Source organism: Beijerinckia indica subsp. indica ATCC 9039 (assembly GCF_000019845.1).
In the GTDB taxonomy this organism is placed as follows: Bacteria; Pseudomonadota; Alphaproteobacteria; order Rhizobiales; family Beijerinckiaceae; genus Beijerinckia; species Beijerinckia indica.
This window is the reverse complement of record NC_010581.1, coordinates 3,645,887-3,761,229: the sequence shown is the minus strand read 5'-3', so window position 1 is coordinate 3,761,229 and position 115,343 is coordinate 3,645,887. Positions and strand designations below refer to the sequence as shown.

General features: G+C 57.0%; 99 protein-coding genes, 1 tRNA gene and 2 pseudogenes (1 of these 102 cut by a window edge). 62 read left to right on the top strand and 40 right to left on the bottom strand.

Annotated elements, in window-relative coordinates; genetic code table 11:
• Window positions 1-288 precede the first annotated feature (288 nt).
• The 4 genes from BIND_RS16765 to BIND_RS20875 all read left to right on the top strand — a co-directional run bounded on the left by BIND_RS16765 (window position 289) and on the right by BIND_RS20875 (window position 5,725).
• Complete coding sequence (locus tag BIND_RS16765; RefSeq protein ID WP_012386210.1) at window positions 289-1,830, top strand: DUF4153 domain-containing protein; 1,542 nt, start codon at window positions 289-291, stop codon at window positions 1,828-1,830.
• A gap of 7 nt (window positions 1,831-1,837) precedes the next feature.
• Window positions 1,838-2,530 carry a response regulator transcription factor gene (locus BIND_RS16760; protein ID WP_012386209.1) on the top strand — a complete coding sequence of 231 codons (693 nt, stop codon included), beginning with the start codon at window positions 1,838-1,840 and terminating at the stop codon, window positions 2,528-2,530.
• Window positions 2,531-2,535: 5 nt separating this feature from the next.
• A complete protein-coding gene (locus BIND_RS22285) occupies window positions 2,536-4,551 on the top strand; it encodes a DUF2809 domain-containing protein (RefSeq protein WP_148210675.1) in 2,016 nt (671 codons plus the stop codon).
• A gap of 219 nt (window positions 4,552-4,770) precedes the next feature.
• Window positions 4,771-5,725, top strand: a protein-coding gene (locus BIND_RS20875; RefSeq protein ID WP_425277056.1) for an IS630 family transposase whose coding sequence is annotated in 2 segments (ribosomal slippage) — window positions 4,771-5,090 and window positions 5,089-5,725 — 957 coding nt in all. Because the reading frame shifts where the segments join, the coding sequence is not laid out codon by codon here.
• A 243-nt stretch (window positions 5,726-5,968) separates the two neighbouring features.
• Here the strand turns inward: BIND_RS20875 and rpoD are convergent.
• Together rpoD and dnaG are read right to left on the bottom strand one after the other, a co-directional pair.
• Complete coding sequence (rpoD, locus tag BIND_RS16740; RefSeq protein WP_012386206.1) at window positions 5,969-8,026, bottom strand: RNA polymerase sigma factor RpoD; 2,058 nt, start codon at window positions 8,024-8,026, stop codon at window positions 5,969-5,971.
• A 661-nt stretch (window positions 8,027-8,687) separates the two neighbouring features.
• Window positions 8,688-10,685 carry a DNA primase gene (gene dnaG / locus BIND_RS16735; RefSeq protein WP_012386205.1) on the bottom strand — a complete coding sequence of 666 codons (1,998 nt, stop codon included), beginning with the start codon at window positions 10,683-10,685 and terminating at the stop codon, window positions 8,688-8,690.
• Between the two features lie 330 nt (window positions 10,686-11,015).
• Here dnaG and panB point away from each other — a divergent pair, with 330 nt between their 5' ends.
• Complete coding sequence (gene panB / locus BIND_RS16725) at window positions 11,016-11,831, top strand: 3-methyl-2-oxobutanoate hydroxymethyltransferase (protein WP_041778193.1); 816 nt, start codon at window positions 11,016-11,018, stop codon at window positions 11,829-11,831.
• 10 nt (window positions 11,832-11,841) lie between these two features.
• On the opposite strand, the gene BIND_RS16720 is transcribed toward panB, so the two are convergent.
• Window positions 11,842-12,294: a GatB/YqeY domain-containing protein gene (locus BIND_RS16720; protein WP_012386203.1), complete on the bottom strand. Its 453-nt coding sequence runs from the start codon at window positions 12,292-12,294 to the stop codon at window positions 11,842-11,844.
• A gap of 308 nt (window positions 12,295-12,602) precedes the next feature.
• Between BIND_RS16720 and BIND_RS16715 the strand changes: the two genes are divergently transcribed.
• The 9 genes from BIND_RS16715 (at window position 12,603) to BIND_RS16680 (ending at window position 21,891) form a co-directional block, all read left to right on the top strand.
• Window positions 12,603-13,889, top strand: a complete 1,287-nt coding sequence (locus BIND_RS16715) for an ROK family transcriptional regulator (protein WP_012386202.1) — start codon at window positions 12,603-12,605, stop codon at window positions 13,887-13,889.
• Between the two features lie 47 nt (window positions 13,890-13,936).
• The gene (locus tag BIND_RS16710; protein ID WP_012386201.1) at window positions 13,937-14,755 is read left to right on the top strand and encodes a shikimate 5-dehydrogenase; all 819 of its coding nucleotides are present in this window, start codon (window positions 13,937-13,939) and stop codon (window positions 14,753-14,755) included.
• Window positions 14,756-14,905: 150 nt separating this feature from the next.
• Window positions 14,906-15,859 (top strand): glucokinase, encoded by a 954-nt coding sequence (glk, locus tag BIND_RS16705; RefSeq protein ID WP_244396037.1) that lies wholly within the window; start codon window positions 14,906-14,908, stop codon window positions 15,857-15,859.
• A gap of 162 nt (window positions 15,860-16,021) precedes the next feature.
• Window positions 16,022-17,308 (top strand): sugar MFS transporter, encoded by a 1,287-nt coding sequence (locus tag BIND_RS16700; RefSeq protein ID WP_012386199.1) that lies wholly within the window; start codon window positions 16,022-16,024, stop codon window positions 17,306-17,308.
• A gap of 295 nt (window positions 17,309-17,603) precedes the next feature.
• Window positions 17,604-17,759: a DUF1127 domain-containing protein gene (locus tag BIND_RS20870; protein WP_012386198.1), complete on the top strand. Its 156-nt coding sequence runs from the start codon at window positions 17,604-17,606 to the stop codon at window positions 17,757-17,759.
• Between the two features lie 216 nt (window positions 17,760-17,975).
• Window positions 17,976-18,230 carry a hypothetical protein gene (locus tag BIND_RS16695; protein ID WP_012386196.1) on the top strand — a complete coding sequence of 85 codons (255 nt, stop codon included), beginning with the start codon at window positions 17,976-17,978 and terminating at the stop codon, window positions 18,228-18,230.
• 500 nt (window positions 18,231-18,730) lie between these two features.
• The gene (locus BIND_RS16690) at window positions 18,731-20,119 is read left to right on the top strand and encodes a cytochrome ubiquinol oxidase subunit I (RefSeq protein WP_012386195.1); all 1,389 of its coding nucleotides are present in this window, start codon (window positions 18,731-18,733) and stop codon (window positions 20,117-20,119) included.
• Between the two features lie 45 nt (window positions 20,120-20,164).
• Window positions 20,165-21,178 (top strand): cytochrome d ubiquinol oxidase subunit II, encoded by a 1,014-nt coding sequence (gene cydB, locus BIND_RS16685; protein ID WP_012386194.1) that lies wholly within the window; start codon window positions 20,165-20,167, stop codon window positions 21,176-21,178.
• Between the two features lie 41 nt (window positions 21,179-21,219).
• On the top strand, window positions 21,220-21,891 hold the full coding sequence (locus tag BIND_RS16680) for a hypothetical protein (RefSeq protein WP_012386193.1): 672 nt from the start codon (window positions 21,220-21,222) through the stop codon (window positions 21,889-21,891).
• Window positions 21,892-21,903: 12 nt separating this feature from the next.
• Here the strand turns inward: BIND_RS16680 and BIND_RS20865 are convergent.
• Window positions 21,904-22,855, bottom strand: a pseudogene (locus BIND_RS20865) (IS630 family transposase).
• Between the two features lie 317 nt (window positions 22,856-23,172).
• A complete protein-coding gene (locus BIND_RS16665) occupies window positions 23,173-24,450 on the bottom strand; it encodes a penicillin-binding protein activator (RefSeq protein ID WP_012386192.1) in 1,278 nt (425 codons plus the stop codon).
• A gap of 348 nt (window positions 24,451-24,798) precedes the next feature.
• On the opposite strand from BIND_RS16665, the gene BIND_RS16660 reads away from it, so the two are divergent.
• From BIND_RS16660 to BIND_RS16640, 5 genes are all read left to right on the top strand, one after another.
• On the top strand, window positions 24,799-25,107 hold the full coding sequence (locus BIND_RS16660) for a HigA family addiction module antitoxin (protein ID WP_012386191.1): 309 nt from the start codon (window positions 24,799-24,801) through the stop codon (window positions 25,105-25,107).
• 155 nt (window positions 25,108-25,262) lie between these two features.
• A complete protein-coding gene (gene mog / locus BIND_RS16655) occupies window positions 25,263-25,808 on the top strand; it encodes a molybdopterin adenylyltransferase (protein ID WP_012386190.1) in 546 nt (181 codons plus the stop codon).
• 109 nt (window positions 25,809-25,917) lie between these two features.
• Complete coding sequence (locus BIND_RS16650; RefSeq protein WP_012386189.1) at window positions 25,918-28,422, top strand: circularly permuted type 2 ATP-grasp protein; 2,505 nt, start codon at window positions 25,918-25,920, stop codon at window positions 28,420-28,422.
• Window positions 28,419-29,297 carry a transglutaminase family protein gene (locus BIND_RS16645; protein ID WP_012386188.1) on the top strand — a complete coding sequence of 293 codons (879 nt, stop codon included), beginning with the start codon at window positions 28,419-28,421 and terminating at the stop codon, window positions 29,295-29,297. Before BIND_RS16650 ends, BIND_RS16645 begins: the two co-directional genes overlap by 4 nt.
• A gap of 279 nt (window positions 29,298-29,576) precedes the next feature.
• Window positions 29,577-29,942: a hypothetical protein gene (locus tag BIND_RS16640; RefSeq protein WP_012386187.1), complete on the top strand. Its 366-nt coding sequence runs from the start codon at window positions 29,577-29,579 to the stop codon at window positions 29,940-29,942.
• Window positions 29,943-30,079: 137 nt separating this feature from the next.
• On the opposite strand, the gene BIND_RS16635 is transcribed toward BIND_RS16640, so the two are convergent.
• Window positions 30,080-30,808, bottom strand: coding sequence for a hypothetical protein (locus BIND_RS16635; protein ID WP_012386186.1), 729 nt, complete (start codon window positions 30,806-30,808; stop codon window positions 30,080-30,082).
• A gap of 317 nt (window positions 30,809-31,125) precedes the next feature.
• Here BIND_RS16635 and BIND_RS16630 point away from each other — a divergent pair, with 317 nt between their 5' ends.
• On the top strand, window positions 31,126-32,460 hold the full coding sequence (locus tag BIND_RS16630; protein WP_041778191.1) for an FAD/NAD(P)-binding protein: 1,335 nt from the start codon (window positions 31,126-31,128) through the stop codon (window positions 32,458-32,460).
• Between the two features lie 546 nt (window positions 32,461-33,006).
• Here the strand turns inward: BIND_RS16630 and BIND_RS21690 are convergent.
• The 9 genes from BIND_RS21690 to BIND_RS16585 all read right to left on the bottom strand — a co-directional run bounded on the left by BIND_RS21690 (window position 33,007) and on the right by BIND_RS16585 (window position 43,659).
• The gene (locus BIND_RS21690) at window positions 33,007-33,198 is read right to left on the bottom strand and encodes a hypothetical protein (RefSeq protein ID WP_158304400.1); all 192 of its coding nucleotides are present in this window, start codon (window positions 33,196-33,198) and stop codon (window positions 33,007-33,009) included.
• Window positions 33,199-33,294: 96 nt separating this feature from the next.
• On the bottom strand, window positions 33,295-34,104 hold the full coding sequence (locus tag BIND_RS16620; RefSeq protein ID WP_012386183.1) for an enoyl-CoA hydratase/isomerase family protein: 810 nt from the start codon (window positions 34,102-34,104) through the stop codon (window positions 33,295-33,297).
• Window positions 34,105-34,234: 130 nt separating this feature from the next.
• Window positions 34,235-34,891 carry a 3-oxoacid CoA-transferase subunit B gene (locus tag BIND_RS16615; protein WP_012386182.1) on the bottom strand — a complete coding sequence of 219 codons (657 nt, stop codon included), beginning with the start codon at window positions 34,889-34,891 and terminating at the stop codon, window positions 34,235-34,237.
• A 13-nt stretch (window positions 34,892-34,904) separates the two neighbouring features.
• Entirely contained in the window at window positions 34,905-35,582 is a 678-nt protein-coding gene (locus tag BIND_RS16610; protein ID WP_012386181.1) for a CoA transferase subunit A, read from the bottom strand.
• 334 nt (window positions 35,583-35,916) lie between these two features.
• Window positions 35,917-36,852, bottom strand: coding sequence for an electron transfer flavoprotein subunit alpha/FixB family protein (locus tag BIND_RS16605; RefSeq protein WP_012386180.1), 936 nt, complete (start codon window positions 36,850-36,852; stop codon window positions 35,917-35,919).
• 76 nt (window positions 36,853-36,928) lie between these two features.
• On the bottom strand, window positions 36,929-37,675 hold the full coding sequence (locus BIND_RS16600) for an electron transfer flavoprotein subunit beta/FixA family protein (RefSeq protein ID WP_041778970.1): 747 nt from the start codon (window positions 37,673-37,675) through the stop codon (window positions 36,929-36,931).
• An 87-nt stretch (window positions 37,676-37,762) separates the two neighbouring features.
• Entirely contained in the window at window positions 37,763-39,532 is a 1,770-nt protein-coding gene (locus tag BIND_RS16595) for an acyl-CoA dehydrogenase C-terminal domain-containing protein (protein WP_012386178.1), read from the bottom strand.
• Window positions 39,533-39,612: 80 nt separating this feature from the next.
• Entirely contained in the window at window positions 39,613-41,886 is a 2,274-nt protein-coding gene (locus BIND_RS16590) for a 3-hydroxyacyl-CoA dehydrogenase/enoyl-CoA hydratase family protein (RefSeq protein ID WP_012386177.1), read from the bottom strand.
• 111 nt (window positions 41,887-41,997) lie between these two features.
• Window positions 41,998-43,659: an electron transfer flavoprotein-ubiquinone oxidoreductase gene (locus BIND_RS16585; protein WP_041778969.1), complete on the bottom strand. Its 1,662-nt coding sequence runs from the start codon at window positions 43,657-43,659 to the stop codon at window positions 41,998-42,000.
• A 412-nt stretch (window positions 43,660-44,071) separates the two neighbouring features.
• On the opposite strand from BIND_RS16585, the gene BIND_RS16580 reads away from it, so the two are divergent.
• The 6 genes from BIND_RS16580 to BIND_RS16555 all read left to right on the top strand — a co-directional run bounded on the left by BIND_RS16580 (window position 44,072) and on the right by BIND_RS16555 (window position 49,869).
• The gene (locus tag BIND_RS16580; protein ID WP_012386175.1) at window positions 44,072-44,980 is read left to right on the top strand and encodes a LysR family transcriptional regulator; all 909 of its coding nucleotides are present in this window, start codon (window positions 44,072-44,074) and stop codon (window positions 44,978-44,980) included.
• Window positions 44,981-45,148: 168 nt separating this feature from the next.
• Complete coding sequence (locus tag BIND_RS16575; RefSeq protein ID WP_012386174.1) at window positions 45,149-46,549, top strand: cytochrome b6; 1,401 nt, start codon at window positions 45,149-45,151, stop codon at window positions 46,547-46,549.
• A gap of 162 nt (window positions 46,550-46,711) precedes the next feature.
• Window positions 46,712-48,025, top strand: a complete 1,314-nt coding sequence (gene egtB, locus BIND_RS16570) for an ergothioneine biosynthesis protein EgtB (protein ID WP_012386173.1) — start codon at window positions 46,712-46,714, stop codon at window positions 48,023-48,025.
• A gap of 2 nt (window positions 48,026-48,027) precedes the next feature.
• Window positions 48,028-49,017: an L-histidine N(alpha)-methyltransferase gene (egtD, locus tag BIND_RS16565; RefSeq protein ID WP_012386172.1), complete on the top strand. Its 990-nt coding sequence runs from the start codon at window positions 48,028-48,030 to the stop codon at window positions 49,015-49,017.
• Between the two features lie 52 nt (window positions 49,018-49,069).
• Complete coding sequence (locus BIND_RS16560) at window positions 49,070-49,450, top strand: COG4315 family predicted lipoprotein (RefSeq protein WP_012386171.1); 381 nt, start codon at window positions 49,070-49,072, stop codon at window positions 49,448-49,450.
• A 104-nt stretch (window positions 49,451-49,554) separates the two neighbouring features.
• Window positions 49,555-49,869 carry a hypothetical protein gene (locus BIND_RS16555; protein WP_012386170.1) on the top strand — a complete coding sequence of 105 codons (315 nt, stop codon included), beginning with the start codon at window positions 49,555-49,557 and terminating at the stop codon, window positions 49,867-49,869.
• Window positions 49,870-50,028: 159 nt separating this feature from the next.
• Here BIND_RS16555 and ureG read toward each other — a convergent pair whose 3' ends face one another.
• The 3 genes from ureG to BIND_RS16540 all read right to left on the bottom strand — a co-directional run bounded on the left by ureG (window position 50,029) and on the right by BIND_RS16540 (window position 52,054).
• Window positions 50,029-50,694, bottom strand: coding sequence for an urease accessory protein UreG (gene ureG / locus BIND_RS16550; protein WP_012386169.1), 666 nt, complete (start codon window positions 50,692-50,694; stop codon window positions 50,029-50,031).
• Window positions 50,695-50,808: 114 nt separating this feature from the next.
• Window positions 50,809-51,564, bottom strand: coding sequence for an urease accessory protein UreF (locus tag BIND_RS16545; RefSeq protein ID WP_158304399.1), 756 nt, complete (start codon window positions 51,562-51,564; stop codon window positions 50,809-50,811).
• Window positions 51,488-52,054 (bottom strand): urease accessory protein UreE, encoded by a 567-nt coding sequence (locus tag BIND_RS16540; protein ID WP_244395908.1) that lies wholly within the window; start codon window positions 52,052-52,054, stop codon window positions 51,488-51,490. The genes BIND_RS16545 and BIND_RS16540 overlap by 77 nt, the downstream gene beginning before the upstream one ends.
• A gap of 59 nt (window positions 52,055-52,113) precedes the next feature.
• Between BIND_RS16540 and BIND_RS16535 the strand changes: the two genes are divergently transcribed.
• Window positions 52,114-54,183 (top strand): M3 family metallopeptidase, encoded by a 2,070-nt coding sequence (locus tag BIND_RS16535; protein WP_012386166.1) that lies wholly within the window; start codon window positions 52,114-52,116, stop codon window positions 54,181-54,183.
• Between the two features lie 34 nt (window positions 54,184-54,217).
• Here BIND_RS16535 and BIND_RS16530 read toward each other — a convergent pair whose 3' ends face one another.
• The 3 genes from BIND_RS16530 to BIND_RS16520 form a co-directional block, all read right to left on the bottom strand.
• Entirely contained in the window at window positions 54,218-54,598 is a 381-nt protein-coding gene (locus BIND_RS16530) for a DUF488 domain-containing protein (RefSeq protein WP_012386165.1), read from the bottom strand.
• Window positions 54,599-54,732: 134 nt separating this feature from the next.
• Complete coding sequence (locus tag BIND_RS16525; RefSeq protein WP_012386164.1) at window positions 54,733-56,220, bottom strand: hypothetical protein; 1,488 nt, start codon at window positions 56,218-56,220, stop codon at window positions 54,733-54,735.
• Between the two features lie 498 nt (window positions 56,221-56,718).
• Window positions 56,719-57,618: a peptidylprolyl isomerase gene (locus tag BIND_RS16520; protein ID WP_012386163.1), complete on the bottom strand. Its 900-nt coding sequence runs from the start codon at window positions 57,616-57,618 to the stop codon at window positions 56,719-56,721.
• Between the two features lie 585 nt (window positions 57,619-58,203).
• Between BIND_RS16520 and secA the strand changes: the two genes are divergently transcribed.
• From secA to BIND_RS20285, 3 genes are all read left to right on the top strand, one after another.
• Window positions 58,204-61,074: a preprotein translocase subunit SecA gene (gene secA, locus BIND_RS16515; RefSeq protein WP_012386162.1), complete on the top strand. Its 2,871-nt coding sequence runs from the start codon at window positions 58,204-58,206 to the stop codon at window positions 61,072-61,074.
• 317 nt (window positions 61,075-61,391) lie between these two features.
• Window positions 61,392-62,774 carry a tetratricopeptide repeat protein gene (locus tag BIND_RS16510; protein ID WP_012386161.1) on the top strand — a complete coding sequence of 461 codons (1,383 nt, stop codon included), beginning with the start codon at window positions 61,392-61,394 and terminating at the stop codon, window positions 62,772-62,774.
• Entirely contained in the window at window positions 62,771-64,141 is a 1,371-nt protein-coding gene (locus tag BIND_RS20285) for a hypothetical protein (RefSeq protein ID WP_012386160.1), read from the top strand. Before BIND_RS16510 ends, BIND_RS20285 begins: the two co-directional genes overlap by 4 nt.
• An 18-nt stretch (window positions 64,142-64,159) precedes the next feature.
• Here BIND_RS20285 and BIND_RS16495 read toward each other — a convergent pair whose 3' ends face one another.
• A complete protein-coding gene (locus tag BIND_RS16495; protein ID WP_012386159.1) occupies window positions 64,160-65,392 on the bottom strand; it encodes a DNA recombination protein RmuC in 1,233 nt (410 codons plus the stop codon).
• A gap of 304 nt (window positions 65,393-65,696) precedes the next feature.
• On the opposite strand from BIND_RS16495, the gene BIND_RS16490 reads away from it, so the two are divergent.
• From BIND_RS16490 to BIND_RS16480, 3 genes are all read left to right on the top strand, one after another.
• Complete coding sequence (locus BIND_RS16490; protein WP_012386158.1) at window positions 65,697-66,605, top strand: YihY/virulence factor BrkB family protein; 909 nt, start codon at window positions 65,697-65,699, stop codon at window positions 66,603-66,605.
• Between the two features lie 99 nt (window positions 66,606-66,704).
• Window positions 66,705-67,250 (top strand): protease adaptor protein RcdA, encoded by a 546-nt coding sequence (rcdA, locus tag BIND_RS16485; RefSeq protein WP_012386157.1) that lies wholly within the window; start codon window positions 66,705-66,707, stop codon window positions 67,248-67,250.
• Window positions 67,247-68,518 (top strand): BaiN/RdsA family NAD(P)/FAD-dependent oxidoreductase, encoded by a 1,272-nt coding sequence (locus BIND_RS16480; RefSeq protein WP_041778187.1) that lies wholly within the window; start codon window positions 67,247-67,249, stop codon window positions 68,516-68,518. Before rcdA ends, BIND_RS16480 begins: the two co-directional genes overlap by 4 nt.
• 2 nt (window positions 68,519-68,520) lie before the next feature.
• On the opposite strand, the gene pheT is transcribed toward BIND_RS16480, so the two are convergent.
• A complete protein-coding gene (gene pheT, locus BIND_RS16475) occupies window positions 68,521-70,941 on the bottom strand; it encodes a phenylalanine--tRNA ligase subunit beta (protein ID WP_012386155.1) in 2,421 nt (806 codons plus the stop codon).
• 350 nt (window positions 70,942-71,291) lie between these two features.
• Between pheT and BIND_RS16470 the strand changes: the two genes are divergently transcribed.
• The 4 genes from BIND_RS16470 to BIND_RS16450 all read left to right on the top strand — a co-directional run bounded on the left by BIND_RS16470 (window position 71,292) and on the right by BIND_RS16450 (window position 74,095).
• Window positions 71,292-71,684, top strand: coding sequence for a hypothetical protein (locus tag BIND_RS16470; protein ID WP_012386154.1), 393 nt, complete (start codon window positions 71,292-71,294; stop codon window positions 71,682-71,684).
• Complete coding sequence (locus BIND_RS16465) at window positions 71,660-72,208, top strand: tellurite resistance TerB family protein (protein ID WP_148210673.1); 549 nt, start codon at window positions 71,660-71,662, stop codon at window positions 72,206-72,208. Before BIND_RS16470 ends, BIND_RS16465 begins: the two co-directional genes overlap by 25 nt.
• 81 nt (window positions 72,209-72,289) lie before the next feature.
• Window positions 72,290-73,078, top strand: coding sequence for an SDR family NAD(P)-dependent oxidoreductase (locus BIND_RS16460; RefSeq protein WP_012386152.1), 789 nt, complete (start codon window positions 72,290-72,292; stop codon window positions 73,076-73,078).
• Window positions 73,079-73,366: 288 nt separating this feature from the next.
• Window positions 73,367-74,095, top strand: a complete 729-nt coding sequence (locus BIND_RS16450) for a glutamine amidotransferase (RefSeq protein WP_012386151.1) — start codon at window positions 73,367-73,369, stop codon at window positions 74,093-74,095.
• Between the two features lie 84 nt (window positions 74,096-74,179).
• Here BIND_RS16450 and fumC read toward each other — a convergent pair whose 3' ends face one another.
• The 3 genes from fumC to BIND_RS21685 form a co-directional block, all read right to left on the bottom strand.
• Window positions 74,180-75,577 (bottom strand): class II fumarate hydratase, encoded by a 1,398-nt coding sequence (fumC, locus tag BIND_RS16445; protein WP_012386150.1) that lies wholly within the window; start codon window positions 75,575-75,577, stop codon window positions 74,180-74,182.
• A 185-nt stretch (window positions 75,578-75,762) separates the two neighbouring features.
• Entirely contained in the window at window positions 75,763-76,320 is a 558-nt protein-coding gene (locus BIND_RS16440) for a sigma-70 family RNA polymerase sigma factor (protein ID WP_041778185.1), read from the bottom strand.
• 113 nt (window positions 76,321-76,433) lie between these two features.
• A complete protein-coding gene (locus BIND_RS21685) occupies window positions 76,434-76,778 on the bottom strand; it encodes a NepR family anti-sigma factor (RefSeq protein WP_041778184.1) in 345 nt (114 codons plus the stop codon).
• A gap of 799 nt (window positions 76,779-77,577) precedes the next feature.
• Between BIND_RS21685 and BIND_RS16425 the strand changes: the two are divergent.
• A pseudogene (locus BIND_RS16425) lies at window positions 77,578-78,419 on the top strand (response regulator).
• Between the two features lie 3 nt (window positions 78,420-78,422).
• Here BIND_RS16425 and BIND_RS16420 read toward each other — a convergent pair.
• The 3 genes from BIND_RS16420 to BIND_RS20855 all read right to left on the bottom strand — a co-directional run bounded on the left by BIND_RS16420 (window position 78,423) and on the right by BIND_RS20855 (window position 79,694).
• Window positions 78,423-78,977, bottom strand: coding sequence for a phage holin family protein (locus tag BIND_RS16420; protein WP_012386146.1), 555 nt, complete (start codon window positions 78,975-78,977; stop codon window positions 78,423-78,425).
• A 52-nt stretch (window positions 78,978-79,029) separates the two neighbouring features.
• Window positions 79,030-79,383, bottom strand: a complete 354-nt coding sequence (locus BIND_RS16415) for an ElaB/YgaM/YqjD family protein (protein WP_012386145.1) — start codon at window positions 79,381-79,383, stop codon at window positions 79,030-79,032.
• Between the two features lie 149 nt (window positions 79,384-79,532).
• Window positions 79,533-79,694 (bottom strand): DUF3309 family protein, encoded by a 162-nt coding sequence (locus BIND_RS20855; RefSeq protein WP_012386144.1) that lies wholly within the window; start codon window positions 79,692-79,694, stop codon window positions 79,533-79,535.
• A gap of 449 nt (window positions 79,695-80,143) precedes the next feature.
• Between BIND_RS20855 and BIND_RS16405 the strand changes: the two genes are divergently transcribed.
• Together BIND_RS16405 and tal are read left to right on the top strand one after the other, a co-directional pair.
• Window positions 80,144-82,087 carry an ATP-binding protein gene (locus BIND_RS16405; protein WP_012386143.1) on the top strand — a complete coding sequence of 648 codons (1,944 nt, stop codon included), beginning with the start codon at window positions 80,144-80,146 and terminating at the stop codon, window positions 82,085-82,087.
• A gap of 438 nt (window positions 82,088-82,525) precedes the next feature.
• On the top strand, window positions 82,526-83,500 hold the full coding sequence (tal, locus tag BIND_RS16400; protein WP_012386142.1) for a transaldolase: 975 nt from the start codon (window positions 82,526-82,528) through the stop codon (window positions 83,498-83,500).
• Between the two features lie 13 nt (window positions 83,501-83,513).
• Here tal and BIND_RS16395 read toward each other — a convergent pair whose 3' ends face one another.
• Window positions 83,514-83,954, bottom strand: coding sequence for a DUF1036 domain-containing protein (locus BIND_RS16395; RefSeq protein WP_012386141.1), 441 nt, complete (start codon window positions 83,952-83,954; stop codon window positions 83,514-83,516).
• Window positions 83,955-84,073: 119 nt separating this feature from the next.
• Between BIND_RS16395 and BIND_RS16390 the strand changes: the two genes are divergently transcribed.
• Entirely contained in the window at window positions 84,074-84,904 is an 831-nt protein-coding gene (locus tag BIND_RS16390) for an N-formylglutamate amidohydrolase (RefSeq protein WP_012386140.1), read from the top strand.
• Window positions 84,905-85,285: 381 nt separating this feature from the next.
• Window positions 85,286-86,737 carry a TolC family outer membrane protein gene (locus tag BIND_RS16385; protein WP_012386139.1) on the top strand — a complete coding sequence of 484 codons (1,452 nt, stop codon included), beginning with the start codon at window positions 85,286-85,288 and terminating at the stop codon, window positions 86,735-86,737.
• An 8-nt stretch (window positions 86,738-86,745) separates the two neighbouring features.
• Here the strand turns inward: BIND_RS16385 and BIND_RS16380 are convergent, their stop codons facing one another.
• On the bottom strand, window positions 86,746-87,450 hold the full coding sequence (locus tag BIND_RS16380) for a winged helix-turn-helix transcriptional regulator (protein WP_012386138.1): 705 nt from the start codon (window positions 87,448-87,450) through the stop codon (window positions 86,746-86,748).
• Between the two features lie 120 nt (window positions 87,451-87,570).
• Here BIND_RS16380 and BIND_RS16375 point away from each other — a divergent pair, with 120 nt between their 5' ends.
• The 3 genes from BIND_RS16375 (at window position 87,571) to BIND_RS16365 (ending at window position 89,352) form a co-directional block, all read left to right on the top strand.
• On the top strand, window positions 87,571-88,290 hold the full coding sequence (locus BIND_RS16375; protein ID WP_041778960.1) for a DUF1428 domain-containing protein: 720 nt from the start codon (window positions 87,571-87,573) through the stop codon (window positions 88,288-88,290).
• An 89-nt stretch (window positions 88,291-88,379) separates the two neighbouring features.
• On the top strand, window positions 88,380-88,901 hold the full coding sequence (locus BIND_RS16370; protein WP_012386136.1) for a VOC family protein: 522 nt from the start codon (window positions 88,380-88,382) through the stop codon (window positions 88,899-88,901).
• Window positions 88,902-89,037: 136 nt separating this feature from the next.
• The gene (locus BIND_RS16365; protein ID WP_012386135.1) at window positions 89,038-89,352 is read left to right on the top strand and encodes a DUF2312 domain-containing protein; all 315 of its coding nucleotides are present in this window, start codon (window positions 89,038-89,040) and stop codon (window positions 89,350-89,352) included.
• A gap of 37 nt (window positions 89,353-89,389) precedes the next feature.
• Here the strand turns inward: BIND_RS16365 and BIND_RS16360 are convergent, their stop codons facing one another.
• Together BIND_RS16360 and efp (BIND_RS16355) are read right to left on the bottom strand one after the other, a co-directional pair.
• On the bottom strand, window positions 89,390-90,340 hold the full coding sequence (locus BIND_RS16360) for a threonine dehydratase (RefSeq protein WP_012386134.1): 951 nt from the start codon (window positions 90,338-90,340) through the stop codon (window positions 89,390-89,392).
• Between the two features lie 77 nt (window positions 90,341-90,417).
• On the bottom strand, window positions 90,418-90,987 hold the full coding sequence (gene efp, locus BIND_RS16355; protein ID WP_012386133.1) for an elongation factor P: 570 nt from the start codon (window positions 90,985-90,987) through the stop codon (window positions 90,418-90,420).
• A 327-nt stretch (window positions 90,988-91,314) separates the two neighbouring features.
• Between efp (BIND_RS16355) and epmA the strand changes: the two genes are divergently transcribed.
• The 11 genes from epmA to BIND_RS16295 all read left to right on the top strand — a co-directional run bounded on the left by epmA (window position 91,315) and on the right by BIND_RS16295 (window position 103,112).
• Entirely contained in the window at window positions 91,315-92,400 is a 1,086-nt protein-coding gene (epmA, locus tag BIND_RS16350; protein ID WP_012386132.1) for an EF-P lysine aminoacylase EpmA, read from the top strand.
• Window positions 92,397-93,467 carry a lysine-2,3-aminomutase-like protein gene (locus BIND_RS16345; RefSeq protein ID WP_012386131.1) on the top strand — a complete coding sequence of 357 codons (1,071 nt, stop codon included), beginning with the start codon at window positions 92,397-92,399 and terminating at the stop codon, window positions 93,465-93,467. Before epmA ends, BIND_RS16345 begins: the two co-directional genes overlap by 4 nt.
• A 247-nt stretch (window positions 93,468-93,714) precedes the next feature.
• The gene (locus tag BIND_RS16340; RefSeq protein WP_012386130.1) at window positions 93,715-96,315 is read left to right on the top strand and encodes a DUF3772 domain-containing protein; all 2,601 of its coding nucleotides are present in this window, start codon (window positions 93,715-93,717) and stop codon (window positions 96,313-96,315) included.
• A 10-nt stretch (window positions 96,316-96,325) separates the two neighbouring features.
• On the top strand, window positions 96,326-96,835 hold the full coding sequence (locus BIND_RS16335; protein ID WP_012386129.1) for a CAP domain-containing protein: 510 nt from the start codon (window positions 96,326-96,328) through the stop codon (window positions 96,833-96,835).
• A 43-nt stretch (window positions 96,836-96,878) separates the two neighbouring features.
• Complete coding sequence (locus tag BIND_RS16330) at window positions 96,879-97,388, top strand: L-2-amino-thiazoline-4-carboxylic acid hydrolase (protein WP_012386128.1); 510 nt, start codon at window positions 96,879-96,881, stop codon at window positions 97,386-97,388.
• Window positions 97,389-97,502: 114 nt separating this feature from the next.
• Entirely contained in the window at window positions 97,503-98,510 is a 1,008-nt protein-coding gene (locus BIND_RS16325; RefSeq protein ID WP_012386127.1) for an NAD(P)H-dependent glycerol-3-phosphate dehydrogenase, read from the top strand.
• Between the two features lie 32 nt (window positions 98,511-98,542).
• Window positions 98,543-98,977: an EVE domain-containing protein gene (locus tag BIND_RS16320; protein WP_012386126.1), complete on the top strand. Its 435-nt coding sequence runs from the start codon at window positions 98,543-98,545 to the stop codon at window positions 98,975-98,977.
• Between the two features lie 126 nt (window positions 98,978-99,103).
• On the top strand, window positions 99,104-99,670 hold the full coding sequence (efp, locus tag BIND_RS16315; RefSeq protein ID WP_012386125.1) for an elongation factor P: 567 nt from the start codon (window positions 99,104-99,106) through the stop codon (window positions 99,668-99,670).
• Window positions 99,671-100,027: 357 nt separating this feature from the next.
• Entirely contained in the window at window positions 100,028-100,819 is a 792-nt protein-coding gene (locus BIND_RS16310) for an inositol monophosphatase family protein (protein ID WP_012386124.1), read from the top strand.
• A gap of 229 nt (window positions 100,820-101,048) precedes the next feature.
• Window positions 101,049-101,123, top strand: a tRNA-Val gene (locus BIND_RS16305).
• Window positions 101,124-101,678: 555 nt separating this feature from the next.
• Window positions 101,679-103,112, top strand: a complete 1,434-nt coding sequence (locus BIND_RS16295; RefSeq protein WP_012386123.1) for an aspartate aminotransferase family protein — start codon at window positions 101,679-101,681, stop codon at window positions 103,110-103,112.
• A 216-nt stretch (window positions 103,113-103,328) separates the two neighbouring features.
• Here the strand turns inward: BIND_RS16295 and BIND_RS16290 are convergent, their stop codons facing one another.
• Window positions 103,329-103,994, bottom strand: a complete 666-nt coding sequence (locus BIND_RS16290) for a Spy/CpxP family protein refolding chaperone (RefSeq protein WP_012386122.1) — start codon at window positions 103,992-103,994, stop codon at window positions 103,329-103,331.
• Between the two features lie 951 nt (window positions 103,995-104,945).
• Window positions 104,946-105,752, bottom strand: coding sequence for a hypothetical protein (locus BIND_RS16285; protein ID WP_012386121.1), 807 nt, complete (start codon window positions 105,750-105,752; stop codon window positions 104,946-104,948).
• Between the two features lie 526 nt (window positions 105,753-106,278).
• Between BIND_RS16285 and BIND_RS20280 the strand changes: the two genes are divergently transcribed.
• On the top strand, window positions 106,279-106,878 hold the full coding sequence (locus tag BIND_RS20280; protein ID WP_012386120.1) for a hypothetical protein: 600 nt from the start codon (window positions 106,279-106,281) through the stop codon (window positions 106,876-106,878).
• Window positions 106,879-106,955: 77 nt separating this feature from the next.
• On the opposite strand, the gene BIND_RS21450 is transcribed toward BIND_RS20280, so the two are convergent.
• Complete coding sequence (locus BIND_RS21450) at window positions 106,956-107,195, bottom strand: hypothetical protein (RefSeq protein WP_148210671.1); 240 nt, start codon at window positions 107,193-107,195, stop codon at window positions 106,956-106,958.
• Window positions 107,196-107,209: 14 nt separating this feature from the next.
• Here BIND_RS21450 and BIND_RS16275 point away from each other — a divergent pair, with 14 nt between their 5' ends.
• Both BIND_RS16275 and hemA read left to right on the top strand, forming a co-directional pair.
• Window positions 107,210-107,794: a hypothetical protein gene (locus tag BIND_RS16275; RefSeq protein ID WP_012386119.1), complete on the top strand. Its 585-nt coding sequence runs from the start codon at window positions 107,210-107,212 to the stop codon at window positions 107,792-107,794.
• 404 nt (window positions 107,795-108,198) lie between these two features.
• Window positions 108,199-109,503, top strand: coding sequence for a 5-aminolevulinate synthase (gene hemA / locus BIND_RS16270; protein ID WP_041778950.1), 1,305 nt, complete (start codon window positions 108,199-108,201; stop codon window positions 109,501-109,503).
• A 263-nt stretch (window positions 109,504-109,766) separates the two neighbouring features.
• Here hemA and BIND_RS16265 read toward each other — a convergent pair whose 3' ends face one another.
• The 4 genes from BIND_RS16265 to BIND_RS20275 all read right to left on the bottom strand — a co-directional run bounded on the left by BIND_RS16265 (window position 109,767) and on the right by BIND_RS20275 (window position 113,510).
• Window positions 109,767-110,999 carry a pyridoxal phosphate-dependent aminotransferase gene (locus tag BIND_RS16265; RefSeq protein ID WP_012386117.1) on the bottom strand — a complete coding sequence of 411 codons (1,233 nt, stop codon included), beginning with the start codon at window positions 110,997-110,999 and terminating at the stop codon, window positions 109,767-109,769.
• A 276-nt stretch (window positions 111,000-111,275) separates the two neighbouring features.
• Window positions 111,276-111,701, bottom strand: coding sequence for a large conductance mechanosensitive channel protein MscL (gene mscL, locus BIND_RS16260; RefSeq protein ID WP_012386116.1), 426 nt, complete (start codon window positions 111,699-111,701; stop codon window positions 111,276-111,278).
• Between the two features lie 350 nt (window positions 111,702-112,051).
• On the bottom strand, window positions 112,052-112,345 hold the full coding sequence (locus tag BIND_RS16255; RefSeq protein ID WP_012386115.1) for a hypothetical protein: 294 nt from the start codon (window positions 112,343-112,345) through the stop codon (window positions 112,052-112,054).
• Window positions 112,346-112,568: 223 nt separating this feature from the next.
• Entirely contained in the window at window positions 112,569-113,510 is a 942-nt protein-coding gene (locus BIND_RS20275; RefSeq protein ID WP_012386114.1) for a BON domain-containing protein, read from the bottom strand.
• 440 nt (window positions 113,511-113,950) lie between these two features.
• Between BIND_RS20275 and BIND_RS16240 the strand changes: the two genes are divergently transcribed.
• The 3 genes from BIND_RS16240 to BIND_RS16230 all read left to right on the top strand — a co-directional run.
• A complete protein-coding gene (locus BIND_RS16240; RefSeq protein WP_012386113.1) occupies window positions 113,951-114,382 on the top strand; it encodes a c-type cytochrome in 432 nt (143 codons plus the stop codon).
• Window positions 114,383-114,387: 5 nt separating this feature from the next.
• Complete coding sequence (locus tag BIND_RS16235) at window positions 114,388-114,783, top strand: VOC family protein (RefSeq protein WP_012386112.1); 396 nt, start codon at window positions 114,388-114,390, stop codon at window positions 114,781-114,783.
• A 94-nt stretch (window positions 114,784-114,877) separates the two neighbouring features.
• On the top strand, window positions 114,878-115,343 hold the 5' portion of the coding sequence (locus tag BIND_RS16230) for a hypothetical protein (protein WP_012386111.1). It continues 86 nt past the right edge of the window; only the first 466 of its 552 coding nucleotides appear in the window; its start codon is at window positions 114,878-114,880; the stop codon falls past the right edge of the window.

Here is a 115,343-nt window from a genome sequence, read left to right as displayed (position 1 = left end):
GCATGACAAGGTCGTTGCCGAGTGCGGGATTCAAATCTGCACAATTGCTGCACAAAACTCCTGATTTTCTGATCAGCAAACCCCAGCAGAATGCACAAAGGCTCGCGATAAAGCGGGCATGGTTCAGCATCGATTTCCACAATCCGGCTCAGTAAGCCTACCATCACGCCTGTTGAACGACGGCTGGTGGCTCGCGGTAGCGCAGCCGACTGCTCAGATCTTTGCCTTTCCACCCTCCATGCCCGTCCCTGTCAGGCCGCACTCATTCAGCGCGGACAAGGTTTCGCGATGCCCATGCAAGGTTTTGAACTTTCTCCAGCCTCCCATGAAAACGATTGGCTGAAACGGCGGCTAGCCGCCGGAATAGGCTGCGCCGCTTTGGCCGATTATCTCTTCTACGGAGAATCTATCGGGCTCTCACTGGTGCTGTTCTTCGCAACGCTCGCGACTCTCGTTTGCCTGCTCAACCCTATTCGTGCGGCGAGAAAACAGCAGCTGCTCGCCGCGAGCCTGTTGCTCATGGGGCTTTTAGCCATCATCGAAGGGTTGGCCCCGCTCTCCATCCTGTTTGGCTTGGGCGGATTGATCGCATTCGCTTTGCTTCTTTCGGCTCCAGCGAACCGGTCATGGGTCGATCTTCTGATCCCAATGGCCCAAATGCCGTTTCTGGGCCCATTCCTGATAATCAGTGATTGGCGCGAGGCGCGAAAACAATCCCATTTCCAGTTTATGGCACATCGTTCCATAGACTGGATCGGCTGGGTCGTTCCCCTATCGCTCTTTATTGTGTTTCTCGCGCTCTTCTCCTCGGCCAATCCTCTGCTCGAAGGCTGGCTTTCCTCCATCGACCTTTATTTCATCTTCAATCTGTCGCTTTGGACCCACTCTTTCTTCTGGGCCGCTATCTTATGTGCGATCTGGCCCTTGCTGCATGTCTGCAAACTGCAGCCCACGGACCCAACCATTCGCAGCGCCCTGCCAGCCATTTCCAGCGATTACGGCGGGCTCTTCGGCGATGCGGCTATCCTTCGCTCGCTCTTTCTCTTCAATGCTTTGTTTGCCCTGCAGACTATGATGGACGCAACCTATCTCTGGGCTGGCCATGCCCTGCCCTCAGGCATGACCCATGCGTCCTATGCGCATCGCGGCGCTTATCCGTTGCTGGTCAGCACCCTGCTCGCGGCGGCCTTCATCCTGCTCGCGATGCAGCGCGAGCGCTCTAGCCGCAGAACCCCTTTCCTTAGGGCGCTCATGCTTGTTTTCGTCGCCCAGAATATTCTGCTCGTTCTTTCCTCGATTTTACGGCTCGAACTCTATCTCGCCGCCTATTCGCTCACTTGTTTGCGTCTCGCGGCGCTGATCTGGATGGGCCTTGTCGCTTTGGGGCTCGTGTTCATCCTCATCCAGATTTTTCGAAATTTGCCGAATTCATGGCTTCTTTCGGCTAATGCTCTATCCTTGGTGGCGACGCTTTATTTCTGCTGTTTCATCAATATCCCGAAACTAATCGCAGACTTCAATCTCGCTCATTGCCGGGAGATCGCAGGCAATGGACCACGGCTGGACCGTTCTTATCTACAAAGCCTTGGCCCAGCAGCTATTCCCGCAATAGATGCTTCCCTTGCGACGCTGGCGGACATCAGCGAGACAACAGGCCAGTCAGCAGATAATTTTGTTCAAAGCCTTTTATTCATAAGACAAGGACTTGCCCTGCAATATTCACAATCTGATCATTCCTGGCGAGCATGGGGTTTTGCAACGTGGCGTCTTGGACGATATTTGGCTAGTTCTGAGCACATGGTCACTCCCGCCATCCCCGAGCAACCCTGAGACCAACATGGCCGCCACCATTCTTGTTGTCGATGACGACCCGCATATTCGCGAGGTTATCTGTTTCGCCCTGGAAAAAGCAGGAATGCGCGTCGTTGTTGCTGAAGATGGATCGCAAGTGCTCACTATCATGGCTGCGCAAACGCCGGATCTGATTGTGCTCGATATAGGCATGCCGGAAATGGACGGGCTTGAAACCTGCCGCCGTATCCGGAAGACGAGCGAAGTACCGATCCTGTTTCTGTCAGCTCGCGACGAAGAAATCGACCGTGTACTCGGTCTCGAAATCGGCGGCGATGATTACGTCACCAAGCCTTTCAGTCCGCGTGAACTCGTTGCTCGGGTCAATGTCATTCTGAAACGTCTTCGGCCGAAAGAGGCAGAGCCTTCGAATGGCTTGACGCATGGAGAGCTTTCGCTCGATCTCGCCAGCCATCGCGCCACGTTCCACGGGAGTGCCCTTTCCCTGACTGCTCTCGAATTCTCCATTCTCGAATGCTTCACCGCGCGGCCCAATCAGGTTTTCACACGGGAACAGATTTTGGCTTCTGCCTATAACAACGCGATAAACGTTTCCGACCGCACGATTGACAGCCATATCCGCAACATTCGCGCGAAGCTCGCTCTGGCTGGCGGCGGAGGATGTATCGAAACCGTGCATGGAATAGGATTCCGGCTCGGCCCTTGCCAAGCATCATGAAATCGATGCTGAAATCTCCAGCGATGATGGGCAAATGGCGTCCACCGCTCGCTTTGGTCGTGACCTGTCTTCTATGTTTTGCTGTGGCCTTGCCACTGGGCGGCGTTTTTTTCTTTCGCATCTATGAAAATCAATTGGTGAGGCAGGCGGAAGCCGAACTGATCGCGCAAAGCGCAGCGCTTGCGCCAGTCATCGCACGAGACATCGAAGCCGCCTTGCCAGCCGACACGCCCCTAGGAGCCGCTGCGCCATTGGCAACTCCGACGCAGGAGGAGCCTTATCGCCCGATCATGCCGCATCTCGATCTCGCAGATAAAGACCTCCTACCAAGCCGCCCGGATGCGCGCCCGCCGACAAGCCCTCCGGATCCCGCTCTTCTCGCGCTTGGCGTAAAAATTCTGCCCGATCTCCTTGCGATCCAGCGCACCACTTTAGCTGGCTTCCGGTTGCTCGATGCTGAGGGAACCGTCATTGCCGGCCGTAACGAAATCGGTCTGTCGCTCGCTCATGTGGAGGAAATTGCGGCAGCCTTGAGAGGCGAATTTCGTTCCGTCATGCGCATGCGCATTTCGAAACATCCGCCGCCGCCGCTTTATTCGATGAGCCGTGGCACTGGCGTGCGCGTGTTTACTGCAATGCCTATCATTGTGCGCGATCATGTCACCGCCGTACTTTACGCCTCGCGCACGCCAGCGAATGTGTTCAAGAATCTCTATGAAGAGCGAAACAAAGTCATTCTCGCAAGTGTCTCAGTGATCCTGCTGACAGGCCTTGCAGGTTTTGTGTTTCATCGAACCATTACGCGCCCCGTGCGTGAACTCATCGCCCGAACACGCGCGATTTCTGCCGGAGATACTGCCGCCTTGCGGCCTCTGTCCCATCACGGCACGGCAGAATTTGCCATGCTGTCACGAAGCTTTCTCGATATGGCGACGAGCCTCGCTCATCGCTCAGCTTTCATCGCGACCTTTGCCGCCCATGTCTCACATGAGCTGAAGTCACCCCTGACATCAATAAAAGGCGCAGCCGAACTGTTGCTTGACGATCTCGAAGCTAATCCCCAAACCATGGACGATAATGATCGGCGTCGCTTTCTCGATCATATTGTGGTCGATGCGGCGCGTCTGACAGATCTCGTGAGCCGCCTGCGTGATCTCGCCCGTGCTGAAAACACGCCAATATCCGGCACAGCCACTCTTGATCCTGTTTTGCAGGAGCTTCGAAAGCAATGGCCTCATCTGGAGATCAATGCGCAGGGTGATGTTCATCGACAGGCGCGCATATCGACAGAAAACCTGCACATCATCCTTTCGCATCTGATCGACAATGCCACGCATCACGGCGCGAAAAAAGTTACCGTCGAAGCCTTTGCAGACAAGGAAATCCTGCAGATCACGATCAAGGATGACGGTAGCGGAATCTCACCGAATAATGCGACAAAAATCTTCGAGCCCTTCTTTACCACACGCCGCCTGGAAGGCGGCACAGGCATGGGGCTTTCAATTGTCCGCGCCATGATCGAAGCGCATAGCGGTTTTATCGATTGCCTTGATATAACAACCGGTGCAGCATTTGTGCTGAGGCTTCCTCTGGCGTCTGGCGCAGAAAGCCTTTATGTGACGTACATCGGCTTGCGGCTTCGCCGGTTCTTGCTCTGCCTCATCGTCATTGCATCCGGGCTCGCCTTACGCTGTTTCGGCGCTGACATTGGATTGCCTGTCGCTATCGTTAAATATGGCGGCTCGATTTTATGGGGAGCGATGGTTTTCTTGCTGGCGGGAATGATCTTGGCACGCCAATCCCGATCGCAAATCGCATCCATTGCAGCCGTAATCGCTCTCGTCGTCGAATTATCCAGGCTTTACCACACGCCGTGGCTCGACACCTTCCGCATCTCAACGGCGGGCGCCTTGCTATTGGGCCGGTTCTTTTCGATCTTCAATATCGTCGCTTACGGTGCCGGGATAATTCTCGGTCTCCTGATGGATAAGTTATGTGAGAGAGATGCAGCAAGACTTTAGCAATTGCCAGATATCCGCTCTGTGAGCAACTTCTAAGGATAGTCCTGGATATCTGAAAGCCTGCCTATGCATTTTGAAAATTCGCATCTGTCAATGGCTGGTTTCTGGAACCGTGAATTTCACCGGGATTGGCTAGAGCGGCGGATTTTCTAATAGAATCGGAATGGATTCCCTAAAGCGCTGCGTCGTGATTCACTCTGGTTTGGGAGGTGAATCACGATGCCAAAAGCTAATTCACGTGATCTGCGTGAGCGTGTCGTGCGCTTTGTCGAGAGCGGGCAGTCGCGGCATGCGGCGGCGGCGCATTTTGATGTTTCGGTCTCCTTTGTCGTCAATCTGATGAAGGCCTTCATGGCGAGTGGGCGGGTTGAGGCCAAGCCACGCGGTGGCCGTCGGCACGCCAAGCTCGATCCACACCGGGATTTCCTGATCGCGCGCATCACCGAGAAGGCCGACGTGACCATGGCGGAACTCGCAGCCGAACTTGCAAGCGCGACGGGGACGAAGGCAGAGCCCGCCTCGCTCTCGCGTTTTTTCATCCGCAACGGCTATCGTTTCAAAAAAAACCTTGCTGGCAAGCGAGCAAGACCGGCCCGACATCAAGGAAAAGCGTGAGGCCTGGGTCGATCAACGCCAGCCCCGAATGCGGCTTGAGCCGCAGCGCCTGGTCTTTCTCGATGAGACGGGAACCACGACCAAGATGACGCGCCTGCGCGGCCGTTGCCTCAAAGGCCAGAGGTTGCGCTCGAAAGCACCCTTCGGACATTGGCTGACGCAGACCTTTGTGGCTGGCCTGCGCTGCGACGGGCTCACCGCTCCCTTTGTCATCAATGCCCCGATGAACCGGCGCATTTTCGAGACCTATATTGAGAAGGAACTTGCTCCGACGCTCAGGGAAGGCGACATCGTGATCATGGATAATCTCGCCGCCCACAAAAGCCCGGCCGCCGAAGCGGCGATCAAGGCAAGAGGCGCCTGGGTTTTGTTCCTGCCGCCTTACTCACCCGATCTCAACCCCATTGAGATGGCTTTCTCCAAGCTGAAAGCCCACCTGCGCGCCAGAGCCGCACGAACCATCGATGCCCTCTGGAAAGAGATTGGACACATCTGCGACCTCTTCCAACCCGACGAGTGCCAAAACTACTTCAAAGCCGCAGGATATGGTCTCAATTGAAAATCCGACGCTCTAGCATGGGCGCGAAGTGGTAATTGAGCGACGCCCTCGAAGGTCAGCTTTGGGGGCTGATCTGAGAAGGTGACAAACGCTTCTCCAAGTTCCGGAAATGGTCAACTTCAGAAGTTACAGGGATAGCAGCCGGCATGTGATGATAAAAAGCCCCCGAACATGATCCCATGTTCGGGGGCCTTTCTTAACTGTATCCCTTGCTCTTCTGTCCGTCGAGCGAGAGAGTCGCTATCAATTATCCAGGAAGCTGCGCAGCTTGCGCGAGCGCGAGGGATGTTTCAGCTTGCGCAGCGCCTTGGCCTCGATCTGGCGAATACGTTCGCGCGTCACCGAAAACTGCTGGCCGACTTCTTCCAGCGTGTGATCGGTATTCATGCCGATGCCGAAACGCATGCGCAGCACACGTTCCTCGCGCGGTGTGAGCGAAGCCAGAACCCGCGTTGTCGTTTCACGCAGATTGGACTGGATCGCCGCGTCGATCGGCAGGATCGCATTCTTGTCCTCGATGAAGTCGCCGAGGTGAGAATCCTCTTCGTCGCCGATCGGGGTTTCGAGCGAGATCGGCTCCTTGGCGATTTTCAACACCTTGCGCACTTTTTCGAGTGGCATGGCGAGCTTTTCCGCCAGTTCCTCCGGTGTCGGCTCGCGGCCAATTTCATGCAGCATCTGGCGCGAGGTCCGTACGATCTTGTTGATCGTCTCGATCATATGCACCGGAATGCGGATGGTCCTTGCCTGGTCGGCAATGGAACGGGTGATGGCCTGACGAATCCACCAGGTCGCATAGGTCGAGAATTTATAGCCGCGCCTGTATTCGAATTTATCGACCGCCTTCATCAGGCCGATATTGCCTTCCTGAATGAGATCCAGGAATTGCAGGCCGCGATTGGTATATTTCTTGGCGATCGAAATCACGAGACGCAGATTGGCCTCGACCATTTCCTTCTTGGCTTGGCGGGCTTCACGTTCACCCTTTTGGACCATATGCACGATCTTGCGGAATTCCTGGATCTCAAGACCGGTCTCGGTCGCAAGCCCATGAATTTCGCCCAGCAGATCCTTGATCGTATCCTTGGCCTTGGCAACGAAATCCTTCCAGCCACGTGAGCCGAGTTTCGAGACGCGCAGCAACCATTTCGGATCGAGCTCGGAATTCTGATAATTTCTCAGAAAATCCTCGCGCGCGACGCCATAGCCCTCGGCCAGACGCAACAGCCGCGTCTCCTGGCCGATCAGCCTTTTGTTGATGTCATAGAGTTGCTCGACCAGGGCCTCGATACGGTTCTGGTTGAGCGACAGGCTCTTGACGTCAGCGACAATCTCTTTCTTGAGCGTTTTATATTTACGCTCTTGCGCCGGTGTCAGAGTCTCGTTCTTGAGCTTATTCTCGACATTCTGGTCCTGCAGGCGCCGCAGTTTCTTATAGGCATCGGCGACGCGGTCGAAGGTCTCGAGAACCTTCGGCTTCAATTCGGCTTCCATCGCCGAGAGCGACACGGAATTTTCCATGTCGTCTTCCTCGTCGAACATTTCCTCCATCGGCGGCGGGTCAATATCGCCGTCCTCGCGCGCCGGCCGCAGGCGCCCCGGTGGATTGAGCGGCGCGGTCGAGGGCGCTTCGGGCGCGTCTGGATTGTCGGGGTCTTCCTCGTCCGTGGCGTCCAGATCAAGCTTGGGGCTGCTGCGCCCCTCAGGCCCCGCATAGGTCGCCTCGAGATCGATGATATCGCGCAGCAAAACCTTGCTGTCGTTGAGTTCGTCGCGCCAGATGATGATCGCCTGGAAGGTGAGGGGGCTTTCGCACAGGCCCGCGATCATGGCCTCGCGGCCGGCCTCGATCCTTTTGGCAATGGCGATTTCGCCCTCGCGCGAAAGAAGTTCGACCGAGCCCATTTCGCGCAAATACATGCGCACCGGATCATCTGTCCGGTCGGAGGGTTCGGACGAGCGCGTGGTGACAGCTTTGCTTTGCGAGGCCTCGACGAGGTCGCCACCCTCGCTCTCTTCTTCCTCGTTGCTGTCTTCGCTTTCCTCGGTATCCTGCTCCTCGCTCTCGACGACATTGATGCCCATTTCGTTGAGCATCGCCAAAATGTCCTCGATCTGCTCGGAATTGACTTCTTCCGAGGGCAGGACTGCATTGAGTTCGCTATAGGTCACAAAGCCGCGCTTCTTGGCGACCTTGATCATCCGCTTGACAGCGGCATCGGAGAGATCGAGCAGGGGGCTGTCGACGGTCTCGACTCCACCACCTTCACCATCGGTCTTGTCAGTGTCTTTTTTCGCCATCAAGGCCTCCGAAGATGAATGACCATCGTCAAACCAACCCAAAGGAGCGCTTGTCCTCAAGGCCGATCAGGCGTTGGGGACAAGCGCTCCCATTAACTTCCGCATCGGCCCAGCACAATCGGCCTGGTCCGTTGCTCTCAACCCGTTACAGCCCGCGAGGTTCAAAATCTCTTTGAAACCTCGCCTTATTCACGCCCGTGCGGAGGCGTCGTCCGCCTGCTTTGAAGTCCGCTCCCGAATCGATCTTCGGAGCCTAAGATTGAGTCCAAAAGATCACGCCATGGTCAAGATTTGATTAAGGTTTTCGCCTGAGAACCCTTAACCGTCATTGTGTCGACTCTCGCTGCGCGAGGCTGGAACGGAGGGTAAACCGTCCATTCGCGGTTCGCACTCTTCGACGCATGATCCCGACGTATGGGCATGACCCCTTTCTGACATTCGCATGGGCCGTGTCGGAAAAGGACCACGACGGGAGGTTTGAGGAAAGCAGCGGATGCTTTCTTCAAAACCAAGAAAGATCAAGGAACCGGAGGCAATTTGGTGGAGCTTTGTCCGCCTTTCCTGCACGGGGCGATGATCGAGAATGTGGAGATCCCTATCGAGAAGCATGCTTCATGCCGAAAAAATTGTCGGTTGGAGGCATGCCAGTTTCGCCTATTCCTCACACTGTTCCCGTTGAACGGCCGGAAGAAAAGCCGAACCCCTCGACGGCCGCCTCCGTTCCGCCAAGCGCCTGAAGCTGGGCTTGAATATCCTTGAGCCGGTCGAAATTGGTCTCGTTGGTGTCCTCGGCGAGGGCTGCTTTCGCCAATTGCAACTCCCTATGTAGCGCCCCGGCCCGCTGATGCAAGGTGATGGCCTGTTCAAGAAGAGCTTCGGCGTCAATATCGGCGGCGTCTGGCTGCAAATACCAATGGCTGGCGACCGGAATCACGCTTTCCAGTTTTTGCAGCAGCGCCCCTTTTCCTTCGGCTGTCAAACGGTCCAGCAGGGCCTCGTGTGATGGAGGCAGATCATCCGCCCCATCGTGCCAAGCGGCCTCCAATAGGAGCGAGCGCAAGGCTGAGGCCTCAGTATTGACAAAATCGAGCGCGGCAAGCGCCTCGACATGCCGGTCGATCAGACCCGGGTGGCGCAGCAAAAGCAAGAGAATCAGGGCCTCGCGTGACGGAGGCAGATCATTCGCCGCGTCAGACCTTGCGGTTTGCAACAGGCGCGAGCGCGCGAGAGAGGAGCTGATCTGTAAGGGCGCCTTGAAGTCGGGGGACTGGAAACGAGACGAGCGATTGTCATTGCGCGCTCCACGTCCTTGAAAAGGGGAGCGTGGAAAAGAGGAGCGCGCCCCGAACGGACGGGACGGATCGCGGCGGTCCGATGCCGGCGCCGCCAGCGGGCCAAACAGGGCTGCGAGCCGATTCGCGAATTCACCACGGTAATAGCGTTGAAGGGTCGGATCCTTGATCCCTCGCGCAAGATCCTCGAGGCGCTGTTCCAGCGCGGCGCGGCGTTCCGGCGTCGTGAAACCGCCAGCTTCCGTCTCGCGCATCCAGACGAGATCGACAAGCGGCAAAGCTTTTTCCAGAACGCCCTCGATGGCCATGCGTCCGCCAGAGCGGGCGAGATCGTCGGGATCCTGGCCTTCCGGCAGCAGCGCGAAACGCAAACTATGGCTGGGCCCGAGCAGGGGAAGGGCGACATCGGCGGCGCGATAAGCGGCCTTGCGGCCAGCCCGGTCGCCATCGAAGCAGAGAATGGGTTCTTCCGCCATCCGCCAGAGCAGGGCGCATTGATCGCGCGTGAGCGCGGTGCCGAGGGGGGCGACGACGTGTGGAAAACCTGCCGCCGTCATGGCAATGACATCGACATAGCCCTCGACGGCAATCACCGTGCCCGCCTCATGCGCCGGTTTGCGCGCCTGATGCAGGTTATAAAGCCCCGCACCTTTGTGAAACAGCGGCGTTTCCGGCGAGTTCAGATATTTCGCCGCGACGTCCTTGGAGAGCGCCCGTCCACCAAAGGCAATGACCCGGCCCGACCGGTCGGCGATGGGAAACATGATCCTTTCGCGAAACCGGTCATAGGGCACGGCGATCTCTGGTCCATGCACCAGGAGACCGGCCTCGATCATGGCTTCGCGCGTTGCCCCCTTGCCGGCAAGATGATCGCGCAGGGCATATTTTTCAGGAGGGGAAAAGCCGAGCCGGAACCGTGTCTGGAGATCAGGGGAAAGGCCGCGTTGCGCAAGATAGGTGCGCGCATTGGCACCGGCTGGGGATTGCAAGGCTTTTTCAAAGAACAAGGCCGCCCACTCGAGGATTTCATGCAGGCCGGCGCGCTGTTTTTCCCGCTCCTCGCTTTCCGCCGAGACGCGGGGCAGGGCCAAGCCAGCGTCATTGGCCAGCCGCTCGACGGCTTCGGGGAAGCTCAAGCCCTCGGTCAGCATCAAAAAATCGAAAATATTGCCGTGCTGGCCTGAGGAGAAACAATGGAAGAAGCCCTTCTGGTCATTGACCGTGAAGGAAGGTGTGCGTTCCTGATTGAAAGGGGAAAGGCCTTTCCATTCGCGTCCGGCCTTTTGCAGCTTGACGCGGCGGCGCACCACTTCTGACATCGGCAGGCGATGTTTGATCTCTTCAAGGAAGGACGTTGGAAAGCGCATCGCTTTTTATCGGGAATCATGTGCTGTAAGTAAACGATATTGTGGCTTTCCACAGTGATCCACAGAGCTTGGGTCTGGACGTGGCGGTCATGAGGAAAGCGATTGATCACATTTTCGCGAACTCGCTTTTGCGCCGCGATTCCCGGAGCCCAGAAGGACAAAGGTCAACGAATCAAAGCCGCCTTTTCGCTCTCCACGGCTGACGGCGGGGAGGGGCCGACCTGTTTTGCCCCGGTTCCGATCTATATTATGGAGTGGATTCCGGCGGTCGGCGGGTCGCGGCTCGCACCGGCCGGAAAAGGATGACGAGCAGGTGTGAAGAGCATGAGCATGGCGGATAAGGCGGCGCGTTTTGCTGAGATGAAGAGGCGGGGCGAGCCGATCGCCATGCTGACCGCTTATGATGCGCCTATGGCGCGAGCGGAAGCTGCGGCCCGCGTCGATATTCTGCTCGTGGGTGATAGTGTCGGCACAAACATGCTCGGCTATGCCAGCGAGCAGGAGGTGACGCTTGCGGATATGGCGCATCATACACGGGCGGTCCGGCGCGGTGCGCCAGACGCTTTCGTGATTTCCGATCTCCCTGTCGCGACTTATGAAACCCCCACCGAGGCCGTGGCCAATGCCAGGGTTCTGGCCGAAGCTGGCGCGGATATGGTGAAATTCGAAGGCTGCCGCCCCGCCATTGTGGAAGCGCTCGTCGGCGCGGGTTTTGCGGTTTGCGGCCATCTGGGTCTTGAGCCGCAGCACCATGCCGAAAAACGCCTCAAGGGCAAACAAGCCGGTGAGGCGCATCAATTGGTCGAGGCCGCCTTGACCATGGAGAAAGCTGGCATTGCGATGCTGGTTCTGGAACTGATCCCCGAGGAAGTGGCGGAGATCGTCACGCAAAGGCTGAAAGTGCCGACCATTGGTATTGGCGCCGGCCGGGCGACCGATGGCCAGGTTCTGGTGATCTGCGACGTGCTGGGCTATACTAAAGCCGCGTTTCGCCACAATAAGCGCTATGCGGAGGTCGGCGAAACGATGGAAGCCGCCGCGCGCGCCTATGTCGGGGATGTGCATAGCAAGGCGTTTCCGGCCGCTGCCAATGCCTTTCCCATGAACAAGGAGCAATTGCCGGAATTCCTTGCCTCGCTGGCCTGACGCTGACCGCTCAGGCCGAGAGCTTGGCCTTGACCGCGCCGGATGCCTTGCCGAAATCCATGCGGCCGGCATATTTGGCTTTGAGGACGGCGACCACCTTGCCCATGTCCTTGATGGAGGCGGCGCCCGTTTCGGCAAGCGCCGCGGCAATGGCGTCCTCGACCTCCGCTTCGCTCAAAGGCTGCGGCAGAAATCCCTGAATGATCGCGATCTCGGCGCCTTCCTGCGCGGCGAGCTCGGGCCTGCCGGCCTTTTCGTAAATCTCCTTGGATTCCTGCCGGCTTTTGACCAGTTTTTGCAAGAGGGCGAGAATATCCTCATCCGACACGGTCTTGCCCTGGCCGCGCGCCTCGATATCTTTGTCCTTGAGCGCGGCGGTGATCATGCGAATCGTATCGACCCGGGGTTTGTCGCCCGCCTTCATCGCTGCCTTGAGCTCGCTCGTGAATTGTTCGCGCATCATCCTGCCTTTTGTGACGATTTTGGCCAGACCAATAGAACATTGGGTCGCGAGTGGGAATGGATTTTGGCCCTTTATCGCGGAAATGTAGAGAAAACACTGTATTCTTAGGTGGACAGAGAATTTCGCCGTGCCGTGATTCCGCTCTTGAAAGAGCAAAATCATGTGAGTTGCGCTCAAGCATCGGCGTGTCCTTGATAAATGGTCTTTGTTCCGATTTTGATCATGGGCATGTTTGTAGAATGCGTGGCTTAGGGCTCATGTTTCTTGTCGGAAACGACGGGCGGTAGGAAAAGGTCGGATCGTAAGCGATGCAGACAGGAGACACAGAACTCATCCGGGCGATCAATCGTTTTCATGTCCTCGATACGATCAGGCGTTTTGAACCCGTCTCTCGGGCTGCGATCGGCAAGCGCACACATTTGAGCCGTGTGACGGTGTCTTCACTGATTGCGACGCTGCTGCAGGAAGGCCTTATCCACGAGGAAAGCGACGAAACGACAAATTCCGGAACGCGGGGACGACCGACGAACCTGCTCGGCTTGAACCCGAACGCGGCCTATGTCGTTGGCGCGAAATTGTCGATGCATCAGGTTTTTCTGATCGTCACTAATTTGCGGGCCGATCCGCTGGCGCGCCTCAGTCTTCCTCTTCATCCTCATCAGCTTGTGCCTGATGCTATCGTCGCTCTCCTCGATGAAGGCGTGCGTTCGGTCGTTGCTTTGGCCGGACTGAAGCTCGGCCAGATCGCAGGGCTTGGCATCGGCCTGCCAGGTTTTATCGATTCCAAGGCGGGAATTTCCCACTGGAGTCCGATTCTTGCCCCCGAGCCCAAGCCGGTTGCCTTGGCCGATATGGTGCGTCGCCGTCTTGGCCTCGCCGTCACAATCGAAAACGATGCCAACCTCCTGACACTCGCCGAGCGCTGGTTCGGCGAGTGTCAGGAGAATGATAATTTCGTCGTCGTCATGATGGAAGCGGGCATCGGCATGGGCCTGTTTCTTGATGGCGAGCTTTATCGCGGTCAGCACGGAATGGGGACGGAATTCGGTCATTCCAAAATCGACCGTCACGGACCGCGTTGCCGTTGCGGACAATATGGCTGCATCGAGGCTTTTACTGCTGATTATGCGATCCTGCGGGAAGCGGAAAAAATCATCAGAACGCCAGCAGCCCATGAGGGAGCTGATGATACGGCTGAGGCTGAGACGCGCGTCGCGACCGTCGTACGGCTGGCGCGTGAGGGCAATGTCGCGCTGCGCCAGATCTTCGCGACGGCCGGGGAGATTCTAGGCCTCGGCATCGCCAATCTGATCAATATTATCGACCCGGCCAAGATTGTCATTTCCGGGTCCGGCACACGCGCCGTGGATTTGATTGAGCCGGCGCTCCGCGCGGCGGTCGCGGCGAATACGCTTGCTGTTTTGCAAAATCGCTGCGAAATCATCTTTCATGATCAGGGTGACGAAGTCTGGGCGCGTGGCGCGGCCTCCCTCGTGCTGCAAGCGCTCTATCGCAAGCCATGGACCCCCGCCAGTGGGGCGGAAATCGCGATCATGCCAGGCACGACCGCACGCCATCAAAAGGGCCGTCCCTGATCATCATGCCGTGCGAACGGAAGCATACACTATCTTGAGGATTCTTCATGCCGAGAACCATCAACAAAGACACGATGTTATGTATGTCCCTTTCGGGGCGACCAGGAAATTTCGGAACGCGCTTTCATAATTTTCTTTATGAAGAGCTCGATCTCAATTTCATCTACAAGGCCTTTACCACGCAGGATTTGCGCGCGGCGATCGGCGGGATCAGGGCGCTGGGCATTCGAGGCTGCGCCGTTTCCATGCCTTTCAAGGAAGCCTGTATCGAATTTCTGGATGAACTGGATGCATCCGCCACAGCGATCCAATCGGTCAATACGATCGTCAATGATAAAGGCTGGCTGCGTGCTTATAATACCGACTATATTGCCGTCACCAGCCTCTTGAAATCCCATGAGGTGCCGCCCCAATCCGTGTTCGTTGTGCGCGGCAGCGGCGGAATGGCAAAGGCCGTTCTCTGTGCTCTTCGTGATTCAGGGTTTCGCTCTGGCTTTGTTCTCGCCAGGAATGAAACAGCTGGCCGGGCACTGGCCCAAATCTATGATTATCAATGGATCAAGACATTGGACGGCATAAAGGCGGATATGCTCGTCAATGTCACGCCGATTGGCATGGCCGGCGGTCCGGAAGCCGATGATCTCGCTTTTGAGCCCGACGCCATCGAGAAAGCCAGCACGATTTTCGATGTGGTTGCGCTTCCCGTTGAGACCCCTTTGATCCGCCATGCCAGTGCCAAAGGGAAAAGTGTGATCACCGGCGCGGACGTGATCGCGCTGCAGGCCGTGGAACAATTCGTCCTTTATACCGGTTTGCGGCCGAACGACGACCAGATCCGCCGTGCCGCGGATTTCGCGCGCACTTGAGTACGGTTGGGGCTATGCCTTCGCGGCAGGATCGAAACGCTTGACAAGCTTTTTTTGTCCTGTATTTTTGCATAATACCTATACATAAATAGCTGAGCTCCTCCTCACGAAGCGAGAGAGAGCCAAGTGGGGAGGCGGGATTTGGAGATCGTGGCGGTCGATATCGGGGGGACGCATGCCCGTTTCGCCTTGGCCGAAGTGGCTGATGGCCGGGTGGTGCATCTCGGTGAGGCTGTCACGTTGCAAGCTGCGGAGCATGGGAGTTTCCAGCTCGCCTGGGAGACTTTCGCGCAAATCGCTGGCCGCGCCTTGCCGCGCGCCGTGGCCATTGCCATAGCCTGTCCCGTCGGCGGCGAAGTTCTGAAACTCACCAATAATCCCTGGATTATCCGTCCGGCTTTGATCCCCGAAAAGCTTCATGTCGATGCCTGGACGCTCGTCAATGATTTCGGGGCGATTGCCCATACTGTCGCGCAAGTCGGTGAAGATCAGCTCATGCCGATTACCGGCCCTGATCACGCTTTGCCGCAAGACGGTGTCATCAGTATCGTCGGCCCCGGGACGGGGCTTGGCGTGGGACACGTGCTGCGCCGCGGCGGACATTATCATGTCATTGAATGCGAGGGTGGCCATATTGATTTCGCACCCCTCGATAGCCTGGAAGATCAGATCCTCAAATATATGCGGCATCGCTACCCCCGTGTTTCGGTCGAGCGACTGATTTCGGGACCTGGGCTCGTCAATATTTATGAAGCGCTGGCCGCGATCGAAGGAAAATCGCTCGACCCGATCGGCGACAAGGAATTATGGGCAGCGGCCATGGCGGGCAAGGATAGTCTTGCAGCGGCGGCGCTCGACCGCTTTTGTCTGAGCCTTGGTGCGGTCTGTGGTGATATCGCTTTGGCTTTGGGGGCTAAATCGGTGGTCATCGCCGGCGGGCTCGGCCTGCGCATTGCCTCCTTGCTCCCGCAATCGGGCTTTGCCACGCGCTTCACCGCCAAGGGGCGGTTTGCGCCAATGATGGCGACGATTCCCGTGCGGTGCATCATCCATCCGCAGCCAGGACTTTATGGAGCCGCGGCCGCCTTCGCCGTGGAACATTGATGGCGCATATCCTGAGCCTGTCTGTTTGAAGTGAAAGCCGGAGAGAAGCTCTGGCTTTGGAAAAAGGCATCACCTGAATCCAAAGGCGGTATCACTTCTGGTTTGATGCTTTAGAGGATCTCATATCTCACAACGATCAATAAACAATCCTTTGGAGGAAGCATGCAACCTTCGTCGATTGCTGCAACGGAAACACAAACGCCGGTGCAGGCGCCGGAACTGCGTATATTTGTTTTCGCTTTATTTTTCATCTTCGGAGCCATTACGAGCCTCAATGATGTGCTCATTCCCAAGCTGAAAGAATTATTCGCGCTGAATTACGCGGAGGCCATGCTGACGCAATCAGCCTTTTTCACGGCTTATTTCGTCATCTCCATGCCGTCTGGCCTCCTGGTCCGAAAAATTGGTTATTTGCGTGCGGCAACCATCGGCCTGCTGGCCATGATGATTGGCTGCCTTCTGTTTATTCCGGCCTCGCTCGCGGCGACATTTGGTATGTTTCTCGCGGCCTTATTCATCGTGGCCTCGGGCATTACCGTCGTTCAAGTGGTCGCCAATCCGTTGATTTCGATTCTCGGCGATCCCTCGACGGCGCATAGCCGGCTCACCTTTGCCCAGGCTTTCAATTCGCTTGGCACGACGGTCGCGCCCTATATTGGAGCGCGCATCATTCTTGGATCCCTAGCGACGGTCGATCCGGAAAGCTTGTCGGGCGCTGCGCTTGATGCCTTCCGCGCCGTGGAAACCCATAAAATCGTGCAAACCTATCTCGGCATCGCCGCCGCGCTGGGGATTGTCGCATCCATTGTCTGGGCCAACCGCAACCGTCTCAAGGAAGCGCCGGCCGAACATGTCAGTTTCCTCAGTGCGCTCAGTCTGCTGAAACGACCGCGTTTCGCCTTTGGCACGCTCAGCATTTTTCTTTATGTCGGCGCCGAGGTTGCAATCGGCAGCATTCTGGTCAGCTATCTGATGCAGTCGAACACCTTGGGCTTCGATGCCAAGACCGCCGGAGAGCATGTGTCCTTCTATTGGGGCGGCGCGATGATCGGGCGCTTTATCGGCGCCGGATTGCTTCGCGTCTTCTCGCCGGGCAAGGTTTTGGCGACGGCTGCCTCGACGGTCATGCTTCTCTTGTTCATCTCCGCCAATATGTCGGGTTCGGTGTCTGGCTGGGCCCTTATCCTTGTCGGTCTCTTCAATTCGATCATGTTTCCCACGATCTTCTCGCTTGCCAGCGAAGGTCTTGGCCAACGCGCTCCAGAAGGTTCGGGTCTCATTTGCATGGCCATCGTCGGTGGAGCCATCGTTCCACCGCTCACCGGTGCCTTTGCCGATACAGTGGGACTCGGCGGTGCCTTGATCGTTCCGGCGATCTGCTACGCGGGAATCGCGGGCTTTGGCTGGTTTGCCCGGCACAGCGCCGCAAAAGACATGGAAGCCGCATGATTTTATCATCATTATCAATGCCATGACGCTCTCAGCGTGAGGCGTGAAAACATAAAGCAGAGAGCGTGGTCCAGGACCATGCTCTCTTTTTGTTTCGGGAACTGACCCCAATCGATAAGCTGCTGAAGTTGATGATCTGCCGATTTTTGAGAAATTTGGCCATGCAGGCGCACGAAATGCACTCATAGCATGGCTGACAGGTGAAAAAACCGGGTAGTAGCGGGTGCGGAGAGGTTTATATTGCAGTGCATCAAAGGTGAGCAAAAGCTCATTGATCACTGCAAGGAACGGCCCGATGCCGATGAAATTCATTGCCAAGAAAATTCAGGAATGGCGCCGCTATCGGACATGCGTGCGCGAACTTTCCCAACTTTCGGAACGGGAACTGGCCGATCTCGGTCTCTGCCACGCCGAAATTCCTGAGATCGCTCGGGAGATCGCACGCCACTAAGGGGTGCACGTGCCTGCGATATTAACCAAAGGCGGCTAGAGAATACAACACCACTCATGCCTTCGAGCCAGTGGGTGATGTTTGGAAGCATCAACATTCACGCCGATTTGACAAGCCTTCCCAATTGTCAATTGATTGGGTTCCAGGGTTTGATAGGGAACGATTCCGTGCGGTGCGGTTTGACTCGCGAATCGGCTCTGCAAGAGGATTTTTGATATGAAAACGATCATGAAGTCCGAAGCCGTGAAACATGTTCTTCTCGGTTCGGCGCTTGTTATGGCTCTCATGAGCACAGCCTTTGCTCAATCCAGCCATGCCCAGACTCACCGTTCTGCCCAAGCACCCGCGAGTCAGCCTGCTGAGCAGGATCACACCACAAAGCCCGGGTGGTCGCCGTCATGGTCTTATACCAATAATGGCCCGGCTCCGTATGATTACAACAATCGTTACGGCACGTTCGGTGATCAATAAACAAAAGCCTATTTCTGACCGTCATCACTCGCGTAAGGCTTTTACGTAGCCTGGAGTTCCCTGACAGAGCAGAAATTTTTGCTAAGGCCCGCCTCTTCCGGCGGGCCTTTTGCATTATGGGTCAGTGAAGCATCAATGATGAAGCGTCGAAGGCGAAGCGCCAATCGAATTTACATATGAAATCCGTATTTTCAATTTCAATGCATAACTTTCATGTTATTGAGATAATAATATTTTATTATCTGTACAATATTGATGTGTATAGATCGCCTAGGAGGCCAAGCTTTGCTAAAAAGTCGCATGGTTTTGTTTAAGCTGATGCGATAATGAAAGACATTCTTTCCGGCACGAAGCAAAAAAATCCGACTTGAGCTTCTGAGTCAGAAATCAACTGGCTTGATCATCGTTCTTGTGCAAAATGAGCGAGGGGTTGGTTAGTGGCGGATGGTGCCGCGGCCAAGAATGGCAAGCAAACGAGAACATGAGAGAGGGAGCGTGTAATGGCTTTCGACCCCGTCCTTTTGAGTCGTCTGCAATTTGCCTTCACCATTACTTTCCACATTATTTTTCCATCCTTCACGATTGGCCTTTCCGCCTTCATTGCGGTTTTGCTGGCGCGTCACGCGATCACTGGCCGTAGCCAGGATCTTGAACTGGCGCGGTTCTGGACCAAGATCTTTGCCATTTCTTTCGCCATGGGCGTCGTTTCGGGCGTCGTCCTTTCCTATCAATTCGGCACCAATTGGAGCCGTTTCTCCACCGTTGCCGGCAATATTATCGGCCCCTTGATGGCCTATGAGGTGCTGACCGCCTTCTTTCTGGAGGCGACCTTTCTCGGCATCATGCTGTTCGGGGCGGGGCGCGTGCCGGGCTGGTTGCATCTGACCGCCTCGATCATGGTGGCCATCGGCACAGCGATTTCCGCCTTCTGGATTCTCGCGGCCAATTCCTGGATGCAATTCCCGGTCGGCCATGAAATGCGAGAGGGCATCGCCTTTCCCCTCGATTGGCTGCGGATCATCTTCAGTCCGACTTTTCCCTTGCGTTTCGCTCATATGGTGACCGCGGCCTATATCACGACCGCCTTTGTCGTCGTGGCTGTCGGCGCCCGTTTTGCTCTCGCGGGCCGCTTTCCCGATCATGCGAAAACGATGCTGCGCATGGGACTTGGCCTCGCCGTGGTGCTGGTGCCCTTGCAGATTCTCATCGGTGATATGCATGGCCTCAAGACGGCGGAATATCAGCCGGCCAAGCTCGCGGCGATCGAGGGCCATTGGGAAAATGAAGAGGAAGGAGCGGGCGTGCCCTTGATCCTCTTTGGTTGGCCGAACCAAAAGACTGAGACCAATGATTACGCGCTTTCCTTGCCGCATATCGGCAGCCTGATCGTCACCCATTCCTGGGCCGGCCGTTTTCCCAGTCTGAAGGATTTCGCTCCGGCCGATCGTCCGCCGGTGCCACAAGTCTTCTTTGCCTTTCGTTTCATGGTCGGTATCGGTTTCGCCATGCTCGGATTTGTCGCCTGGGGGGTATTTTTGTGGTGGCGTGGGGACCTGATGCGGAACAGGCTGTTCTTGCGCATCGCCGCCAATGTCTGGCCGGTTGGTTTTCTCGCCATCATCTCCGGTTGGATGGTGACGGAAATTGGTCGCCAGCCGTGGGTCGTGACCGGTTTTCTGCGTAGCGCCGATGCCGCTTCTCCTTTGACGATGCACACGGTTCTGGTTTCGCTGGCGCTCTTCGTCCTTGTCTATGGTGTCGTGTTTTCGGCGGGGATCTATTTCATCAACCGGCTGATCAATGCGGGGCCGACACCTCATGTCGTTGGCGCCGAAACAGGCCTGCCGTCCCGTCCTCTGTCCGGTGCTGCGAGAAGTCTGAGTGATTAAATCAACAACCGGCTGTTTCTGGGATGTTCGTTGGGAGAGAATGACATGACCGGCTTGGAACCGTATCTGCCGTTGATCTGGGCCGGCATTCTGGCCACCGCCGTTGGCCTCTATGTCATTCTCGATGGATTCGATCTCGGTCTCGGCATTCTCTTCTTCACGACACGGGACGAGACCGCGCGCGATGACATGATGTCCTCCGTCGCGCCTTTCTGGGACGGGAATGAAACCTGGCTGGTTTTAGGGGGCGGCGGTCTGCTCGCCGCCTTTCCGCTCGCCTATTCGATCATCATGCCGGCGCTCTATATTCCGATCATCCTGATGCTGCTCGCCTTGATCCTGCGTGGCGTCGCCTTTGAATTTCGCTGGGCGGCAAAGCCCTGGCACGGATTCTGGGATGTCGCCTTTGCCGGGGGATCGACGCTTGCCGCCTTGGCGCAGGGATTCGTGCTGGGCGGTCTGATCCAGGGCATTACGGTCAAGGACAATGCCTTTGCCGGCGGTCCCTTCGATTGGTTCTCCCCTTTTGCGCTCTTGTGCGGATTTGGCCTCGTCGCGGGTTATGGGCTGCTTGCCTGCTGCTGGCTGTTGATGAAGACCTCAGGTGGGTTGGCTGCTCATGCGCGCCGCCTCGCGCTCCCCTTTCTGCTGGCCGTCGTCTTCTGCGCGGCCGTGGTAAGCATCTGGACACCCTTGCGCTATCCAGCGATCGCGGAGCGTTGGTTCTCGACGCCTAATATTTTCTATCTCTGGCCTTTGCCGGCCGCGACGGGGGCTCTGGCGTTTCTCGTTTTTCGCGCTCTGCGGCGGGGCGATGATTTCATCCCGTTCTTCGGCGTGGTGGGGATTTTTCTACTCTGTTTCGCGGGTCTTGCTATTTCTGCTTATCCCTATCTGGTGCCGCACTCGATCGATCTCTGGCAGGCCGCCGGCGCGCCTGAATCCCTGAAATTCATGCTCATCGGCGTCAGTATCCTCTTGCCGGTCATCTTGGGTTATACAATCTTCGTTTATTGGACATTTCGGGGCCGTCTTCGGGTGGGAGAAGGCTATCATTAAGGGGTGGACATTCGACCCCGTGATGGACTGAAGGACGAAACATGCGGGACACGGACAGGGGTGACACGAGCTTGCGGCCTTTCCGTCCGCCTTCCGTCCATTCCTTTCGGAGATTTTTCCTGGCTTTTGCGCTTTCGGGCCTTGCCGCCAGCACGGCTGCCGAAGCGCAATTTTTTTACGGTCCCCGTGCTTATGGCGGGCCCTATGATTATGGCTCCCCTTATGATGGCGACATGCCCTATGATAGCGGCGGCCTCTGGGGCGGACCGCAAAGTGGCCCGTGGGAACCGCCGGAGGCTCCCTTTTATGACGGCCCATCGCGTCGCCGGTCCAGCGTTCCGAGGCCATCGAGCGGCAGAACGGGTGGCCACGGGGAGGGCGTTTTGGCGACAATCGAGCGTCATCTCGAGCGTCTCGGCCTGCGCCAGATCGCGGCTCCGCGCCGCAAGGACAAGATCTATATTATAGCGGCCACGGAGCCGAACGGCCGCAGGCATCGCGTGATCTTTGATGCGACGACCGGGGCTCTGATGGAGAACCGGCCACTTGGCGAAAAGCCGCAATCATCGACCGGGTCAAAGCCCAGGGCGGAAAACGTGCCTCCAAGCGTGGAGACAAAGCCGGAGGAAGCAAAGGAGAAGGATGCTCCTCCTGCCAAAGCCCCGGTTCAGCGACCGGTCACGCCGGATGATCCGCCTCCGACCCGAGGCTAGAGTACTTTGCATTTACGTTGATACGTATCCGGCGTGTTTGAAAAAGTTCCAGCATTCCTGGGGGGTGAAAAGGTCGCAGATGTCTGCGAGCGCTTGGCAGAGTTGGTCGAATGTCCTGGCGCCGATGCGGCGGAGGTGAGCTTTCAGCTTGGCGAAGGCCATTTCGATGGGGTTCAGATCGGGGCTGTAGGCGGGCAGGAACAGAAACCAGCATCCCTTGGCCTTCAGCGCCTCGGCGGACTGCGGTGCGTGCTGAGATTGTCGAGGATGACCACGGTGCCGGGAGCGAGCAGCGGCGCGAGCTGGGTTTCGATGTAGATGTCGAAGGCAGCGCCGTTCATGGCGCCATCGATGACCCAGGGGGCGATCAGGGCGTTCCCGGTCAGCCCGGCAATGAAGGTCTGGGTGTGCCACTTGCCGAAGGGTGCAGTCCCATGCAGACGCTGGCCCCGGCGTGCGCGGCCTCTGATCCTTGTCAGGTTGGTCTTGACGCAGGTTTCGTCGATGAACACCAGCCGCTCGGGCCGCTGCTGCATGAACGGCTGGCGACGCTCTGTCCAGTCGGCGCGCGCTTCGACGATATCGGCGCGGCGCTGTTCGTCGGCGACCAGCGCCTTTTTTTGTATGTGAAGCCAAGCCTTTTCAAAGCCCGGGAAATCGCCGAATAATGGACCTGAACGCCCTCGGCATGGGCCAGGGCGTCGCGCAGTTCGAATAGCGTGATATCGGGGTCTTGTGTGACCAGTTCGATGAGGAAGGACTTGTAGGGCTCCAGCTTACCCCGCCCTGTGGGACATCCGCATTTGACGGCAGCGAGGCTTTCCCCACGTCGGACCTTGAGGGCAAGCCGCGCGCCCGTCGCCGCGGAGATCATCAGGCGCCTGGCCGCTTCGCGCGCACTCAGGCCCTCTTCAATGAGACGCTGGAAATGACGCCGCAGGTCAAGCGAAAGGGGAGCTGGCATGGCAAAATCCTCCTCGACGGGAGGAATCACAAAAAACACCCCAAGCAAAGCCAAACGATTCAACGTTCAAACAAATTGCTCTAGAGCATCAGACCCAAAAGTGGCTCCCACTTTTGGGACTAATCTGATGCGTTTACAGAAAGATAGAGCATCGGACAGGATTCAATTTGAAAGTCCGATGCTCTAATTTCTGGATCGAGAGCATCGCGTCTGAAGCGCAAGGGTCTCATACCCAAGGTCGCGGGTCGCGACCCGTGGTTTCGTTTTCGACATTTTTTGAGTGTGTCCAATCGGTCATCCTTCATGACCCGATGGAATCACGTCGCCGAGGGGGTACCGCTGAAGGATTTGGGGGCCGGGCTCATCGGGATGGCCGTGCCATTATTGATCTGCAGCACGGCGAGGCCGCGATCGTTCTGGCCATCCGGGCGGAAGCGGAAGAGGCCGTCGGCCCCGTTGAAGCCGGAGCGATTGATCAATACGCTATCGCTGTAGCGTTGCGCGCCCTGCGTATGGGCGAGCGCCGCGGCTAGCGATACCGCGTCATAGCTCAAGGTAGCGATGCGGGTCGGATCGCTGCCGAATTTTGCCCGATAGCGTTCGGCGAAAGCATTGAAGCCGCCGTTTTCAGGCGCCGCGAACCAGGCGCCCTGCAAAGCGGGCAGCTTCAGGACACGCGCGTCGTTCCACAGGCCAGTGCCGAGAATCTGCACCTTTTTTGAGTTGATACCCGCCGTCGTCAAAGCTTGCGACATAGTCGCCATGGCATCGGCTTGTTCGGGAATGAAAAGTGTATCGATCTGGTCGCCGAGCGAGGCGATCTTCTGGGCGGCGGCGGCCAGCGTCTGCTGCTGGAAATGTTCGATGCCCATGACACGCAGGCCATGCTGGGCTGCCGCCTGTTGGAAGGCAGCATCGGCCACCCGGCCATAATCATTCTCGGGGATTAGCGCGGCGATGGATTTCTTGCCCTTGGACGCGGCATAATCCACGATGCGCTCGACATAGCTTTCGACCAGGAAAGACAAAAGATAGACGCCCGGCTGAGCGGCCGAGGCATCGGTCGAGAAGGCGATCATCGGCTTGCCCGCCCCCCGCGCCAGACGGCCGGCCTCACGCACATTGGCTGCGAAGAGAGGCCCGATGAAGAGTTCGGCCCCGTCCGAAAGCGCCTGCTGCGTGGCCTCGCGCGCGCCTTCCGGACTTGAGCGGTCGTCGCGGACGAGCAAAGTCAATTCATTGGAACCCGCCTCATTGAGGGCCAATTCAGCGGCGTTGCGCAGTGATGCGCCGACGACGCTCGGGCCAGAGGCTTGCGTCATCGGAATGATGAGCGCGACCTTGACCGGGCCACTGCCGATATCGCTATTGAGGGAGGCAACGGTAGGGGGAGCCGCCTGAGGAGGCGGCACCGAGGGCTGCGGCGCCGGTTTATTGCTGGACAGCATGTTTTGCATCGAGCCGCAGGAAGCGAGCGCCACGGCCAACCCCAAAACGCCGAGAACCGGCACGGCGCGAAACCTCGACGCCCGGCGCCGCGAAAGCGAGAGGGTGGGGATGCGAGGCGACCAGCACCGACGCGGTAAAAAGATCATGCTTTTGGGTCTCCGCCACAGCAAAGGTTCAGAAATCCTAATTTATTTCACGCCGTCTTAATCGAAATTCGTCATACTCGCGAATCGCCGGCCTGACCACCTGTGCCCAAAACGCTCATGCAAAAATTACTCGGACCGGGTGTCTTTTTCCCTCACGGCCTTGCACGCATTATTCCCTGAGGGGAAGCGATCGGTTTCATCATAAAGACTATACGTTAAAACAAAGAGATAGAGAGCGTTTTCTGGTTCTGTTGAAAGAGAAGCAACTCTAAGGTAACGCCGACGATCATTTTGCGTCCTTTCGCGACGCGATCGTGAAAATCGTCATTTCAAGCTATTCGAGATCCAATGGCTAATCCGGCGCGCAAACCCAAACATCCTGGTCTGCTCCTGCAAGATATTTATCTCGCTGATCTTGGCATCAGCGGCGCGACTTTGGCGGCGGCCCTTCGTGTGCCCTCCGAACGGATCGCGGCTTTATTTCGGGGGGCCGAGGCTGTGGATGCCGATCTCGCTATCCGTCTCGGCCTGTTCTTCGATAAGGATCCCGCCTTCTGGCTTGATCTCCAGCGTGCCTACGATCTCGCCAAGGCCCGGGACGAAAATGATTATACCGGGATCGAGAAACATGGTGCGATATCGAGCTTCTTTCCTTGATCCAGACGTGAAATTTTGCGCCCCGGATCGGAACCCGGGCGCCCAAAGCGCGATGACTAAATGCCGCTGGATGGTTCAAAAAAGCGCTCCGATCCTTTAGGTTGGGCCTCGGGTTCGGGCTGTTGCAGCGGTCTCGAAGACGGAAGGGTTCAAGGATGACCGAAGAAGCAAAACACAGCGCGATCATCGGCGTCGTCACCGTTTCCGATCGGGCTTCGCAAGGGCTTTACGAAGACCGTAGCGGGCCAGCTATTCTTGCCTTTCTGCAACGGGTGCTGACGACACCCTTTGCCGCTCTGCACAAAATCATCCCCGATGGATTCGAGAGCGTGCGCGACACATTGATCACCCTCGCCGACGAGGACCGTTGCGATCTCATCCTCACGACCGGAGGCACCGGACCCGCCCCACGCGACCTGACGCCGGAGGCGACCGAGGCGGCGGCCCCGCGCATCCTGCCGGGCTTTGGCGAATTGATGCGCAAGGTCAGCCTGGAGGAAGTTCCCACGGCCATTCTCTCGCGGCAGATCGCCGCCCATCGTGGTTCCTGTCTCATCATCAATCTACCGGGCAAGCCCGCGGCCATCGAGACCTGTCTCAAGGCGGTCTTCCCAGCCGTGCCTTATTGCCTCGATCTCATCGGTGCGGCCCGGATCGAGACCAATCCTGCGGAGATCAAAGCATTTCGCCCCAAAGCATGATGCAGTAAAAACAGAATGGCATCATGCTTGAGAATAGTGAGAATGCGCTGAATCCAAATGTGGTATCCACATTTGGATTCAGCGTTATAGGGCCTGAAAGACTTTTTTGATGCGCGCCTCCAAGCAGACCAAAGCCGCAACCGCCGAGGATCGGCTGGAACAGCTCGCCCAGGCCTATCGGCCCTTGCCCTTCATCCCCGATGAATTCATGGACGCTAGCGGCAAGCCCCGGCCGCATTGGGTCAAGTTTCTGAACTCACTGGGCGAACTTGGCGACGAGGATATCAGCCGCCGTTTCGCCACCGCTGATCGGCATATCCGGGAATCCGGCGTCTCTTATCGCGTCTATGGCGATGTCAGCGAACGGGCCTGGCCATTGAGCCATGTGCCTCTCCTGATCGAGGCCAATGAATGGCGCGAGATCGCCGCGGGTATCTGCCAGCGGGTGCAATTGATGGAGGCGATCCTCGCCGATGTTTATGGGGAGGGGCGTCTGGTGCGCTCCGGCGCCCTGCCGGCGACCGCCGTTACAGGCAGCCCGGACTTTCTGCATCCCCTGCATGGCGTGCGCCCACCTGGTGGACATTATCTTTATCTTTATGCCGCCGATATCGGTCGCGGGCCGGATGGACGCTGGTGGGTCATCGGCGATCGGACGCAGGCTCCCTCGGGCGCCGGCTATGCTCTGGCCAATCGCCTGGTCCTGTCGCGTGCTTTTCCGACTCTCTATCGCGAAATGAATATCGAACGGCTGGCGCCTTTCTTCTCGGCTTTCCGCGATGGCCTCATGGCCATGGCCAAGCGTTATGATCCGCGCATCTGCCTCCTGACGCCCGGTCCTTTCAACGAAACCTATTTCGAACAGGCCTATCTCGCCCGCTATCTCGGTTTTCTATTGGTCGAAGGCGGTGATCTCACCATGCGTGATGGCGAGGTGCATGTGCGCACCATTGCCGGCCTCAAACGCGCGGATGTCTTATGGCGCCGTGTCGATTCCGATTTCTGCGATCCGCTCGAGCTTAATGGACAATCGAAACTCGGCGTGCCCGGCCTGATCGACAGTCTGCGCGAGGGGGGCGTGGTCGTCGCCAATGCGCTTGGCTCTGGTGTCCTCGAAGCGCCGGCCTTGATGAGCTTCATGCCGCGTCTCTGCCGCACCTTGCTCAATGAGGAATTGGCTCTGCCCAATATCGCCACCTGGTGGTGCGGCCAGCCGCATGAACGCGAGGATGTCATCAATTACATGGATGGCATGGCGATTACTGGCGCCTATGGCAATGCGGTGCTCGGCCGTCCGCCGCATCAGCCGCTGGTCGGCATGTCGCTCACGCAGGAAGAAAAAGACACGCTCGCCGCCGATATACGCTTGCGCGGTATTGATTATGTCGGTCAGGAGGTTGTCAATCTTTCCACCACGCCGGTCTGGCAGGAAGGCCGTCTGGTGCCGCGGCCCTTCGTGCTGCGGGTCTATGCCGCGCGCACGCCGGATGGCTGGAAAGTGATGCCCGGCGGCTTTTGCCGCATTTCCGATCGCACCGATGCACGCGCCGTTTCGATGGGCGAGGGCGTGCAATCGGCCGATGTCTGGGTGCTCGCCGACAAGCCGGTCGAAATGGTCACGCTTTTGCCCAGCGATGAGACGGTGCGCATACGCCGGCTCATGGGTAATCTGCCCTCCCGCGCTGCCGATAATCTGTTCTGGCTCGGGCGTTATCTGGAGCGCACCGAGGCCACTTTGCGGCTGGTGCGCAGTCTGGCGGGCAAACTCATCGACACGGATACACACACAATCAATACCGGCCAGACGATTGCCCGGATCGGCGCCTTGCTCACGGCCTGGGGCGCCGGACCTGCCGATCTCGATGATCCGATCCTGCTCTCGGCGCAGGGCCTGCACGGACCTGACTATGGCTCTGCTCTCTCCTTGATGCGGGATTGCCGGCGCGCGGCCTCGTTCATCCGGGAACGGCTCTCGCCCGATACCTGGCGGCTGATCAATGATCTGTTTCACGGGCTCGCCGTGGAATCCGCTTTGCCGACCTCCGAGGCCGAAACCTTCGAGCGTGCCGATGCGGGCTTACGGACGATCGCGGCGATTGCCGGTGTGGCGCAGGAAAATATGAATCGCGGGGCCGGCTGGCGCCTGCTCGATATGGGACGGCGGGTGGAACGGGGCATTAATACCTGCCGTTTCGCCCGGCATTTCATCAGCGCGGAGGCGACCGCCGATGATTTCAGCGTGCTGCTCGATCTCATCGATTCGCAAATCACTTATCGCTCCCGCTATCTGATGGGTGTCGCTCAGAATACAGTGCGCGACATGGTGGTGCTCGATCCCTACAATCCGCGTTCGGTCAGTTTCCAGGTGGAGCAGCTTGCCGACCATCTCGAAAACCTGCCGCTCTTGAGCGATGACGGCATGCTGGAGGAACCGCGCCGCCGGATCGTGAAACTCTCCGCCGAAGTCTCGACCGCGATCGCGGCCAAACTCGACAATGATGCCATTTTCGAATTCGAACAGGCTCTGTTGGGCTTGGCCGATGCGATTGCGGTGCGTTATTTCCTGCAGGGCCCGCATGCCGCGCGCGCCGACAAGACGAGTGGGTTGGCATGATCTACACAATCCGCCATGTGACGACATACACTTATGGATCGAGTGTCACTTTCGCCCATTGCGAATTGCGGCTCCTGCCGCAGGACGGCGCGGGCCAGATGGTCTATTTGACCGATCTCCTGATTGATCCCGCGCCGGCGCGTATCGTCGAAAGACGCTGTTTCTTCGGCAATCGCTTGACCTCGATGACCATAGACACGGCCCATCGCGCCCTGCGTGTCGAGGCCCGCAGCACGGTCGAGGTTTTGCGCGATCTTCCTCCCGCCGAAAATCTGACCAGGGATTGGGAAGAGATCCGCGAAGATGCTTTCGATTCGGATACACTTGCCCCCGAATCCCCCGCGCATTTCATGCATCCGAGCCGTTTCGTGCCGCAATTCAAACCAGCCACGGCCTATGCCCGGGAAAGTTTTGGGCCTGGCCGCCCAATCCTTGCGGGCGCCGTTGAACTCATGCAACGCATACGCGCCGATTTCCGCTATGACCCAAAGGCAACGATTGTTTCGACACCCTTGTCGGAAGCCTTCGAGAAACGCCGCGGCGTCTGTCAGGATTTCGCCCATATCATGATCGCGGGCCTGCGCGGCATCGGTCTGCCGGCCGCCTATATTTCCGGCTATATCCGCACCATTCCACCGCCAGGCAAGCCGCGCCTTGAAGGCGCGGACGCCATGCATGCCTGGGTGGCTGTGTGGTGCGGTGAGGAATGGGGGTGGATCGGCCTTGATCCGACCAATGCTTTGATGATCGGCGACGATCACGTCGTCCTCGCCAAAGGGCGTGATTATGCCGATATTTCTCCTGTCGCAGGCATCATTCTGGGCTCGCGTGAGCAGGATGTCGATGTCTCTGTGGATGTCGTGCCGCAGGTTTGACGGTATTTCAAAGAACGTTGGCTTTGTGTATCGCACTATTTCCTCGGGAAATCTATTTGATACACTCTCCTAGATTGTGTGTTTGTGCCGCGCCGGTTCATGGGTGGTTCACACATTCAATGACATCTTGGCTCCTGTGGAACTTATCGACGGTGTTTGAGTGGACGGAGTGGATTCTCGTTCCCCGTTGGCGAATTGTTCGGTGCCGAAGCGCTGGGACTTTGATGACAAAGCCAAAGCGGCATGTTTCGTCGATGACGATCCAGCCAGGAGGTAAAAATGGATAAGAAAATCGTGGGTTTGGTCGGCGCGCTCTCCGCGCTCACGGCTTCGCAGATGGCTCAGGCCTTGCCGGCCACGACGCCCAACGCAGACGATATTTTGCGGGTTCAATCTTATGGGGAACTGCTCGATCCCATCCCCAATGCTGTAGCGCTTTTACGCGCGGTCGATGCAGCGCCCGTGCCAGCGTCCAATCTGGTGCAGCCGGCTCAATTCTACTACTATCACCATCACCACCACCATCATCATCATCATCACCATCACCACGGATATTGGGGCCCCTACTATCACCACCATCACCACCATCACCATCATCATTACTACCGCTATTATTATTATCCGTATGGCTATGGCTATTATTAACCTCAACGCGGTGGTGCGGCCCGCTTAAGGACAAGCGTTGGCCGCTTATCCTTAAATAGTGACGTTCGTTTCGGCTTGGAAATGGATGCATCATGGATCTCCAATGGTGGGAAAGCCCCCATTGGAGTGAGCAGACTCTATTCCGGTTTCTTTTTGGCGCGTTGTTTTGCGGCGCTCAGAAGATGACGGTAAGTCCCGTCGAATACAGTGTTTGTCGAGGAGATCCATTGTGTATCCGCACCGAGTGTCGTGCGGCTTTGGTGAATTCGGCGCGATTGCAGTTCACGCTCGGCGGCCTCTTCTTCACCCATCTCGATCAGATCAAAATCGGCTTCGGCAGGGATAACGATGATCTGCGCAAATGGCTCGCCAGGCCTGAAAATATGCGTTCGGCCTTCAGCAGGTGATTTGAAGACGATGAAAGACATCATTGGCCACCACTGTCGCAATAAAGCGGGCACGGCGATTGGCACGCTATCGGTGGGGTCTGTGTAAAATCGCGGATGAGGCTCGGTGCGAAACGCCCAGCCTTCTTCGACCTTTATATCGAGAAGAATCTGATAGGTGTAATAGGTCTCACCGAATGTTCGAAAAGGTGGCCATTGTAATCCGGTTTCCGGATCAGGACCAAAATCACCATCGAAGATGAGTTTGCCCTCGCGCATGCTCACATGCAACTCGTTCTCGTAAGGATAGAACAATTCAATCCCATAGCGCGCCCCTTCGGCGAAGGGCATGCAATGCCATGGATGTTCGTGTGATCCATTGGCGCGGGGCTCGGATTCTCCCGCCCAACCGGGAACTTCGAGTTTGGTTCGACGCGGTCTGAGACCCGGATTGCAGAGTCTATATTTGACGACTTGCACGAAGGCTCCTGTCAATCAAGGAAAGAGGCTGGAATCAGCAGTAAATGAAGTTGCAAAATCATACTATTCTCCGGTTATATGGTTGCTGAACATGATGTCAGCGCATGCCGAGACTTTTGACAATTTCAAGACGCATCGAGCTATCGAACGCAGCGAGTAATTTTCTATTATATCCATAGATAGTATTTGATTAAGGGAGAAAATCAGAATAGCTTCGTCTCATCAAAAGGCTGGCTTCATGAATCGTGGATTGTCGGGCCGCCGCGAAGGGAAGTGAGACAGTCTTGCGATCCTGATCATGGGGAACAGCGGACCAGATGATGTCGCATGAAAAAAGGATCGCCATCGTTGGAGGCGGTGCGAGTGGTGCCCTCCTTGCCTATCAGCTGACGCAGAAAGCCATTGGTGCACGCGTCATTGTCATCGATCCTTCTCCGACACCGGCGCTCGGGCTTGCTTATTCGACGCCGAGTTCGCGACATTTGCTGAATGTCACCGCCGGTGGCATGAGCGCCTTGCCGGACCAGCCGGAGCACTTCCTGAACTGGCTGTGTGCAAACCATAATCCCCAAGCAACGGCGATGACCTTCGCGCCGCGTATTGTCTTTGGACATTATCTTCAATCGCTTTATGCGCTGTCCTCGGCTGAACATTTGCGGGCACAGGTGCACCATTACAAACCAGCTCCCGTTGGTGGTTCTCTTGTGCTTGGCAATGGGCAAGTGCTTGCGGCTGATCTTGTCATTCTCGCGACGGGCAATTTCGATCCCGCGCCTTTGCCCGCTATGGATGAGATCGCTAAAAATTCAGGATTTTATCACCATAATGCCTGGGATAGAGCGACATTCGAAGGGCTTGATCCTGATGAGCCGATTGCTTTGATCGGTACAGGCCTCACGGCTGTGGACGTCGTGCTGCGGCTCCGTGAGCTGGGGCATCGTGCCGTGATAACGACCATCTCCCGTCATGGGCTCTTCCCCAATCGTCATGAGACCTATGAGAAGCTCGATCATTGCGCCCTGCCGGACGAGGTCCCCGCCAGTGCCTTGGCCTATTTCCGAGCTTTTCGGCGGGCGCTTCGCAGCGGTCTGCCGTGGCGCTCGGTCGTTGACAGTTTGCGGGCCAGGACGAATGCTTTGTGGCTGGCTTTGCCCTTGATCGAGCAGAAGCGCTTTCGCCGTCATCTTCAGCGGCGTTGGGATATCGTCCGCCACCGCATGGCGCCCTCGATCGCTGATATCATTGAGGCCGAGCGCGCTGACGGAACACTGCTCGTGTGCCATGGCCACGTGCATGGCATCTCGCTGAGCAATGGCCGCGGTGAGGTTGTCATCAAGAAGGGCGCATCGACACAAAACCTGCCGGCCGCCCGTGTGATCAATTGCACCGGCTCCGATCTCAATTATCGCCGTGTCGCTTCCTCCTTGCTGAACGGCTTGCTCGAGCAAGGTATGATTATTGCGGGTCCCCTGGGCAATGGGCTGAAAATTGATGGCAGTGGTGCCGTTTACGGTCGAGAAGGAAGAATTTCCGACACTTTGTTTACGCTCGGTCCGGCGCGGCTAGGAACCTTGTTCGAGTCCATCGCTATCCCCGAAATCCGGCAACAGGCGGCGGATCTCGCCGCGCATCTTGCGGAACGGGTGCGATAGCTTTTTGGATGCGGTGGATTTCAGAGGAAGCTCTTTGAAGCCGGCGTGCGCTTTTCATCCCAGGCGCGCCTATTTTATTGTCTTGTCGTCAAATGGGTGATTTACGCAATAGGATCGAACCTCATCGGCTAACGTCACCAGGAGATCAAGTTCCTGAATGTTTCCGATCTGACACCAAAGGTCGCTATCCGCGACCTTTGGTGTAATGCCTTCGATTGTCGAGATGGTTGGGGTTAGACAGAGGAACTTCGCTCCCTGCTTATGAATTGTTTAGATGGGTACATACGCCTGTCGGGCCGGTGAGCCTTGATGGCAATCAAAAAGGTTTGTTTTGTCGACGGCGATCCAGCCTGGAGGCAAAAATGAATAAGACAATCGTAAGCTTGGTCAGCGTGTTCACTGTACTCGTGGTTTCGGGCACTGTTCAGGCAATGCCGCAGAACGTAAGCGATGTTTTACGGGTCCAGCCTTATGCTGAGCGGCCCGGCCCCATTCCAAATGCTACGGCGCTCTTACCTGCAGTTGGCGCAACGCCTGTTCCCTTGCCTAATTTGGTGCAGCCGGCCCGATATTACCATCATTACCATCATCATCACCACCACCGCCACCATCACTACTATCATCATCGGCACTATCATCATTGGCATCACGGATACTGGCGGCGCTACCATCACTACCATCACTATCGCTACTATCACCATTATCGTCGTTATCACCACTATGGATATTGGCATCCATATTATCGCCGCTATCATTATCGCTACTATTATCCCTATCCCTATCCCTATGGTTATTATCCCTATTAGGCAGGCGATAGCAGCGTGGTCGCAATTTTCAGGGCAGGGGATCTTTGAAGGCGGGTTTGCGTTTTTCGCCCCAGGCGCGCATGCCTTCGGCAAATTCGTGTGCCTTGAAACTCGCGGCGAAGGCGGTGTCGGTTTCGTCCTGGCAGTCTTCGCCTCTTGCGATGCGGTTGAGGCTCTGCTTCATGCCTTGCACGGCCTGGGGCGCATTCTCGGCGAGCAGCGTGGCAAGGGCCTCGACACGAGTGGCGAAGGTCTCTGGAGTGGCAATTTCGTCCAGATAGCCGATGTGCAAAAGGTCTTTGGTTTCTATCGGTTGCGCTGTCAGAAACAGGCGTTTGGCGGCGGCAAGGCCGAGCCGGCTGACATAGCGGCGCTGGCCTGAATAATAGAAATGAATGCCGAGTTTCGCCGCCGGCATGATCAGTTTCATGCCATCGATACCAATGCGAAAATCACAGGCGAGCGCGAGATCAGTGGCGCCACCATAGACCGAGCCGTTCAAGGCACAGATCGTCGGGATCCGGATTTTTTCGACACGGTCGCAGAGATTACCGAAAACCAATTCACCACGCGCTTCATTGTCTGACTCGTGCCCCGGCTTTTCCGCTTTCCCCATGGCCTGCATGTCGTAGCCGGAGGAAAAGGTGCGGCCGGTACCGGTCAAGATCAGCACGCGGTTGGACGTGTCGGCTTCGATCTTGTCGATCAGCTTGGGGATGAGCAGGACATCATCGCGTTCGAGGCGATTGTGAAAAGCCGGCCGATTGAGGCGCAGGGTTACACGAGGCCCTTCCTTGATCAGGATGGGTGCTGTACCGGAAAGGTCGGAGCTGCTCATTCTATGGGGCTGTTCCTGTATATCAAAAGTCGCGCAACGCGACTTTTGATTCCGTTCTCGAATTTTCGCTTTTCAAAACATAGCGAAAATTCGAGAATGTTCCAACAGGCATCGTTCCTGATGATTGGAATTAGTAGGCTGTAATCGGCATTTCCGGGATATCGCCTTCAACAATTAGTTTTGCCGATGTATTGGCGATAATATCCTCGACACTCACGCCCGGCGCGCGTTCGCGCAGCACGAGCCCTGCCTCGGTTGGCTCGATCACCGCGAGATCGGTCACGATCAGATCCACGCGCCGATCCGCCGTCAAGGGCAAGGTGCATTTGGGAACGATCTTTGGCTCGCCCTTGGCAGTGTGCTGCATGGCGATAATGATGCGATTGGCATTGGCCACGAGATCCATGGCACCGCCCATGCCGGGCACGAGTTTGCCGGGCACCATCCAATTGGCAAGGCGGCCGGTCTCGTCCACTTCAAGACCGCCAAGAACGCATGTATCGACGTGCCGGCGAATGAGACCGAAGGACAAGGCGCTGTCGAAGGACATGGCGCCCGGCACAGCGGTGATGCAGAAGCCGCCGGCATCGGTCAGATAGGGATTCTCGGTGCCGGCATGGGCGCGCGCGCCCATGCCGATGAGGCCGTTTTCCGATTGAAACAGAATGCCGCTGTCTGGTTTGACATAATAGGCAACGCCAGTCGGCAGGCCGATGCCGAGATTGACGAGTGTATGCGGCCGCAGTTCCAGGGCGGTGCGCTCTTGAATGATCTGTTGATGGCCCATGCTGCTGCTCCCCTTATTGCGCTGGCTTGATTGGCTTATTGGTGATGGCCGGCACAAGTGTATCGACGACGATTCCCGGTGTTTTCACGAGATCGGGGGGAATGATCCCAACAGGCACGAATTCCCTGACTTCGCAGATGACATGATCGGCAGCGAGTGCCATCAAAGGGCTGAAATTCTGCGCAGTAAGGCGATAGGAGAGATTGCCGATGTGATCGGCCTGATCGGCATGGATCACGGCGAAATCCGCTTTCAACGGCGGCATATAAAGCCAATCCTCGCCGTTCAAATGCACGGTTTCTCCGGCTTTGGCGGCAATCGTGCCGAGAGCTGTCTTGGTGAGGACGCCGCCAAGCCCATGGCCGGCGGAGCGGATCTGTTCCGCAAGCGTTCCCTGCGGCACGAGATCGACCTGGATGGTTCCGTCGATCATGCCTTTTTGGGTTTCTGGGTTGAGGCCGATATGCGAGGTGATGACATGGCTCACGCAGCCTTCATGGATCAGCCGGCCGATTCCCTGATTGACGCGATCATTATCATTGGAAATGATCGTCAGGTTTTTTTTGCCGGCCGCAATGATCGCTTCGATCAATGTATAAGGAACGCCACATCCCATAAATCCGCCAATCATCAGACTGGCGCCGTCCGGTATCTGGGCGACCGCTTCTGCGGGTGTGACGGGGTGTTTCATTGCAAGGGCCGTTTCCTGTAGTGAGCACGAAGTTTTGATTGCAGATTGTTCTTATCGGAAATTTTTGTGCATCGGATACAAATTTGGATATGACTTTAGAGATAATACCAACGGTCATAATCAATGACCGTTGGACCGCTTTTGAATTTTCGCTATCGCTTTGAAAAAGCGAAAATTCAAAAAAGGAACCAAAGGTCGTTCTTTACGACCTTTGGTATAAACCGATGGGCTTTCAGTTTTCTAGAACAGTATGAACGGAGCAGTATCTCCGCCCGGTGGGCCGGGGGAGATACTGCTCTTTTCCTTCGCTTGCCGCGTCACGAAAGGTTCGGTTTTAGCCGAGTGCCTTTTCGAGTTCGGGGATGATCTTGAAGAGATCGCCGACGAGCGCATAATCGGCGATCTGGATGATCGGCGCTTCTTCATCCTTGTTGATCGCGACGATCACTTTGGAATCTTTCATGCCGGCCAGATGCTGGATCGCGCCCGAAAGGCCGATGGCAATATAGAGTTCCGGCGCCACGATCTTGCCGGTCTGGCCCACCTGGAAGTCATTCGGCGCATAGCCGGCATCGACCGCGGCGCGGGAAGCGCCAACGGCGGCATGCAGCTTGTCGGCAAGCGGCAGCAACACTTCGTTGAATTTTTCCGCAGAGCCCAAGGCGCGACCGCCGGAGACGACGATGCGCGCCGAGGTCAATTCCGGCCTTTCGCTCTTTGACAGAGTTTCTCCGACAAAGGTTGAGCCAAAAACCCCAGCGACGGGGGCGATGGTCTCGATCGGAGCGCTGGCGGTTCCCTCTTGGGCAGCGGTGAAAGCCGCACCGCGCACGGTGATGACTTTTTTGGCGTCCAGGCTCTGCACGGTTTCGATCGCATTGCCAGCATAGATCGGCCGCTCGAATGTATCCGGCGAGACCACTTTGGTAATGTCTGAAAGCTGCATCACATCGAGCAGCGCGGCGACACGGGGCAGGATGTTTTTGCCGGAGGATGTCGCCGGCGCCAGAATGGCATCATAATCCTTGGCGAGCGCGATGACGAGCGCGGCAACAGGCTCGGCGCGCTGATGGTCAAGGGACGCATCATCGGCGAACAGAACCTTTTTGACACCTTCGAGCTTGGCGGCTGCCTCGGCGGCGGGTTTGGCGTTGAAACCGGCAACCAGCACATACACGTCGGAGCCAAGCGCGAGGGCGGCTGTAAGTGCCCGTGCCGTGGCGCTGCCGAGCGTGGCATTATCATGATCTGCGATCACAAGACTTGTCATGGAAGACCTCGAAAAACTTTTTCAGATGCCTGTCGCCGCGCGGGATAAGAGGGCGCAAGACTGACAGGCTCAAAAATCAGAGCGCGCCGACGGATTTGAGATCCTTCACTAGATCCTCGGCCGAGGCGACCTTGATGCCAGGCTTGCGTGCCGGCGGCTCGGTGACCTTGAGAACTTTCAGGCGCGGCGTGATATCGACACCAAAATCCTCAGGCTTTTTGACATCGATCGCCTTTTTCTTGGCCTTCATAATATTCGGCAAGGTCGGATAGCGCGGATTATTGAGGCGCAGATCCGTCGTCACAATGGCGGGCAAGGTGAGGGACAGGGTCTGGAGGCCGCCGTCCACTTCGCGCGTGACATCGACCTTGCCGGCGTCGACTTCGACCTTGGATGCGAAAGTCGCCTGTGGCCAGTTGGTGAGGCCCGCGAGCATTTGGCCGGTCTGGTTGGAATCATCGTCGATCGCCTGCTTGCCAAGGATGACAAGGCTCGGTTGTTCCTGGTCGATGATCGCCTTGAGCAATTTGGCCACAGCGAGCGGTTCGACGCGTTGATCCGTCTCGACGAAAATGCCGCGATCGGCACCCATCGAATAGGCGGAGCGCACAGCTTCCTGCGCCTTGGCCGGGCCGATCGAGACGATGACGATTTCGCTCGCCTTGCCCTTTTCCTTCAGGCGAAGCGCTTCCTCGACGGCGATTTCACAGAAAGGATTGATGGACAATTTGACATTGCTCAGGTCAACGCCGGTGCCGTCTGCCTTCACGCGCGGTCGGACATTGGCATCAATCACCTGTTTGATGGGAACGAGTATTTTCATCATCGAATCTCAATTTTGGGCCATGGCTCTCTCAAAGCCTCGGAGAAATCACGAGAGGAGAGAAACGCATGGCCCGGTTTAAAGGGTTCAGAACGCGTCGGCTTCAAGAGCCAGCAAGGTTTTGGAGCCAGCCTCGATCTGTTCGGCGAGCGAGGCGGTCTGCGGCAGGATGCGGGTTGTGAAAAATTCCGCAAGGGTCAGTTTGCGTTTATCGCGCGCGTCGGCTCCATCACCCTTGGCGAGCGTCACCAGGGCCATGCGCAGCCAGAACCAGCCGAAGGTCACCAGCGCGAAGAGCCGCAGATAATCGGTCGCAGCGGCATTCTGGTCGGTGGCATTGGCGAAATCGCCCTTTTGCAGCTTCTTGGTCACGTTTTGCAGAAGTTCCAGCGCCGCGCCGAGCTTCGCGGCGATCGCGGCAGCGCCCGGCTGGCTCGCGCTTTCCGAGAGGGTCTGGGAGATCAGGGCGAAGAAGGTGCTGACCGGCGCGCCATCATCGAGGATGAGCTTGCGCACGACAAGATCTTGCGCCTGAATGCCGTTGGTCCCCTCATAAATCATGGCGATACGGGCATCGCGCACGAATTGTTCCTGGCCCCATTCGCGAATATAGCCGTGGCCGCCCAGAACCTGCTGGCCAAGGACCGTTGCCTCGAAACCAAAATCGGTAAAGGCTGCCTTGACGACCGGTGTGAGCAAAGCGATGAGGCCAGAGGCCGTCTTGCGTGTCGCCTCGTCCTGATGCGCCTTTTCCTTATCCATTTCGAGCGCGGTGAAAACGGTGAGCGCGCGCGCCGCTTCGACGAAGCTCAAAATGGTGAGCAGCATTTTGCGCACATCGGGATGTTCGATGATCGAGGTCGTGTCCTTACCGCCAGGCGTGCGGCCCTGCTTGCGTTCCTTGGCGTAAGAGGCAGCGGTCTGGTAGGAGGCCTCGGCAAGGCCAAGACCCTGGACGCCGACGAACAGACGTTCGGCATTCATCATGGTGAACATGGCGTTGAGGCCGCGATTGGGTTCGCCGACCAGCCAGCCCTGGCTGTCGTCATAGTTCATCACGCAGGTCGGCTGCGCGTGAATGCCCATTTTATGCTCCAGCGAGCCGACATTCACATTATTGCGGCTGCCAAGCGAACCATCCTCGTTGACGAGAAATTTCGGGCAGAGGAACAGGCTGATGCCGCGCGATCCAGCGGGCGCTCCGGGCAGGCGGGCCAGCACCAGATGGATGACATTTTCCGAAAGGTCCTGATCGCCGGACGAAATGAAAATTTTCGATCCCGAGACCGTATAGGATCCATCCTCGCGTGGCGTGGCGGTGGCTTTCAAAAGGCCGAGATCGGAACCGGCCTGCGCTTCCGTGAGAGCCATGGCGCCGGTCCAGATGCCCTCGATCATCTTGGGCAGATATTTCTCTTTCAGCTCCTGCGTCGCATGGGCTTCGATGGTCTCGGCGGCGCCACGGCTCAATCCGGGGATGAGGCCAAAGGAGAGATTCGAGCCCGACAGCATTTCATCGACAAGGATTTGAAGGGTGCGCGGCAGGCCCTGGCCGCCGAATTCCGGCGTGGCCGAAAGGCCAGGCCATGCGCCATCCACATAGGCCTTATAGGCCTCCTTGAATCCCTTTGGCGTGCGCACGACGCCATTTTCCAGGTGGCAGCCCTCGATATCGCCGCTGAGATTGATCGGGCGCAGCACATTGGCGCAAAGCCGTCCGGCTTCCTCAAGGACCGTGCGGGCGAGATCCACATTGATCTCGCTATATTCGGGCAATTGCGCAAACACTTCGTCCGCCTTGAAGACCTCTTTCAGGAGATAGACCATGTCATCGACGGGCGCTTGATAATCGGGCATTTCTCTCTCTTGTGGCTGATGTCGGATGGAATTGAACTGACGGCGCCGCTTCCTCGAAGGATGCGGCGCCGGTCTTCCGTTTAGTTACGCAAAGGTTTGCCGGTCTTGATCATTTGGGCGATCCGGTCGCGCGAGGGCTGCGTCAGGGCAAGCGCCACAAAAGCCTTGGTGATGCGCTCATTGAGCTCCTGCTCGCTGATGGGCGCACCGGAACCCGACAGGACGCCGACAAGCACCTTGCCGATTTCCTTGTCATGGGGAGCGAGTTTGTCGCCGAGCGCTGTGAGTCTGTCTTCGAGCAGGGAGGCCGCCGGCAAAGTGAAGGTCGGCGGCGTGAAGGGTTTGAACGCTGCTTTTTGGGAAAGCGCGATGGCCTTGGCATCGGCGATGAGGCGGTCCCGGTTCATGGTGACCTTGTCGGTGGGGCGCAATAGGCCGCGCGCCTGCGCATCATAGGCGCCAGCCGAGGAGGCGGCTCCCAGAACGCGCTCCAGGGTTTCCGCCACCGCAACGTCCGCAGCCAAGCCTTGTTCCAGGAGACGGATCAGCAATTCGATAATGCCCGCCCAGCCCGGAATGAGGCCGACGCGGACCTCGACGAGGCCGATCGTCGCCTCGGCATGGGCGGCGATCGCATGGGCATGCAGGCCGATTTCGCAGCCGCCACCGAGTGCTGCGCCGAATTGTGCCGCGACGATCGGGAAGGGGGCATATTTCACAGCATTGAACGAGGCGAGGCCGGTGCGGATGAACGATTCGATCGCCGCGCCATCGCCTTTTTCCGACAAAGCGAGAATGGCGGAGAGATCGGCACCAGCGCTGAAGGCTGGGCCTTCATTGCCGATGACCACACCAGAAAAATGCTTCGGTGCCTCCACGACCATGGCGCCGACCGCTTCGAGCAGGCCTTGCGTGAAGACATTCATCTTGGTGTGGAATTCGAAGAGGCCAATGCCATCGCCAAGATCCCATAGGCTCGCCGCCTCGCTCTGCGTGACGGGCTTCGCCTTGAGTTTCAGCGCGGCCAGGGAAATGACGCCTTCCGGCACGGGAATCGGGCTATAGGCCGGGCCGGAGGGCGCCTCGGTCAAGGATTCCTTCTCGCCCTTTTCGACGCGGTAGAAGCCTTGGCCGGAGGTTGCGCCAGCAAGCAGCGGCGGCACAGGTGTGCCTTCCTCCTTCAGCTGATCGGCGAGCCAGGAAGCGCCGATCCGGTCGATCAATTCGAACGGGCCATATTTCCAGCCATAGCCGATGCGCATCGCCTCATCGACTTCGTCGGGCCGGTCGGCAATTTCCGGCACCAAAGCCGCCGCATAGGAGAGTGTACGGATCAGCACCGCTTTGGCATACAATCCGGCCGGGCCGGCATAGGAGAGCAGGGCGCGGCCATCCCCCTTGGCGGCTTCCTGCACCTCGGCCTCGACACCTTTCTGGGCCCGGTAGTCGCCGGTCGAAAGATCGATGACTTCCTTCGTTTTGCGATCGGCGGAGAGTTTGTAAAAGCCGCCGCCGCCCTTACGGCCGGTGAGGCCTTTCTTGAGCATCCCGGCGAGAAGCTCTGGTTCCGCCGCATAGGCATGAACCGGATCCGTGGCGGGCAGGCTCGATTGCAAGGAGCGGATCAAAGCCGGCATCAGATCATTGCCGATGAGATCATAGAGCCCGAAAATGCCGGTTTTCGGAAAGCCGAAAGGCTTGCCCATGACGAAATCGGCGGCTTCCACATCAAGACCAAGCTTGATCGCCTCGTTGAGACCGGCGGCGAGCCAATAACAGCCGATGCGATTGCCGATGAAGCCGGGCGTATCCTTGCAAGACACGACACCCTTGCCAAGATTGACATCGCAGAACTGGCGGATCGCGGCCGTCACCTCGGGCGCGGTTTTGGGACCGCTCACCAGTTCGAGGAGCCGCATCTGACGCGGTGGATTGAAGAAATGTGCGATCAAGAAGCGGCTGGCGAGCGCCGGGGACAGGCCCTCGACCAATTGATGCAAGGGGAGGGTAGAAGTATTGGAACTGACGATGGATTCGGGCTTGCGCACCTGATCGATCGCATTGAACAGGGCATGTTTAATATCGAGCCGTTCGGCAACTGCCTCAATGATCCAGTCGGCATCGGCGAGAAGGCCAAGATCGGTCTTTGTGCTTCCCGTTTTGATGCGCTTGGCGAAATCAGGCAACATAAAGCCGCCGGCCTTCAATTGCCGGCCGATAGCGGCACTGGCGACCTCGGCATCGAGATCGAGGAGAACCACTTCAAGCCCCGCATTGGCAAGATGCGCGGCGATTCCAGAGCCCATGGTGCCCGCGCCGATGACGGCACCCTTCCTGAAAGCAATCGTCGACATCTGACTTGATCCTCGTTGCTGGGATGAGCGGAATTTTCGAGCGCCGCGCGGGTTTTGCTCGAAAATTCGGAAAAGAAACCAAAGGCCGCAAACAGCGCCCCTTGATATGATTTACATATTTGGATAATTCGGCCCGCCGCCGCCTTCGGGGGGCACCCAATTGATGTTCTGCGCCGGGTCCTTGATGTCGCAGGTTTTGCAATGAACGCAGTTCTGCGCATTGATGACGAAACGCGGATCTTTTTTGTTCTCTTCGTCGGCATAGACGACTTCATAGACCGCCGCCGGGCAGTAGAGCCGCGCCGGCTCGCCGTAGAGAGGCAGATTGTCCGTGATCGGAATGCTTGGATCCTTCAGCTGCAAATGACTGGGCTGATCCTCGGCATGATGAGTGTTCGAGACGAAGACGGACGATAGACGATCGAAAGTGATGACGCCGTCTGGCTTGGGATAGGTCAATGGCTTGACCTGCGACAGTGGCTTCAGACAGGCATAATCCGGCTTGCCATGCGGCAGCGTACCGAACAGGGATTTGTTGAACAGGACATTGGTCCACAGATCCAGTCCGCCGAGCATGATGCCGAGTGGTGTGCCATAGCGCGACCAGAGCGGTTTCATATTGCGCACGGGATAGAGATCGGCCCCGATGGCCGAGGTTCGCCAGCCTTGCTCATAGGCCGTCAATTCGGGGGCGATGGGCGCGGAGGCTTGTGTATCCCAAATATCGATGATCGCTTGCGCCGCCTGTATGCCGGAGAGAATGGCATTATGCGATCCCTTGATGCGCGGCACATTGATGAAGCCTGCCGCGCAACCGATCAAGGCGCCGCCTGGAAAGGTGAGCTTGGGGACGGATTGCCAGCCGCCCTCGGTCAAAGCGCGTGCGCCATAGGAAAGGCGCTTGCCCCCTTCGAGCACCGTGCGAATAGCGGGATGTGACTTGAATTTCTGGAATTCTCCGAATGGAAACAGGGTCGGATTGGTGTAATTGAGATGCACCACGAAGCCGATGGAGACGAGATTTTCCCCGAAATGATAGAGGAAGGAGCCGCCGCCGGTCTCGCGATCAAGCGGCCAGCCGAGGCTGTGCTGGACGCGGCCGGCATGAAATTTTTCCGGCTGTATTTCCCATAATTCCTTGAATCCGATGCCATATTTCTGTGGCTCGCGATCCTTGTCGAGCTGGAAACGGGCGATGATTTGCTTGCTCAGCGAGCCGCGTGCGCCTTCGGCAAATAAAGTATAGCGCGCCCGTAATTCGACGCCTCGGGTATAGTCGGAACGCTGCGTGCCGTCCTTGGCGATACCCATATCGCCGGTCGCAACGCCGACCACAGTGCCGGCCTCGTCATAGAGAATCTCGGTGGCGGCAAAGCCTGGATAGATATCGACGCCGAGCGCCTCGGCCTTGGCAGCGAGATAACGCGTGACATCGCCGAGCGAGCCAATGAAATTGCCATGATTGCCCATGAGCTTTGGCAGCAGAGCCATGGGCAGGGCCTGCGCTTTCGTCTCGGTCAGAAACACGAATGTGTCTTCGGTGACTTGTGTACGCAGAGGGCGGTCTTCGTCCTGCCGCCATTCCGGCAGTAAAGTGTCGAGGCCATGCGGATCGACGACGACGCCGGAGAGAATATGCGCCCCGACCTCACTGCCTTTTTCGACGACGAGAACGGAAAGATCCTTGCCTGTTTTCGTTGCGAGTTGCTTGAGATGAATCGCCGCCGCGAGCCCCGCTGGCCCGGCTCCCACGATGACGACATCAAATTCCATCGTCTCGCGAGGCGTTTGCTCTTCCGTCACTGCTTGTTCCTTTTCATTCAATGACGATAATAGGACGAATAGCGTCCAGGGTTGGGGTCGAGCATATGTCCAAGTTTTGAAAGAAAGAAGATCCCCTGAAAGGGTGGGTTTACTTCAGCTTGGCGGGTATTGGCTCGAATGTGATTTCGAGGCGGCGGCAAATGGCTGTCGTGATCGCATTTTGGATGAAGTAAAACGGCGAGCAATCCCGCATCTGTGCAAAAACAGGGGGAAATGGATGCTTGCGATAAGGAGGGGCCGGCATGGTGCGTTTCCAGGGAAGCTTATCGATTTTATTGGTCGCGGCTGGACGCTATCTCTGTTCCTTGTTTGAGACTACCCCCTACACCTGAAAGCCATTTTTTCATAAAACGTCGAAATCATGCCACTCGTCGAAGATCTTCATTGTTTCGTCCGTGTCGCGGAATGCGGCTCCTTTTCGATCGTCGCCCGGGAAAATATGGTGAGCCAGGCAACGATCGGGCGTCGGATTGGGACGCTCGAGGATCATTTCAAGATCCTCCTGTTCCATCGCTCGACGCGCAAAATCGTCCTGACCGATGCCGGCCAGAGCTTTCTCGTTTATGCCCGGCGCATTCTGCAGGAGTTCGAGGCCGCGGAAAACGCTCTTGGCCGCCATAGCGCCGAGCCAAAGGGTCGCGTCCGTGTCGCCTCGACCAATGCCTTCGGCCAATATCTGATCCGAGGCCTTGCGCAATTCAACGAACGCTATCCGGGTCTCCATATCGACCTTGTGCTCGGCGATGGATTCATCAATCTGATCGAGGACGGTTTCGATCTTGCCTTAAAGATCGGCGAGGTCACTGAATCCTCGGTCGTCGCCCGCCATCTCGGCGATGTGCCGCGTTCACTCGTGGCATCACCCGCCTATCTCGCCAAACACGGCGCGCCGGAAGATGCTTCCGCATTGCAGCATCATGAATGCGTTCTGTTCAGTTATGGCGCGACACGGCAGGTTTGGAATGTCGGCGGCAGTCTCGTGCGTGTATCCGGCTCCTTTCGGACCAATAGCAGCATTGCGCAGTTCGAGGCGGTGCGCAATGGCATGGGGATCAGCCTGTTTCCCTGGTTCCAGGTCGATGAGGATGTCAGAAGTGGACGTCTTATCCGCCTGTTGCCGGATATGCCGATCGAGCCCATTCATTTTTACATGACTTATCCCGCCTATCGGACCTTGCCGCCGCGCACACGCGTGGTGGTGGATTGGATTACCGATGAAGCCCACAAGCTGGTTCCTGGGCCAGTGTATGACGAAAAAGACATAGACTGATCGGAGATAACATTTTCTCGCGGGAATGGCTCCGTCACAGCGCTGTGAAATCCTAAATTATCGCGGCCTGTGCAACGGAAGCTGGCCTGGTGCATTTGCCCACGAGGACAGCCAAGCTGTCCAAGCTAATCGATACCCTTGTCGATAGATTTTGAGAAAGACACAATCATGAAATCTATGAGACATACGCATTATGCCGCGCTTTTGGGCGTGGTTTTCTTGTTCGCTGTCAGCGTGGCGCTCGCCCAGCAGGCGAGCCAGGGCGTCACAAGTTATATGCCTGTCGATATCAAGGAATCTTTTTCATCGATCATGGCCCGCATGAAAGCGGCCAAGCCCGATATCGCCAAGCAGCATGATGATCTGCTTAAGGAACGGTATGACTTGAGCAACCGGCCTTCACAGAATGACAAAATGACGGGTGGCAAGCCCTTGCAGGAGGGCGTGCGTGTGAAATTGCCGGCGGGCACGGATTGGGACAAGCTCGCGGCCATGACGCCGTCTGAAATCCAGGACAAAAATCTCTTTCCTAAGGGCTTTTATCCGCTGCCGCATCCAAACCATTCAGAAGGCGGTATGGTCTTTCCCAAATTCATGATTGATGAGGTCAAGAAACAGGAAGACCGCGATCTCACCCGCTTCGATCTCGATTATGATTTGCCCGATCACTTCCTGCCTGTCTTCCCCGCACCGATTTTTCTGACGACCCGCCCAGACCTTGGAGACGTATCCAAGGGCAAGCTCGTCACCATTGCCAATTATTACGAACTCTTCAACGGTCTCCTCAATCCGAAACAATTGGAAGGGCTGCGCTTGCTGTTGACACCCTTCCCGCAGCAGCAATTCAATCAGACGGAGGATCGCCGCTCGGAGAAGATCAGCCGGGGTGTGGCTTGTTTCGATTGTCATGCCAATGGTCATACCAATGCGGGAACGCATCTTGTTGGCGATATCAGACCGCAGGAATTTCGTCACCGGATCGATACGCCCTCGCTGCGGGGCGTGAACATCCAACGTTTATTCGGCTCGCAGCGCGCCTTGAAGACGGTCGAGGATTTCACGGAATTCGAGCAGAGGGGGGCTTATTTCGACGGCGATCCGGTGATCGCGACGAAAAAGGGCGTCAATATTCTGGAGCGCGGCAGTCAGGTCCATTTCATGGCGGAATTTCAGGAATTGCTGGATTTTCCGCCAGCGCCAAAGCTCGATCTTTTCGGAAAGCTCGATCCCGCCAAGGCGACGCCGGCTGAGCTTCGCGGCCAGGAGATTTTCTTCGGCAAGGGACAATGCGGTACTTGCCACACGGCGCCCTATTATACCGACAATCTCATGCATAATTTGAAGGCGGAGCGGTTCTATAAGCCGGTGTTGATCAATGGGATCATGGCCAGTGCCGATGGGCCGATCAAGACCTTCCCGCTGCGCGGGATCAAGGATTCGCCGCCCTATCTGCATGACGGGCGTTTGCTGACTCTCGAGGATAGTGTCGAATTCTTCAACCTGGTTCTCGGCACCAAACTGACGAGTGCGGAAAAGCAGGATCTCGTCCTTTTCTTGAAAACGCTTTGATCACAAGGGATGGATCCGTTTTAGCCGGATCCATCCCGGCACCGCTGAAAGCATACAGTTTATAGAATAAATGAACTGTTTATTGACCGTGTGTTCGATCTGTTATTGGCAACCAATATCAGGTTTTCCCGTTACCTCGCGGTGGATCGGGAAACCACCAAGATGAAAAGCAATGCGACTTTTTTCCTCGATGAGGGTGATCTGCCTTTTCCGCAAGGCTCTCTGAAGAAGAGGCCGCAAAGCAAGCGGATCACCGATCTTTATCGATCCATACGCGCGGAAACCGAGAGACTTGCCGCGCCACTTTCGGCTGAGGATCAAACCATCCAGTCGATGCCTGATGCCAGCCCCACCAAATGGCACCGCGCGCATACAACATGGTTTTTCGAAACCTTTATCCTCGAACCCTTCTTACAGGGCTATTCTGTTTTCGATCCGGCTTTTAATTATCTCTTCAATTCCTATTACGAAGCCATCGGGCCTCGCCATCCACGTCCTTCGCGTGGCCTTTTGAGTCGTCCTGGAATGGATCGCGTGGCCGACTATCGTGTTCATGTCGATCGAGCCATGGAATGTCTCCTGGAAACGGCGGATCGGCCGATCCTGGACTTGATCATTCTGGGCCTCAATCATGAGCAGCAGCATCAGGAATTGCTTCTGACCGATATCAAACATGCCTTTTCCCGCTCGCCGCTATTTCCGATTTATAAAGCCGCGCCCTCTCCGCCCAATGTAACCCTTCCGCCGAAAATCGATTGGTGGCCTATCAAAAGCGGTCTCTACCCAATCGGCCACGATGCTTCTGAAAAAGGCTTTGCCTTCGACAATGAAATGCCAAGGCATACAGTCTTTTTGGAGGATTATGCGCTCGCCGATCGTCCGGTCAGCAATGGCGAATATCGCGCCTTCATGGACGATGGCGGTTATGAACGGCCGGAATTCTGGCTCTCCGACGGCTGGGCAATTGTTCAGGCGGAACATTGGGACGCGCCGGCTTATTGGCGCCGCGAGGGCTCGGCATGGCAAGTCTTTACTTTACATGGGATGCAAGACGTGAGGGACGACGAGCCCGTGTGCCATGTCAGTTATTTCGAGGCTGCGGCCTATGCGCTCTGGGCTGGATGCCGTCTGCCAAGGGAACACGAATGGGAAGTGGCGGCCAGGCGTTTCCACTCTGACCATGAACATACGCATTCTCAACATTTTCACCCCGCGTCATTGACGTCTTCGCGGCAAAAAGCAATCCGCCAGGATGTCTGGGAGTGGACCGCAAGCGCTTATGCTCCCTATCCAGGCTACCATGCGGAAGCCGGGGCGCTTGGGGAATATAACGGCAAATTCATGATCAATCAGATGGTCTTGCGGGGAAGATCCTGCGCGACCCCTGTGGGCCATGACAGAATTACCTATCGCAACTTTTTTCCACCGCAGGCGCGCTGGCAATTTTCTGGTTTCCGTCTCGCGAAGGATCGATAACCATGTTTCGCTCCCTGCGCAAACTTCAAGATCTCGAACCGAGTGTCGCGGATTTTCGGGATGAAGTGATCGAAGGTCTAACGAGCGTACCGAAAACCTTGCCGTGTAAATTCTTCTATGACACGGAAGGCTCCATTTTGTTTGACCGCATCTGTGAAGTGCCGGCCTATTATCTGACACGGACCGAATGCGCCATACTCGCGCGCCATGCTCCAGACATTGCTGAATTCGCGGGGCCGGGTGCTCGCCTGGTCGAGTTTGGCTCTGGTGCCGGCATCAAGGTCAGACGGCTGTTGAACGCTTTGTCCGACCCTTCCGCTTATGTCCCGATCGATATTTCTCGGACGCATCTTTTAAGGGCGGCGGAAGCTCTCGCCGAGGACTTTCCGAACTTGCCCATCATGCCGGTTTGCGCGGATTATACGCGATCCTTCACCATTCCCTGGCAGCAGAACAAGAAAGCAGGCAGGCTTGTCGGTTTTTTCCCCGGTTCGACCATCGGCAATTTCATGCCCTCTGAAATGCAGGACTTTTTTCGCCGGAGTGCTCGGCTCTTGGGGCCCGGTTCATTAATGATCGTTGGTGTCGATCTTCCAAAAGACAAGAACATTCTGGAAGCGGCTTACGATGATCGGGAAGGAGCGACGGCGGCATTCAATCTCAATTTGCTGCGCCGCGCCAATAGGGAATTGTATATGAATTTCAACGTCTCGGCGTTCAAGCATGAGGCGCAATGGAATGCGGCTGCAAGCCGGGTCGAAATGTATCTCGTCAGTTTGGTCCGGCAAAGTGTCAAACTGAATGGGTATCGTTTCGACTTTCTCCCTGGCGAAAAGATCCACACGGAAAATTCTTACAAATATACCATCAGCGATTTCATTCGTCTCGTTAAGGCTGCAGGTTATGAAAAAATCGCGGCATGGACAGATGAGGATGATCTCTTCAGTGTTCATGTCTTGAGAGTCACGGACAGCGACAGGCCAATGAAATGACTGACTTGTTCATTGCAAGAGATAATGCGGATTCCTAATGATGGGGTAGGCCATGATGATATCCCGTGTCGCAGTGAGTGCATTTGTCATGCTGGCGCCGACACTCCTCCATTCGCAGCCGGCTATACCGGAAGGAGATCTGATGGGGTCAGTCTTGCACACACCCGATGGCAAGACACTTTATGTGTATGATGGCGATCATATAGGAGAGGGGCGATCCAATTGCACCAAGGGGTGCGCAGCCCTTTGGCCACCTTATCTGGCGGATAATAAAGCACACGCGTCTGGCGACTGGTCCTTGATTGCGCGCGAGGATGGTTCGAAGCAATGGGCCTATAGAGGGCGGCCGCTCTATACTTGGATGAAGGATGGCCCCGGAGAAACCAAGGGCGATGGGGCCGAAGGTAATGTTTGGCATCTCGCAAAGCCATGATGTTTGAGGCGCAAACATCATGGAATCGGAGCAAGCCATAAAGTGCATAGCATGAAATGAGAGGGGTCACTCGTTTCGGGGGAGCTGACAGAAGGAGACTTCCCATGCCGCGCGGCGACAAATCGAAATATACAGACAAGCAGGAACGCAAGGCCCAGCATATTGAGGAAAGTTATGAAGAGCGTGGTGTTCCGGAAAAAGAAGCGGAACGGCGCGCCTGGGCGACCGTGAACAAGGATGATGCGGGCGGCAAGAAATCAGGTTCTGGCCGTGGTGTCGAGACGGGTCATCCGGCGGCGCATAAAGGGGGCACGAAGGGCGGTGAAGCCTCAGCCTCGCGCTCGGCTGCCGAGCGTTCAGCCTCCGCCAAAAAGGCGGCCGCGACGCGAAAGCGGAATGCCGAGCAACGGGCTTCGTAGTGATCCTTGATGGCGAGGAGGATCATGGCATCGAACCCAGAAAGGATATTCCTTTGGGTTCGATGCTTTTTAAAGGCGCTATCGCCCAGCCGAGCGATAGCGCCACGGGTAATCCGCGATGAGGGACTCTTCCTAAAGAGCCCACTCCCCAGGCGGGCTCTAATCGTGATGTTCGGGAGAAAAGGATGCCACAAGGCCTCCCTGCTGTTCGATAAAATGCGTCACCACATCCATGCCCTCTCCCGTCTTCATATTGGTGAAAACGAAAGGCTTATCGCCACGCATCGTCCTTGCATCCTTTTCCATCACCGCAAGGGAAGCGCCGACGTGATCGGCGAGGTCGATCTTGTTGATGATCAAGAGATCCGAACGTGTAATGCCAGGCCCGCCTTTGCGCGGAATCTTTTCGCCCCCGGCGACATCGATGACATAAAGAGTGAGATCGGCGAGATCGGGTGAGAAGGTCGCGGCAAGATTATCGCCCCCGGATTCGATGAGAATGAGATCAAGCTTTGGAAAGCGCCGCCGCATACTGGCGATCGCCGCGAGATTGATCGAAGCGTCCTCTCGGATCGCCGTATGTGGACAGCCGCCGGTCTCGACGCCGAGTATACGTTCGGCGTCGAGAGCTCCCGTCGAGGTTAGGATGCGCGCATCCTCTTTGGTGTAAATATCATTGGTGATTGCAACGAGGTCATAATGACTCCGAAACCTTGTGCAGAGCTGTTCCATCAAAGCTGTTTTGCCACTGCCCACGGGACCGCCAATGCCAACCCGAAGCGGTCCATGCGGGGAAAGCTGAGGCGAAAGGGAAGCGTTCGTCATGTTCGGTCTTTCTCAAGCATCAAACCTGAAAGGGGATAGTTCTTTTAGGGTCAATTTCGCGTAATTATAATAGCTTATAAGCTCGTTCATGCGTTTGAACGAAACGCGATGCTCTCAAGAACGAAACAGGCGGGAATATTGCGTTTCGTGGCGCATCGAGGCGATATCGGCGAAATAGGAACAGGTGCCAAGATCAGCCTCTTGCGCTGTCTCAGCGAAAATCGCCAGAGCCTCGGCTTTGCCTCGCCAATGGGCGAGCAGGGTTTGCGCGTCGGCTTGCCCGATAATGCCGAGCTTTTGCACGGCGGCGACGAGATTGCCGCAAAAGGCGAGCACAAAGGCCGCAATCAGCACATTGGCTGCGATCTTGTGCCCGGCAGCGAAAAGGCCAAGCGCCAGGGGATAGGCGATCTCCTCTTCAAGGCAATCGTCAAACAAGGTGAGATCGGCGAAAGGCCAGGCAGCCCGGGCCGCCGCGATGAAAGCACTGCCTTGCTGGCTGGTTTCGAGATGGAGTTCTTGGCTGGAGCTCAAGGCGAGCGCCAGGGCGTTGAGGGCGCTAAAGCCATGAGGATCACGCGCCATGGCCGCCCGCCAACCGAGGCTCAAAAGGATCGCCTCATTGCGCAATACTCCCTGCTTGAACCAAGGTTCGATCCAGCGGGCGAGGCTTGCGGCATCGTGGATCGCTCTGGTTTCCACGGCCCATTCGAGCCCATGCGAATAAGCAAAGCCGCCGACAGGAAACGCCGGTGAGAGCCAGACGAAGAGGGGCAGGAGGGACGGCTGGGTGTCACCCATGGTGATGAGGCTCCGCCGCCTCGTCGTGGGTGTGTTCGCCTTGAGTGTGCTCACCGTGGCTATGATCATGATGATCTTGTCCCGAACCAGCATAGGCGCCGCCTTCCGGTTCGAAGGGCGCCTCGATTTCGCGCAGGCGAGCCGAGAAGTTTTTCAGCATGGACGCAATGACGGGATCATAGCGGATGCGCAGCTTCGTGCCGGCGAATTCCACCGGCAGATGCCGGTTGCCAAGGTGCCACGCGATCTTTGCAAGCTTGGCCGCATCGGGACAGGTGATTTCGACAAGATGTTCCGGCGCGGCGACGATTTCGATGAGGCGGCCATCGTCCAGCTTCACGGCATCGCCATGGCGCAGCATCAAAGCGTTTTCCAGATCGAGCAAAAAATCCAGGCCCCGCACACCGCGCATACGGATACGGCGGCGATGACGTGCATCATAATCCAGTACGACGACATCAGCGGCGGGCTCGTGCCAACTGCCACGTGGCAGGACGGAGGAGGCGCGCAGCATGGTCTCTCCCCATTCGATTCCCGGCTCTTTTAGACCATTCACCATGGGGATGACAAATCGTCCAGCGGTCCATAAATTGCCTCTTGTGGCTGAGGAGAACGATTATGGACGCGACGACCGAAAACAATCCCTTGCTGGCCGCCTGGACTGGGCCTTTTGCGGCGCCTCCTTTCGATCGTCTGAAGCCAGATCATTTCATGCCGGCCTTTACCGAGGCTTTTGTGAGAGCGCGCGCCGAAATCGACGCCATTGCCGCCAATCCCGAAGAACCGACGTTCGAAAACACGATCGCAGCCTTGGAACGCGCCGGAGAGGATTTGACCCGCGTTTCATTGACGTTCTTCAATCTGGCTGGCGCTGATACCAACGACGCCCTTGAGGAAGTCGAGCGCGACATTGCGCCGCTTTTGTCCCGCCATCGCAGCGCGACTTATCTGAATGAGGATTTATTCCGCAGGATCGAGAGCTTGCGAGAGCAGGGTGAAAAGCTCGGCCTCGATGCGGAACAGGCGCGCGTTCTGGAGCGCTATCATATTGCTTTCAGCCGCAATGGCGGCGGTCTGCCGCAAGAGGCCAAGGCGCGGCTCGCGGCCATCGCCGAACGGCTAGCAACGCTTGGCACGCAGTTCAGCCAGAATGTCCTGGCGGATGAAAAAGCTTATCGGCTCGTTCTGGAAACCCCGGAGGATCTTGCGGGCCTGCCGCCTTCCCTTATTGCCGCGGCCGCCGGCACGGCCGCTGAACTCGGCCTGCCCGGCAAATATGTGATCACCCTTGCGCGTTCGTCCATCGAGCCTTTCCTGCAATTTTCCGCGCGGCGCGATCTGCGCGAGCAGGCTTTCCGCGCCTGGGCCATGCGGGGTGAGAACGGCGGAGCGAGCGATAATCGCGCCATTGCCGCTGAAATGGTGAAGCTACGCGCGGAGCGGGCGAAACTTTTGGGCTATGAGACTTTCGCCCATTTCAAATTGGCCGATACGATGGCCAAGACACCCAAGGCGGCGCGCGATCTGTTGCAATCCGTCTGGGAGCCTGCGCGGGCCCGCGCCTTGAAGGAGCAAGCGGCTTTGCGTGCTCTGGCCGCGAGCGAAGGCGGCAATTTCGAGATTGCGGCGTGGGATTGGCGCTATTATGCCGAGAAACAGCGCAAGGCCGAATATGATCTCGACGAGGGGGAGACCAAGCCCTATCTCCAGCTTGGAAAGCTGGTCGAAGCGGCCTTCCACGCGGCCGAAAAATTGTTCGGCCTCACATTCACCGAGCGTTTCGACATCCCCCTTTATCACAAGGATGCGCGCGCCTGGACAGTGAGCCGTGATGGTGCCGAGATTGCCTTATTCATCGGTGATTATTTCGCCCGGCCCTCGAAGCACAGCGGCGCCTGGATGAGCCTCTATAGGGAACAGCAGAAGCTTGATGGCACGGTCCTGCCGATTGTCGTCAATGTGCTGAATTTCGCACGCGGCGGGGAAGGGGAAGCCTGCCTGCTCAGTTTCGACGATGCGCGGACTCTGTTTCATGAATTCGGCCATGCCCTGCATGGCATGTTGTCGGATGTGACCTATCCGTTGATCTCCGGGACTAGCGTCGCGCGCGATTTCGTCGAATTCCCGTCTCAGCTCTATGAACATTGGCTGGAACAGCCGGAAATTCTGCGGCGCTTCGCGGTGCATTATGAGACCGGCGAACCCATGCCGGAGGCCTTGCTGCAGAAAATTCTGGCGGCGCGGCAGTTCAACCAGGGCTTTGCGACGGTTGAATATACGGCCTCGGCTTTGGTCGATCTCGACCTGCACCTCAAGGCTGGCGAGGAGGAGATCGATATTATCTCCTTTGAAGCCGAAACATTGGCCAAGCTCGGCATGCCGGAGGCGATCGGCATGCGCCACCGCACGCCGCACTTCCAGCACATCTTTACGGGCGATGGCTATTCAGCCGGTTATTACAGCTATCTCTGGTCAGAAATTCTCGATGCCGATGGTTTCGACGCCTTCGAGGAAAAGGGTGATATTTTTGATCCTGAACTCGCCAAAAGGCTGCATGATCATGTCTATTCGGCAGGATATAGCCGGGACCCGGAAACAGCCTATGCCGGCTTCCGTGGCCGCGCGCCGGAGCCGGCAGCACTTTTGCGCAAGCGTGGTCTTCTCGATACGGCCAACGCGCAGGCTTGAACGGCACGTTTCTAGGACATAGCCCCTAAAAACGTTAGCCTTTCAAGGGGCTATGTTCCTGTTCGCCGATGTAGTCCCTCAGGACAATGGCATTGTTGTGCGTCATGTCATGCGCTCCATAGAGGAGCGTCACACGGCCTTTCTTCAATAGATCCCGCACGTGGCTGACGGCGATTTCGTTGTGATCGAGCTCGGCGCGATAGCGGCGTTGGAATTCTTGAAACCGCGTGGGGTCGTGACCAAACCATTTGCGCAAAGCAGCGCTTGGCGCAATTTCTTTCAACCAAAGGCTCAAGGCGGCAGCCTGTTTCGTTACACCCCGGGGCCATACGCGATCGATCAAAACGCGCGCCCCATCGTCATCATCGGCAGGCTCGTAGACGCGTTTGATCTGTAATTCGTTCCTTGAAGCCATGGTTGAGCCCCCAAGGTGAACCGGACAATCGAAAGCACCTATAGCATTGATAAGCCAGATGGGCTGGATTTGGTTGCACTCCAATCCAGCCCCCACGATCCTTGCGCGATCCTTAAATGAATGCGCCGGGTGGCTCAGAACACGATGGCCGAGCCGAGAACGAGCGCGTTATTGTCGAGCCTCTGATAGAACTGGTTACGCGATGTCGTATGGATATATTCCGCTTCCAGAGACACCCAATCGGTCAATTGATAGCGGGCGAAGCCCACATAGGCATCGCTGGAGCGGATGAGTGTTCCTGGATCTCCATAGACACCCTCTAGGAGGCTAATGCCGTAACTGGCCCCGATCTTCAGCTTGTCCAGCACTTTGTAGCTTGCCTGCGCATAGCCGCCATAGGATTTGCGTTTGACGCCGTTATAGGTCACGCCGTCAAAGAACAAAGCGGCATTGCCGACACCGACGCCGTAATAGGCCGAGCCAGAGAAACTGACCCTGTCGATATCGAACCGTACACCCATATCGGTGGCGACGGAACGCACATTGGTGCCAGGCGTAAGATTGACGGCATCGCCGACCTCGGCGCGATGCTGCTGCGTAAGCGCGCTGACCCAGGCCGTCATTTTGACGCCTTCGGTGACATTGCCGACATATTTCAGGCGCCCTTGGAACATCGGCTGATCATGCGCGGTCAAGGACCCCGAGGAGCCGGTGGGAGCGCCTGCGAAACTGAAGGTCGAGAGCGGAGAGAAGGCGCCGATCGTGGCGGTGAAGCCGTTGATGTTCGGCGATGTATAGGTGACCTGCGGCAGATAATCGGCATAAATATAGCCATAGCCGATACGGCCGAGCGTCGTATTGCGCGGCGCGCCATTGAAATAAGGGATGCCCGCGCCAAAAATCGTGTCGTCATTGAAAATGGCATCGCCGCCGAAGAGGCCGAGGTCGCGGCCAATCTTGACCGTGCCGAAATCTGGCGTGCCGATCGTGCCATAAATCTGGCGGACATCAATGCCCGGTGTGCCGAGAGCGGCGGTAATACCGGGGCTATTGGCGTTGAGCAGGCCGACATTCACATTCGTGCCGCCGATATAGAGGCCGAGTGTGAAGCCAATGTCCATGCCCTCCTGGGTCGTTGCGAGATTGGTGATGAACGCGCTCGGCGGCAGGCCACCGCGAAGGGAAAAGCTGTTATTGGCGGCGGTGTTCATCAAGGATCCGTCAATCTGCGGGCCGTGATGAGGATTGAAGACTTCCGTCGCGAAGAAGGTCGCGTCACCCGCAATGGTGACATCAACCGAACCGATCCTGACGCCGATCCCGCGGTCGAGGCGGGTGACAAAGCGATCGTCCGTCGCGGCTGTCTCCGCCGGAACCGCGCGGCGGGCCGTGACGATTTGATGCTGTTTTTGGTGCTGGGCCGCGACTTCCGCGGCATGCCGCTCCTTCAGTTTCCGATATTCCTCCTTGGTGAGAATCCCTTTGGCCTTGAGCTGATTGAGCAGAATGTCCGTCGTATCGGCGCTGGCGGTCCCAGCCGTCAACAAGGCAAAACCCAGAAGCGTACCGATGAACCCGCATTGCCTAGCCAGGGATAATTTCTTGATTGCCCTGTAACGCATGGCTCCGTCCCCCCTTGTTATGATGGAGCGCCTTTATTGGCTTTGTTATGCGCGCTGGACCTGGGCAAGGAGCTTGCCATGGCGGATGATTTTCTATCCACCCGCCTCGAAAGAACGGGAAGGTTTGGAAAAAAGGTAAATGGAAATTGATTCTGTTGCTAGCCAGCTCTTTGGAGAAGCTGCAGAAGTACAAGTATGAATCGTCGGTATTTCAAAAGAATGACGTGTGACGAGACTGTCTTTTACTGGGATTCGTTCTCTTTACGTTATTCTTGCTGCGACACATCTCAACAAAGCGAAAAAAGAACTTTATTCCAGGCTGGCACTGTCGCTGCCCGCGAATCATGGAGCGTTGGCTGTAGCGTAGTGTTGCGTATCGAAACACGAAACGACAATGGCGCGACAGAATAACGGGGATCGATGGCCGGAAATGTAAACGCCGGACAGAATGCCCGGCGTTTACAAAAGGAGTTTTCACTCAGTCGGTATTTTTTCGCGCTATTTTTTCGCCGGGGCTTTGCCGGGCGCCGGCTTGGCGGCGTCGGGAGCCGCTTCCGGGGTCTCGGGTTCTGTCTTCTCGATCTTGGCGGCCTTGCGCAATTGCGCCACCAATTCCCCTTGCGCGCGCTGGATCACGAAACGAGCGACCTGCTCCCTGACTTGATCATAGGGAGGGAAGGTTTTTTGGCGTTTGCCGAGGACCTGGATGATATGCCACCCGAACTGGCTCTTGACCGGTTCGGAAAGCTGGTTTTCATCGAGCTTGAACGCGGCATCGGCGAATTCGGGCACCATCCGGTCCTTGGTGAACCAGCCGAGATCGCCGCCGTCGGCGCTCGGGTCTTTCGAAACTTCCTTGGCGACCTTGGCGAAATCCTCGCCGGCCTTCAGGCGTTTCAGCACGGCCTTGGCATCGTCGTCGGTGGCGACGAGAATATGCCGTGCATGGATTTCCTGTTCGGGCTTTTGGGCCTTGGCGGCTTCGTCATAGGCGGTTTTCAGCGCTTCCTCGGTCACGGCGCCCTTGGCGACCTGTGAGAGGAGGACCTCCATCAGAAGCTTTTCCCGGAAATAGGCGAGGCGGTTGTTGAAATCGGTGGTCTTGTCCAATTTCTCGGCCTGGGCCTTTTGCGCCACAAGCTCCGCATCGATCAGATAATCGAGGAGATAGCTGTCGCGCGCCTTGCCTTCCAGTTGCGGCGGCAGGCTGGAGGCCAGATCCTCGGTCGCATATTTGAGATCTTCGTCAGTAATTTCCTTGCCATTGACTTTGGCCAGGACCTTTGCCGCGGCGGGGGTGGACAGAGCCACGTAAGGCAGGTCGAGCCCCAAGGCCCCAAGCCCCAAGGCCAAGGTCAGCCCCAACATGGCAGGGCGGGAAACTTTCGTCATGGACATTCGTGGGCTCCGGCGGAGAGATCGTTCCGAGATCGGCGTCGTCCTGCACGCCGAATCGGGCTTAAATGGGCCAAGGTGGCGCTCAGGGGCGATTCCCGGCACGAAACGAGAAAGTGCATGCTCTTGTGGATTTGACAAGGCTGTATCCCAATCTTATCTCTCGCGGAGGCTTTTTCCCCATGTCTATTGGGAGAAGGTGTGTTCTGAATAATACGGTTGGTCTTAAAAGGTTCATCTTGCCGTCTTCATCGGAGCTTAGCTGGAGCGCGGGCCGCGCGAGGGAGGTGGAAGGCCAGGCGGTTCGGTTCACGTTAGGCAAGCTGGTCAAGGTCTGCTGATGGGCGCCGGCCCGATCTCGCATTCCCGCCAGGAACCGCGATCGTCTTGGCGCAAATCTTCATGGACGCAAATCGTCATGGGATTAAAAAGGTTTCAGACCTTTTTGGCGCGTGATCACGTTGCGAGCCCGCAGCCGAGTCCTCGTGGCCGACTATGCGGGAAGCGGCCATTATGCCGCACTTTTGGGTTTTCCTGTGGCTCCCGGCATGGCGTTCGGTCGAGCCCAACAGACAAGGTTTCTCGATAATGTGGGCTACCCTGGCGAAAAAAATTTTCGGAACGGCGAACGATCGTCGTTTGAAGGGATATCGCCCCAAAGTTGCTGCGATCAACGCTCTCGAACCAGAGATCCAGAAACTCTCCGATGAGGAGCTCGCCGCGCAGACCATCACGCTCCGCGCCCAATTGGCAGAGGGCAAGACTCTCGATGATCTCATCGTGCCGGCCTTCGCCACAGTGCGGGAGGCCGCGCGCCGGGTACTGGGCCAGCGGCATTTCGATGTTCAGCTCATCGGCGGCATGGTCCTGCACGAAGGTGGCATTGCCGAAATGCGGACGGGCGAGGGCAAGACGCTGGTCGCCACGCTCGCCACTTATCTCAACGCCCTGGCAGGGCAGGGCGTGCATGTCGTCACGGTCAATGATTATCTCGCTCGCCGCGACGCCGAATGGATGGGGCAGGTCTATCGCTTCCTCGGCCTTTCCACCGGCATTATCGTGCATGGGCTCGACGATGCTCAGCGCCGTGAAGCCTATGCCGCCGATATCACCTATGGCACCAATAATGAATTCGGCTTCGATTATCTGCGCGACAATATGAAATATGAGCTGAGCCATATGGTTCAGCGCGGCCATGCTTTCGCTATCGTCGATGAGGTGGATTCGATCCTGATCGATGAAGCCCGCACGCCTTTGATCATTTCCGGCCCCTCGGACGATAAATCCGATCTCTACAATCTCGTCGATACGCTCATCCCGAAATTGAATGATGAGGATTTCGAGCTCGATGAAAAGCAGCGCTCGACCAATCTGACGGAAGCCGGCAACGAACATATCGAAGAGCTTCTGCGCGAGATCGGCGCCTTGCATGACGGCTCACTCTATGATGCCGTCAATGTCACTTTGGTGCATCATGTGAACCAGGCCTTGCGCGCGCATAAATTGTTTCAGCGCGACAAGGATTACATCGAGCGCAACGGGGAGATCGTCATCATTGACGAATTCACCGGCCGCATGATGCCGGGACGGCGCTATTCCGAAGGGTTGCACCAGGCCCTCGAGGCCAAGGAACATGTGCAGGTGCAGCCGGAAAATGTGACGCTCGCTTCCATTACGTTCCAGAACTATTTCCGTCTCTACAAGAAGCTGGCGGGCATGACCGGCACGGCCGCGACCGAGGCCGATGAATTCGCCGAAATCTATCGTCTCGAAGTGGTTTCGATCCCGACCAACAATCCGGTGCGGCGCCACGACGAAGATGATGAAGTCTATCGCTCCGGCGAGGAGAAATTGCGGGCCATTACCCGTGAGATCGAGGCTGCGGGCCAGACGCTCCAGCCCATGCTCGTCGGAACGACATCGATCGAGAAATCGGAACAGCTTGCGGCCTTCATGCTGCAACAAGGCTATAAGCAGATCGACTTCTCCGAGCCCAAGGCGCTGCAGAAGCTCTATGCCGCGGCGCGCTCCGGCAAGCCGTCGAAACTGTTTGCCGTTCTGAATGCGCGCTTCCATGAACAGGAAGCCTATATCGTTGCCGAGGCCGGCGTGCCGGGTGCCATCACCATTGCCACAAACATGGCCGGTCGCGGCACTGATATCAAACTTGGTGGCAATGTCGACATGCGTGTCGAACAGGAATGCGCGAGCCTGCCGCCGGGCCCCGATCGCGATGCCAAGGAAGCCGAGATCCGCGCTGAAGTCGATAGCTTCCGCGATCAGGCCATTGCCGCCGGTGGTCTCTATATTATCGGCACGGAACGCCATGAAAGCCGGCGTATCGACAATCAGTTGCGTGGCCGTTCCGGCCGCCAGGGTGATCCTGGCCGCTCGAAATTCTTCCTGTCCCTCAAGGACGATCTCATGCGGATCTTCGGCTCCGACCGCATGGAATCCATGCTCTTGAAACTAGGCCTCAAGGAAGATGAAGCGATCGTCCATCCCTGGATCAACAAGGCTTTGGAGAAGGCGCAGCAGAAAGTCGAGGCGCGTAATTTCGAGATGCGCAAGAACATCTTGAAATATGATAATGTAATGAACGATCAGCGCAAAGTCGTGTTCGAGCAGCGCCGCGAAATGATGGGGCAGGACTCGCTCGAAGAAATGATCCACGACATGCGTACCGGCGTTGTCGATGATCTCGTGGGCAAATTCGTGCCCCATGACGCCTATCCAGAGGCTTGGGATATCGAGGGACTGACGCAGGGTCTCGAAACCGCTCTCAATCTCGCTCTGCCGCTGGCCGATTGGGCGAAGGAAGAAGGCATTACCGACGAGGCGATGCATGAAAGGCTGCAACAGGCAGCCGAGACAGCTTATGCTGAGCGGGCCGAGCGCAACGGCCCGGACCTTATGCGCTATATCGAGAAACAAGTCGTGTTGCAGGTGCTCGATCATCTATGGCGCGAACATCTTGTGACGCTCGATCATTTGCGTCAGGTCATCGGCTGGCGTGGCCTTGCCCAGCGCGATCCGCTGAATGAGTATAAGTCGGAAGCTTTCGCGCTCTTTGATGAATTGATTACGCAATTGCGTGAAACGACAACCGCCCAATTGAGCCGTGTCGAAGTGGCTTTCGCGCCATCCGCGGATCAATCGCCGTTCGAAACACTCGCGGCTGCGGCGCCCTTCGATCCCGTTCCCGCCGTTCCGCCGCTCGCCGCCTCGCTCGCGCTGGAGGGACCGACGGAGACCGGCCAGACCGCCGTGAGCTTCATGCCGCAACAGGGTGTGGAAGCGTTCAACGGCCGCGACGTCTTGGTCGCCGCCGAACCCACCATCCCGACTTTGGAACGCAACGCGGACGATCCGAAATCCTGGGGCCGTGTCGGGCGCAACGAGCCTTGCCCCTGTGGTTCGGGCAAGAAATACAAACATTGTCACGGCATGATCAGTTGAGGGAGACGAAGGCCCGAGGAATTACAGTCCTTGGGCCCTGATCTGTATGCTCGCCGTGAGTGCTCCACCACACGCCCCAAACTGGGTGATAAGAGTATATGATTGATCAGTCGTACTGAATGTCTACACTTGGTGCCCAGAGTTTTTAACTTATCGACTGCCTTTCTTCACTGAAAGGCAAGTGTGCTCTTTTTTCTCAAAATTCAGTACTGGATAAAACTCGCGTCCGCTTTTTCTCCGCCGAAAGACCATGCGAGCGCGGCTTCCTTGACCTGAGCCGTTATTTAAGGCAATTTTAGGGCTGAGGAGAAAGGATAATGTTTTCATTGACCAAAGCACGAATTTTATTGTGCAATATCTTTGCGGTTTTTACGTATACAATTTGGTTCACTGATACCGTTTTTGCCTTCGAAGATAAAGATTGTAGCCGCATAGAGAAAGTCGAAAAAAAATACAGTATTGTTTTTAAGCAAAATGATAATATCGAAGAAATTCGTGCTAAGGCCACTCGAGAGATTATTAAGCAAGGCCTTGCTGAGGTCATCGGGTATGAGGTTCACTCCAATCGTGAACGGAATACTCAAATACATAATGATGATATTGAAGAAAAATTTCAGGATGCTGAAAAGGCTTATCTTGATGGCCTAGCTAAAGTGAGCATTATTAGTGAGAATCAATTGCAAGCATCTGATGAGCGGATATTTACATTGGATGCTGAAGTAAAAGTTTGTGTACCAAAGTCGGCATCTGTTCGGAAGGCTGAGAAAGAGCAAGAAGAGCGGCTTCAACACCCGCCGAAAGCTGTTGATCCATCATCAAATGTATCGTGGTTTAATCCGGCTTCCGGTCAGCCGCAGATCTGGTATTCCCGACAGGAAGACGGAAGCTTTTCCTTTTACGACAATCAAGGGTATGACCCTAATACTGGTGCTGTACTGAGACCGATTTCCGCGAAAACTTTGAAAGAATGGCGAGTATTTCAGGAACGCAGAAAACAAGAAGAAATAGCCCGGGTCAATGAGGTCAAGCGCGCTGCGGTTCAAAAGGCTCTTGATGACGAAAAAGAACGAATTGCGGCACAGAAGCATGCGGATTTGATCGAACACGCGCGAGAAAATTGCGACAAATACGCCGCCAATCCGAATGATCCTGATAAGCCCAGAAATTTGCCAGGCATTTCCTATGACAATTTGAAAGCATCTGTGTCAGATGCGATCGAAAGCTGCGAAGCGGCAATTGCAATCGAGCCTTCGGACCGGCGATTGAGATATCAGCTTGCGCGCGCCTACAGTGTTACAGATCCCAAAAGATCACTCGCATTCTTTAAGGTTCTTTGCGATCAACATTACAGAGCAGCGTTTGACAATTATGGATGGGGGCTTTTGGATCGCAGATTGGGGCTCAATAACTTGCAAGGCGCGGCAAATTCCTTCCGGCGCGGAGCGGAATTAGGAGATACCGATGCGATGGTCAGCCTTGCAACGTTTATGCAGCAAGGACGGATTCAAGAAAATTACCCTAACGAAGCCTTGAGCCTATTTCAAAAGGCGGCGGCCTTGGGCAATGAAGACGCAAAAAGAGCTATTGAATCCGTGCTCGCGGCACAACGACAACTGGAACAACAGCAGCAACAAGATTTACGAAATGCTCAAGCTGTTATGGGAATTATAGGCGGTGTTCTTGGAGGGGTACGGCGGTGATACAGAAGATCTTTGCAGTGTTATCACTATCAGCCAATTTTTGCCTCATGCCGACGGCATTGTCCTTTGCGCAAGAGCAGGACATCGACATGAGCGTCCTTCAGAAGCCCGATATATCGGGTGCAACCAAAGATGTTCAACCTTCTGTGGAAGCTTGTTGGGAAAAATGGAAAAATCAGGAAGGCTTGAAAGAGGGAAAAAATGAGCGCAGCGGTCATCTGGTTCTTTTATCTTATAGCCAGGAATCGATAAACCAGGAACTAGAAGCGGCAAGTTGGCTCACCGCGCGTAAGCTCGCCTTCGAAACTGCGGAATTGAATGCGCGGGCACAGCTCGCTGGCACAATGGCATCGGAAATCAAATCTGATCGAAGTGTGGCCCAGCGTATGTTTGGTGGCGATGATGCCGCACCCGCGTTAGAGAATACTGTAAAGCAGTTGTCGATAGCCGAAAAAACGCAGGTCCTCGCTGGTAAAGTACTAGATAACGAGATTTCCAAATATGCTCCCGATTGGAATAATGCAGCCTCGACGCAGCAAAAAAGAGAAGCCGTCGTTAAGCTTCAAGCAAAGCTTCAAGAGGATATCGCTGCCCACTCAGAGCTCTATGCCGCTGGAGCATTTACCGTTGCTCAGTGCGAAGGCCAAAGCACTTCAGAAGGCGGGAAATATTCGGTTCTTGTAGGCCTGATCTGGAGCCCGAAATTAGCGAAGATCGCTGAAGCGATTTGGAATCCCAGTCTCAAATTGTCACCTGAGCCACCACAGCATAGTCTTTCAGAACAATTCGCTGCATTCGCCGACGAAAACCCAAATTGGCTCGCTTACACGATGGGAGCCCGTGTTTTCACTGATGAAATGGGAGAACATGTTGTTGTAGGCTTCGGAGTTGCCCCGCAATCTTCTATGATGAGTGTGGACAAAAGGCGAGCTGGCCTTGAAGCTCTTGCTGCAATACAGCGTTTCGTCGGAGAAAAAGTCGAAGCGAATTCGGAGGAAAACGAGCGTTTTGAACGCAGGGAATATACGAATGGGGAAAGCAGTTCATTCGATACAAGCGCGTTCATCAATAACGTCAAGGCGCGTTCTCAGGACATGAAACTGGCAGGAGTTGCTGAAGTCGCCTCCTGGCGGGGAACACATCCATGGTCCAATGCCAAAATGCAGGTCGTGGCAATGGCGTGGACCCCCAAATGGTCTGTAGATAGTGTTCAGGCTGCTGCTATGATGCAAACAATAGAAAAGCGTATGAATGGGCAGGGCGCCGTACCTGTCTCGTCCTCAGCAGACCCTAAAAAGCGTTATAAAGGATCGGGCTCCGCAGTCCCTGCGCATACTGGGGCTGCTTCTTCTACGCATGACTTTTAATAAGTAAGTACCCGCAAATTATTCATTGCACCCATTAAATTGATCGGTTGCCGCCGGGTTGCCCGCGCAAAACAAATCTTCTGTGAAGGCATCTTTGGCGGCGCCTCGGCCGTCCGTTTGGAAGGCCGCATCTCGTGGGCCCGAAAAATCCATCTGCTCGATCCGGTTGCCGTGCCGTGTAATCTTTTCCGACGATGAGAGCACCTGATCGAGATCATCGCCCGCCTGTTTGAAATGCTGGGCGAGTTTACCGGCTCTTTGCTGTAAGCGGGCGACATCTTCCAACAGGAAGCGGACTTGATCCTGGATGGCGTGAGCCTGTTCGCGGACGCGCGCATCACGAATGATTGCTTGCATGACCTGGATCGCCATCACCAGCAAGGAGGGGGAGACGATGATGATGCGATGGCGATGCGCTTTCTCGATGACATCCTCGAAATATTCATGCAAATCGGCATGTAGTGATTCCGCGGGCACGAAGAGAATGGCGATATCCTGGGTTTCGCCGGGCAGAAAATAGCGCTCGGCAATATCATTGATATGTTTGCCGACATCGGCGCGCACGCGCGCTGCCGCCTGTTTGCGGGCTTCGTCCTGTGTGGCTTCCTTCAGGGCGGTGAAAGATTCGAGCGGGAATTTGGCATCGACCACGAGGCCGCGTTCATCGCCGGGCAGACGGATGAGGCAATCCGGCCGCGTTCTGTTCGAGAGCACGGGTTGGAATGCATAAGCGGAGGGCGGCAGATTATCGCGCACGATGGCTTCCATCCGGCCCTGGCCGAAAGCGCCGCGCGCCTGCTTGTTGGCGAGTATGTGCTTGAGGCTCAAAACCTCCTGTGTCAGCCCGGTCAAGCGGGTCTGTGCGGCATCGATGACGGCAAGGCGTTCATTGAGTTTCGCAAGGGAAAGGCCGGTCTTTTGCGCGGAGACATCGATGGTCTCATCGAGCCTGGCGCCGACCCGGTCGAGCCGCTCAGTGACAAGACGCGCGAGATCGGCCTGACGCGAGCCCAGAATTTCGCCCATGCTGCGTAAACGGCCGGTCAATTCGGCGCTTTGCCGGTTAAGGGTCAGCAAACTCTTTTCCATCTCCTGCTGGCGCAGATGATTGCCTTCGGCTTCGCGACGAAAGCGCAGCAGGAGCATGGTCAAGACGAGGATCAGGATGAGGGCCAAAGCGAGGCCGAGACCAAGAATGGATACGGTCTGAGCGGCGCCGAGGCCGTCCATCCAAGCCGGAAATCGATCCATTCTCTTGTCCCGCACGCGCCAATATCGTGGACATTCGTTCGTAAACGGGTCCACCCCTCAAAAAGGGGGCAATACGGGCTGAAAGCTTTGGGGAGGGATCGCGGAAAATGTTAAGGGCTTGTCCTTAACAAAATATTTGTATTGATGGAGGAATGCCTCTTTTCCAGATGGATTTTTTCCAAGTGCAATGGGAGCCTGTTTCCGTTAAACCCGGCCTCGAAAGCGCCGGGGTCGTTGCCAACTCGTCGCCGCGCGGAACTTCGTGACGCGTCCTTCCGTTCCCGCATTTTGTGGTCTTGAACCAATGGGATTTCGCCTCGCGAAAGAATGGGCCAGACTGGCCCGCCTGCCTATTCTTTCCCTATTCCTCGAGGCCTTCTATCGGTTTGTCGAGGATGACGGCTGGGCGATTGCGAGCCATATCGCTTTGTCGGCCTTGACGTCGATGTTTCCCTTTCTGATCTTTGTCACCGCGCTCGCGGCTTTTCTCGGCTCGCAAAATCTGCCCGAGGAGGCCGTCACCTTTCTGTTCAATACCTGGCCCGCCGAGGTGGCGGGGCCCCTCGCGCAGGAAATCCATAATGTCTTGACTCAGGCGCGCGGTGGCCTTTTGACCCTCAGCGTCGTGCTGGCGATCTATTTTTCCTCGAGCGGTGTCGAGGCTTTGCGCATCGCGCTCAACCGCGCTTATGACGTGAAGGATGTGCGGCCTTGGTATCTGTTGCGTCTTGAATCCATTGTCTATGTGTTTATCGGCGCGTTCGGTCTGTTGACCTTCGCTTTATTGATTGTGCTCGCGCCGCTGATCTGGGAGATCATTCTGCGTTTCGCGCCCGGCATGGCACCGCTCCAGCAATATGTGACGGTGCTGCGCTTTTCCATCGTGACCGCGATCCTGCTCCTGGCGCTTGTCATCATGCATAAATACCTGCCGGCGGGGCGGCGGCACCTGCGCGATATTATCGTCGGCATTTTGCTCACCTTCGTCCTCTGGATCGCCGGCGGTATGGCCTTTGGCTCCTACCTTGCCGAATTCGCCCGTAATTATGTGACCACTTATGCCGGTCTCGCCTCGGTGATGATCGCGCTTGTGTTCTTCTATATGCTGGCCTGCATCTTTATTTACGGCGGCGAATTGAATGCCGCGATCCTGCGCCATTCCCGTCGCAAACAGGCGGCGATTGCCGCCATTATGGGAGGTGAGGGAGGTTAACCTTGATTAGACCTCGATCGTTTCTTCGATTCGGAACATGCTAAGGTTTCTCATCCCACCCTGCTTCGATACTTTCTATTTTTAGCGAGAGTCCGTTCCATGGAAGCGCTCTTTCACCAGGCCGTCGCGCAACCCATTTCCTTTGGTGCCAAGCTCATGTCTTCGGCCCAATTCAAGAGCCTGTTTCAGGAAGGCATGGACCTCGTCGCGGAGGCTGCGGCCTATCTCGACGGCGAGGGGCGCGATGATTCGAAACGCCTGAATCGCGCTGGCGCTCTTGCTTATTCGGTCGAAAGCATGCGGCTCACGACACGGCTTTTGCAACTTGCCTCCTGGCTGCTGTTGCAGCGCGCTGTGAATGAGGGGGAATTGACCGCCGAGGAAGCCTCGAGCGACAAACACAAGATCCAGCTGACGCCACAGGACGCCGCCACCAACGAAGACCAGTATCGCTCGCTGCCTTTGCGCCTTTGCGAACTTATCGATCATTCGGTCCGTTTGCAGACGCGCGTTCTCCATCTTGATGATCTGATTCATCGGCCGGAAACCCAGGCCCAATGGCGGGCTCCCGGCCTCAATCCGGTGGCGGAAAGCCTGGCGGTGCTGCAGGCGGCGTTGACACCTTCCGCCGATACGACTCTTTGAGCGAGCCTTCCTCCAACGCGCCTGACATCGCTATCATCGGGGCTGGACCCGCTGGTCTCATGGCGGCCGAGACCGTCGCGCGGCAGATGAGTGGCACGGGCGTGAAAGTCACCGTTTATGATCGCATGCCGGCAGTCGGGCGCAAATTCCTCCTGGCGGGTCGCGGCGGTCTCAACCTGACCCATAGTGAAGCGCTGGACATTTTGCTGACCCGTTATGGTTCGGCCATGCCGGATCTTGCCTCAGCCATCCGGGCTTTTCCGCCGCAGGCGTTGCGGGATTGGTGTGAGGGTCTCGGACAAGAGACTTTCGTCGGCTCCAGCGGGCGCATCTTTCCAAAATCGTTCAAGGCTTCTCCCTTGCTGCGGGCCTGGCTCGGACGGCTGCGTTATTTAGGGGTTCAATTCGCTCTGCGGCATGAATGGCGCGGTTTTGAAAAAGAAAACGCGCTTATTTTCGCAACGCCCGAGGGGCTATTCCGCGTTGAGGCGCAAGCCTGTGTCCTGGCGCTCGGCGGAGCGAGCTGGCCCCGGCTTGGCTCGGATGGCGCCTGGGTGCCGGTTCTGGAAAAAGCGGGTCTTGCCGTCGTTCCCTTGCAGCCAGCCAATTGCGGCTTTCTTGTCCCCTGGTCGGAGCATTTTCTCGCCCGTTTCGAAGGGGCGCCTTTGAAAAATCTGCGTCTGTCTTGCCGCGATCATTTGGGGGTGGAGCAGGCAAGTCTGGGCGAAGTGACAATCACGCATACAGGTCTCGAAGGCGGTGGCCTGTATGCGCTCGGGCGTTTCTTGCGCGAAGATTTTTTGAACAATGGCGAGGCCTGGCTGACCCTGAGCTTGCGGCCTGATTTGACTGTTGAGGAGATCACCCGCCGTTTAGCCGGCCGCTCCCCTAAACAATCGCTTTCGACATTCCTGCGCAAAAGCCTGCGGCTTTCACCCGCTTCCATCGGTCTTCTCAATGAAGCCTGCGGCATGTTGGGAGAAAAGCCCGTCTCGCTAACGCCGGAACGCCTGGCCTCGCGCATCCATGCGCTGCCTCTGCGGCTCACCGGCATGGCGCCGATCGCCAAGGCGATTTCCACTGCCGGCGGCGTGGCTTTGTCCGAACTCGATGAAAATTTCATGCTGCGCCGGCGCTCGGGCCTTTTCATCGCCGGCGAAATGCTCGACTGGGAAGCCCCGACCGGAGGCTATTTGTTACAGGCTTGTTTCGCGACCGGCCGACGTGCAGGGGAGGGGGTGGTGAACTGGCTCGGGCGTATGGCGTAAGTTTATGCCCGCAAAACCGCGCCGGTCTTCTTGCCTACCTCGGTGACGATCTTGGACGCGATGGCCTCGATTTCCGCCTCGGTCAGGGTTTTTTCGCGGGGTTGTAAAACCACCGTAATGCCAACCGATTTTTTGTCGTCCGCTATGCCTTTGCCTTCATAGACGTCGAAGACATCGACATCGGCGAGCAATGCGCGTTCGGCGCCCTGGACCGCTTTCACGAGATCGGCGGCCTTGACTTGCCGATCGACGACGAAAGCGAAATCACGCCGTAAGGGCATGAAATCGGAAAGATCGAGTTTGGATTTGGCCTTTGTCGGTTTCGCTTTGGGAAGCGGCAAAGCATCGAGCCTGATCTCGAAGCCCACCACCGGCCCCTCCATATCGAGCGCCGCGAGGAGACGCGGATTGAGCTCGCCAAAAGTGCCAATGATATTTTTGGGACCGAATTGCAAAGTGGCCGAGCGGCCTGGATGCCAGATATCGGCGCCACCGGGCACGATCTGGAGACCGCCGAGCGAGACGCCGAGGGCCGTCAACAAAGCCATGGCATCGCCCTTGGCCAGAAAGGCATCGACCGGCTTGGCGGATGCCGACCAATGTTTCTCTTGGGCAAGCCCCTGGCGGATACCGGTCGCGGCGGTTTTCTGATCCTTCTCGCCATCACCCAGAAAGATCTGTCCGACCTCGAAGAGAGCGATGTCGGCGAAGCCGCGCGCCCTGTTGCGCTTGGCGGCCGCGAGCAAACCGGGCAAAAGGCTCGGCCGCATGGCCGAGAGATCGGCGCTGATCGGATTGGCGAGCGTCGTCGAGGTGCCGCCACCGCCGAACAGGCCCGCTTGCGTTTTGTCGATGAAGGACCACGTGACCGCTTCGACAAGGCCATTGGCGGCGAGCGATCGTTTGGCCGCGCGGGCGCGTTTTTGCGCGAGGGTCAGCACGGGGGAGGCAAGGGGGGCACCCTCGGCCGGCAAAGGCTGCGAGGCGACCTTGTCGAGGCCCGCGACGCGGATGATCTCTTCGACAATATCGGCCTTGCCCTCGATATCGGGGCGAAAGCTTGGCGCCCTGACGAGAACCAGATTGCTGTTGCCAGGCGACACGGAGAGCGCGAAGCCGAGATTTTCCAGAATGCCCGCCATGGTGGACGGATCGAGTTCGACACCGGTCAGGCGGGTGACCTCGCTCCAGGGGAATTGAATATAGGTGTCGTGCTGCGGCACCTCCCCCTTGATGATTGTCTTTGAGGGTTCGCCGCCGCAAAATTCCTGCACCAATGCCGTTGCGAGATCGAGACCCGGCAGAGTGAAGGCGGGATCGATGCCGCGTTCGAAACGATAGCGGGCATCCGTATTGATCCCCAGCGCGCGGCCGCTGCGGGCGATATTGACCGGGTCCCAAAGCGCAGATTCGATCAGCACATTTTTGGTGTTCTCGTCGCAGCCGGAGGCCGCGCCACCCATGATACCGGCCAAGGATTCGACGCCATTGTCATCGGCGATGACGACCATGGTCTCGGCGAGCGGATAGGTTTTGCCGTCGAGCGCCACGAGGCTTTCGCCGGCTTTCGCCAGCCGGACCGCTATGGCGCCTGAAATTTTATCGGCATCGAAGACATGCAGCGGCCGCGCCCGGTCGAAGGCGAGGAAGTTGGTGATGTCGACAAGGGCATTGATCGGCCGCAGGCCAATGGCTTTCAGGCGCTTTTGCAGCCATTCCGGGCTCGGTCCATTGCGGACATTGCGCACCAGACGCAAAGCGAAGACCGGACAAAGCGCTGCCTTCTCGGACGGCAAATCGATGCGCGCCTCGACAGAGGCGTCGAAGACGCCTGTGATCGGTGCAATGCGGGGTGTCTTGAGCGCGCCGAGATTGGCGGCGGCAAGATCGCGCGCAATGCCGGCAACGCCCATGGCATCGGGCCGGTTCGGGAGGAGATTGATGTCAATGACCGGATCATCGAGCCCGGCATAGACTGCATAGGGCTGGCCGACTGGAGCATCGGCGGGAAGATCGAGAATACCGTCATGATCCTCGGAGAGGCCGAGTTCGGCGCCCGAGCACAGCATGCCGTCCGATTCGACACCGCGGATGACGCCCTTGCCGAGCGTGATTTTTTTGCCGGGAATATAGGTGCCGGGCGGCGAGAAGACTGATTTCATGCCGGCCCGGGCATTGGGCGCGCCGCAGACCACCTGGACGGGCTTGCCATCGCCGATATCGACACGACAGACGCGCAGGCGATCGGCATTGGGATGCGGTTCGGCTTCGAGGACGGCAGCGATAATGAAATTGTGCAAATCCTTCGCGGGGTCCTCGACCGCCTCGACCTCGAGCCCGATATCCGTCAAGGTCTCGACGATTTTCGGGAGAGTGGCCTCGGTCTCGAGATGATCCTTCAACCAGGAAAGCGTGAATTTCATGGACGTCCTGCTCAGGCTTGGCGCGAGGGAAAATCGTCCCTCGCACGATCTTGTGGCAAGGGTTCTAGAGCATCAAACCCAAAAGTGGCACCCACTTTTGGGACAATTTGATGCGTTTTTCGAAAAAGGTCGAATATCAAACCCAAAAGTGGCCTTCAATTTTTGAGTAGAATCCCCTTCATTTGCGAAAATACTGGGATTGAGACGATTTTCATGGGACCAGTGTGGTTTTTATGGACTTGCGGCGCGTCCGGTTTCGCGATTGAAAGAGTGTGGCTTTTTTTGCAAAACTCACGTTCAAGGTTAATTTCCCATCTTCTTCTTCCCCATTTTCTTCGAGGACCCTCGGCATGGCCGCATCTAAAGCTTTTCTCGCCGCTGCCCTGCTCGCCGGCGCTTTGTTTTCTAGTGGCCTGGCTTCAGGTGGCATGCCGGCCTTCGCTGCCGATGTCGATGTGTATGTCCCTGATACGGTGCCGGAGGAAGGCGTGGCCTGTCTTCTCAATGGTTTTTCTCTCACTGAAACCAATGCCGCGAGCTTGCCCTGGTCGGATGTCTGGTATGGTCATTTTTCCGGTGGCCGGCCGAGCGGCGTACAGGACGTCGTGGGTCGTGAGGTCGTTGATTGGCGTGACGAGCATTTCTGCTTTCCTTCCAAACACTCCTGCAACGCCTATATGACCAAGATGCGGCGCGCTTTTCATCGGCCGGAAGGCTATTGGACCTGTCTGCAATTGCGTTGAAATCGGAAGGCTGCCCTTCAGGGGTCGATGATTTCCAAGGGACCATGGGCATGTTCGACGCCTTGAAACGGTTCATCGATAAATTGGCCGATTTTCCCGAGCCCGATCCGGTTTTCGACGAGGATGATTTTCGCCTCGCCGCGGTGGCGCTCATGGTGCATGTCGCTCATGTCGATGGCGAGACCGTTCCTGCCGAACGCGAGAAAATGCAAAGCCTGGTCACTGAACGTTTCGGGCTTGATCGCAAGGCGAGCCGAGCCTTGCTCCGACAGGCCGAGGCGAGCGATCGCGTCACGGCCGATTTTTCTGAATTTACCGATGTCTTGAAACGGCGGCTCGATGGGCCGGCGCGGGGCAAGGTCGTGGCGATGATGTGGGACATTGCCGGCGCCGACGGCCGGATTCATGAATTCGAAGAAAATATCATCAAACGCCTGACCGAGCTTCTTGATGTTTCAGTGGCGGACAGACGTGCCGGCATGGATCTGCCACCGGAAAATCCCCAAACCCTGGCTGAAGGATAGGCCTGAAGAGTTCCTTGAATCCGATGGCTTCATGGGTCTGTTCGGCGGGCCGATTCGCTGTGCCTGGACGCAGAGGTGTTTATGAGCGAGGAGCGGCGCATTGTCCTGATCACGGGGGCTTCCAGCGGCATCGGTGCGGAACTGGCGCAGATTTTCGCCCGGGAAGGCCATGATCTCGGCCTGGTCGCCCGCCGCGAGGATCGGCTCGAGACCCTGGCCGATAAAATCGCGGCACAAGGCGCCCCCCGGCCGCTCGTTTTTCCTTGTGATCTCGCGCAGCCTGATGCCGTTGCCTCGCTGGGAAAGGCCGTCGCGGCAGCGGGTGCGCGCCCGATCATGCTTGTCAATAATGCGGGTTTTGGTCTCCTCGGCGAGGTTGCGACGATCGATCCCGACGCGCAACTCGCCATTATCGATGTCAATACACGCGCCCTTCTCGCATTAACCTTACATTTTCTGCCCCAAATCCGGGAGGCACGGGGCAAAATCTTGAATGTCGCGTCCGTTGTGGCTTTCCTGCCCGGCGGGCCCCGTTTAGCCGTCTATTATGCCTCCAAAGCTTTTGTTCTGTCCTTCAGTCGCTCCCTGCGTGAGGAAATGCGCGCCGATGGCGTGGAGGTTTGTGTTCTATGCCCCGGTATGACGCCGACGGAATTTCAGGAACGGGCTGGCTTTGGCCCAGGAATTGCTTTAGATTGGATGCCGCAGATCAGCGCGGTACAAGTCGCTGAAGCCGGCTATGCCGGGCTCATGACAGGACGCGGTGTCATTACACCCGGTTTCTTCAATAAATTGACCGAGTGGCTCGCCCCGCTTCTGCCGACATCCCTGGTCCTGCCTTTGATCGGGGCCATGCAACGCAAGCGTTGAGGGACGAATGAGCAAGCCCTAATAAGGGGATGTCCCCCGAGAGGCGTCGAAAAAATTCGAGGCGAATATAAAAGCAAGAAAATGGTAAATGTTTCGTGTTGTACTCTTCTGACTCGTATCCTGGGCTTGGGCTTTCCCAGCAAGGTTCGGAAATCTCGATGAAGGGTTGTCATCGCGTTCGATTTTGCCGATTTTGACTTCGCAGATCCTCTTTTGGCTGCTTTTCGGTTCGGCCAACCCTTAAAATAGGCTCGACATTTTTCCATTTTTCTAGTAAATTTGTGGATTATGGAAGCGACACAAGAAAATCCCAGTAAAATCCTGGTGGTGCTCCATCAGCAGCATTCGACGCCTGGCCGAATCGGCCGGCTTCTGGAGTGTCAGGGCTACCAGCTCGACCTGAGACGGCCGCGCTTTGGCGATCCTCTGCCCGACACTATGCGCGATTACGCGGCGGCCATCATTTTTGGCGGTCCGATGAGCGCGAATGATGAGGAAGACTGGCTCAAGCGCGAGATCGACTGGATCGGCGTGCCGCTCAAGGAAAACAAGCCCTATCTTGGCATTTGCCTCGGCGCGCAAATGCTTGCCCGCCATCTCGGTCAGACGGTCTGCCCGCATCCGCAGGGCAAGGTTGAAGCCGGTTATTACCGCATCCATCCGACTGAACAGGGCCATGAGCTCTGCGACTGCCGGTTCCCTGAAACCGTCTATCAATGGCATCGTGAGGGATTTTGCCTCCCCAAGGGCGCGACCTTGCTCGCCAAAGGGGTGGATTTCGAGGCGCAGGCTTTCCGTTATGGCGAGCGGGCCTACGGGCTTCAATTCCACCCGGAGGTCACGATCTCGATCATGTGCCGCTGGCTCGCCCGCAGCAAGATGCGCCTCAGGCAGCCCAATGCGCGTCCGCCGCACCGGCATTTCCAAGATTGGTGCCTGCATGATTGGCGGATCGCCCGCTGGTCCGACGCTTTCTTGCGGACCTGGATCGCCGAGGACAGCGCCATCGCGGCGTGACATTTGTCAGAGAAGGACAACATCAAACCAAAAGCGGCTGCCGCTTTTGGTTTGAGTTGATGCATTGAGCAACGACATCGAACCTTAATCTTCCGGTGCGAGCATAGCCTCGGGCCGCACCAATGCGTCGAATTCCGCATCCGAGACATGGCCGAGCTTGATGGCCTCTTCCCGCAGCGTCGTTCCATTCTTATGGGCGGTCTTGGCGATGGCCGCCGCTTTATCATAGCCAATCTTGGGGCTGAGCGCCGTCACCAGCATCAGGGAATTGTTCAAAAGCTCCTTGATGCGCTCTTCATTTGCGCTCAAATCCTCAATGCAATAATGCTGAAAGCTCTGCATCGCATCGGCGAGAAGCGTGATGCTTTCAAGGCAAGCATAAGCGATCACCGGCTTCATGACATTGAGCTCGAACTGGCCTTGCGATCCGGCGAAACTCACCGTCGTCTGATTGCCGAACACGCGCGCCACGACCATGGTCAGGGCCTCGACCTGGGTGGGATTGACCTTGCCCGGCATGATCGAGGAGCCGGGCTCGTTTTCCGGCAGATGCAATTCGCCGAGACCCGAGCGGGGACCACTGCCGGCGAGCCTGATATCGCTGCCGATCTTATAGAGGCTGGCGCCCAGAGTGTTCAAGGCGCCATGCATGAAGACCAGGGCGTCATGGGTGGCGAGCGCCTCGAATTTGTTGGGCGCGGTGACGAAGGGTAGACCGGTGAGGGTGGAAATTTCCCGGGCAAAAGCCTCGCTGAACCCCTTTTTGCTGTTCAAGCCGGTTCCGACCGCCGTGCCGCCTTCCGCCAGGCGGTAGAGACCCGGCAAGGTCGCCTCCACACGCTCGTTGTCATAATCGAGGGCGGCGGCATAGCCTGAAAATTCCTGGCCGAGTGAAACGGGTGTTGCATCTTGAAGATGGGTGCGGCCGATCTTGATAATGGAGGCGTAAGTCTGCGCCTTGGTCTCCAGCGCGTCGCGCAAGGCTCTCAAGGAGGGCAGGAGTTTCTGTTTCAGGGCGAGCACGACCGCTATATGCATGGCGGTCGGAAAGGCGTCGTTCGAGGATTGGCTGAGATTGACGTGATCGTTGGGATGCACCGGATGTTTCGAACCGGGCACCTCGCCGAGCAGGACATTGGCGCGATTGGCGATCACTTCGTTCACGTTCATATTGGTCTGCGTGCCGGAGCCGGTCTGCCAGACGAGCAGGGGAAAATGGTCGTCCCATTGACCCGCTTCCACTTCCTGGGCGGCGGCGATGATCGGCGTGGCGAGGGATTCAGGCAGCAGTCCCGAACGCTGATTGACGCTGGCCGCGGCGCGCTTAACGAGCGCCAAAGCATGAATCACGGCCAGCGGCATTTGGGTGTTGCCGATCTTGAAATGGATGAGCGAGCGCTCCGTCTGCGCACCCCAATAGCGATTGGCCGGCACCTCGATCGGCCCGAATGTATCGGTTTCGGTGCGTGTTTCTTCCTGCATCGCTTCCTCCGCGCGTCCAGGGCATCGCTGCGTGATCAGACGTCCGGCGATGCTCTGTAGATCTTTGAAAACGCATCTCACTCATCCAAAAAGCCGTTGCATTTTGGATGAGTGAGATGCCGCAGAAAGCGTCGCCGACCACGATGACAAATTTCAGGCGTGCTTGGTGGCGAGGCTTTCTGGTTTCAATCGTTGCCGGCGCGGGAATAATGCTGGCCAATGAGGCTCGGATCGGCGGCTTGCCAGTCTCCATCATCTCCAAATTCGGCCGCTGAGGAAATCGACAGGAGATCGGCAAGCCGGCCCCGCGCCCGGTTCACGCGGCTTTTCATGGTTCCGACGGCGCAGCCGCAAATATTGGCGGCTTCCTCGTAGGAAAGGCCAGAGGCGCCAATCAAAATCAGGGCTTCGCGCTGGTCATGCGGCAATTGCTGGAGCGCCTCGCGGAAATCGAGCAGATCCATATGACCGTTCTGGGCTGGCGCCGTCGCCAGTTTGGCCGCGATCGCCCCATCGGAATCGGCCACCTCACGCCGCCTTTTGCGATATTCGGAATAATAGATATTGCGCAAAATGGTGAACAGCCAGGCGCGCAGATTGGTGCCCTCGACGAAGGAATCGAGATTGCTCCAGGCCTTGACCAGGGTTTCCTGCACGAGATCGTCGGCGCGGTCGAGATTGCCGCAGAGCGAGACCGCGAAGGCGCGTAGATTGGGAATGACCGCGATGAGATCGGAGGTCATCTGCCGGCTGGCCACAGTAGGAGACGTGGATGCAGGAGACGCAGATGGAGAAGACGCGGATGCAAGCGTCGTGGGGGAGGCAGACGCGGGCACGCCCGGCACGGAAGGATCGCTCACGGCTTCTCCTTTTCCGTCTTGTCCGTCGACTCGTCGACTTTGTTTTCCAAGGCTTGCAACAGATCGAGGAAACGATCGGGGACGGGTTGCGCGAGAACATCGTCATAAACCATGCGCAAGCCCTTGCCGATCTGATCCGCGAAAGTCGGTTTCGACGCGTGAATCCCGGGATGGATCGGAAACGGTTGGACCGATCCGGGCGTCACGGTGGTTGAAGGCCCCGGATTCTGTTTCAACTCGACTGGTTCCGAAGCGGCCACGGCACGGTTTTCAACGTCTTCCGTCTCCGCATCATCCTCCCGAGAGTTCGGAGAAATGCCCGCTTTGCCTGTCTGATTCACTGGATTACCTTTGATTTGCCGATCATGATCTGGCGGCCCTTGGTAGAATGGCTCTTGAGACGAGATCCCCTGGTCTGTTGCCGCCCCCGTTCGCATGCGGTGGAAAACCGGGGCGCGGTCGTTGCCGCAGGCGGGGCTTTGTCACAGATCCATTCGACATCATCCCTCATGATCGATCTTGGGGCTTACCGTCGCGTCTCGCCGCCGCGCTTCCTCGACTGATTTTTGCGTCTATCGTCGAACCCGCTTATGGATCGGAGGCTATCCGCATCACGAAGGTTTTCCATGCTTTATATAGCATCAGACCAAGAAGCGGGCACCGCTTTTTGGTCAAATTTGATGCGGCTATAAGATTTATCGCCCCCCTTCTTGGCCCGCTTCTCAGTGAGCCCCGCTTCGCCAAGCAATGCCGCGGCGACGGAGTCAAACGGGGCCTCTCTGGCTTCCTTTACTCCCCACTTTGGGGGAGATGTCTCGATCAGGGTTCTCTCGACTAACCCCTTCTGATATAATTCATGAAGCTGATCTGGGGGCAAAGATCACGCGACATTGAAGCTTTCCTTAAACGCTCACCATCTTGTAAGGTTCCGTCAAAAGGAACTTTTTTGGGGCTTTTGCATTGAGGGCGAAGCTGTGCGAGGTGCCCGCCGAGATTTCGTCACCCAAGCAAATTTCGAGAAGCAAACCGCGAGAGGTTGGCGTATATCATTGAAATTCAGGGCAGCATCGTTTCCGCGCGAAGGCGGGCAAAATCGGTCGTAGCTCGAACCACGCCAGGGCGCGAGGTCAGGGGTTTTTCATGTCCATATCGCAAGCCATTTCTTCCTATATTCCCTATCTGCGCCGGTTTTCCCGTGCCTTGAGCGGGATCAGGCCGGCGGCGATGCTTATGTCCTGGCAACGCTGGAGGCGATCGTCGCCGACCCTTCAGCCTTGGGGAAGGGGGCTAAGGATGCGGCTGGCGCGGATTTGCGGGTTTCCCTTTATCGCCTGTTCTTGAAGGTTTGGGGCTCAATGCCCGTCAATGAGCATGTCGATCAGTTTGAATTTGTAAGTGATGAACAGGGGGCGCGGCGCAATCTTGACGCCATTACCCTGCGTCCGCGCATCGCCTTTCTGCTGAGCGCGCTGGAAGGCTTCAAGACAGAAGAAGTGGCGCGCGCGCTCGATTGTTCGACGCAGGAAGCGGCCAGTCTGATCGATACCGCGAGCAAGGAAATCACCCAGCAGATCCGCACCAATGTGTTGATCATCGAGGATGAGCCTTTCATCGCCCTCGATCTCCAGACATTGGTCGAGGAGCTCGGCCATCGCGTCGTCGGCGTGGCGCGCACACATCGTGAGGCCTTGGAAGCCGTGGCCAAGGAACGCCCCGGTCTCATTCTCGCCGATATCCAGCTCGCCGATGGCAGTTCCGGCCTTGAGGCGGTCAATCAGATTCTTGGCGATTGTTCCGTTCCCGTGATTTTCATCACGGCTTATCCAGAACGGTTCTTGACCGGGGCGCCGCCGGAGCCGGCCTTCCTCGTCACCAAGCCCTTTGGCGTCGATAGTCTTAAGGCCGTGATCAGCCAGGCCTTGTTCTTCGATCGCAAATCACACCGCACGGGGATACCGCGGGCGCCGGTTGCGGTGGGGTGAGCCTCATCCCAATTTGCGGCCTTTCGTGAAATAGAAACGCCCCGCGAAGAAGCCGGCGATCATGCCTGCAAGCACAAGCGAATAGCCGTGCAATTGCTTGGCGACCGAGGCGCCGGCAAGAACCGCCAGCTTTTCGCGTTCGAGCCCGGCATCCTGGAGAAAACCCAGAAGCGGGGTGACGATCTCGTCGATTTGTGTCGCGGTCTTGGTCTGTTGTGCCCGCTCGGCCTCACTCTTTTCGGCTTTGTCCTGCTCGGCCTGCGCGGCGGCGAGCCGCTCCTGCAGGCTCACTGGTGCAACGGGCGCTGGCTTACGCAAGGCAAGGACCAGGGTGAGAACGGCAGCCAACAGATAGATGGCCCCGATCGTCAGGGCCGCCAAAGGCTGTTCGAGCATGGTGGCGAGCCAACCGAAGAGCGCGATCGTCAGGAAAATCAGGGCCGAAAGCAGAAACAAGGCGGCGAACAAAAGCAGCGCGACCTTTTTAGCAAGGGTCACGCCGAAATCGACAAGGGGGGCGGCCGCGTCATGCGCGAGCCGCTGGAGGAAGGGAGTCATTGTAAAATTTCGGAGAAAAGTTCAGGTGAAAGCTTGTACGAAGCCAAAGCCGTCATGCACGTGGCCGGCTGATCAGTCCGACGAGCAGACCGGCAAAGGCAGCGATGAGCACGGCGATGATGGGATTGCGTTCGATCGTCGCCTCAATATCGGCGCTGATGCCGCTCACCTGTTCCTGAGCCTGCGCTGCCGAATTCGAAAGCCTGTCCTTGGCATCATGCGCAGATTCAGTAAATTTTTGGCGCGCCTGATCCACGACGCCGAATACGGTGTCGCTGGTGACGTGGGCGCGTGAGCGCACGAGTTCCGCGACAGAGGAACTGAGCTTGGCAATGTCGTTCCTGAGCGCTGTCAGATCGGCGGACAATTCCTGGGACGCTTCATCCAGGGGTTTGGGCATGGACATCTTCATCTCCATTCTATCTTCGGGTCGAGATCTTCGCGTCGAGATCCAACCCTCAAGGCCCCATTGGCAGTCGCTGGCCCATGGGACTTGGTTCGCGAGAATGGTCCCCGCGAAGCCTCAGTCATAAAACGATGTATCCTGCCATTGGTTCAAATTCCACCGCGCAGCAGCAAAATGATAATCACCACGATGAGGATCACCCCCAAAGCGCCGGAAGGACCATAACCCCAGCCACGGCTATAGGGCCAAGATGGAACCGCGCCGATGAGCAATAAAATGAGGATGATTACGAGGAGTGTTTCAATGGACATTCTTTTCCTCCTCCAAAGGAGGCCGGTCCCGTCTCGCCTCTCGGTGGTGTTCCCGTTTCGATAGGGCAACGCTGGGCTTGCTCTATAGGTTCCCTTGGCCTTTTTTGGGTGCTCTTTCCCTCTGCATCCGCTGTATTTTCACGCATGTTTTCGGTACGGGTTATCAAGAGGGAGACATCATGTCCCACCCTGAGACTCCATGGGAATGGCGTGCCGATCGCTGTGAAGAAAGCGTGTGGTTTTGGGCGAAAATCCGACGAGTCAGAAAGTGCGTTGTGTATGTGCTGCGGTGAGCGTTCAAGGGCGCCTTGATCCGTGCATATGAGATCGATCGATGATCATTGTCGTTTACGATCATTTTTCATCTTTTGCACAAGGAAATCACAAGCCTTCCGCTCGTAAAATCATACGCAATATTCCGGAAGCATCGGAAGAAAGATTGCGTCATTATGACCGGGCCTTCGCATATCGATGATTTCATGACCATCTTTCTCGCTGTCGTCGTTTGCGGCGGCGGCGGTGCGCTGTTTATGGGAACTGTTTTCGCGATTATTAGGCAGGCGAGCGAGCAGAATAGGCGTGTCGCTCTACCCCAGTTAGTCCCTGACGCGCTTCCAAGCCCCTTGTTGCCGATGGCTGCCAACAAGGGTGACAGGGAAACATGCGCTGCATCGGATAGGGGCGAGGAAGACCGGGATTGGGCGCGGGAGGAAGCCTGGCAGGATGCCGTCTGGGAAAGCCAGTGCGCGCAGGCCCAAGAAGAACAGGCCGAGGCCACTCACGCGGCCAAGACGGAATTCTTCGCCAAGATCAGCCATGAGATCCGCACGCCCATCAACGGCATCCTTGGCTTGACCGAACTTTTGCTCGCCACTGGCCTGACGCCTGAGCAAAAAAACTATGTTGAGGCGATCCGGGGCTCAGGCTCGGCCCTCGCCTCCCTGACCGATGCGCTGTTGGATTTTTCCAAAATCGAAGCCGGCAAGATGATTCTCGCCGAGGAGCCGTTCGGCATCTCTCCCCTCGTCGAGGGTGTGACCGAATTGCTTGCGCCCAAGGCCCAGGGCAAGGGATTGGATATTGCCAGTTCCATCGCGCTCGACGTGCCGGAAACGCTCGTTGGCGATCCTTTGCGCCTGCGTCAGGTTCTGCTCAATCTTGCCGGTAATGCGGTCAAATTCACCGAGCAGGGCGGCATTGGGGTGAAAGTGTTTCGCGAGAGCGCCGATAGCCTGTGTTTCGAGGTGATCGATACGGGACCGGGTGTGCCCCCTACTTGCCGCGAAACCATTTTCCAGGATTTTGAACAAGGGACTCAAAAGGGGTGCGAAAGCGGCACGGGCCTCGGTCTTGCCATTTCGAAACGGCTCGTGGAGCGCATGGGCGGCTCTCTCCATCTCGCGTCGCCTCTAGAGGGTGGGGCCCTGTTTTCCTTCTCTCTACCGCTGCGCGTGGAGGGCGAGCCTCAGCCCTTGCGGGTCCGGCCGGGCCGTTATGCCGGGCATGCGGTTGTGATCGTTACCGACGGCCCCTTTACCGGCGCCGCTCTTCGCGAACGTTTGATCGAGGCTGGCGCTGATGCCCGCCTCGCCACGTCGGAAAGCGCGGCGTTGGCTCTTCTGGCACAAGGGGGCGAGGGGGACTTTCGTCCGGATTTTCTCATCGCAGACATCAGCCTTGGAGCGGACCTGGCCCGCCGTCTGGTCGAGACCGGAGCGAGGGCGGGGCTCGCTCATTCCCTCCTCATGTTTTCGCCTTTCGAACGGCAAGCCCTGCGGGGCGGCTTGGTGCCGGGTTATGACGGCTGGCTGATTAAGCCGGTGCGCGCCGCCTCACTGTTTGCCTGCCTCGAACGCTGTCTTGACGATTGTCAGGCTTGCGCGACGAAAGACTGCGCCGTGACGCCCGCGCCGCCGCGCGTGCTGCTCGCCGAGGATAATGATATCAGTGCTCTGCTCACTACCCGTTATCTCGAAAGTTTGGGCGTCGCGGTGGAGCGCGTGGGGGACGGGCTCACGGCGCTCGAGCGTTTCCTGCGGACCTGCGATGGCGATACTTTGCCTTTTATCGCTTTGTTCCTCGATATCCGCATGCCGGGGCTTGATGGTCTCGAAACCGCCCGCCGCATACGTCAAGCCGAGCATCTCATCGCGGCGAAGCCGAATGTTCTGGTTGCGATGAGCGCCAATGGCCTGGAGGAAGACAAACAGGCCGCGCTCGCCGCCGGTTTCGACCGCTTTTTGCCGAAACCCTTGACCTTTCCCCAGATGCAGACCCTCATTCAGGCGTTGTTGGCGGAGGAGCCGACAGAACAATCTGTCCCATCGCGCAATCCTCTCATGCCGGTTTGGCCGCAATGGCGCCGTCGGAAGATCGATCAAAAAGTCGCTTAATGGTTCCGTCGAAGGTAGGCACGAAGACGTGAACCCCAAAGGACGCCAGAGGCCAATAAAGGCAAGCCTTTGGTTTCTCTCTGGAGCCTCATTAAGCTTTTGAAAAATAGGGGTTATGGACTGGCTCCACCGCTCATTTCTTGTGACCGGTGGTATAAGCATTGAACCGGACGAAAACTTTCTTATCCTAAGGACGGCGCTTTTAGGCCGAGGTCGCCCTAGTATCCACCCTCGTCGAAGCGCGACTCGTCGCGGTTCAACGAGGGCAAGTGGATACGGTTTAAAAAGTGACGGATCGAGAATCTGTGATTCTCGATCCAGGGCGACACTTGGTTTCTGTCTCGCATTTTGCCGTTAATCAAAGTGACAAGCGAACATGCGAGAGTGTTCCGGCGGTCGCGCCTTGGACCGTCGGTCTCAAAAGAACGGATTCCGGCCATGTCCTCAAAGCTCGACCAATTGAAAACCATGACGACGATCGTCGCCGATACTGGCGATATGGAAGCGATCCGGGCTTTCTCGCCAGTCGACAGCACGACCAATCCGACCTTGATCCTCAAGGCGGCGCAAATGCCCGCCTATAAAAATCTCGTCGAGGAGGCGATTCTCTGGGGCCTCAGCCACAATCAGCCGACGAGCGCGATCACCGATCGGCTTTCGGTGAATTTCGGTGAGGAATTGACCAAGATCGTGCCCGGCCGTGTCTCGACCGAGGTCGATGCCGATCTCTCCTTCGATGTCGAGGGGACTGTCGCCAAAGCGCGAGCGATCATCGCGGATTATGCGCGACGCGGCATTTCGCGCGAGCGTATCCTGATCAAGATCGCCGCGACCTGGGAGGGGATCAGAGCCGCTGAAATCCTCCAACGCGAGGGGATCGACTGCAATATGACGCTGATCTTCTCGCTCGCCCAGGCGGTCGCTTGCGCCGATGCCAAGGCTTTTCTGATCTCTCCCTTCGTGGGCCGCATCCTCGACTGGTACAGCAAGAAGGAAGGCAAGACCTATACGCCTGAGACGGATCCCGGCGTCCTTTCGGTGCGCCAGATCTATGCTTATTACAAGGCCCATGGCGTCAAGACGATCATCATGGGCGCGTCCTTCCGCAGCAAAGGCGAGATCGAGGCCCTGGCCGGCTGCGACCGTCTGACGATTTCCCCCGCTCTGCTTGATGAACTCGCCAAGGATAATGGTGCCTTGGAGCGAAAGCTCGATCCGAAGACGGCCGCTGAGACGGCGCCTGCCTCTCTCGCGCTGGACGAAAAAACCTTCCGCTATCTTCTGAATGAGGATGCCATGGCCACGGAAAAACTGGCGGAAGGCATCAGAAGTTTCGCCAACGATCTGCAAAGCTTGCGGGAACTCGTATCCAAACGCTCGGCGGAAGCCTCGCTGACCGAAGCTCTTCCCTAAGCTGGAACCGCCCTCAGGGAGTGGACCGGCCGGCGCTCGTATCGGTGAGCTGGACGGTCCAATTCTTGGCTTCCTTGCCGGTATCGACCTCGAAAAAACCAGTCCGGTCGAAGCCGCGCACGAAACAATCCTGCCGGCCATTGATCCGGAATTCCCGGTCCCGCGTGCACATGAAAGCCTTGCCCTTCCATTCCCCGCCGCGTTCATCCATGGCATAGACATAATAAAATTCGGCGGCGAGAGGTCCGCGGACCAGAGTCTCGCAGCCGGACGGCTTAAGATTCCACCAGCCCTCGCTCACCCAGGTCTCGCCATCCGTATAAGCCAGGGAGACACTGACCCGGCTGTCGGTATTGTTGCAGAGACGGAAATCGGCGCGTGCGGGCTCCTGGCAGGTCAAAACCAGGCCACAAGCGAGAAGAAGACCAAAAACAAAGGTGGACCGGGTTTTCATCTTAAGGGTGCGTCTTCCTGTGGCGGAGGGTAGCAAGACCGAACTTTTCGATGCTTATCCTTAATAAAATCCTATAGTCCTTTGCTGACGGCCGGAGCCGGTATTTCAAGAACGGATCCATGACACATTTCAAGAACGAGTCCTTGGTCGAAACCGACCCCGTGAAACCCGTTGAGCGGGTTGATGGAAGCCGTGACGCAGGTCTTCTCTTTCTATGCGATCATGCTTCGAACCATGTGCCGGATGATTACGGCAATCTTGGACTCGAATCTGCCGAGTTCGAGCGGCATATAGCTTATGATATTGGTGCGGCAAGGGTCACGCGCAGCCTCGCGCGGATTTTTTCCGCTCCGGCCCTGCTCACCCGCGTTTCACGCCTCGTTATCGATGCCAATCGTGGCAGCGATGATCCGACCCTCGTCATGCGTCTGTCCGACGGCCGGATCATTCCGGGCAATGCCCGCGCGGGCGAGGCTGAAATCGCGCATCGCATCAGCCAATACTGGCAGCCTTATCGCGACGCGATCCGCGCCGAGACCGAGGCGATGCTGGAACAGGGGCCAGTGCCCATCCTGCTCGCTGTCCATAGTTTTACACCGTGCTGGAAAAATGTAGCGCGACCCTGGGACGTGGGCGTCTTATGGGACAGCGATCCGCGCTTTGCCGAGCCTCTTATCGCGGGTTTGGCCGCCGCGGGTTTGTGCGTTGGCGATAATGAACCCTATGACGGCGCCTTGTGCGGCGATACGCTGAATGTCGAGGCGACCCAGCGCGGCCTGCCGGGTGTGCTGATCGAAATCCGCCAGGATCATATCGACAGTGCCGACAAGGCGGATCAGTTCGCCGTGAAACTCGCCGACATTCTCAAACCCCTGGCGGATGATCCGGCGCAACATGCGATCGATTTTTTCCCCAGCAGGACAGGATGTTGTGTCGAGCCGACGGATTGATGTCTTGCCTGAAGGGGGAAATCTGTCAGGGAAACAGGTTTTTCAAGGGTTTACGGTGGGACTACCAAAGCCGGTCACACTTTTTTGCAAGCGTTGTCTTCGAGACAGGCAACTTAAAAGATACACACAAGGTAATCTGGATAGAAACTCACAATTATTTTCTTGATTTGCACGTTTCGTATCTTTGACGAGCATGACTTCAAAAATGTGTTTCTCCCGAGATGCCGGTTTGCTGTGCCTGTGCTCTAGCCAAGGAAACCCGGTTATCATTATACTGCATCGTGACGCGCGTCATTGCTGAATTGGGGCGAGGGCGCGCAGTCAGGCCTCGAGCCGCCGGCTTGTGGATCTCCGCCTCTAACCTGGGTGATAATCGTCTGGATGCGTGCTTTGCATTCCTTGAAAGTGAAGACCTGGGACAAGAGGGAGGCCTGTCATCAATCGGCTTTCCATCGCTCTGTCTTTCTGGGCGGCGTGCTGCTTATTCTGAGTTCGGGCATCTCGGGCGTGAAGAGCGAGACGATGTCGAGCGCTTTGGCCAATGCCTATGCCACCAATCCGGACGTGAATCAGCAGCGTGCCTCCTTGCGCGCGACCGACGAATCGTTGCCGCAGGCCTTGGCGCTCGGGCGGCCGTCGATCATGGGAAGCGGACAATATGGTTTCAACCATCGCTTTTCGAGTCTACCCGGTCGAAACGGCGCATTTGGTGGTCTCTTCAATAACGATATCGGCTATGTGAATGGTTCACTGAACCAGAATATTTTCAACGGCAATCAAACCGTGAATAGTGTTCGCCAGGCGGAATCGACAATTCTCGGCGGGCGCGAAACATTGCGCAATACCGAGCAGAGTGTTCTGCAAAACGGCGCCACCGCTTATATGGATGTCCTGCGCGATACCGCCGTTCTCGAATTACGCCGCAACAATATCATTGTTCTCATGGAACAATTGCGCCAGACGCGCTACCGTTTCAACGTCGGGGACGTCACGCGGACCGATGTGGCGCAAGCGGAATCGAGCTTGGAAACCGCGCGTTCGGATTATTTTACCGCCCAGGCCAATCTGCAGACGAGCATCGCCAATTTCCGGCAGGTTATCGGCCGCCAGCCCAAGCAGCTTGAGGCGGCCGCGACGGTCGAGAAATTGCTGCCGTCCAATCTCGACACGGCAATCAGTGTTGCGCTCCTCGAGCATCCCTCGATCCAGGAGGCTCTCCACAATGTGGATGCGGCGGCCGCGCAAGTGAAGATCATTGAAGGCCAGCTTTATCCAAAGGTCGATCTCAACGCCACGACGCAAAGAACCTTCAATGTTAATGGCATGACCGGCTATCAGCAGTACAATGGAACGATCCAGGGGCAGATGTCCGTGCCGATTTATGAAAATGGCGGCACGACTTATTCCCGTATTCGCCAGGCCAAGGAGCAAGTGACTCAGGCGCGACTTCAGGCGGATCTCCAGAAAACCAATGTGCGCGCGGCTCTCGTCTCGGCCTGGGGCCAGCTCACGACGGCGCGGGCGACCATTGAATCCTCGATGGCCGCGGTCAAGGCTTCGGAAATTGCGCTTGAAGGCGTGCGTGTGGAGGCCCAGGTCGGTCAACGCACAACGCTCGACGTGTTGAATGCCCAGCAAACTCTTTTGGGCAATCGGGTTGCGCTCGTCACGGCGCAGCGCGATCGCGTCGTTGCCTCCTATGTGGTCATGGCGGCCATGGGGAAATTGACGGCCACCAATCTGCACCTCGCTGTGGTGCATTACGATCCGAGCGTGCATTTCGATCAGGTCAAGGACAAGTGGGTGGGCGTGCGCACACCTGACGGGCGGTGAGGCCAAATTCAGGATCCCTGCTTGGCGATCTTTCCCGGCAGGGGAAATAATCCCAAAAACCGTTCGGCCAATGCCCTGTCTCCCTCGACCTTGAGCGTCCCCTCGGCGATCAGGGCGTTGAGAGGAACGCCACCATAGACGGCACCCGCAAGCGCCCGAGGCTCTCCGACGAAGAGAAGGTCGAAGTTTTTCACCTGGCCGCGAGTGATCTTAAGGGCTCCGTCCGCGAGCTTGCCGACGAAAGTCTCGTCGCCGAAACGAAAGCCAATCCGCGCCTTCACGCCCTTCGCCCGTTTGGCGTCGATCAGGGTGCGCAAGGAGAGCAGCAGGGAATTGGCGCTGATCGGTTTCGTCGGATCGTGCAGAGGCGACATAGTTCCCCAGCGCCCGAGTTCCTGAAGAATCTTTTCAGCCGCATAACCCCAATCCGTCAATTCATAGACCCAGGCGGAGGCCGGTGGGGGTAATTTGTGACGGGTGAGCACGCCTGCGGCTTCAAGACCCTCGAGCCGCTGGGTGAGTACGTTCGCACTGATCGTGGGCAGGTCCCTACGTAAATTGGTGAAGCGCTTGGGACCAAACATCAATTCGCGCATGACCGGCAAGGCCCAGCGATCGCCGATAAGATCGAGGGCGTGGGCCGCCGCGCAGGCATCGCCATATTGGCGTTTTTCTACCGATTTATCAGCAGTGATTTCTTTTTCTGATCGCATAGTTATCTTTAATAACTACTAAGCAACTTTTGTCAAAATGGTTCATTAACCCGGCATGGCCGGCGGCCGCCACGGCTGTAAGCGCCATCAATCGCATAAAATCAAGGGAGAAATGCCATGATGAATTATGTGGAAGGTTTTGTGGCCGCTGTGCCCGCCGCCAATAAGGAAGCCTATCGCCGGCATATCCAGGAAGCATTTCCCCTATTCAAGCAATTTGGGGCCACCCGGATGGTCGAATGCTGGGGAGATGATGTTCCACTTGGCGAGATCACTGACTTCAAGGGGGCGGTGAAGGCACAGGATGATGAAGTCGTTGTGTTCAGCTGGCTGGAATATCCCTCAAAGGCGGCCCGCGACGCGGCGCATGAAAAGATCATGAGCGATCCGCATATGAAGCAAATCGGCGCGGCCATGCCCTTTGATGGCAAGCGGATGATTTTTGGCGGTTTCGCGCCGATCCTGGACGAAGCCTCAGGCGGCGCCATGGGCTATACAGACGGCTTTGTGCTCGCTGTGCCAAGTGTGAACAAGGAGGCTTATCGCGCAGTGGCTTCCAAGATGGCGGCCATGCTCAAGGACTATGGCGCTATTCGCGTCGTGGAGGCATGGGCCGATGACGTGCCCGAGGGAAAAATCACTGACTTTAAACATGCGGTGAAGGCGAAAGAGGATGAGGTGGTCGTCTATTCCTGGGTCGAATGGCCATCGAAGGAAATCCGGGACGAAGGATGGCAGAAGTTCATGGCGGATGCGCGCATGCAACCCGACAAGGAAACCATGCCGTTTGATGGGCAGCGCATGATTCACGGCGGTTTTTCGCCACTGCATGATGCATGATGCATGATGCATGATAGTGCCAAGGGGCGCGGATAATCCATCAGAGAGCGCATCATTTTGGGAGGTTTTTCGCCCGAAGGGAGAAGATGATGTCCGATATCATAAACCCCTGCCTTTGGTTTGATGGCCAGGCCGAAGAGGCGGCGCATTTCTATGCATCCTTGCTGCCCGACAGCCATGTTGATGCGGTGAATCGCGCACCAGCCGATTTTCCGGATGGCAGGAAGGGGGATGTGCTGACCGTCGAGTTCACGCTGGCGGGACGGCCCTTCGTTGGACTGAATGGCGGCCCGCTTTTCAAATTCAATGAAGCGGTCTCGTTCCAGATTCACTGCAAGGACCAGGAAGAAGTCGACAGGCTGAGCAATGCGCTTTCCGCTATTCCCGAGGCCGAGCAATGCGGCTGGGTGAAGGATAAGTTTGGCCTCTCCTGGCAAATCGTGCCGGAGGTTCTGTTACGACTGATGAAAGCATCCGATCCCGGAAAGGCACAGCGTGTGATGGAGGCCATGCTCACCATGAAGCGTATCGATATTGCCGCGATCGAGCGCGCCGCTGAAGAGGGCCATAGCATGAACGAAGCCGCGCGCTCTTCCATGGGCGTAGAATAGCGGGGATTAAATTCCGCTATGGCTTGACGGGGCAGGTGTTGAGACCCATTCCTCGCTTTTTGGAATGTCTGTCAGGTCTTGCGGGCGCGGGGTTCATCCGCTTGGGCAAGCACCGCCTTTGCTGAGGAGAACCGTGATGAGTGAAGGCAATCCGGGCGAGGCCTCTCGCGGCAATGGAGCGTCCCGTCATGGCGGTTCCCCGCATGCCGATATTGCGGAAACCGGTGTCGCCGCCGAGGAATTGCGGCAATTCGTCGAGCGCGTGGAACGCCTCGAAGAGGAAAAAAAGGCGCTTTCCGATGATATCCGTGATGTTTATGCGGAAATGAAAGGCCGTGGCTTCGACGTCAAGGTCGTGCGCCAGATCGTTCGCATGCGCAAGCAGGATCACGCCGAGCGGATGGAAATGGAGGCCATTCTCGACCTTTATATGAGCGCTTTGAATATGTGATCGACCGCCGGGTCAGGGGCCAACTCTGACTCGAGGGTCAGGTCACGATTCCCGCATAAACCATGCGATCAATATTGGCGCCGGTGAGGATCAGGCCGACTCGTTTGCCTGCCTGCCGATCCCTTTCCCGCAAGAGAGCGGCAAGCGGCGCCGCGCCCGCGCCCTCGGCGAGATTATGCGTATCTTCATGGTAGGCGCGTATCGCGGCCTTGATCTCGTCCTCCTCGACGCGCACCACGCGGGCCGCGCCCTTGCGGATCATGGTGAGTGCTTCTTCCATGGGGATCCGGCAGGCCATGCCGTCGGCGAGTGTCGAAGCACTCGCCGTCGTCACTAGCTTGCCCGTCTCGAAACTTTGCGCATAGGCATCGGCATTGGCCGCGACGACGCCGACGATTTCCGTCTTGCGGCCAAGCAGGTCGCGGGTGTGGATCAGCCCGCAAATGCCGGAGCCGAGACCGATCGGCACATAGACCGTATCGAGATCTTGCACCGCCTCGAAGAGTTCGAGCGCATAGGTCGCAACACCGCGCACCAGTTCCGGATGGAAGGATGGCACCCTATGCCAGGCGCGTTCCTGCGCCAAACTTGTGGCGGTTTCCACGGCGGCATCGAAATCACGCCCACTTTCGATCAATTCCGCGCCGAAAGCCCGCATGGCAGCGTTTTTCTCGATTGAATTGCCTTCCGGCACGACGATCGCCACTTTGAGCCCGGCGCGGCGGCCGGCAAAGGCAAGGCTCTGGCCGTGATTGCCCCGTGTCGCACTAATGAGGCCTTTTGGCGGCGCACCAGCGCGCAACAGGTGATCAATATAGGTGAGCCCGCCACGGAGCTTGAAGGCGCCGGTCGGCGTATGGTTCTCGTGTTTGACGAAGACTTGCGCGCCGGTGCGCGCTGCGAGCAAGGGCCAAGCATGCGTGGGGGTCGGCGCCACCACTTTATGGACGAGATCCGCCGCCGCCCGCAGGCCGTCAAGGTCGAACAAGCATCACCTATTTGGAGCATCGGACCCAAAAGTGGGAACCACTTTTGGGAAAAATCGGATGCGTTAAGTCAAAAAGCTCAATCCTTGGCGCGTTCCACATAGGAGCCGTCTTCCGTCAGGATGACGATCCGCGTGCCGGCCGAAATATGTGGGGGCACCATGGCCCGCATCCCGTTCGAGAGTTTGGCCGGCTTATAGGAGGAGGAGGCCGTCTGTCCCTTCATTGCGGGCTCTGTCTCGACGACTTCGAGCGTGACGCGGGCCGGAAGCTGGATGCCGACAGCGACGCCATTGAAGATCGACAGAATGCAGACCATGCCTTCCTGCAAATAGACCGCCTGGTCGCCGATCACGTCCGGCGGCACGACAAGCTGGTCGTAGGTCTCGGTGTTCATGAACGTATAGCCATCGGCATCCTGGTACAGATAGCTGAAATTCATGTCCTCGACATAGGCGCGCTCGACCTGTTCGGTGGTCTTGTAGCGGTCGCTTGTCTTCACGCCATCCGAAAGGCGGCGCATGTCGATCTGGGTCGTCGGCGTGCCCTTGCCGGGATGGAAGCTTTCGGCGGTCAGGACAACATAGAGTTGGCCGTCTTCCTTCTCGATGATATTGCCCTTGCGAATCGAACTGGCGATGACTTTCACGGACTTTCCTTTATATGGGGCGCATTGCGGCCGGGATCGCGTCGAGGAAACAATCCCTAGTATCCACCCTCATTGAAGCGCGACTCGTCGCGTTTCAATGAGGACAAGTGGATACGGTTTTAAAAGTGACGTATCGAGAATCTGTGATTCTCGATACTAGGCGGTGCCGCGTGGCGACGAGCGAGCTGCTTCCCCAAGAGAAGCATTTAAGAGAAGCATTCGAACGAAGACCTGGAATGCGGCTCCGGAATTTTTGCCTGAGCAAACCAGTTGAAAATTTGCTTAGTCGCTTAGCCGCGAACGGCTTCCTTTTTCAAGCGAAATAGCATGACGAGCGAACATCCGGCAAAAACTCGGGCCCTTTCTCATGCCCCCTGGTGGGATAAAAAGGCTTATCATCTGCGGCGGCCGAAACTCCTCGCCCGCGCCCGGATGATCGAGGCCACTCGGACATTCTTCAAGGCCCAGGACTTCATCGAGGTCGATACGGCGATTTTACAAGTCTCGCCGGGCAATGAGACCCATATCGGCGCTTTTGCCACGGCCTGGCGTCCCTTGGGCGGAAACAGCGCGCCTCTTTATCTTCACACCTCGCCGGAATTTGCCGCCAAGAAATTGCTGGCCGCCGGGGAGGAGAGGATTTTCACCTTCACCCATGCTTTCCGCAACGATGAGCGCGACCGGCTGCATCATCCCGAATTCATGATGCTCGAATGGTATCGCGCAGAGGCGCCTTTCGAAGTTCTCATGTTCGATTGTGCGCGGCTCCTGGCCCTGACGGCCCAGGCGGCAGAGGCCAAAATCCTGTCCTATCGGGGCCGTGTCGCCGATCCTTTCACTGAACCGGAACAACTCACCGTCTGCGAGGCTTTCCAGCGTTACGCTGGGATTGATCTTGAGGCTTTTTTGCCGGGCGGGCCGGAGACCTTTGAAGCCTTTGCCGCGAAAACACGGGAACTCGGCCTCCGTGTCGCTCCCGACGATGATTGGTCTGATCTTTTCAGCAAAATCCTGTCTGACCGGATCGAACCGAAGCTCGGGCAGGGCAGGGCGACCTTTTTGACCGATTATCCGGCTTGCGAGGCGGCACTTGCGCGCTTGCGCGCGGATTCGCGTTTTGCTGAACGGTTCGAGCTTTATGCCTGTGGCGTCGAACTCGCCAATGGGTTTGGTGAATTGACCGATCCCGTTGAACAGGAACGCCGTTTTGAAGCTGCCATGGCCGAGCGCTTGCGGATCTATGGCGAGGCCTATCCAATCGACCCGGATTTTCTGGCCGCGCTCGCGCAAATGCCGGAAGCCTCCGGCATTGCATTCGGCTTCGACCGTCTCGCTATGCTGGCGACGGGAAGCGATGATATTGCCGAGGTTTTATGGACGCCCGTCGCGGAGTCGCCGGGGGAAGGCGCATGACGTTCTCTCCCGAGGAAAAAATGCGGCCAGCTTTGCGCAGCACGACCGATCTCGTGGCGGCGGGCCTGATCCCGCCCGAACAGGAACGGGCGCTGGCGGAACTCGAAAAGACCCATGCGATCGGTCTGACCACGATCATGGCCGATTTGATCAACAGAAACGATCCGTTGGATCCCATCGCGAGACAATTCCTGCCCGATCCGCGTGAGGCTGACAGGCGGCCGGAAGAGCTCGACGATCCGATTGGCGATGCGGCTTTCAGTCCGGTCGAGGGCATTGTGCACCGTTATCCCGACCGCGTGCTTTTGAAGCTTCTGCATATTTGCCCGGTCTATTGCCGTTTCTGTTTTCGCCGCGAAACGGTTGGGCCCGGCAGCCCCATGCATCTTTCACCCGAGGCGCTCGATGCCGCTTTTGCCTATATTGCGTCGACCCCCTCAATCTGGGAAGTAATCCTGACCGGCGGTGATCCGCTCATTCTTTCGCCGCGCCGTCTTGCGGAACTTCTCGAACGGCTCGATGCGATCGATCATGTCAAAATCCTGCGGCTGCATACGCGCGTGCCCTGCGTCGATCCTGAACGGATTACGCCGGACCTCGTCGCGCTTTTGCGCGGGAGCCGCAAAACCGTCTATCTCGCGCTCCATGCCAATCACCCGCGCGAATTGACCCCGCAGGCGCGTCAGGCTTGCGCCGCTTTCATCGATGCAGGCATTCCCATGCTGAGCCAGAGCGTGCTCTTGCGCGGCGTGAACGACGATGCGTCGGTTCTGGCCGATTTGATGCGCGCTTTCGTGGAGACCCGCATCAAACCCTATTATCTCCACCATCCCGATCTTGCTCCCGGCACGGGGCATTTCCGTCTTTCCATTGCCGAGGGGCAAGCCTTGATGCGGCGCTTGCGGGGACATCTCTCCGGTCTCTGCCAGCCGACTTATATGCTCGACCTGCCCGGTGGTTTCGGTAAATCGCCTGTTGGTCCCAATTATCTCGGGGCCGAAAATGATCAAGGTCTGCGCGTCGAGGATTATCGTGGAATGATGCATGCCTATCCGCCGAAACCATAAAGCAACGGAGAGTTCAGTCGCTTCCAGCTGGACGCAGAGTGCTTTAAGACCGTGGTGTTTTAAGACTTCGGTCACAAAACATTGTTCCCCGCAAGATCCTCTATAGGCTCGACGCGCTTATTAATTTTGCCAAAAATCGGGTGCATGGAAACCAGACTGGCGACATGTGCCGAACCTTCCTCTTCATTTCATGCAGCATCGGATTTTTTTGAAAGCCGATGATCGATCGTCTTCTAGGAAATCGCGCGTGGTGAAATTTCTTGCTTTTCTGTTGTGTCTATTTCTCGTCGCATCCTTGCCTATTGAGCATGGTGTTGCGGCACAGACGGCGCCAGCAGCACCCGCCGCGCCTGCCGGACCCGCAGCGCCCGACAGCGCTTCTGCCCCGACGCCCCTGGCGGTCGCGACGCCGGCGCTTCCCCCGCAATGGGGGCGCGATCTCGATCAAGTGCATGCCGGGCTCGACCAGATTGATCAGAGCCTGCAGCGCCATGACTTGCGGGCCGACGATTTCGATACGCTTCAGGCCCAGATTCCGCCCTTACAGACCAAGCTCAATGATGTGATCGGCCGTCTCACGCCACGGCTGGCGGGTGTCAAGCAGCGGCTCGATCAATTGGGGCCAAAGCCTGCCGATGACGCGCCCCCGGAAAGCCCGGCCGTGACGGCTGATCGGGCCGATCAGCAAAAAAACTATACGGATACGGATGAGCTGCTGAAACGGGCCAAGCTGCTCGCGGTTCAGGCCGACCAGGCTAATAATTTCATCATTTCACAACGGCGTGGCCTGATCACGCGATCCCTTTTCGCGAGGGTTAAGAGCCCGCTCGCGCCTTCAGTCTGGATGGAAATGATCCAAGAGGTCCCGCGCGAAATCGGCGCCCTGGAGCTCGTTTTCAAAGACGGCTTCGCGCAGATGAATGCGGTGCTGATCGGCTGGCGCATGCCGGCCTTTTGGGGCTCGCTCGCGGGGCTTGCTCTTCTTTATTGGCCGGCTTGGCGCCTTTCCTTCAAAATTCTCTCCCGCGAATCGAAGATCACCACGCCGAATAATTTGCAGAAGGCTGCCGCCGCCTGGTGGAGCGCGCTTGTCGTCATGATTCTGCCGGGTCTGGTGGTGTTCGGAGTCGGTCAGATTTTCGCCGGCTTCGGAATCAACAGCACGCGCCTGCAACCTTTTTTCACGGCCTTGGGACTTGGGGCCCTGCATCTGACCTCGGTCGCGGCAGTGGGCAATGGATTCCTCGCCCTGCGGCGCCCGAGCTGGCGTCTGATCGAGCTCAATGACGCCCGCGCGCAACGCATTTTAACCGCGGCCCTGATCCTTGCCTTTGTCGTCGCGAGCATCAAGGTCGTTGAGGCTTTGAACGAAATCATCGTCGCCTCGCTGCCTTTCGCTATTCTGACGCGTGGATTTGGCGCGCTGTTCGGCGCCCTGGTGATTTTCGTATCCCTGTGGGGCGCTACCTCTCTGGAGGCGGATGAAGACGGTGACGCGCCGGCGGGGAACCAGGCGAAGGATCCGCAAGCCAATACGGATTATATCGGCATTGCCCGTATCCTCCTCTGGGGCGTCGCCATCGTGGTCGTGGCGGCGACGCTCAGTGGTTTCATCGCCTTTGCGAATTTCCTGCTGCAGCAGGTTTTATGGGTCACCGGCGTCGTCTGTATTTTCATCATGGCCATGATGCTGTCCGACAGCGTCATTGTCACTTCGATCAATCCGACCTCACGGTTCGGCCATCGCCTCATCACCAAAGTTGGCCTGCATCGGCAGACGATCGAAATCGGTGCGATCCTCTTGTCCGGCGCGATGCGGGTCCTCTTGCTCTTCGTTGCGATCTTCTTCCTGCTCGCGCCTTGGGGGCTGCAGTCCAACGATGTCTCGAACGATCTCGGGGCGGCGTTCTTCGGCTTCAAAGTCGGTGGGGTGACGATCTCGCTGTCCAGCATCATCATGGGCATTGCGGTCTTCACCGCGACATTTCTCGCGGTGAAGGCCTTTCAGAAATGGCTCGACAAGCAACTCCTGCCCAAAACGCGGCTTGATGCTGGCTTACGCAATTCCATCGGCACCAGTCTCGGTTATTTGGCGATCATCCTGGCGGTGGCGTCCTCTTCCGCCTATCTCGGCCTCAATTTTGAGAGGCTTGCACTTCTCGCCGGCGCGCTCTCCGTCGGTATCGGTTTCGGCCTGCAATCGATCATCAATAATTTCGTGTCCGGCCTCATTCTTCTCTGGGAAAGAGCGGTTCGCGTCGGTGACTGGATCGTCGTTGGCGGCGAGCAGGGCTTCGTGCGCAAGATCAACGTGCGTTCGACGGAGATCGAGACCTTCGATCGCGCCGCCGTCATCATTCCCAATTCCAATATCATTAGCGGCGTCGTCAAAAATCTCGTCCGCAACGATACGACTTCGCGCGTCCTGATCCCGATCACCGTTTCAGCCACCGCCAATCCAGAACAGGTGAGAAGCGTGTTGCTCGAAATCGCCAAGGCCAATGAAATGGTGCTCAGCCTGCCGAGCCCTCAGGTCTTCTTCATTGAGGTCACGGCGTCCAGCCTGACCTTTGAGCTGAATTGCTATGTCGGTGACGTCATCACCTTGCGGCGGGTGAAAAGCGATCTCTATTTCGAGATTTATCGTCGCTTCAAGGAAGAGAAATTCTTCAGTGGCGCCCCCGCCGACCCGACCGTGGTCGATATCAAGGGGCTGGGCCCCTTAAGCGCTATGCTCTCTCGCGCCGATGGTCCCTTGTCCGCCGATGCGGAAACAGCCGATAGCCCCTCGATCACCGATTTGCAGAAAGCCGAAGTGCTGCTTCAACGCGCTGGCAACGGGCGCTGAACTCCCGCGCATGGACGGAATTCGCTTCCCCGCGGCAGGGCGCATCGGCCTTCCGACAATCATGGCCCTATCAGCGCTCGCTGGCTGTGCCGTCGCCCCGCAAGCCCCTTCGCAACCGCTCGTCGCCGCGCGGGCCTTGCAGATCGATCCCGAAGCGGCGCGCGGCTTGATTTCGACCTACCGGGGTGAGCGGGGACTGGCTCCCGTCAGGCTCGATCCCACCTTGCGGACATTGGCGCAGGATCAGGCCGATGCCATGGCGAAGGCGGATCATTTGAGCCATGAGGTGCAAGGACCGCTGTCGACAAGGCTCGCGCGGGCGCGGCTTGCCCAGGCGACGGCTGTGGAAAATGTTTCAGCGGGTTATGCGACGACGCAAGCGGTTTTCGTCGGCTGGTGTCGTTCGCCGGCCCATAATGCCAATCTGCTCGATCCGGCCATGCGCCGGATGGGCATAGCGGCGGCGGAAGCACCGGGCACACGCTATAAATTCTATTGGGCCTTGGTCATGACGGATTGACGGTCATCGTAGCGTCGGCTTTGACTCTCAGGATCTGTCGGAGATGACGCTTATGCCCGTGACCTTGCTTGAACGGCGCCGTATTGAGGCGGAATTCATCAAAAGCCTGCTCGAAACCATGGCCGCCACCGTCGGCCGTGAGCAGGCAGTGGCCTGGCTCGGGGAGGCCATCCGCACCATGGCGGAACGGGCGGGCGCGGCTTTCGCCGGGCAACGTAAAAGAGAGCAGGCCGATCTCATCGCTTATGCGGATATTCTACCGATATGGCAGGAGAATGATGCCTTGCGTCTGGAAATCGAGGATGCGGGTGCGGATCATCTCGCCTTCAATGTCGTGACGTGCCGCTATGCCGATATGTATCGCGAATTGGGGCTCGCCGATCTCGGCGCCCTTTTGTCCTGCAACCGGGATGCGGCTTTTTGCGCGGGCTTTAATCCGGCCATCATCCTGACCCGCACGCAGACCATCATGGAAGGCGCCGATCACTGCGATTTTCGCTATGTTCTCAAGGATATGCCTCCCCCCGAACGGTCCGATGAAGAACCCGCCTGAAACCATTGTGTTGCATGTGGGGCGTTGCATGGCTGGGCTTGGCGGATTATGCCGAACAAGTCTTGGGAAAAGCCCTGAGTATTCTTATCGACCGTTTGTGGGGAAGGACGAAGGATGGCGCGCTGGCGGCGGATCGTGGCTCTTGGCGGCGGCGCCTGGGGGACCGCGCTCGCCAATCTCGCCGCGCGCGCCGGGGCCGAGGATGTGGCGCTCTGGACGCGGGACGCAGCCCATGTCGCGGAAATGACCGCGACCGGCGTCAATGCCCGTAGATTGCCCGGCATTCCACTTCATTCAGCCCTGCGTCCGACGACCGATCTCGGTGTCGTGGCCGAGGCTGATCTGATCCTCGCCGTGGTGCCTTCCCAAAGCCTGCGCGGTGTGTTGGAGCAGATCCAATCGACCTTGCCGACGCCGACGCCTCTCATTCTTTGCTGCAAGGGCATCGAACATGAGACGGGCCTGTTCATGAGCGAGGTCGCTGCTGATGTCCTTGGCGATCAGCCGGTCGCTGTTCTGTCCGGGCCAAGCTTCGCCGAGGATGTGGCGCGCGGCAAGCCGACAGCGGTTACCCTCGCCGCTTATGATGGCGCGTTGGCGGCGGCGCTGGTCGAGGCTTTGGCCGCGCCCTGGTTCCGACTTTATCACACGCATGACGTGCGAGGCGTCGAGATTGGCGGCGCGGCCAAAAATGTTCTGGCGATTGCCAATGGCATTGCCGCCGGACGCGATCTCGGGGCCAGCGCCGGGGCGGCGCTGATCGCACGGGGCTTTGCCGAACTCTGTCGTTTCGGCCGCGCCTTTGGTGTGGAGATGGGGACGCTCGCGGGCCTTTCCGGTCTCGGCGATCTCGTCCTGACCTGCGGCTCGGCGCAATCGCGCAATTATTCTTTCGGCCATGCGCTTGGACGCGGCACCTCGATCAATGATGCGCGTGCCAACATTGGCCTTGTCGAGGGTTTTTTCACCTGCGGTATTCTCAATGATCTCGCCCGGGCGAAAGGTGTCGATATGCCGATCGCCCAGGCGGTCGAGGCGGTTCTTGCCGAAAGAATGGGTGTCGACGAAGCGATTGCCACCTTGCTGGCGCGTCCATCCAAGGCGGAACTGGCGGGTTTTTGAGGAACGCGGCGCGGTTTAGGAGCTAGGCACGGATGGCACATTGGCTGATCAAGAGCGAGCCGAACAAATGGTCCTGGGATGACCAGGTCAAGGCCGCGCGCGAGGGAACCTTCTGGAACGGCGTGCGCAATCACCTCGCCAAGCAGCATTTGATGGCGATGAAAGTCGGCGAACAGGTCTTTTTCTATCATTCCAATATCGGCAAGGCGGTCGTCGGCATCGCCGAGGTCATCAAACCTTATTATCCGGATCCCTCCGATGCGACCGGCAAATTCGGTATGGTGGATGTCAGGGCGCGCCAGCCTTTCGCCAAACCGGTGACGCTTGAGGCGATCAAGGCGGATCCCCGGCTCTCCGACATGATCCTCGTCAATAATTCCAGGCTGTCGGTGCAGCCGGTCACGGATGAGGAATGGACGATCATTTGCGGCCTCGGCGAGCCGGGAAAAGTCTATGCCTTCGCCTGAGAAGAGTTGACGCGGAAATGTCTCGCGGGCACATGAAGGATCGAAATGCTCGTGCGACTGGTCGTCAGGAACGATCGTCCGCACGTTTTCCGATATTAGCGCCGCTTCTCACCCGCACGAGACCCCATGCCCAAGATCAACGGAAACCAGATCACGCCCGGAACCGTCATCGAGCATGACGGTGGTCTCTGGGCTGCCGTCAAATCCACGACAGTCAAGCCCGGTAAGGGCGGCGCGTTCAATCAGGTCGAACTGAAAAACCTCATCGATGGCCGCAAATTGAACGAGCGATTCCGGGCCGATGCCACGGTTGATGAAGTCGAACTTGAATTGAAGGATTTCAGCTTTCTCTATGCGCAAGGGGAAGAATTGGTCTTCATGGATCTCGAAAGCTATGAGCAGATCGAACTCGCCGCCGATTGGGTCGGCGAGCGCGCGGCTTTTCTGCAGGACGGGATGAAGGTGACCTTGCGCATGCATGAGGCGCGGCCGATCAGCATCAAATTGCCGGCCTATGTGACGCTGGAAATTGCTGAGGCCGATCCGGTGGTACGGGGCCAGACGGCGACCTCGACCTACAAACCGGCAATCCTCGAAAATGGTTTGCGCGTCCTGGTGCCGCCCTTTATCGAAAAAGGCGAGCGCATTGTCGTGGATACAAATGAGGTCACATACATGCGGCGCGCGGACTAGTGCGCTGACACATTCAACAGAGAGCTTTCAAGATCTCTGTATGTGATCTCTTGAATTCAGGCTGAGTCTCGCCTGCGCTGCGAAGAAGCATCGCTCTGGGATCTCTTCATCGTCTTGCCTGTTGCGTGACGAACCATCGAACTTAAGAGTGGATTTCCCTTTTGAGTTCGATGCTTTATAGCCGGCCAAAAATCTCCATGATCGATGGGCTGGATCTTCCACCAGAAATGTTCACACGTGATGCGGGCCTGCCTTCAGTGATCCGACCCTGACATTTGCAGCCGCACATATCAGGATGAGTCGGCCCACAAAATATTGGTTTTGTGGATTGATTTGGCCGCAAGGGAAAAAAGGGCGATGATTCGATCAGCCTTGATGAATGTCATGACCGCAGCGGCCATCAAGGCCGGCCGGGGATTGAAGCGGGATTTCGGCGAGGTCGAAAATCTCCAGGTCTCGATCAAAGGGCCGGGTGATTTCGTCTCCGTGGCCGATAAGAAATCCGAAAAAATTCTCTTCGAGGAATTGAGCAAGGCGCGGCCAGGTTATGGTTTCGTCATGGAGGAGAGCGGCACCTTCGAGGGGAGCGACAAAACCCATACCTGGTATATCGATCCGCTCGATGGCACGACCAATTTCCTCCATGGTCTGCCGATCTTCGCGATTTCCATCGGTCTGGCGCGCGAGGGGCAGATCGTCGCGGGTCTCGTCTATAATCCGATCAGCGAAGATATGTTCATCGCGGAAAAAGGGCAGGGGGCCTTTCTGAACAACCGTCGCCTGCGCGTAGCGCAAAGACGCGAGCTCGCCGATACACTCATCGGCTGCGGTACGCCGCATCTTGGCAAGGCGAAGGAACATCCAAAATTCAAGGCTGAACTCGCCAGCGTCATGGCGCGGGTCGGCAATATCCGCCGGCTGGGAGCCGCCGCGCTCGATCTTGGCTATGTCGCCTCGGGGAGTTTCGATGGATTCTGGGAACGGGGCCTGCAACCTTGGGACATTGCGGCGGGAATCCTGATCATTCGCGAGGCCGGAGGTTTCGTGACTGACGCGGAAGGTGGCGGGGATATGCTCGCCAAGGGATCGATCTGCGCCGGTAACGAAACCATCCAGAGCCAATTGCTGGGATTGATCCAGAAGTCCTGAAACCGGATCTTATCCTGCTTCCTTTGAAAAAGAGAGCAGGATCAAGAAGGTTGTTGTGCCGAACGCATCGTGTTCGCCCGCTAAAATTTTCAAGCCGAAAATTCTCTCGGCAAAATTCTCTCGGATTGTCGCTTGCCTCGCGACGGCCAAGCCGATATAGGGAGTTCACATCGAGCCGCCTTTGCTCCGGTCGTTACATATGACCTCGGCATTGCAACTGCGAAAGCTCGGGCGCGTAGCTCAGCGGGAGAGCACTACCTTGACATGGTAGGGGTCACAGGTTCGATCCCTGTCGCGCCCACCATTTTCGCGATTCGCTGAAAATGGGCGATACATTTTCCCACGGCAAAAAAATATTCCGCCTCTGGCGGCGCGGAAGGTATCCGGCAGATCCGGATATCAAAAGCTTTCCGGGCGAGACAGGCGTGGAAATTAGGTGTTCCCACATCTGGAGCATTTTTGTGGAAAAGCGGATTCCTCTTTCCTGCGAAAAATGCTCTAGTTATACCAACGGTCATAATGGATGGCCGTTGGCCCGCTCTTGAATTTTCGCTTTTTCAAAGCGAGAGCGAAAATTCAAGAAAGGAACCAAAGGTCGTTCTTCACGACCTTTGGTATTAAAGAAGGCTCGCGGTGCTTTTCCGGCCGAAACACTTTTCAAGCGAGGCCTGTTTGCTTCGCCGGCAAGAGAATTTGGATTGAGGCCATGGCCAGTCTGGAGCCTTGGTCTGTTCGTTATAAGAATTTGAGAAACGCGGCGGATTCATCCCTGACAAGGGCCGATTGCGAATCCGGTAATAGGATTTGGCGGGAAACGCAAAGGCGGTCGGTATCACGGTCGATTGATGAGGCGTGAGGAATGAAGAATATCCCGGTGCAGGAGATCAAGCCCGCTGGCAATGGGGAGACCTTCGACATCAAGGCCTTGCTCGCTGCGCGGGAGCCCGAGCGCTATTCGCTGCATACGCATTATCTGAACGAGATGATGGTCAAGGTTTTGCAAACCATTGGCTATGATGTTGGTTTCAAAAGCGGGCAAGGACAATATTTGTTCGACCGCAATGATGCGCGCTATCTCGATCTGTTGAGCGGCTGGGGTGTTTTTGCCATCGGCCGCAATCACCCCCTTCTGCGTGAAACCCTGACAAGTGTCCTGGCGAGTGACCTTCCCAATCTCGTTCAGATGGACGTTTCCGTGCTGGCTGGATTGCTGGCGGAGCGTCTGCTCGGTTTCGTGCCTTTTCTCGACAAGGTCTTTTTCTGCAATTCCGGCACTGAGGCGGTCGAAGCGGCGATCAAATTCGCCCGCCGGGCGACGGGGCGGCCCGGCATCGTCTATTGCGAACACGCCTTTCATGGTCTGAGCTATGGCTCTTTATCCTTGAACGGAGATCAGATTTTCCGGGAAGGCTTCGGGGATACTTTGCCGGGGTGCCATGCGGTTCCCTTCAATGATCTCGCGGCGCTCGAAAAGGCCTTGGCAAAGCATGATATAGCTGCCTTTATTGTCGAGCCGGTGCAAGGCAAGGGAGTCAATCTTCCCGATGACGGCTATCTCGCCGGCGTGCAGGCGCTCTGCCGCAAATATGGAACCTTGTTCGTCGCCGACGAGATCCAGACGGGTCTCGGCCGCACCGGAAAATTCCTTGCCATAGAACATTGGGGCGTCGAGCCGGATATGGTGCTGGTCGCCAAGGCGCTTTCGGGCGGCCATGTCCCGGTCGGCGCCGTGCTGAGCCGCAAGGGTATTTTCGAAAAGGTGTTTTCCCGGATGGATCGGGCGGTGGTGCATGGCTCGACCTTCGCCAAGAACGATCTCGCCATGGCGGCGGGCCTTGCCACCTTGGAAGTGATTGAACGGGAACAACTCGTCGAAAAAGCCGCGCGCAATGGCGAAAGGTTGCTGACTTTCTTCCAAGGTCTGGCCGATCGCTACGAACTGGTGCGCACGGTGCGCGGCAAGGGCCTGATGATCGGCATTGAATTTGGGGCGCCGCGTTCGCTCAAGCTCAAGGCCTCATGGACGCTGCTCGAAACCGTCAACACGGGCCTGTTCTGTCAGCTTATCACCATCCCCTTGTTCAAGGAGCACAAAATCCTCGTGCAAGTGGCAGGTCACGCGAGCCACACGGTCAAGCTGCTGCCGACGCTCGTGATTGATGACGGGGATTGCGACTGGATCGAACGCGCGTTTGAAACCGTCATCGCCGATAGTCACAAGGTTCCCGGAGCTGTCTGGTCGCTTGGCAAGACGCTGGCCGATCATGCGATGAAGGCGCGCGCCGCGAAGTAGACATTGTGGCCAGTCTATCCTGAGGTTTGCGGATAGGAATGCACAGGTAGGACTTTTGAATCTTTTTCCTGATTCTCCGAGCCCCGAAAAAGCTTGAGAGGACATGAACAAAAGGGCGGATCGGCATGCCGATCCGCCCTTTTTGATGGAACCTTGAGTTCTCGTTTTTAAGAGCTTTTGCTGTCGGCAAAAACTTCGGCTCTTTCCGAACGGATCTTACTCCTCATCATCATTGTCGTGATCATGATGGTGATCATGATCATGCTCATCGTGGTCATGATTATGCTCTTTCATTTCGGACCGTCCCTCAGGGCCACGCTGCCAGGGACCGCGTCCGCCAAATCCCCCCATCATGCCGAAATGCTCATGGATCCAGCTCCGGTGTAAGCCACGGAGAAGGAAGGGCAGGCGATTCTTTTGCTCTTGTGTCAGTGTATCATACAAGGGCGACGCGGCGTCGGCCACAGCCTTTGCAGCATTGCCATGAGCCAATTCAATATCGCTCAAACGGCGCAGGAAGGCGACCGGATTGCGCGGGCGGGGCTGCTCTTTTTGCTCTGCGCGCTCTTCCTGGCGTTGTTTGTAGAGTTCGCCAAAAGATTTGATGGCGTTGCGCAAGGCCGTTTCGAGATTGGGCCAAAGCTTTTCCTGATCGGGGGACAGTTTCAAGCCAGCGTGCAGGGCGGCGATCCGAGCATCGTTAAAGGCTGCGCGATCCTCCGCCGAGAAGCGGGGGCCTTCATGTTCATGGTTATTCTCGTGTTCGGCATGAGCCTTTTCGGCCGGAGGCTGCGCGGCAGGAGTCTCCGGCGTAACCGCCCAGGCGACGCCGGAACCGACGACGGCGGTGAAAGCAAGAACGAGGGGTAAGCGCGTCTTCATGGTTCACTCCAGCAAGAGGATCGCAAACAAATAGGAAGAGTCCCGTCCGCATTCAAATTAAGCTTTGGTCATGATGAGACATTGCGACGCGGCAAACAATTCTGTATCCGCAAGCATGCAACCTCTTCATCGCAAATGCGTTTATAGGCCCCGCACGATAATCTGCGAGGGAATGACATTTTTGTGAAGAAAAGGCTGTTTTGTCTTATGCCAACGGTTGCGACGAACGGCTAGCGGAACAGTCGTGATTGTTCACTCCATTTTTTTAAAAAAGCAAGCTAGCCCCTCGTCGAAGCTGGCCTTCGTCTAAAGGAATTAAACTTTCTTTTGACTGAGACGAATCGGAACAGTTCGTCATCAGCAATGCCATCGGTCAAAAAGAATGCCCTCGCGCTGGGAGGCTTTTCTTGATCCCCTTCGGGCGAAACATGTCCCGGAATGATGCACTCATTGATAAGCTATTCTTGGATAAGCTACTCTTGAATTTTCGTTAACACTCTGAAAAACGAAAATTCAAGATTGGACCAAGGGCCTCCGCGACCCTTGGTATGAGATATCAAAATAATGGACGATGGATATGTCAGTTCCATGTCTTGTCCATAAGGATGACATCAGTGTCTTTGGCTGTTGTCATCCCTCTTCCAAGAGTATGGAAAAAATTAAGCCGGCCTGGTCGTGAAGCGCGTCGCTTTTCTCCCCGAAGAGTCACTTTTTCGCGATTCCTTTGGGCATGTTCAAGAAAAGCATCGGCGCTGTGCAGCGTGATGCCTGGTCTTTCAATGGATCATGTCCTAGAATGCGACGCATCAAAAATACCCTTCAATGATTTGGATGCACAAGCGTGGTTGCTTCCTTGTTGGATGCGGTAAACCATTCTCGACAGCGAGCGCGTTCCATCCATTGCGGCGGCTTTGTCAGCCTCCGCATAGACGCAGCGGGCGTGTCTTCCTCTTATTGCGCTAGGGCCAGGTTCAAAGGTGGGCCCGCATAGCGATGGGCCGGCCTGCCGGAGAATTGATACGATCCGATATGGGTGAGACGGCCTTCGGTATCGAGCCAGATGCGGCCGCCGATATCGCGCCATTTCTGGCAAAACCCGAAATCCTCGCTGACATAGGCTTCGGTCTCTTTATCGATCAGACATTCAAAGAGAGCGTAATTGTTCTCAGCTTTGGCGTTCGAGAAAGCATGCACATTTTTGTAGCGGCTCTGAGGATAGGCCTCGATCAAGCGTGTGACCACTTGCCGTTTCAGGAGCATGAAACCGCCGCCACAATAGATGCCTGTCGCAAAACGTCCCTTGCGTTCCAAGGCCTGGCCGGTTTCGAGTGAGCCTACATAATGCAGGGCGGCCGTCTCGAAACTTTCTTCCCGCATGGCAACGCGTTTGATGGCTGGTTGCGTCCAATCGATGACTTTCAAGGGATAGATGCCGGCGACGAAATCCTGATCGAAGGCGAGCATGTGGAAGACTTGCTCGGGGTCGAAGGCAATATCGGCGTCCACGAACAAAAGATGTGTTGCTTCGGTATGCTGCAGAAATTGCGCAATCAATGTGTTGCGACTGCGTGTGATGAGCGAGTCATGACCGAGAAGTGCGAGCGTGATGTCAAAGCCCGCTTGCCCGCCGAACTGGACGAGGCTCAGGACGGATTGCATGTAATGTTGAGAGACGAGGCCACCGAAACAGGGCGTCGCGAGAAAGATCAACGGACGATAAGGCTTTTTGACGGAATTGAGCGGGGACATTTGTTCCATTGGTCTCTCACAGGATTAGAGCGTGATCCCTGAAGCGGGGATCATTGTGTGATGAAAACTTTGTGTCGCCAAAAGAGAGAAGGTGGATTTTCAAAGTATCGGCATCAATGATCATAAGGCTCGAAGCTGATGGTCGCGTACAGAACGGTGGAGTCGTGTGATCGACTTTACGGTCTGGTTGAGCGATCAAAGTTCCTGCGAAACGATAATGATGAATCTCATCTTTCTCGTCATGATACTCAGGTTCTATTCATAATGGCGATTGATCGGACCGTGCTGTGACGGTTCGGTCAGGAAAATAGCCTAGACTCCGAAGCCTGCGCGAAGCCTACGTCTTGTCGTAAACATTGGCGATGAATGAGCCGTCATCACAAGGTGTGGTTTTGTTTTGGAAAGATGCATGTGGTAGGCGGAACTGTCCTGTTCGCTCGACGTTTTCATGACAATTTTCGCTGCCTCCCTCGCATTGTCCTTTTGTCGCGGACATTCGCTTCCGAGGGAGTGAATGACAATGAAGGAATTCGTCATGAATCGTTTCGGATCGGTCTTGGCGGCCTCCGCGCTGGCCGTGGCTCTGGCTTTGAGTTCTCAGGCTGAGGCGCGCAATGGGGGTGGTTTCATGGGTGGTGGTGGTGGTTTCCACGGCGGCGGCGGTGGTTGGCACGGTGGTGGCGGTGGCTGGGGAGGCGGCGGCTGGCATGGGGGCGGTTGGCATGGCGGCGGCTGGAATGGCGGCTGGCGCGGTGCCGGCTGGGGCGGTGGCTGGCGTGGTCCCGGATGGGGCGGCGGATGGCATGGCCGTCGTGTGGTCGCCAGCAGTGGCTTCTGGCCTTATTATGGTTTGGGCACAGGTTATGGTTTCGGCACAGGCCTGTGGGGTTATCCTTATGATTATGGCTATGGTTATGGCTATGATTATCCCTACTATGGTTACAGCTACCCCACTGCTGGTTACGTCGCTCCGGGGACACTGCAGACGGGACGCAGCGTGGCAGTTGGCGGGAGCATTGGTAATTACTGCACAACGCCCGTCAGGACGTGTCTCTTGAAAGAATCCGGCTATATTGGCGGGGGATGTTCCTGCAGGGTCAGCGGCGGCCGCGCCCGGGGTACCGTCAGCCCTTAATCAAGATACTATCATGATCGGACAGCGGCGGCTGGTTTTCTCCGGCCGCCTTTTTAATGGCACCTTGAAAAAGAAGCCTAAAAATCACAGCTTGAAACCGCCACGCAAGAGAGATCTGCCGTGGTGCCAGCATTCATGAACACAAGCAGATTGGAAACAGGCGATTGTGCCGAAAGGGTCACGGTTTTATGCGGGAAAGAAGCGCAGGCATTCGGGTGGAATCGTGGTAGTCTCTCACCGTTTTCCTGACGATTTTTGCTGTTTTCCTCAGCAATGTTCTTCTCGTAAGAACATGCACATTCGAGGAAGAACGCCAAGTAAGGACTCCATCATGAAACGTTTAGGATCAGCCATTGCGGTTGCCGCATTGGCCTTGGCTCTGGCTGTTAGTTCTCAGGCCGAGGCGCGCAACGGGGGTGGTTTCATCGGTGGCGGCGGCGGCGGTTTCCACGGTGGTGGTGGTGGTTTCCACGGCGGCGGTGGCTGGGGAGGCGGCGGCTGGCATGGCGGCGGCTGGCATGGCGGCGGTTGGGGCGGAGGCTGGCGCGGTGGTGGTTGGCGTGGTGGCCGCTGGGGTTGGGGCGGCGGCTATTGGCCCTATTATGGCCTTGGCGTGGGCCTTGCCGGTCCCGGCCTGTGGAATTCGGGCTGGGGTTGGGATTATCCTTACGATTATAGCTATGGCTATGATTATCCCTATTCTTATGGCTACGGATATGGCTATCCCGGCGGCGGTTATGTGGCCTCGGTTCCTACGGCGCCGGTGACCACGGGCCGCAGCATGGGCGAGGGAGGTATCGGCCATTCCTGCACGACGGCAGTGCGGATCTGCACCTTACGGCAGTCCGGCTATATTGGCGGAGGCTGTTCCTGCAAAGTGAGTGGTGGTCGCGCGAGGGGCACTGTAAGCCCCTGATCTTTTGTGGCGATCAGCAAGGATTGCCTGGAATCAAGGGCGGCCGGTTTTCTCCGGTCGCCTTTTTGCTAGAACGTCCAGGCTTGCCCCATGCGGACCTTGGTCCAAAGCCTTTCGAGGCGAAAGCGCGAGCTTGGCAAATATGCTCAATATTAGAGCATGGCGGCATTCAAATGAATCTGTAAAGCTAAATTTCATTCACGACTTGCATAATTGCGCGGCTCCTGTCACAAGCATCTTCGCTTCCCATTCTGGCCATGAGACTATTGGCCGCTTGGGAAGGGCTTTTGATAGAGTGATAAAACCTTTATCAACCTCAGAGTCGTCCAGACGCGGGGACTGGGCGTACGGCTCTTCCACCTCCGGCCCGAAACCGGGGCAGCAGGACTGGCAAATATCCCATGATAGAGTACGGCCAATTTTTTGACGACGCGATCCTGCGGCTCAAGGCAGAGCGGCGCTATCGGGTCTTTGCTGATCTCGAACGCGACGCCGCTACCTATCCCGTCGCTCGTTGGCATCGCGCGCCCGATAGAATCGAAGATGTCGTCATCTGGTGCTCCAACGATTATCTCTGCATGGGCCGGCACCCGGATGTCATCGCCGCCATGAGCGAGGCTGCGTCCCGGTACGGTGTCGGCGCTGGCGGCACCCGCAATATTTCCGGCACCAATCATCCCTTGGTGCAGCTCGAAGACGAACTCGCCAGCCTGCACGACAAGCCTGCGGCTCTCGTCTTTACCTCTGGCTGGATCTCCAATCTCGCGGCTATTTCGACCATCGCCGACCTGTTGCCCAATTGCCTGATCCTTTCTGATCAGCTCAATCATAATTCGATGATCGAGGGGATCAGACGGTCCTCAGCCAAGCGGCAGATCTTCCGCCACAATGATCTTGCCCATCTTGAGGAATTATTGGCGGCGGCGGATCCCGACCAGGCCAAGCTCATCGTCTTCGAAAGCCTCTATTCGATGAATGGCGATATCGCGCCAATCGCCGCGATCGCGGATCTCGCCGATCGCTATAATGCCATGACCTATATGGATGAAGTGCATGCGGTCGGCCTTTATGGCCCGCATGGTGGCGGCATTGGCGAGCGCGATGGTGTCATGGACCGCATCGACGTGATCGAGGGGACGCTTGCCAAGGGGTTTGGCACGCTCGGCGGCTATATTGCCGCGAGTAAGTCCATCATCGATGCCGTGCGCTCCTATGCGCCGTCTTTCATCTTTACTACGGCTCTGCCGCCCGCCGTTGCCGCGGCCGCTCATGCCGCCGTGCGCCTCCTGAAGGATGGCAAGGAATGGCGCGCCCAGCACCAGCGCCAATCCATGCTGACCAAGCATGCTCTGAGCGCGGCGGGTTTGCCGGTCATGAACAATCCCTCGCATATCGTGCCCGTTCTCGTGGGCGATGCGGAATTGTGCAAGACCGCCACCGATATGCTGCTCGAACGGCACAATATTTACATTCAGCCGATCAATTATCCGACTGTCGCAAAAGGCACGGAAAGACTGCGTATCACGCCGAGCCCCTTGCATACGGATGCCCATGTCGTGCATCTCGTCGAGGCCATGGTCGATGTCTGGCAGACCTTGAAACTGCCTTTTGTCGCCGAGCCGAAGATTGTCGCTTTCCGCCGCGAGAAGGAAAAGGAAACGGAGGAAGCCCGCTGCACTTTCCCCGAATTCAAGAAAGCCGCCGAATAGGCTTTGCGACGGGCCGAGCCTGAAGATTTTTCAAGAAACCCAAAAGTGCCGGTCACTTTTGGGTTTCTTGTTTTGGGGCCAGTGTCCAAAATCTCCCATCATGCGCGCATACATTCTGGGATGATGTGAAACGATGTCACCCCGAACGTTTCCGGGTTTTAGAGCATCAGACTTTCAAATTAGAATCGTGTCTGATGCTCTATCTTTTTTGAAAACGCATCAGATTGGTCCTAAAAGTGGGAGCCACTTTTGGGTCTGATGCTCTAGCCGTGTTGTTCCAGCCAAAGGCTGAGTCTGCGGACGGCTTCCGTGAGGAGGGCAGGGTCACGTGCAAAGCAGAGCCGGAGGAATTCTTCGCCGCCTGGGCCGAAGGCTGTTCCCGGCGCGACGCCGACATTGGCTTCGTCAATCAAGCGCAAGGCGAGTTGGCGAGTATCCGTCTCTCCCATGACCTTGCAGAACAGATAAAAGGCGCCCTCGGGTTCGGCGGCGATGATCCGCCCGGTCTTTTTCAGGCCTTCATAAAGGATGGTGCGTCCCTGGTGTATGCGCCGCAAGGACTGCTGAAAGAAATCCTCGCCTTGTTCCAAGGCGACGGTCGCTGCCCGCTGCCAGGGCACGGCGACGCCAGATGTGGAATATTGGATCAGATTCTCGATGATCGGCGCCAGGGAACGCGGCGCCTCAAGCCAACCGAGGCGCAATCCCGTCATCGCCCAGTTTTTGGAAAAAGTTTGGAGAAACAGGATATTGTCATCCTTCTCCATGATATCGTGAAAAGATGGCGCGCGCTCGCCGTTGAAGGTCATGCGGCCATAGATTTCATCGGCAACAAGCCAAAGTCCGTGCCGCCGCGTTAAGGCGAGGAGGGTTTCAAGATCCTTGAGGCTGGCCACCCAGCCCGTTGGATTGGAGGGCGTATTAACGATCAGACACCGTGTCGCTGGTGTGATGCTGGCCTCGATCCGATCAAAATCGAGGGTCCAGCCAGGAGACCCATTATTCTGAAACAACATGGGGACGGTGATGGGTCGGGCGCCGAGGACGCTCAAGGCGCCATGGAAATTAGGCCAGGCCGGCGTCGGCACGATGACCTCCTCGTCGGCGCGCGCCACGAGACGCAAGGCGATTTGCAGCGCGTGCATGCCGCCAATCGTGACGAAGAATTGCTCCGGACTGAAAGGGGCGACGGTCCGCTCGTAGATCGCGCCATAATGCCGGGACATATAGGCGGCAATCGCCGCTCGGAGTTCCGGTACGCCCGCCTGATAGGTGTAGAAGGTTTCACCCTCAGTCAGTGAGCGCGAAGCCGCCTCGACAATGAAGGGTGGCGTCGGCAAATCCCCTTCTCCGACGAAAAGAGGGATGAGGCCCTGACGACCGCGCCCATAAGCGAAAACCTCAACGATTCCGCTTTCCGGGGCGGCCAGGGCTTCAGGGCTGGGTTCTGGACGTGCCACGGGGAGGGCAACCGAAGACGAAAATTCTATCGTCATAGAGATCCACCTGCCGGGATGCTTCCGACTTATCCTGAGGGAATGATGATGAGTGGTCTGATCCTATGGCAGGATCAGAGGGGATTGCGCGTAAAGCGAAGCAATCCAAAGTCACGTCAAGATATTGGACGCTCTATACCGTGTACATCATAAGCTCTGATCGAGATAGTGGATCCCAAATTGGTCTGATCTCTCTATGGAATTTGATAGCGAGTTGCCGGGGATCATCATGACGAGCGAAACTTTCGCTTCGCTCGTCATGATGAGACAATTGGATTAGGCGCGGCGCGCGGCAATCAGATCGCGGATTTCCTCGAGAACCACCACGTCTTGTGGTTTTGCGGGCGGGGTAACCTCGAGATTTTCCTTCAAGACTCTCTTGCGGAACGTGTTGATGCTGCGCACGATCAAGAACAGAACGAAAGCAATGATGAGGAAATTGACCGCCACGGTCAGAAAATTACCCCAGGCGAGGACCGCGCCCTGCCGGCGTGCTTCCGCGAGTGAGCTGGCTGTGACACCCTTGGTGAGAGGGAAGAAATAATTGGAAAAATCGAGGCCGCCGAGGGCGCCGAAAAAAGGCATGATAATGTCATTCACGAGCGAGTCGATAATTCTCCCGAATGCGGCGCCGATGATAACGCCGATCGCCAGATCGACCACATTGCCCTTGAGTGCGAATTCACGAAATTCCTTGAACATCAATGACCTCCTCAACCCTCCCGGAAGGGAACCAGATGCCGCCACGTCATCGTGATGAGGATCGGACGAACAGCATTGTGACAGGAAATCATGATAGTGTAGGCGCGTCGAGCCGAAATGATCGCGGTTTAGCGCATTTTTTGTACAAAACGAGGCGCTGAGAAGACACATAAAAGCAAAGCGAAACACTTTGGGAAAGCGTTTCGCTTTGGCATGCATGATGTGTGGATGAGATGAGACTCTCGTTCCGCCCCTGCCGACGGCCTAAAAAGGGCAGTGCGGGTAACGGCTAAAGGAGCCTGTTGACATCAAGTTCACCCAAAAAGGGCCTTTCTGGGGGATGCTCGAGATCAGCCTTCCTGAGACATGGCAATGCGGAGCAGACGTTCCTTGACGCAGTCGAGACCGCCCAGCATGGCATAGCTGCCGACAGCGCCGGCATAGGAATAGGTGACCACTTTGTCTTTATGGACGTAAGTGCCCGCAAGTCCCACGATTTCCCCGGCCTTGGCGGCCTCGAGCAGGCGTTCCAATTCCTCGATCACCGTCGTATTCGGCTGCGATGACTGGACCGGATGGGCTCCGCGAAGACTGACGACTTTTTCCGACATGGCTTTCACCGAAAAAGGCTGAGAATCGATCATGCCATGTGTCAAGCAAAATCAATGCCGTAATTTGGGTGGAAGCAACTAAAAGACAGATTCGACGTGAGCCGAACCTGTATGGAATGGGGCAAAATCCTCCGATGCCCTGATGTTGAGCGGCGGATTAGCCTTTTGCTGCGTCAGATCCATGACATTCTTTCAAGAGAAGCGCGTCCATGAGAGGCGGTCCCTGAAAGAAATGCCATGGTCTGGTTGTGGGGGCTTATTTATGGGCCGTCGGCGCTGAAGATTTCTGTGCGTTGGAGGCGGGCGCATTCGGCTCGTCGTTGGCGCCAGCGTGACTCCCAGCTTGAGCGTGTGCCTTGTGGTGGCTGCGCAGGCGCAAGTTGTTTTGGAGATGATGCACGCCGGATACGGATTCGGCGATCAATTCGGCGCGGCGTCGCTGGATCCGGTTGCTGACAATACCGTTCAATGTCACTTCGTTGTCGTGGACGAGAACCTCAATCTCCGAGGCATCGACATAAGGATCATCGGTCAGACGATCACCGATATCTTCGAGGATACGCACATCCGAACGCTTATAGTTTTTCGGACCGCGGCCGGAAAAACGTTCGTTGAGATGTTCTGTGTCGAGATCGCGACGGTGCGCCACCGCATCGTCATCGAACCAGGGGGAAATGTCATCGCTGGCGCGAGTCCAAGAACCACGTTCCTGACCATAACCTTGGCCATAGCCACGCTCGAGGTCGTCAAAATCGCGCCCACGCCCCACATAGTCCCGTTCAAAACGTTTCTCGATCACGAGCCCATAGGGGCGATTTCCGTAATTGTCCGGGCCACGGCCTTGAAGCGGGCCTTGCAGCAGTCGTTGAGACCGGGCGCGGGCCTGGCGATCAGCATAATCGCGACCAGCGAATTGGCTGTCATCGATGAAATATTCTTCATCGAAATGATTGCGGCCGCTGAGATCACCTGGATAGCGTCCAAGGTAATCACCATTGCGTGCGTAATCCTCGCGGAAGGTCAGCTCCCGGCCACGGCCGTAATCGTTGGGATTGTCCTGGAAATCCTGGCGTTCGCTGCGATAGCGGCGGCCTTCGTCATTGCGATAATCCTCCCGCCCGAAACGATCGCGACGGTGATCGGACCAATCGTCCTGGCGGTAACGGTTCTCTTGAAGCCTGCGGTCTTGAGAGGCCATTTCCAGTCTCCTTCATGTTTGCGCATGCGAGCCTATGCGCACCTGAAAAACGTTCGGACCTATGCTTTTGTTCCAGCTGAAATAACAAATAGTTATGTTAACTCCGTCAAAGCAAAAAAGATCCCTTCAGGGGCGCGAAAACGACAGATTCGTGCCGTTTTTCCTTGGCTTTGGGGAAGGCTTTGCTCTGAGCGATAGGTGGGGGGGAATCCTTGAATGGAAAATTGCGGCCTTGTCCGGGTCGCGGTCCCAGCGGCTGAAAGAGGCCGCGAAATTCGCTTTGTAGTAACCGATTACTACCTCTCGTGGCGCCGCTGATTATAGGGTGCCGACAACGTGCCCGTACAAGGCCATGATATAGGGCGTCCATGTGAGACGCCAAGGCCAGCCGAAAGCACGATTTCGATCTCAGGCGTCCTGAAAAGGGAGAAGGTTCGCCGATGGTTTCCGCGGGTTTTATCTTTCGTCCAATTTTACAGGCAGCGCGGCGCGCCGATGTCCGTGTTCTTGCGCTTTTGTGCGCGCTAGCGGGGTCGGCTCTTGGGGCGAAGGCCGAGGATGCCGAAAAGGGAAAACAACAGTTTTTGACCAGTTGCGGCGTCTGCCATACGGCCGAACCCGGAGCCGGCAATCGCCAGGGGCCCAATCTTGCTGGCGTCTACGGCCGCAAGGTCGGGAGCATCGCCGATTTTAACTATTCGCCGGCGTTGAAATCCGGCACCTGGGTATGGAATGAGACGACACTCGATCCCTGGTTGACCAATTCGCAGGAAGCGCATCCGGGAACCTTCATGAATTACCGGCAGGCCAATGCGGAGAAGCGGCGTCTGGTGATCGATTATCTGAGTTCATTGTCCAAGGAGAGCAAATAAGCGTCATGACTAAAACGATTCATGTGATGCTGCGTGTCCTGGAGGAGGAACGTTCCGTGGCCTTCTACAAGACGGCTCTCGGATTGGCGGTTGCCGATCGTTTTCCTTTCGAAGGATTCACGCTCGTCTATCTGCGCAGTCCCGACGCCGACTTCGAAGTGGAACTGACGATCAATCACGATCGCAAGGAACCGTATAATCTCGGCGACGGCTATGGGCATATCGCGGTCGTGGTCGATGATCTCGACAAGGAACATGCACGGTTTGAGGCGGCTGGCTTGAAACCCAATCCGATCAAGGAATTCTTTCGTGACGGCGGCTTGATGGCGCGGTTCTTCTTTGTGCAGGACCCCGACGGATACAAGACCGAAGTGCTGCAAAAACACGGGCGCTATCGCTGAACCAGCGATCAAGCCACACAAGCGAGTTGGGCGAGGGCGGTGCGAACGCCCTCGCCATAATGATAAAAATTTTGATAAAATAGGGGAGGAAGCAATGAGCAAACCTGAGGAGGGACGCGCGCCTGGAGCCAATCTCGACCGGCGGCGTTTTCTGGCGGGCTCGGTGGTTGCCTCGACGGCGATCATCATTTCCGGATCGGCCCTGATTCACCAGGGTGAGGCCTGGGGCCTCGAAACCAAGAGTCTGCGGCCAGAAACGATGAAGACCCTCGTGAAGGTCGCACGCGATATTTATCCGCATGACCACTTGCCCGATAAATATTATGCGATCGCCGTGAAGGATTACGATGTCAAGGCGGCCAAAGATCCTGCGGTCAAAAACCTGATCGAAGGCGGTGTCGCTTTGGTCGATCGGCTCGCCAAGGCAAGGCATGGCGTCCCCTATGCGGAGATCGGCTGGGAAGAGCCGCGTATCGCGATCCTGCGCGAAATCGAAACTGATCCTTTCTTCCAGACCATTCGTTCTGGTTTGATTGTCGGCCTCTACAATCAGAAGGAGG

Coding starts and splice junctions, on each gene's coding strand:
- BIND_RS16695 (WP_012386196.1), top strand. CDS start 17,976: ATGAAAACGATCATGAAGTCCGAAGCCGTGAAACATGTTCTTCTCGGT.
- tal (WP_012386142.1), top strand. CDS start 82,526: ATGTCCTCAAAGCTCGACCAATTGAAAACCATGACGACGATCGTCGCC.
- BIND_RS16235 (WP_012386112.1), top strand. CDS start 114,388: ATGACTAAAACGATTCATGTGATGCTGCGTGTCCTGGAGGAGGAACGT.
- BIND_RS16415 (WP_012386145.1), bottom strand. CDS start 79,383: ATGTCCATGCCCAAACCCCTGGATGAAGCGTCCCAGGAATTGTCCGCC.
- fumC (WP_012386150.1), bottom strand. CDS start 75,577: ATGCAGGAAGAAACACGCACCGAAACCGATACATTCGGGCCGATCGAG.
- BIND_RS16495 (WP_012386159.1), bottom strand. CDS start 65,392: ATGGATCGATTTCCGGCTTGGATGGACGGCCTCGGCGCCGCTCAGACC.
- mscL (WP_012386116.1), bottom strand. CDS start 111,701: ATGTTCAAGGAATTTCGTGAATTCGCACTCAAGGGCAATGTGGTCGAT.
- BIND_RS16330 (WP_012386128.1), top strand. CDS start 96,879: ATGACGCTTATGCCCGTGACCTTGCTTGAACGGCGCCGTATTGAGGCG.
- BIND_RS20280 (WP_012386120.1), top strand. CDS start 106,279: ATGAATCGTTTCGGATCGGTCTTGGCGGCCTCCGCGCTGGCCGTGGCT.
- BIND_RS16665 (WP_012386192.1), bottom strand. CDS start 24,450: ATGATCTTTTTACCGCGTCGGTGCTGGTCGCCTCGCATCCCCACCCTC.
- BIND_RS16320 (WP_012386126.1), top strand. CDS start 98,543: ATGGCACATTGGCTGATCAAGAGCGAGCCGAACAAATGGTCCTGGGAT.
- BIND_RS16310 (WP_012386124.1), top strand. CDS start 100,028: ATGATTCGATCAGCCTTGATGAATGTCATGACCGCAGCGGCCATCAAG.
- BIND_RS16640 (WP_012386187.1), top strand. CDS start 29,577: ATGGATAAGAAAATCGTGGGTTTGGTCGGCGCGCTCTCCGCGCTCACG.
- BIND_RS16450 (WP_012386151.1), top strand. CDS start 73,367: ATGGAAGCGACACAAGAAAATCCCAGTAAAATCCTGGTGGTGCTCCAT.
- BIND_RS16525 (WP_012386164.1), bottom strand. CDS start 56,220: ATGCGTTACAGGGCAATCAAGAAATTATCCCTGGCTAGGCAATGCGGG.
- BIND_RS22285 (WP_148210675.1), top strand. CDS start 2,536: ATGCTGAAATCTCCAGCGATGATGGGCAAATGGCGTCCACCGCTCGCT.
- BIND_RS16760 (WP_012386209.1), top strand. CDS start 1,838: ATGGCCGCCACCATTCTTGTTGTCGATGACGACCCGCATATTCGCGAG.
- BIND_RS16265 (WP_012386117.1), bottom strand. CDS start 110,999: ATGACGATAGAATTTTCGTCTTCGGTTGCCCTCCCCGTGGCACGTCCA.
- mog (WP_012386190.1), top strand. CDS start 25,263: ATGACCGAAGAAGCAAAACACAGCGCGATCATCGGCGTCGTCACCGTT.
- BIND_RS16345 (WP_012386131.1), top strand. CDS start 92,397: ATGACGTTCTCTCCCGAGGAAAAAATGCGGCCAGCTTTGCGCAGCACG.
- rcdA (WP_012386157.1), top strand. CDS start 66,705: ATGGAAGCGCTCTTTCACCAGGCCGTCGCGCAACCCATTTCCTTTGGT.
- BIND_RS16715 (WP_012386202.1), top strand. CDS start 12,603: ATGCAGACAGGAGACACAGAACTCATCCGGGCGATCAATCGTTTTCAT.
- BIND_RS16545 (WP_158304399.1), bottom strand. CDS start 51,564: ATGATCATAGCCACGGTGAGCACACTCAAGGCGAACACACCCACGACG.
- BIND_RS16385 (WP_012386139.1), top strand. CDS start 85,286: ATGCGTGCTTTGCATTCCTTGAAAGTGAAGACCTGGGACAAGAGGGAG.
- efp (WP_012386125.1), top strand. CDS start 99,104: ATGCCCAAGATCAACGGAAACCAGATCACGCCCGGAACCGTCATCGAG.
- BIND_RS16395 (WP_012386141.1), bottom strand. CDS start 83,954: ATGAAAACCCGGTCCACCTTTGTTTTTGGTCTTCTTCTCGCTTGTGGC.
- BIND_RS16470 (WP_012386154.1), top strand. CDS start 71,292: ATGGCCGCATCTAAAGCTTTTCTCGCCGCTGCCCTGCTCGCCGGCGCT.
- epmA (WP_012386132.1), top strand. CDS start 91,315: ATGACGAGCGAACATCCGGCAAAAACTCGGGCCCTTTCTCATGCCCCC.
- egtD (WP_012386172.1), top strand. CDS start 48,028: ATGTTTCGCTCCCTGCGCAAACTTCAAGATCTCGAACCGAGTGTCGCG.
- BIND_RS16295 (WP_012386123.1), top strand. CDS start 101,679: ATGAAGAATATCCCGGTGCAGGAGATCAAGCCCGCTGGCAATGGGGAG.
- BIND_RS16645 (WP_012386188.1), top strand. CDS start 28,419: ATGATCTACACAATCCGCCATGTGACGACATACACTTATGGATCGAGT.
- panB (WP_041778193.1), top strand. CDS start 11,016: ATGGCGGATAAGGCGGCGCGTTTTGCTGAGATGAAGAGGCGGGGCGAG.
- BIND_RS16605 (WP_012386180.1), bottom strand. CDS start 36,852: ATGACAAGTCTTGTGATCGCAGATCATGATAATGCCACGCTCGGCAGC.
- BIND_RS16510 (WP_012386161.1), top strand. CDS start 61,392: ATGTTTTCATTGACCAAAGCACGAATTTTATTGTGCAATATCTTTGCG.
- BIND_RS16380 (WP_012386138.1), bottom strand. CDS start 87,450: ATGCGATCAGAAAAAGAAATCACTGCTGATAAATCGGTAGAAAAACGC.
- BIND_RS16555 (WP_012386170.1), top strand. CDS start 49,555: ATGCCGCGCGGCGACAAATCGAAATATACAGACAAGCAGGAACGCAAG.
- BIND_RS16600 (WP_041778970.1), bottom strand. CDS start 37,675: ATGAAAATACTCGTTCCCATCAAACAGGTGATTGATGCCAATGTCCGA.
- BIND_RS16420 (WP_012386146.1), bottom strand. CDS start 78,977: ATGACTCCCTTCCTCCAGCGGCTCGCGCATGACGCGGCCGCCCCCCTT.
- BIND_RS16325 (WP_012386127.1), top strand. CDS start 97,503: ATGGCGCGCTGGCGGCGGATCGTGGCTCTTGGCGGCGGCGCCTGGGGG.
- BIND_RS16690 (WP_012386195.1), top strand. CDS start 18,731: ATGGCTTTCGACCCCGTCCTTTTGAGTCGTCTGCAATTTGCCTTCACC.
- BIND_RS16405 (WP_012386143.1), top strand. CDS start 80,144: ATGACCGGGCCTTCGCATATCGATGATTTCATGACCATCTTTCTCGCT.
- BIND_RS16595 (WP_012386178.1), bottom strand. CDS start 39,532: ATGCCCGATTATCAAGCGCCCGTCGATGACATGGTCTATCTCCTGAAA.
- rpoD (WP_012386206.1), bottom strand. CDS start 8,026: ATGGCGAAAAAAGACACTGACAAGACCGATGGTGAAGGTGGTGGAGTC.
- BIND_RS16590 (WP_012386177.1), bottom strand. CDS start 41,886: ATGTCGACGATTGCTTTCAGGAAGGGTGCCGTCATCGGCGCGGGCACC.
- BIND_RS16630 (WP_041778191.1), top strand. CDS start 31,126: ATGATGTCGCATGAAAAAAGGATCGCCATCGTTGGAGGCGGTGCGAGT.
- BIND_RS16275 (WP_012386119.1), top strand. CDS start 107,210: ATGAAACGTTTAGGATCAGCCATTGCGGTTGCCGCATTGGCCTTGGCT.
- secA (WP_012386162.1), top strand. CDS start 58,204: ATGTGGGCTACCCTGGCGAAAAAAATTTTCGGAACGGCGAACGATCGT.
- BIND_RS16290 (WP_012386122.1), bottom strand. CDS start 103,994: ATGAAGACGCGCTTACCCCTCGTTCTTGCTTTCACCGCCGTCGTCGGT.
- BIND_RS16490 (WP_012386158.1), top strand. CDS start 65,697: ATGGGATTTCGCCTCGCGAAAGAATGGGCCAGACTGGCCCGCCTGCCT.
- egtB (WP_012386173.1), top strand. CDS start 46,712: ATGAAAAGCAATGCGACTTTTTTCCTCGATGAGGGTGATCTGCCTTTT.
- BIND_RS16285 (WP_012386121.1), bottom strand. CDS start 105,752: ATGGAACAAATGTCCCCGCTCAATTCCGTCAAAAAGCCTTATCGTCCG.
- BIND_RS16660 (WP_012386191.1), top strand. CDS start 24,799: ATGGCTAATCCGGCGCGCAAACCCAAACATCCTGGTCTGCTCCTGCAA.
- BIND_RS16585 (WP_041778969.1), bottom strand. CDS start 43,659: ATGGAATTTGATGTCGTCATCGTGGGAGCCGGGCCAGCGGGGCTCGCG.
- BIND_RS16530 (WP_012386165.1), bottom strand. CDS start 54,598: ATGGCTTCAAGGAACGAATTACAGATCAAACGCGTCTACGAGCCTGCC.
- BIND_RS16700 (WP_012386199.1), top strand. CDS start 16,022: ATGCAACCTTCGTCGATTGCTGCAACGGAAACACAAACGCCGGTGCAG.
- BIND_RS16710 (WP_012386201.1), top strand. CDS start 13,937: ATGCCGAGAACCATCAACAAAGACACGATGTTATGTATGTCCCTTTCG.
- BIND_RS16520 (WP_012386163.1), bottom strand. CDS start 57,618: ATGTCCATGACGAAAGTTTCCCGCCCTGCCATGTTGGGGCTGACCTTG.
- BIND_RS16580 (WP_012386175.1), top strand. CDS start 44,072: ATGCCACTCGTCGAAGATCTTCATTGTTTCGTCCGTGTCGCGGAATGC.
- BIND_RS16765 (WP_012386210.1), top strand. CDS start 289: ATGCCCATGCAAGGTTTTGAACTTTCTCCAGCCTCCCATGAAAACGAT.
- pheT (WP_012386155.1), bottom strand. CDS start 70,941: ATGAAATTCACGCTTTCCTGGTTGAAGGATCATCTCGAGACCGAGGCC.
- BIND_RS16610 (WP_012386181.1), bottom strand. CDS start 35,582: ATGAAACACCCCGTCACACCCGCAGAAGCGGTCGCCCAGATACCGGAC.
- BIND_RS16560 (WP_012386171.1), top strand. CDS start 49,070: ATGATGATATCCCGTGTCGCAGTGAGTGCATTTGTCATGCTGGCGCCG.
- BIND_RS20855 (WP_012386144.1), bottom strand. CDS start 79,694: ATGTCCATTGAAACACTCCTCGTAATCATCCTCATTTTATTGCTCATC.
- BIND_RS20275 (WP_012386114.1), bottom strand. CDS start 113,510: ATGGCCTCTCAAGACCGCAGGCTTCAAGAGAACCGTTACCGCCAGGAC.
- BIND_RS16535 (WP_012386166.1), top strand. CDS start 52,114: ATGGACGCGACGACCGAAAACAATCCCTTGCTGGCCGCCTGGACTGGG.
- dnaG (WP_012386205.1), bottom strand. CDS start 10,685: ATGCGCTTTCCAACGTCCTTCCTTGAAGAGATCAAACATCGCCTGCCG.
- BIND_RS16720 (WP_012386203.1), bottom strand. CDS start 12,294: ATGATGCGCGAACAATTCACGAGCGAGCTCAAGGCAGCGATGAAGGCG.
- BIND_RS16620 (WP_012386183.1), bottom strand. CDS start 34,104: ATGAGCAGCTCCGACCTTTCCGGTACAGCACCCATCCTGATCAAGGAA.
- BIND_RS16575 (WP_012386174.1), top strand. CDS start 45,149: ATGAAATCTATGAGACATACGCATTATGCCGCGCTTTTGGGCGTGGTT.
- BIND_RS16390 (WP_012386140.1), top strand. CDS start 84,074: ATGACACATTTCAAGAACGAGTCCTTGGTCGAAACCGACCCCGTGAAA.
- BIND_RS16440 (WP_041778185.1), bottom strand. CDS start 76,320: ATGACCTCCGATCTCATCGCGGTCATTCCCAATCTACGCGCCTTCGCG.
- cydB (WP_012386194.1), top strand. CDS start 20,165: ATGACCGGCTTGGAACCGTATCTGCCGTTGATCTGGGCCGGCATTCTG.
- BIND_RS16335 (WP_012386129.1), top strand. CDS start 96,326: ATGGACGGAATTCGCTTCCCCGCGGCAGGGCGCATCGGCCTTCCGACA.
- BIND_RS16680 (WP_012386193.1), top strand. CDS start 21,220: ATGCGGGACACGGACAGGGGTGACACGAGCTTGCGGCCTTTCCGTCCG.
- BIND_RS16255 (WP_012386115.1), bottom strand. CDS start 112,345: ATGATCGATTCTCAGCCTTTTTCGGTGAAAGCCATGTCGGAAAAAGTC.
- BIND_RS16240 (WP_012386113.1), top strand. CDS start 113,951: ATGGTTTCCGCGGGTTTTATCTTTCGTCCAATTTTACAGGCAGCGCGG.
- BIND_RS16375 (WP_041778960.1), top strand. CDS start 87,571: ATGAATTATGTGGAAGGTTTTGTGGCCGCTGTGCCCGCCGCCAATAAG.
- BIND_RS16540 (WP_244395908.1), bottom strand. CDS start 52,054: ATGGTGAATGGTCTAAAAGAGCCGGGAATCGAATGGGGAGAGACCATG.
- BIND_RS16365 (WP_012386135.1), top strand. CDS start 89,038: ATGAGTGAAGGCAATCCGGGCGAGGCCTCTCGCGGCAATGGAGCGTCC.
- ureG (WP_012386169.1), bottom strand. CDS start 50,694: ATGACGAACGCTTCCCTTTCGCCTCAGCTTTCCCCGCATGGACCGCTT.
- BIND_RS16460 (WP_012386152.1), top strand. CDS start 72,290: ATGAGCGAGGAGCGGCGCATTGTCCTGATCACGGGGGCTTCCAGCGGC.
- BIND_RS16615 (WP_012386182.1), bottom strand. CDS start 34,891: ATGGGCCATCAACAGATCATTCAAGAGCGCACCGCCCTGGAACTGCGG.
- BIND_RS16650 (WP_012386189.1), top strand. CDS start 25,918: ATGCGCGCCTCCAAGCAGACCAAAGCCGCAACCGCCGAGGATCGGCTG.
- BIND_RS21690 (WP_158304400.1), bottom strand. CDS start 33,198: ATGGATGCCAATATCCATAGTGGTGATAACGACGATAATGGTGATAGT.
- BIND_RS16370 (WP_012386136.1), top strand. CDS start 88,380: ATGTCCGATATCATAAACCCCTGCCTTTGGTTTGATGGCCAGGCCGAA.
- BIND_RS20870 (WP_012386198.1), top strand. CDS start 17,604: ATGCCGATGAAATTCATTGCCAAGAAAATTCAGGAATGGCGCCGCTAT.